This is a genomic window from Agrobacterium sp. LAD9 (assembly GCF_003031125.1).
Classification (GTDB): domain Bacteria; phylum Pseudomonadota; class Alphaproteobacteria; order Rhizobiales; family Rhizobiaceae; genus Agrobacterium; species Agrobacterium radiobacter.
This window is the reverse complement of the sequence record NZ_PHGS01000026.1, coordinates 1-115343: the sequence shown is the minus strand read 5'-3', so window position 1 is coordinate 115343 and position 115343 is coordinate 1. Positions and strand designations below refer to the sequence as shown.

Sequence of the window (115343 nt, the reverse complement as noted above, 5' to 3'; positions counted from 1 at the left end):
CGTCTGCTGACGGAACTTCTGGAAGCGGAACTGCCACATCACCCGATTGCGGTTCTGTCCGGTCCTGGCTTCGCGGCCGATATTGCCCGTGGCTTGCCGACGGCCATGGCGATTGCGGCGGAAGACGCTGCCATCGCCGAACAGCTGGCAACCACGATTTCCGGCAGGACCTTCAGGCTTTATGCCTCGACCGACCGCATCGGCGTGCAGCTTGGTGGCGCACTGAAGAATGTTCTCGCCATTGCCGCCGGCATCGTCGAAGGCGCGGGCCTTGGCGATTCCGCCCGGGCGGCGCTGATCTCGCGCGGGCTTGCCGAAATGTCGCGTCTCATCGTCGCCATGGGCGGCAAGGCGGATACGGTGCGCGGCCTCTCGGGCCTCGGCGATCTGGTGCTGACCGCCACAAGCCATCAGTCGCGAAACCTGCGGTTCGGCATCGCGCTCGGCCGCGGGGAGGGCAAGGACATGTCCGGCGGGCTGGTGGAGGGCGCTTTTGCGGCTGCCGTCGCCGCCCGACTCGGAGAAAGTCACGCTGTCGACATGCCGGTTACCGAAGCGGTGGCCGCCATCATCGATGGCAATCTGGATGTGGCGAGCGCCATGCAACAATTGATGACACGGCCGATCACCACCGAATGAGGGTGGGGCGGTCGAACAATATTTTACGCATGTCTTGGTCCCAAAACCGCTGACACTTTTTGGGAGACATGCTCCAGCGAGGAGACGAAAATGCTGTTTGCCTTTATCTGCAAGGACAAGCCCGGCCATCTGAACGTGCGCATGGAAACGCGCCCGGCGCATCTGGAACATCTGAACAGGCTGAATGCCGAGGGCACGCTGAAGATCGCCGGTCCGTTTCTCGATGCCGAAGGCAAGCCGAATGGCAGCCTCGTCATCGTGGAAGCTGCCGATATCGATGCGGCCAAGGCCCTTGCCGATGCCGATCCCTATGCAAAGGCCGGCCTGTTCGAAAGCGTCGATGTGAAGCCCTATAATTGGGTCTTCAACAATCCGGGAGCGTGACCGGACATGGCGAATTACTGGCTTTACAAGTCCGAGCCGTTCAAATGGTCCTGGGAAATGCAGAAGGCCAAGGGCGAGGCCGGCGAAGAATGGACCGGCGTGCGCAACTATCAGGCCCGCAACAACATGCGGGCCATGAAGATCGGCGACAAGGGTTTCTTCTACCACTCCAATGAAGGGCTGGACGTCGTCGGCATCGTCGAAGTCTGTGCGCTGTCGCATCCGGACTCGACCGCTGAAGGCGATCTGAAGTGGGATTGCGTCGATATCCGCGCCGTTTGCGATATGCCGCAGCCGGTTTCGCTGAAGGATGTGAAGGCCAATCCCAAGTTGGAAAAGATGTCTCTCGTCACCTCCATGCGGCTTTCCGTGCAGCCGGTGACGGAGGAGGAATATCTTGAGGTTTGCCGCATGGGCAACCTCGCCAATCCACCGAAATCACCGGACTGATGCTTCGGTGAGGACCGATCCCGAACGCTTCATTCTCGACAACACCGGCATCATGCGCCCGCCGCATGTGCCGGAATTGCGTCTTCATCTTGCCACGGAGGCTCATGAGCTGTGGCTGAAGACGGAGGAGGAGCTGGAAGCGATCGGCCTGCCGCCGCCCTTCTGGGCCTTCGCCTGGGCCGGCGGGCAGGGGCTTGCCCGCTATGTTCTCGATCATCCCGACAGCGTCTCCGGCAGGCGCGTGCTGGATTTCGCCAGCGGCTCCGGCCTGGTCGCCATTGCTGCGGCAAAGGCGGGCGCCAGCGCGGTTCTGGCGGCGGATATCGATCCCTGGACGGAGACCGCCATTCGGCTGAATGCGGCTCTCAATGAGGTGGATATTGCTTTCACCGGGCTTGATCTGGTTGGGAAGCCGGTCGAAGCGAATGTTCTGTTAGCGGGCGACGTGTTTTACGATCACGCCTTTGCCGATCTTCTCGTGCCGTGGTTTCGGGAACTGACGGAAAAGGGCGTGAGCGTGCTCGTCGGCGATCCGGGGCGGGCCTATTTGCCCAAAGAGCGGCTCCGAGCGGAGGCGACCTATCAGGTGCCGGTGACGCGGGCGCTGGAAGACAGCGAAGTGAAGAAGACCACCGTCTGGCGTTTTATCTGATCAGTGCATCGCACATTTGCAGTAAAACCGCGTCATGCTTTCGCCGGAAATACTTTAGGGCCGGATAATGCAGACGCCATGTTCATAGGCGCAGGCGTCGTCAGCGGTTTCGGCACGGACATTGATGATCTTCGCCTTTGGCGCAAGCGGCGAGCCTCTTGTGAGCGTTGCGCCTTTCCGCGAAAGCCCGCCGCCGATTGCGAAATAATTGCCATTGCCACGAACGCGCAGCGCCGATATCGCGCCCACATAAGTGCCGCCGGAGAGGGTGGATGGCAGCCCGTCCGTTGAGAAGCTCACCTGCGATTGACGATGTTGATAATGATGCTGATAATCACGGCGACCATAATAATCGTCTGCCGCCGCCGGAGGCATTACTGTGAAAATGACGCCTGCAACCATCATGGTTAAAGCAGCGATTCGGCGCTGTAACATGAGCCTCATTCTCCGGATTTTTCTCATTAACAAAAGGTAAATTACACGATTCCTGAATTACGTAAAGGTAAATATTTTGAGGGCGTAAATCTTGGAAACGCTCGATTTTTTATTTTGACGCAAAAAAATTCCAAAAAAAATTCGTGAACCAATCGATTAAATTGGAATCGGCCATGAAATGTGCTTGTGGTGATGCTCCCATGTGATTAAACGTCGCGGTTGGTGCAATGCACATTCTTTCGTCATGTGCTGTTGCTTGGGGGCGTCCTGTCTGATGGGCGCACGGGAAAACGCCGCGAGGTTCTGATGGCGAATGCGACTAATAACCGGCCTCTGTCGCCGCATCTTCAAATTTACAAGCCGATTCCGACGATGGTTGCTTCCATCGTGCACCGCATCACAGGCGGCGCGCTTTATTTCGGAACGCTTCTGGTTGCCTGGTGGCTGATCGCAATCGCCTCGGGTCCTGCCTATTACGACTGGGTCAACTGGGCGATGGGTACGATCATCGGCAGACTTATCCTGATCGGATATACCTGGGCTCTCGTGCACCACATGCTGGGCGGGCTTCGCCACTTCATGTGGGATCTGGGCTACGGCTTCGAAAAGCACTTTACCACCAAGCTGGCAAAGGCCTCGTGGGTGGTGTCGATCTGTCTGACCGCGCTGATCTGGGTCATCGCCCTGATCGTGCGCTGAGGAGATTTTTCATGGATATGCGTACACCTCTCGGAAAGGTTCGCGGTCTCGGCTCCGCCAAGGAAGGCACCGACCATTTCTTGCGCCAGCGCGTCACCGCGGTTGCCAACGTTCCGCTGCTGATCTTCTTCGTGATCTTCCTCATCAAATATGCCGGCGCGCCCTATCCGGAAGTCGTCGCCGCGCTGTCGAACCCGCTTGTTGCGGTCATCATGGCTCTGGTGCTGGTGTCCGGCCTCATTCACATGAAGCTCGGCATGCAGGTCATCATCGAAGATTACGTTCACGCCGAGGTTTCGAAGCTCGTTCTTCTGATGCTCAATACGTTTTTCGCGATTCTGATTGGCGGCCTTTCCATCTTCGCCATTCTGAAAATCGCATTCGCAGGATAAGTCCGCCATGGCATCGATCAGTTCACCTTCCCAGAATGGCAAGGCCTACACCTATGTCGATCACTCCTATGACGTGATCGTGGTGGGCGCCGGTGGCGCGGGTCTGCGCGCAACGCTCGGCATGGCGGAACAGGGTTTCCGCACGGCCTGCATCACCAAGGTTTTCCCGACGCGCTCCCACACGGTTGCGGCGCAGGGCGGCATTGCCGCCTCGCTCACCAACATGACGCCCGACTGTTGGCAGTGGCACCTTTACGACACCGTAAAGGGCTCCGACTGGCTGGGTGACGTTGATGCGATGCAATATCTCGCCATGGAAGCGCCGAAGGCGGTCTATGAGCTTGAGCATTACGGCGTGCCTTTCTCGCGTAACGAAGAAGGCAAGATCTACCAGCGCCCCTTCGGTGGCCATATGCAGAATTACGGTGAAGGCCCGCCGGTGCAGCGCACCTGCGCCGCTGCTGACCGTACCGGCCACGCCATCCTGCACACGCTTTATGGCCAGTCGCTGCGCAACAACGCGGAATTCTTTATCGAATATTTCGCGCTCGACCTCATCATGTCGGCAGACGGCCGTTGCACCGGCGTCGTGGCGTGGAACCTCGATGACGGCACGATCCATCGCTTCTCCGCCAAGATGGTGGTTCTCGCGACCGGCGGTTACGGCCGCGCCTATTTCTCGGCGACCTCTGCCCACACCTGCACCGGCGACGGCGGCGGCATGATTGCCCGTGCCGGCCTGCCGCTTCAGGACATGGAATTCGTGCAGTTCCACCCGACCGGCATTTATGGCGCAGGCTGCCTCATTACCGAAGGCGCGCGCGGCGAAGGCGGTTATCTCGTCAACTCCGAAGGCGAGCGCTTCATGGAGCGTTATGCGCCTTCGGCAAAAGACCTTGCCTCGCGTGATGTGGTGTCGCGCTGCATGACGATGGAAATCCGTGAAGGCCGCGGCGTCGGCAAGAACAAGGATCACATCTTCCTGCATCTCGACCACCTTGATCCGGCGATCCTGCATGAGCGTCTTCCAGGCATTTCCGAAAGCGCGAAGATTTTCGCCGGCGTCGACGTAACGCGCGAGCCGATCCCGGTCCTGCCGACGGTTCACTACAATATGGGCGGCATTCCGACCAACTATTGGGGTGAAGTGCTGAACGCCGATGCCAACAACCCGGAACGCATCGCGCCCGGCCTGATGGCTGTTGGCGAAGCCGGTTGCGCCTCGGTTCATGGTGCGAACCGCCTCGGTTCCAACTCGCTGATCGACCTCGTGGTCTTCGGCCGTGCCGCCGCAATCCGCGCTGCCCAGGTCATCGACCGCGATGCGCCGGTTCCGGCGCTCGACATTGCTGCCTGCGACAAGATCATGGAACGCTTCGACAGCCTGCGTTATGCCAACGGCTCCACGCCGACGGCGGTGCTGCGCGACAAGATGCAGCGCGCCATGCAGGACGATGCGGCGGTGTTCCGTACGCAGGAATCGCTCGAGAGCGGCTGCAAGCGTCTTTCCGCCATCTGGAAGGAACTGCCTGACGTCAAGGTCACCGATCGCTCGATGGTCTGGAACTCCGATCTGGTCGAGACGCTCGAGCTGCACAACCTGATGGCCAATGCGATCACCACGGTCTATGGCGCGGAAGCGCGCAAGGAAAGCCGCGGTTCGCACGCCCGTGAGGATTTCGTCGACGGTCCGTTCGCCGGTCGCGATGATGTGAACTGGCGCAAGCACACGCTTGCCTGGGTCAGCCCCGAAGGTGATGTCAAGCTCGACTACCGCCCTGTTCACACCGACCTGATCGCCGACGGCATCGATCCGAAAAAGATCGAGCCGAAGGCTCGCGTCTACTGATTTGAGGAACTGGATATGGTTGAACTAGCTCTCCCCAAGAATTCCCAGATCAGCGAAGGCAAAGTCTGGCCGAAGCCTGACGGTGCCAGGAACGTTCGCGAATACCGGATCTATCGCTGGAACCCGGATGATGGCCAGAACCCGCGCATCGATACCTATTATATCGATGTCGACGATTGTGGCCCGATGGTTCTCGATGCGCTTCTCTACATCAAGAACAATATCGACCCGACGCTGACTCTGCGCCGCTCCTGCCGTGAAGGCATCTGCGGTTCCTGCGCGATGAACATCGACGGCACCAATACGCTCGCCTGCACCAAGGGCATGGAAGAGATCAAGGGTACGGTGAAGGTCTATCCGCTGCCGCACATGCCTGTGGTGAAGGACCTCGTTCCCGATCTGTCGAACTTCTACGCCCAGCATCGCTCCATCGAACCCTGGTTGAAGACGGTTTCGCCGACGCCCGCCAAGGAATGGAAACAGAGCCACGAGGACCGCCTGAAGCTGGACGGTCTTTATGAGTGCATTCTGTGCGCCTGCTGCTCCACCTCCTGTCCCAGCTACTGGTGGAATGGCGACCGTTACCTTGGTCCCGCTGTTCTGCTGCAGGCCTATCGCTGGCTCATTGACAGCCGTGATGAGGCAACCGGCGAGCGTCTCGACAATCTCGAGGATCCGTTCCGCCTCTATCGCTGCCACACCATCATGAACTGCGCGCAGGCTTGCCCGAAGGGCTTGAACCCGGCCAAGGCGATCGCGGAAATCAAGAAGATGATGGTCGAGCGCCGCGTTTAAAGGCGATTCGCTGACAACGAAAAATCTATCGGGCCGCGGTCTCGACCGTGGCCCTTTTTACAACCCGGCGTGGGAAAATTCGGTAAAAATCGACCGAAATGGTAATTATCCCGGCCATCGCTTGCGCAAGATAAGGCTTTGGTAATAATTCAGCCTTCTTGTTTGATCATGATCTTTCCGGAAGCGAGAGAATCGGGAGCTTGATATGCAATTCAGATATGTGGTGACGGGCCTTGCGGTTGTGATGACTCTCGCCGGTTGCCAACGTACCTCCTACGATTACAACAACAACGCCAGCAACAATCCCGGTTATACGCCGCCTTTGCAGGCGCAGCCGGTGCCTTCCGTCCAGTCCGGCGCCCTGCCGCCGCCCGGTGGCGCCACCGGCAGCCAGTTCCCGTCGGCACCTGCCTCGGCGGCCCCTGGCGGAACCAATGTTGCTTCCGCCGCTCCGCCGGCAGCCGCACTTGACGTTACCAAGGAATCCATGGTCGGCAACTGGCGCGTTTCCAATGGCGGCGCCAATTGCGACATGTTCCTGACGCTCACCAATCTCGGCAGCGGCTCGCGTGGCGGCACGCGCGGTTGTGCGGGCGAGTTGACGGCGATGGGGTCCTGGGAAGTGTCCGGCAAGATGGTTCTCTTCAAGAACCGTTCGGGTGACACGATCGGCCGCGTCTACAAGAGCGCCGATGCGCGCTTTGACGGCACGACCAATAGCGGCCAGCCGCTCAGCCTCAGCCGATGAGTCTTTCCGGTGCAGCCGGAACGCTCTTTTCGCTCTAAGCCTGTTCATTCGTCGCGGGTGCCTTTGTGCGCCCGCGTCCGAGGCGTTTATCCATGAAGCCTTTGCCTGATTACAATCATAGTGTCGTTGAACAGCTCAACGCATTGACGGCAGCTGGCACCTTGCAGGCCGATGCCGCCCAGCTTGGCGTGGCGGCGCATCTTGACCGTATCCTTGCGGATCTGAAGGCGCGCAAGCCCGCCAAGAAGAAGAGCGCGCTCGGCTGGATGTTCGCGCGCAAGTCCGGGCCTGCCGCCCCCGTCAAGGGATTGTATGTCTATGGCAGCGTCGGCCGCGGCAAGACGATGCTGATGGACATGTTCTACGAGATGGCTCCCGTCTCTTCCAAACGGCGGTGCCATTTTCATGAATTCATGGCGGATGTGCATAATCGTGTGCATGCGCATCGGCAGAAGCTGAAGAATGGCGAAACCAAACAGGCCGATCCCATTCCCCCCGTCGCGGCGGAGCTTCTCGCGGAAGCGGAGCTTTTATGCTTCGACGAATTCACGGTCACGGATATTGCCGATGCGATGATCCTCGCCCGGCTGTTCAGCGAACTCTTCGCCAATGGGTGCACATTGGTGACGACCTCCAATGTCGTGCCCGACAATCTCTACAAGGATGGTCTCAATCGCGGCCTTTTCCTGCCCTTCGTCGATCTGCTGAAGAAATATGTTGACGTGGTGACGCTGGACAGCCCCACCGACTACCGGATGGAGAAGCTGGAAAGCCTTCCGGTCTACGTCACGCCGCTCGACGGTTCGGCGGATCAGGCGATGGACATGGCCTGGCGGCACATGACCGGCGGTCATCTCGTTGCCCCAACGGAAATACCCATGAAGGGCCGCTCCATTCTGGTGCCACGCGCCAGTGGCCGGGTGGCGCGCTTTTCGTTTTCAGATCTCTGCGAGAAGCCGCTCGGGGCTTCCGACTTCCTGGCCATCGCCAATCGTTTCGATACGGTCTTCATCGACCACATCCCGCTGCTCAACGCGGACAAGCGGAACGAGACCAAGCGTTTCATTATCCTCATTGACGCGCTTTACGACCATAGCGTCAGGCTTTTCGCATCAGCCGCAGCCATGCCGGAAGACCTGCTCGGCAAACGCAAGGGAACCGAAGGTTTCGAGTTCGATCGTACGGCCTCGCGCCTGTTCGAGATGCGCAGTGCAGATTACCTGGCGCTTCATCACGAAAAGCGGCAGAAAGTTTGACACTTTCGTGACGCATTTTCTTACGTTTACGTAAGAAAATAATGATCTAAACGATTGAAAATATTCACCACAAAAGAATCTGTTGCCTATTTTAGCCAATGGGGCTAATCGGAGTGCGACAATTTGGCTGCCGGTTTGGCGCGGTGAAATTGAATTGAAGCTCAAGAGGAAGCATTCGATGGCTCGCAAAAAGATTGCACTTATTGGTTCTGGCATGATCGGCGGCACGCTGGCGCATCTCGCCAGCCTGAAGGAACTGGGCGATATCGTCCTCTTCGATATTGCTGACGGCATCCCGCAGGGCAAGGGTCTGGATATTGCCCAGTCCGGCCCGGTCGAAGGCTTCAATGCAAAGCTCACCGGCGCTTCCGATTACGCAGCCATCGAAGGTGCTGACGTCTGCATCGTCACCGCTGGCGTTGCCCGCAAGCCAGGCATGAGCCGCGACGATCTTCTCGGCATCAACCTCAAGGTGATGGAACAGGTCGGCGCCGGCATCAAGAAATATGCCCCGAACGCTTTCGTCATCTGCATCACCAACCCGCTCGACGCCATGGTCTGGGCGCTGCAGAAGTTCTCCGGCCTGCCGAAGAACAAGGTCGTCGGCATGGCCGGCGTTCTCGACAGCGCCCGTTTCCGCCTGTTCCTCGCTGAAGAATTCAATGTTTCGGTCCAGGACGTCACCGCCTTCGTTCTCGGCGGTCATGGCGATACGATGGTGCCGCTCGCCCGTTATTCCACGGTTGGCGGCATTCCGCTGACGGATCTCGTCAAGATGGGTTGGCTGACCGCCGAGCGCCTTGAGCAGATCATCCAGCGCACCCGTGATGGTGGTGCTGAAATCGTCGGCCTACTCAAGACCGGTTCGGCCTATTACGCGCCGGCCGCTTCAGCAATCGAAATGGCTGAATCCTACCTCAAGGACAAGAAGCGCGTTCTGCCCGCCGCCGCCCACCTCTCGGGTCAGTATGGCGTTGATGATATGTATGTCGGCGTTCCCACCATCATCGGTGCCGGCGGTATCGAGCGCATCATCGAGATCGAACTCAACAAGGAAGAAGAAGCCGCCTTCCAGAAATCCGTCGGCGCCGTCGCTGGTCTTTGCGAAGCCTGCGTCAACATCGCTCCGTCGCTGAAGTAATAGCCTAGCGGCTCCAAACAGGGATTATTCCATGAATATTCACGAATATCAGGCCAAGGCTCTTCTGAAGGGCTACGGCGCGCCGGTTGCTGAAGGCGTCGCCATTCTCAAGGTCGAAGAAGCCGAAGCTGCCGCAAAGCAGCTTCCCGGCCCGCTCTACGTCGTCAAGAGCCAGATCCACGCTGGCGGCCGCGGCAAGGGCAAGTTCAAGGAACTCGGCCCCGACGCCAAGGGCGGCGTTCGTCTGGCAAAGTCGATCGACGAAGTCGTTTCCCACGCCAAGGACATGCTCGGCAACACGCTGGTAACGGCGCAGACGGGCGACGCCGGCAAGCAGGTCAACCGTCTCTACATCGAAGACGGCGCAGACATTGCCCGCGAACTCTACTGCTCGCTGCTGGTTGACCGTTCCGTCGGCCAGGTTGCTTTCGTGGTTTCCACCGAAGGCGGTATGGATATCGAAGCTGTCGCCCACGACACGCCCGAGAAAATCCACACCATCGCCATCAACCCGGAAAAGGGTGTCAGCGATGCCGACGTTGCCGCGATCTCCAAGGCTCTCGAGCTTGATGGTGTTGCTGCGGAAGACGCCAAGGCGCTGTTCCCGATCCTCTACAAGGCCTTCAATGAGAAGGACATGGCTCTCCTCGAGGTTAACCCGCTGATCGTCATGGAAAATGGCCATCTGCGCGTTCTCGACGCCAAGATGTCTTTCGATGGCAATGCGCTGTTCCGCCATGACGACGTCAAGGCGCTGCGCGACGAGACCGAAGAAGACGCCAAGGAAATCGAAGCCTCCAAGTGGGACCTCGCTTACGTGGCTCTCGACGGCAACATCGGCTGCATGGTCAACGGTGCCGGTCTCGCCATGGCGACGATGGACATCATCAAGCTTTACGGCAAAGAGCCGGCTAACTTCTGCGACGTCGGCGGCGGTGCCGGCAAGGAGAAGGTTGCTGCAGCCTTCAAGATCATCACGGCTGACCCGAAGGTCGAGGGCATCCTCGTCAACATCTTCGGCGGCATCATGAAGTGCGACGTCATCGCTGAAGGCGTGATCGCAGCCGTCAAGGAAGTCGGTCTCAAGGTTCCGCTCGTCGTGCGCCTCGAAGGCACGAATGTCGAGCTTGGCAAGAAGATCCTCAACGAGTCCGGCCTTGCGATCACCGCGGCTGACGATCTCGACGATGCGGCGAAGAAAATCGTCGCAGCGGTGAACGGCTAATTTGAAGGACCGGATATAATGTCGATTCTCGTCAATAAAGACACCAAGGTCCTCGTGCAGGGCCTGACCGGCAAGACCGGCACCTTCCACACCGAACAGGCGCTTGCCTATTACGGCACGCAGATGGTCGGCGGTATTCACCCGAAGAAGGGTGGCGAAACCTGGACCGGATCGAAGGGCGAAAGCCTGCCGATCTTCGCGACGGTTGCTGAAGCCAAGGAAAAGACCGGTGCAGACGCATCCGTGATCTACGTTCCGCCGGCAGGTGCTGCGGACGCCATCATCGAAGCGATCGAAGCTGAGATCCCCTTCATCACCTGCATCACCGAAGGTATCCCGGTCATGGACATGGTTCGCGTCAAGGCTCGCCTCGACCGCTCCAAGTCGCGCCTGCTCGGCCCGAACTGCCCGGGTATCCTGACGCCGGAAGAATGCAAGATCGGCATCATGCCGGGCTCCATCTTCCGCAAGGGTTCGGTTGGTATCGTTTCGCGCTCCGGCACGCTGACCTATGAAGCCGTGTTCCAGACCTCCAACGAAGGCCTCGGCCAGACCACGGCTGTCGGCATCGGCGGCGACCCGGTCAAGGGCACCGAGTTCATCGACGTGCTGGAAATGTTCCTCGCTGACGAAGCCACGCAGTCGATCATCATGATCGGCGAAATCGGCGGCTCGGCTGAAGAAGATGCAGCACAGTTCCTGATCGACGAAGCCAAGAAGGGCCGCAAGAAGCCGATGGCCGGCTTCATCGCAGGCCGTACGGCTCCGAAGGGTCGCACCATGGGCCACGCCGGCGCTGTCGTTTCCGGCGGCAAGGGTGACGCAGAATCCAAGATCGCAGCCATGGAAGCGGCTGGCATCAAGGTTTCGCCTTCCCCGGCGCGCCTCGGCAAGACGCTGGTTGAAGTCCTCAAGGGCTGAGACCACATGACATCGGTACGGGCGGCGCGGCTTTAATGCCTCGCTGCCCGATGCCGCAAGAAGACAGACAGACGGCATACCGCCCCGGCGGCAGATAGCAGTAATCAAAGCGGCAGGCCGGCGAACGGCCCTAACGGCATCGAGGAGGCGGACGGATAAGTCCGCAAGAACACAATGGCAAGGCAAGAAGCGAACGAGCAGTTTCAGATCACGTCGTTTCTGGACGGCGCGAATGCAGCCTATATCGAGCAGCTCTATGCCCGGTACGAAGAGGATCCCTCTTCCGTGTCGCCGGAGTGGCAGAGCTTCTTCAAGGCGTTGTCCGATAATCCGGAAGACGTGAAGAAGGCGGCCAAGGGCGCCTCCTGGAAGCGCGCCAACTGGCCGATCCCGGCCAATGGCGAACTGGTATCCGCACTGGACGGTAACTGGGCCACGGTCGAAAAGGCCATCGAGAAAAAGGTTCAGGCGAAGGCTGAAGCCAAGAGCGCAGACACCGGCAAGCCGGTCAGCGAAGCCGAAGTGCTGCAGGCGACCCGTGACAGCGTTCGCGCCATCATGATGATCCGCGCCTATCGCATGCGCGGCCACCTGCACGCCAAGCTCGATCCGCTCGGTATCGCCGTTGCGGTTGAAGATTACAACGAGCTGTCACCGAAGTCCTACGGCTTCGAGGAAAGCGACTACGACCGCAAGATTTTCATCGATAACGTTCTCGGCCTCGAATATGCGACTGTGCGCGAGATGATCGATATTCTGGAGCGCACTTACTGCTCCACCATCGGCGTCGAATTCATGCACATGTCCAGCCCGGAAGAAAAAGGCTGGATTCAGGAACGCATCGAAGGTCCGGACAAGGGCGTTGCCTTCACGGCCGAAGGCAAGAAGGCCATTCTGTCGAAGCTGGTTGAAGCCGAAGGTTACGAGCAGTTCCTCGACGTGCGCTTCAAGGGCACCAAGCGTTTCGGCCTCGATGGCGGCGAATCGCTGATCCCGGCGCTGGAGCAGATCATCAAGCGCGGTGGCCAGGACGGTCTGGAAGAAGTCGTGCTCGGCATGGCCCATCGTGGCCGTCTGAACGTTCTCACCAACGTCATGGGCAAGCCGCACCGCGCCGTGTTCCACGAGTTCAAGGGCGGTTCGTTTAAGCCTGACGATGTCGAAGGTTCCGGTGACGTGAAGTACCATCTCGGTGCCTCCTCCGACCGCGAATTCGACGGCAACAAGGTTCACCTGTCGCTGACGGCCAACCCGTCGCACCTTGAAATCGTCAACCCCGTTGTCATGGGCAAGGCCCGCGCGAAGCAGGACCAGCTGGCCAAGACATGGGACGGCGACATCATTCCGCTTTCCGAACGCGCCAAGGTGCTGCCGCTGCTGCTGCACGGCGATGCCGCCTTTGCGGGTCAGGGCGTGGTTGCCGAAATTCTCGGCCTTTCCGGTCTGCGCGGCCACCGCGTTGCCGGCACCATGCACTTCATCATCAACAACCAGATCGGCTTCACGACCAACCCGGCCTTCTCGCGTTCGTCGCCCTATCCGTCCGACGTCGCCAAGATGATCGAAGCGCCGATCTTCCACGTCAACGGTGATGATCCGGAAGCGGTTACCTATGCGGCCAAGGTCGCGACCGAATACCGCATGAAGTTCCACAAGCCTGTCGTCATCGACATGTTCTGCTACCGCCGCTTCGGCCATAACGAAGGCGATGAGCCGGCGTTCACGCAGCCGAAGATGTACAAGGTTATCCGTGGCCACAAGACAGTCGCGCGCATCTATGCCGACCGCCTGATCGCGGAAGGCCTGATGAACGAAGGCGAATTCGAGAAGATGAAGGCCGACTGGCGCGCTCATCTGGAACAGGAATTCGAGGCGGGCCAGTCCTACAAGCCCAACAAGGCCGACTGGCTGGATGGCCAGTGGTCTGGCCTGCGCGCCGCCGACAATGCCGATGAGCAGCGTCGCGGCAAGACCGGCGTGCCGATGAAGCAGCTGAAGGAAATCGGCAAGAAACTGTCGACCATTCCGGAAGGCTTCAGCGCCCACCGCACGATCCAGCGCTTCATGGAAAACCGCTCGCAGATGGTCGAGACGGGCGAAGGCATCGACTGGGCGATGGCGGAAGCGCTTGCTTTCGGTTCGCTCGTTGCCGATGGCCACAAGATTCGTCTTTCCGGTCAGGATTGTGAACGCGGCACCTTCTCGCAGCGTCACTCGGTTCTCTACGATCAGGAAACCGAAGAGCGTTATATTCCGCTCGCCAACCTTTCGCCGACGCAGGCCCGTTACGAAGTCATCAACTCGATGCTCTCGGAAGAAGCCGTCCTCGGTTTCGAATATGGCTATTCGCTTGCCCGCCCGAATGCGCTGACGCTCTGGGAAGCTCAGTTCGGCGACTTCGCCAACGGCGCGCAGGTGGTTTTCGACCAGTTCATCTCTTCGGGTGAACGCAAGTGGCTGCGCATGTCCGGTCTCGTCTGCCTTCTGCCGCATGGTTACGAAGGTCAGGGTCCGGAGCACTCTTCCGCCCGTCTGGAGCGCTGGCTGCAGATGTGCGCCGAAGATAACATGCAGGTTGCCAACTGCACGACGCCGGCCAACTACTTCCACATCCTGCGCCGTCAGGTGAAGCGCGACTTCCGCAAGCCGCTGATCCTGATGACGCCGAAGTCGCTGCTGCGTCACAAGCGCGCCACTTCTTCGCTGGCCGAGCTTGCAGGCGAGTCCTCCTTCCACCGTCTCCTGTGGGACGATGCTGAAGTCATCAAGGACGGCCCGATCAAGCTGCAGAAGGATTCGAAGATCCGCCGCGTCGTCATGTGCACGGGCAAGGTCTATTATGATCTGCTCGAGGAACGCGAAAAGCGTGGTATCGACGACATCTACCTGCTGCGTGTCGAACAACTCTATCCGTTCCCGGCGAAGGCGCTCATCAACGAGCTTTCCCGTTTCCGCAATGCGGAGATGGTCTGGTGCCAGGAAGAACCGAAGAACATGGGTGCGTGGTCGTTCATCGATCCTTACCTGGAATGGGTTCTGGCGCATATCGACGCCAAGTACCAGAAGGTCCGTTACACGGGCCGTCCGGCTGCCGCCTCTCCGGCGACTGGCCTGATGTCCAAGCACCTGGCGCAGCTTGCTGCGTTCCTGGAAGACGCGCTGGGAGAGTGAGAACTCTCCCGCATCGCCCCGCAAAAAAGACACCTGAATAACGGAACTAGATCATGGCCACTGAAATCCGCGTACCAACCCTCGGCGAATCCGTCAGCGAAGCGACCGTAGGCACCTGGTTCAAGAAGGTCGGCGATACCGTCAAGGCCGACGAACCTCTCGTTGAACTGGAAACCGACAAGGTTACCGTTGAAGTCCCGGCGCCTGCGTCCGGCGTTCTCACCGAAATCGTTGCGCAGAACGGCGAGACCGTCGGTCTCGACGCGCTTCTCGGCCAGATCGCCGAAGGTGCAGCCGGCGCTGCAACCGCTGCACCTGCCGCAAAGCCTGCTGCGGCTGCCACACCGGCACCTGCCGCCGTTGCCGCTCCGGCAACCGGCTCCATGCCGCCGGCACCTGCCGCCGGCAAGCTGCTTGCTGAAAACAACCTGTCTGCCGATCAGGTTGACGGTTCGGGCAAGCGTGGCCAGGTTCTGAAGGGCGACGTTCTCGCTGCCGTCGCCAAGGGTGTTTCTGCACCCGCCGCTGTTCCGGTTGCCGCTGCTGCCCCCCGCCCGGTTTCGGCCGAACAGGATCAGGTTCGCGAAGAGCGCGTGAAGATGACCCGCCTGCGCCAGACGATTGCCCGTCGCCTGAAGGACGCGCAGAACACGGCCGCCATGCTGACCACCTATAACGAGGTGGACATGAGCGCGGTCATGGACCTGCGTAACCGCTACAAGGACGTGTTCGAGAAGAAGCACGGCGTCAAGCTCGGCTTCATGGGCTTCTTCACCAAGGCCGTGACCCACGCGCTGAAGGAACTGCCGGCCGTCAACGCTGAAATCGACGGCACGGACATCATCTACAAGAACTATTGTCACGTCGGCATGGCTGTCGGCACCGACAAGGGCCTCGTCGTTCCGGTCATTCGCGATGCCGACCAGCTCTCCATCGCGGGCGTCGAAAAGGAACTCGGTCGTCTTGCCAAGGCAGCTCGCGACGGTTCGCTCGGCATGGCCGACATGCAGGGCGGCACCTTCACCATCACCAATGGCGGTGTTTACGGTTCGCTGATGTCCTCGCCGATCCTCAATGCACCGCAGTCGGGTATCCTCGGCATGCACAAGATCCAGGAGCGTCCGGTCGCCATCGGCGGTCAGGTCGTCATCCGTCCGATGATGTATCTTGCGCTCTCCTACGATCACCGTATCGTTGACGGCAAGGAAGCAGTGACCTTCCTCGTTCGCGTCAAGGAAAGCCTGGAAGATCCGGAACGTCTCGTTCTCGATCTCTAAGACCAGATAGGGGAGAAGAGGGATGGAAAACCTGGCCGGCGGGAATGGACCTTTTGTGTTCCTGCTGGCGCTCAGCGTTATTCTTCTTCTCCTGCATATCTGCCTTCAGGCCATGTCCGTTACGCGGGAAGTTGGTCTTGCCTGGAATGCGGGTGCGCGTGATGCGCGTCCGGACCTCAAAGGGGTCTTTGCGGGACGCGCGCAGCGCGCCTCGGATAATTTTCGCGAGACCTACCCGGCTTTCGTCGGTCTGGTTCTCGCTCTTGCGATCGTCGGCGACGCCTCCGGCTGGGGGCTGGCGGGCGGCTGGATATGGACCGTTGCGCGCGTCGTCTACATCCCGCTTTATCTTGCAGGCGTTCCCTATGTGCGGTCGATCGCGTGGGTCGTTTCCCTCGCAGGTCTGGTCCTCATGCTTGTCGCGCTGATCTGAGGTCGAGCCTATGCATCAATATCTCATCGAACTTGCATCCCTGATGGCGATCTTCTTTTTCGCGATCGTTTCCCCCGGTGCCGATCTGGCGATGGTCATGCGTCAGGCCATGGTGCACGGGCGCAAGCAGGCCATCATCACCAGTTTCGGTGTCGGAACGTCGCTGATGTTCCATGTCACCTATACGATCCTCGGACTTGGCCTCATCATTTCCCAGTCGATCTATCTCTTCAACATCGTCAAATGGCTCGGCGTCGCCTATCTGATCTATATCGGCATCAAGGCGCTGCGCGCTGGCAAGACCGAACTGCCGACGGCTGAAGGTGAGGTTCGGGCCAAAAGCGGCCAGACAGGGCTCAAGGCCTTCACGCTCGGCTTCGCCGCCAATGCGCTCAATCCCAAACCGGTGTTTTTCTTCCTGTCGATCTTTTCGACGGTGGTTCACGCGCATACGCCGGTCGCCATCAAATTCGGATACGGGCTCGTCATGGCGAGCTGCCTCATCCTGTGGTTCGTCGGCGTCAGCCTGTTCATGACGACGCCACGCATGCGCGCCGCTTTTCAGCGCGCCAGCCAATGGATCGACCGCACCAGTGGTGTGGTGTTCATCGCTCTCGGTATAAAACTCGCAACGGAAAAAGCGGCCTGAGTTTCAGGTCAAACGCAAGCAGGGCAATGATCCGCATCTTGCCCGACATCAATCAGGAAAACGAACATGGCATATGATGTAGTTGTAATTGGCACGGGCCCCGGCGGTTATGTTTGCGCGGTCAAGGCGGCACAGCTCGGTCTCAAGGTCGCCGTCATCGAAAAGCGCGCGACCTATGGCGGCACCTGCCTCAATGTCGGCTGCATCCCTTCCAAGGCGCTGCTGCACGCGTCCGAAACCTTTGCGCATGTTGCCCATGGCGTCGATACGCTCGGTATCGAAGTTGCTGCTCCGAAGCTGAACCTTGAAAAGATGATGGGCCACAAGGACGGCGTGGTGAAGGCCAATGTCGATGGCGTTTCCTTCCTGTTCAAGAAGAACAAGATCGATGCCTTCCAGGGCACCGGCAAGGTGGTTTCCGCCGGCAAGGTTTCCGTCACCAACGACAAGGGTGAGACACAGGAAATCGAAGCCAAGAACATCGTCATCGCCACGGGTTCTGATGTTGCCGGCATTCCGGGCGTTCAGGTCGATATCGATGAAAACGTCATCGTTTCCTCCACCGGCGCGATCGCCCTTTCCAAGGTTCCGGAAAAGCTGATCGTTGTCGGCGGCGGCGTGATCGGCCTCGAGCTCGGTTCGGTCTGGTCGCGCCTCGGCGCGAAGGTCACCGTTGTTGAATATCTCGACAATATTCTCGGTGGCATGGACGGCGAAGTCTCCAAGCAGGCGCAGCGTCTGCTCGCCAAGCAGGGTCTCGATTTCAAGCTCGGCGCCAAGGTGACGGCCGTTGAAAAGACGGGCACCGGTGCGAAGGTGGTGTTCGAGCCGGTCAAGGGCGGCGCTGCCGAAACGCTGGAAGCAAACGTCGTGCTGATCTCCACCGGCCGCAAGCCCTACACCGAAGGTCTCGGCCTTGCCGAAGCCGGTGTCGTGCTGGACAGCCGCGGTCGCGTTGAAATCGACGGCCACTACAAGACCAATGTCGACGGCATCTACGCGATCGGCGACGTGGTGAAGGGCCCGATGCTGGCGCACAAGGCGGAAGACGAGGGCGTTGCTCTCGCGGAAATCCTCGCCGGTCAGCGCGGCCACGTGAACTACGACGTCATTCCGGCCGTGGTCTATACGCAGCCTGAAATCGCTTCCGTCGGCAAGACAGAAGAAGAACTGAAGGCCGCCGGCATCGCTTACAAGGTCGGCAAGTTCCCCTTCACCGCCAATGGCCGCGCCCGCGCCATGCAGGTGACGGATGGTTTCGTGAAGATTCTTGCCGACAAGGAAACCGATCGGGTTCTCGGCGGTCATATCGTCGGCTTTGGCGCTGGCGAAATGATCCACGAAATCACCGTGCTGATGGAATTCGGTGGTTCTTCGGAAGATCTCGGCCGCACTTGCCATGCGCATCCGACCATGTCGGAAGCGGTGAAGGAAGCAGCGCTGGCGACCTTCTTCAAGCCGATCCACATGTGATCGGTTTTGGAGCCCGCTGCTCCAACATTAAATTTCAGTCATCTGCCAAACCCCGGCTTGCCATGCAGGCCGGGGTTTTCCATACTCGCGCCATAGCCTGTCTAACCTTTTGATAAAAGGCAATAAAATGGCGTTTCCAAGTCAAGTTTCCTTTTCGATTCCACAGCGCATCATTCACTGGGCGATGGCGCTTCTGATCTTCTTCAATCTGGTGTTTCCCGATGGTATGGAACATGCCTATCGGCTGATGCGGCGGGGCGAGACACTGACGCCGGAGCAGATTTCTTCAGCCAATATCCACGCCTATGTCGGTTTTGCCGTACTGATTCTTGCGGTTTTGCGCCTCTGTCTGCGCTTCTTCCAAGGGGTGCCGCCGCATCCCGCCGAAGAACCGCGACCGTTTCAGATCGCCGCGAAGGTGGCGCATTTCACCTTCTATGCCCTGTTTCTCGTTCTGCCCCTGTCAGGTATCGCCGCTTATTATTTCGGTGCTCAGTCGGCCGGGCAGTTGCATTCCGGTCCCTTCAAGGCGCTGATGTGGGTGTTGATCGCCGGTCACGTCGGCGCCGTTCTGGTTCATCAGTTCTACTGGCGCACCAATGTCCTGAAGCGCATGACGCACGGCTAAGCGGCGGTTTGTCGCGTTCCCGGTTCCTTGGAAAAAGAGGAAGGTGGCCCTTGTCGCATGGTGCGGCCGGGGTTCAGGAATGCAGGATATCGAAGACATATTGCCGGGCGCAGACTGGCGGGATCGCTATCAGGGAGAGATGGTGACGCCGGAGCCGTCATCACTTGATGTGAGCAGGCTCCTTCTCGATCATCCTCCGGCGTGGATCAGCAGCCTTATGGCGCTTCGAAACCGTGTCGTATCGCTTTTCGGTTTAAGAACGGTCGAACTGGCGGCTGGCACGTCGGCGGGCGGTTTTCCCGTTCTTTCTTCCACCCAGGAGCGGACAGTGCTTGGCTTCGACGACCGCCATCTCGATTTCCGGATCGTTGTCGATCTTGAAGAGAAGGGGAACGGCCAGATGGTTATTGTCACCACCATCGTCAGGCGCAAGAACCTGTTTGGGCGGCTCTATCTTCTTGTCGTCGGGCCGTTTCACCGCCGCATCGTACCAGCGACGATGCGGCCCTTCTGCTCCAATGTCCGGCCCGTCAGCATCGGGCGTGAGCGGGTCAGTCAACCCGCGTGAGGGTGAAACCCTGGGCGCGCAGAAGTTCGACGACGCCTTCCTCACCGGGCAGATGCAGCGCGCCGACGGCCATGAAGACATTGCCCTTCGCAAGCTCTGGGGCTGCCCGTTCCGCCATGATGTGGTTGCGGTCGGTAATGATGCGCTGTTCGAAGGCGGCATAACCCTGTTCGTTTTCAGTCGCGGCCTTCTTGGGATCGAGGCTTTTCAGCATGGGCATGGTCATGCCGATATCGCCGGCCACGTAAAGATCGGTCATGGTCGTCATCACGTCATCCATACGCTCACCGAGTTCCAGCGTCTCGATCAGCGCCTGAAGATGAAATTCCATCGGCAGTTCGGACATGGCCGTCAGCTGCTCGACCATGGTCTCCAGCCCGACAAGGCGTTTGCCGTCCGCAATCGCATCCTCGGCCAGCTTCTTGTCCAGAAAGGAAAGGCCGGTCGCCTTGCGGGCGAATTCGCAGGCGGGAAGGGCGACGAAGCTCGAAAGCATCCACGGCTTCATCCGCGAAACGGCATTCAGCGGGATGCCGCGTTCCTTGAGGCCTTTTTCGAGGCGGGCGACATTATCGGGCGACAGAATGTCGGTGATCGATTTGCCATCCAGAAACATGGTGAGCTCAGGCTTGCTCAGCAGCGAAGTCGCGACCTTCTTGTCGTCAACGATTTCGTCCGATTCCACGATGACAATCGCGGCTTTTTCAAAGGCGGGGCTGGCGGCGGCCGGCATTTCCAGAACACGCGGATCGGTGACATGCATGGTGCCGAGAAGATAGGACGGGGCCGTGCCTGCCTTTTCGATACGCCAGAAATTACCCTTGCCGTTCGGGATCGCGGCTGCTTCCTGTTCGATCTTTGCGAAGCCTTCAGGATCGGTCTTGCGCATTTCCACGAGAATGTCATTGCCCGTGCACGTGATCTGCTGCTCTGCTGCTTCCGCTTGCCCCAGCGAAAGCAGGGTCATGAGCAGGATTGCAACGGCGGTGACATGCAGGGCCGCCAGCAGCCAGAGCAGGGCATCGCCGGTCTTGCCCATCAGGGTGGCGGTGAGATTTTGTGGTCTTATCAGGCTGTGCATCGGTCCAATCCGGTTGTCCTTCGCTTATAGAACGGCGGCTTGGATGTCTGGTTAATGATTATGGTTAACCATTTCCTGCTTCATGCGCGTGGGTGGGCATTGTCGTAGATTTCCAGCAATCTTGCGGTATCGACACCGGTATAGACCTGTGTGGTGGAAAGGCTGGCGTGGCCGAGCAGTTCCTGAATGGTGCGCAAATCCCCACCGCCGGCCAGAAGATGGGTGGCGAAGGAATGGCGCAACGCATGTGGCGTGGCGTTTTCCGGCAGGCCGAAAGCGCCGCGCAGCTTCTGCATTTCCCGCTGGATGATGGCGGGCTGCAGCTTGCCGCCGCGTGCGCCGAGGAACATGGGCTCATCCGCTGACAGGGCATAGGGGCAGAGCTTCTTGTAGGCGTCGACCGCTTCCGTCACCACCGCCAGCAGGGGCACGATCCGCGTCTTGTTGCCCTTGCCGGTAATGCGCAGGCTGCGGGCACCGGGTGGGAAATCAGATGGCGTAAGACCCAGCGCCTCGGAAATGCGCAGGCCGCAGCCATAAAGCAGTGAGAGGACTGCCGCGTTGCGGGCGGCGATCCAGGGCTCTTCGTTCAATTGCGCCTCGGCAGTGGTGATTTTCAGCGCCTGCCGGTCGGTCAGCGGTTTCGGCAGGGATTTCGGCTGTTTTGGCGCGCGCATGGCAGTCGCGCCAGCCGCGTTGACGAGGCCCTTTTTCTGCAGGTGGTGCAGCAGGGAGCGCAAGCCGGCCAGATGCCGGCCGAGCGATCGCGCGCCCGCACCCTCCTTGCGCCTGTTGGCCAGAAAAGCGCGAAGGTCCACCGGACGCAGATCGGCTATGTCGCTTATAGCTGCGGGCTTGCCGATGTAACCGGTGAGGAAGGTCAGGAACTGGCGGGTGTCGCGCTCATAGGCTTCGACGGTATTGTCCGCAAGTCGGCGTTCGCCGGCAAGGGCGGTGAGCCAGGACTGGCGCTCGTTCAGGAGATCGGGTTCAGCAAATGTCAGGATTTCGGTCACACGGCGCTCCATTCCATGTCTCGAAACTATGCGCTTATGATCAGCATTTGGTTAAGAGGTGGACTTTGCAAGACGCGCCCACTACATCCGGGCGGTTTCCTTTTTCCTGTCGCCGGGGCATGGTCGCCACATCATGGCAAAAGATTCGTCCGATCTGTTTGGGGCTCTGTTCGACCCGCCGTCGCCCACGCGCACGGTGCCCGTTCTTGTGCCCATGCCGGCGCCCGGGCCCTACAGCTACGCCGTGCCTGAAGATATGGTGGTGGAAACCGGTTCCGTCGTTCAGGTGCCGCTTGGTCCCCGGCAAGTCTTCGGTGTGGTGTGGGACGATGCCGGCGAAAAGGGTGTCGATCCGAAGAAGCTGCGGCCCATCACCAAGAGTTTTGAATGCCCGCCGCTGAAGGCGGAGATGCGCCGCTTCATCGATTGGGTTGCCGCCTACACGCTTTCTCCGCCCGGTCTTGTGGCACGTATGGCGCTGCGTGCGCCTGCCGCCTTCGATCCCGAACCGATGATCGAGGGGCTGCGGCTGACCGAAGGCAGGCCGGAGCGCCTTACCCCCGCCCGCGAGCGGGTGATGGAGCTGGCAGCCGAAGGGCACGGATGGACGAAGAGCGGGCTTGCCCATGCCGCCGGCGTCTCGACCAGTGTCATCGATGGTCTTGTGAAACAGGGCGTGTTCGAGACGGTTTTTCTGCCGGCGCCGCCTGTCGTCGCCGAGCCCGACCCTGATTATGTGGAGCCGCGCCTGGAAGGCCCGCAGAAACAGGCCGCTTCGGAGATACTTGAAGATGTGCGCAAGGGTGGTTTTCACGTCTCGCTCATCGATGGCGTGACCGGTTCAGGCAAGACCGAGGTCTATTTCGAGGCGGTGGCCGAGACGCTGAAGCAAGGCAAGCAGGTTCTTATCCTGTTGCCGGAAATTGCTCTGACGGCAGCCTTTCTCGAGCGTTTTCAGGACCGCTTCGGCGCAAAACCGGCGGAATGGCATTCGGACCTGTCACCGCGCATGCGTGAAAAGGTCTGGCGGCAGGCCGTCACTGGTGAAGTGAAGGTGGTGGCCGGTGCGCGTTCGGCGCTTTTCCTGCCTTTCGACAATCTCGGTCTCATCATTGTCGATGAAGAGCACGACCCGGCCTACAAGCAGGAAGACCGCGTCTTTTATAATGCACGCGATATGGCCGTCGTCAGGGCGCGGATCGCCGAGTTCCCGGTCGTGCTGGTCTCGGCCACGCCTTCGGTGGAAAGTCAGGTCAACGGCAGTTCGGGACGTTATAACACCATTCACCTGCATACGCGTTTCGGCGATGCGGCGATGCCGGACCTGCATCTTGTCGATATGCGCCGCCATCCGCCGGAAAGGGGAGGGTTTCTCTCACCCGTCCTGCTGCGTGGTATCGGCAAGACGATCGAAAAGGGCGAGCAGGCGTTGCTGTTCCTCAATCGCCGTGGTTATGCGCCGCTGACGCTCTGCCGCGTCTGCGGCCACCGTTTCCAGTGCCCGCAATGCTCCAGCTGGCTGGTGGAGCACCGCTTCCGCAATCAATTGCAGTGCCACCAGTGCGGCCATAGCGAGCCGACGCCCGATCATTGCCCGGAATGCGGCACCTTCGATCATCTGGTGGCCTGCGGTCCCGGCGTGGAGCGCATTGCCGAGGAGGTGGAGAAACATTTCCCCGAGGCTCGCACAATCGTGCTCTCGTCCGATCTCATGGGCGTCAAGAGGTTGCGTCTGGAGCTGGAGGCCATCGTCAAGGGCGAGGCGGATATTGTCATCGGCACGCAGCTCGTTGCCAAGGGGCACAACTTTCCCCTTATGACGCTCGTCGGCATTGTCGACGCCGATCTTGGCCTTGCCAATGGCGATCCGCGTGCGGCGGAGCGAACCTTCCAGCTGCTTTCGCAGGTCACCGGCCGCGCCGGACGTACGGGTTTGAAAAGCCACGGCCTGTTGCAGACCTATCAGCCGCAGCATCCCGTCATGCAGGCCATCGTTTCTGGCGATGCCTCGGCCTTCTACGAACGGGAGATCGTGGAGCGGGAAAAGGCTGTTTTGCCGCCGTTCGGGCGCCTTGCCTCGATCATAGTTTCCGCCGATACGCGCGGGGAAGCGGAAACCCATGCACGTGGCTTGAGGGCCGCGGCCCCCCAGGTTACCGGCATCATGCTGCTCGGCCCGGCGGAAGCGCCGCTCGCGCTCATCCGCGGCCGCCACCGTTTCCGCCTCCTGGTGCACGGGCGGCGCAATTCCGACATGCAGTCTTTTCTTCGTACATTGCTGGCCAATGGTCCGAAGGAGCGGGGCAGCGTGCATGTGCAGCTCGATATCGATCCGCAAAGTTTCCTTTGAACTTCGCCGACGAGGCGTTTTCCCGCTGTCATGACCGTGTCATAACGCAGCAGGCAATCAAAATGATTTGGGGAACGAGATGGAGTTTTATTTTCCCGCCGAGTTCGGCGAGCAGCTGGCCTTTGGCGCGGCGGTGGTATCGGCCGTGATGGGCCTTTTTTTCATGTTTGCGCCGGGCATTACGCTGCGTGCCTTCGGTCTGCAGCCGGCCGGTGAGCGCAGGGACGGTTATGCGCTCGTGCGTTCGTCGCTTGCGGGGTTCTATCTCGGTTTGGGCGCCGCCGCCCTGCTTCTGGCGCAACCAATGGTCTATCTCGCCTTTGGTGCGGCATTCGGCCTTAGCGTGTTCGGCGGCATTCTCTCAATACTGTCAGATGGTGGCGCAACCATGCGGAATTTCTTACTTCTGGTTGTACACTTTCTGCTGTCCGCACTCGCGTTGAGCTACGTCTTCGGGCTGGTCTGAGGCGGGCTTTTTGGCTTTTGTGCCGCACCAGAGCCGCATCCTGAGCGAAATCGGAAAATTTAAACGCATTCCCCCTTGCCCAAACGGCGCTTTCCGCTATTACGCGTGTTGCGAGTCCCGGCGTCCTATGCTAGACGGACCGCGAAATTGGGAAAAGGCAGGGGGGAATTCCGGTCTTTTTCGGGGAAATTGAAACGATTTCAAGAATTTGATGCGGTGGAGCCCCATCGCTGATGGTCTTGGACGATTAGCAGGGAAAAAGTGCCCGTGGCAGAGACCTCCCAGGGAACATCCGGTGTAGCGGAAAGGTATGCGTCGTCGCTTTTCGAGCTTGCTTTGGAAGCGGGTGCGGTCGAAGCGGTTCAGGCCGAACTGGACAAGTTTGGCGCACTTCTCGACGAAAGCGACGATTTGAAGCGTCTGGTTGCGAGCCCGGTGTTTTCCGCCGAGGATCAGTTCAAGGCAATCGCCGCGATCTGCGAAAAGGCCGGTATCTCCGGTCTCGCTCTGAATTTCCTCAAGGTTGTTGCGAATAACCGCCGTCTCTTTGCCGTTCCCGGCATGATCCGCGCCTACCGCACCATCGCTGCCGCCCACCGCGGCGAAATCACCGCCGAGGTTACCTCGGCACATGCGCTCGACGAGGCGCAGGAAACTGAACTGAAAGCGGCGCTGAAGAGCGTTACCGGCAAGGATGTGACGATTTCCGTTACCGTCGACCCGTCGATCCTCGGCGGCCTGATCGTCAAGGTCGGCTCTCGCCAGATCGATACGTCTCTTCGCACCAAACTTTCCACCCTTAAGCTTGCACTGAAAGAGGTTGGCTGATGGATATCCGCGCCGCGGAAATTTCCGCAATTCTGAAAGATCAAATCAAAAATTTCGGCAACGAGGCGGAAGTCTCCGAAGTCGGTCAGGTGCTGTCCGTCGGTGACGGTATCGCCCGCGTCTATGGCCTCGACAATGTTCAGGCCGGCGAAATGGTCGAGTTTCCCGGCGGCATTCGCGGCATGGCGCTCAACCTCGAAGCCGACAATGTCGGTGTGGTTATCTTCGGTTCGGACCGTGACATCAAGGAAGGCGACACCGTAAAGCGGACTGGCGCTATCGTTGACGTTCCCGTCGGCCCGGAACTGCTCGGTCGCGTCGTTGACGCGCTCGGTAACCCGATCGACGGCAAGGGCCCGATCAATGCCGCCAAGCGTTCGCGCGTGGACGTCAAGGCTCCCGGCATCATTCCGCGCAAGTCGGTCCATGAGCCGATGTCGACCGGCCTCAAGGCTATCGACGCGCTCATCCCGGTTGGCCGCGGCCAGCGCGAGCTCGTCATCGGCGACCGCCAGACCGGCAAGACCGCGATCATTCTCGACACGATCCTGAACCAGAAGGCCATTCACGACAATGGTCCTGACGGCGACAAGCTTTATTGCGTCTACGTTGCTATCGGTCAGAAGCGTTCGACTGTTGCCCAGTTCGTGAAGGTTCTGGAAGAGCGCGGCGCACTGCAGTATTCGATCATCGTTGCTGCGACCGCTTCCGATCCGGCTCCGATGCAGTACCTTGCTCCGTTTGCCGGTTGCGCCATGGGCGAGTACTTCCGTGACAACGGCAAGCACGCTCTCATCGGTTACGACGACCTTTCCAAGCAGGCTGTTGCCTATCGTCAGATGTCGCTTCTGCTGCGTCGTCCTCCGGGCCGCGAAGCTTATCCGGGCGACGTTTTCTACCTTCACTCCCGTCTTCTCGAGCGCGCTGCAAAGCTCTCCGACGAAATGGGCGCAGGTTCGCTGACGGCTCTGCCTGTTATCGAAACCCAGGGTAACGACGTTTCGGCCTTCATTCCGACCAACGTGATCTCGATCACCGACGGCCAGATCTTCCTTGAAACCGACCTGTTCTATCAGGGCATTCGTCCGGCCGTTAACGTCGGTCTGTCGGTTTCGCGCGTTGGCTCCGCCGCCCAGATCAAGGCGATGAAGCAGGTTGCCGGCTCGATCAAGGGTGAACTTGCCCAGTATCGCGAAATGGCCGCCTTCGCCCAGTTCGGTTCGGACCTCGACGCTTCCACGCAGCGCCTGCTCAACCGCGGCGCCCGCCTGACCGAGCTTCTGAAGCAGCCGCAGTTCTCTCCGCTCAAGACGGAAGAACAGGTTGCGGTGATCTTCGCCGGCGTCAACGGTTACCTCGACAAGGTTCCGGTCGCGCAGGTCGGCAAGTTCGAGCAGGGTCTGCTCTCCTACCTCCGGTCGGAAGGCAAGGCGATCCTCGACACCATCCGCACGGAAAAGGCTATCAGCGACGATACCAAGGGCAAGCTTAAGGGCGCTCTTGATAGCTTCGCCAAGTCTTTCTCGTAATCAGGGCTCTTTTACTCGGACGGATAACGGATGCCTTCACTAAAGGATCTGAAAAACCGCATTGCCTCCGTAAAGGCGACGCAGAAGATTACCAAGGCGATGAAAATGGTCGCCGCGGCGAAGCTTCGGCGCGCCCAGGAAGCTGCGGAGGCCGCCCGGCCTTATTCTCAGCGCATGAGCGCCGTTCTTGCCAACATCGCCAAGGCGGTCGAGGCGGACGTTGCTCCGGCGCTGATGACCGGCACCGGCAAGGACGACGTGCACCTGCTCGTCGTCTGCACGGCTGAACGTGGTCTTTGCGGCGGTTTCAACTCGCAAATCGCCCGTTTTGCCCGCGATCACGCCCGCAAGCTGATTTCGGAAGGCAAGACGGTCAAGATCATCACGGTCGGCAAGAAGGGTTACGACAGCCTTCGCCGCGAATTTGCAGCCAACATCATCGAGCGCATCGAACTGCGCGAAGTGAAGAAGGTCGGTTTTGAAAACGCCGACCAGATCGCCAAGAAGGTGATCTCGCTCTTCAACGCGGCTGAGTTCGATGTCTGCACGCTGATCTATTCGGAATTCAAGTCCGTCATCAGCCAGATCCCGACCGGCCTGCAGCTTATTCCCGCCGCAACGCCTGTTGTGGAAGAGGATGCCGCGACGCAGAGCGCCGTCTACGAATATGAGCCGGATGCGGCTTCTATTCTGGAAGACCTTATTCCGCGCAACATTTCGGTTCAGGTTTTCCGGGCTCTGCTCGAAAACGTTGCCGGTGAAATGGGCGCCAAGATGAGCGCGATGGACAATGCAACGCGCAATGCCGGTGAGATGATCAACAAGCTGACGCTTTCCTACAACCGTCAGCGTCAGGCTCAGATCACCAAGGAACTCATTGAAATCATTTCGGGCGCGGAAGCGCTCTGAGGTAAGGAAAGAGGGTAAGGATAATGGCTAAGGCAGCTACCCCCAAGAAAACCGCAGCGGTGAACGGCGCGGGCAAGGTTACCCAGGTTATCGGCGCTGTTGTCGACGTGGCGTTCGAAGGCGAACTGCCTCCGATCCTGAACGCGCTCGAAACCGAGAACAACGGCAACCGCCTCGTTCTGGAAGTCGCGCAGCATCTCGGCGAAAACGTCGTCCGCACGATCGCCATGGACTCGACCGAAGGTCTCGTCCGCGGTCAGCCGGTCAGCAACACGGGCGCTCCGATCGAGGTTCCGGTCGGTCCGGAAACGCTCGGCCGCATCATGAACGTCATCGGCGAGCCGGTTGACGAAGCAGGCCCGATCGTTACGGCCAAAAAGCGCGCCATCCACCAGGATGCGCCGTCTTACGTCGAGCAGTCGACCGAAGCACAGATCCTCGTCACCGGCATCAAGGTCGTCGACCTTCTGGCTCCTTACGCCAAGGGCGGCAAGATCGGCCTGTTCGGCGGCGCCGGCGTTGGCAAGACGGTTCTCATCATGGAACTGATCAACAACGTCGCCAAGGCGCACGGCGGTTACTCGGTATTCGCCGGCGTGGGTGAGCGTACCCGCGAAGGTAACGACCTCTACCACGAAATGATCGAGTCCAACGTCAACAAGCTTGGCGGCGGTGAAGGTTCTAAGGCAGCTCTGGTTTACGGCCAGATGAACGAACCGCCGGGCGCCCGCGCCCGCGTCGCTCTGACCGGTCTGACGATCGCTGAAAACTTCCGTGATGAAGGCCAGGACGTTCTGTTCTTCGTGGACAACATCTTCCGCTTCACGCAGGCTGGTTCGGAAGTGTCGGCTCTGCTCGGCCGTATTCCGTCGGCCGTGGGCTACCAGCCGACGCTCGCCACGGACATGGGCCAGATGCAGGAACGCATCACCACCACGAACAAGGGTTCGATCACCTCGGTTCAGGCGATTTATGTTCCCGCCGACGACTTGACCGACCCGGCGCCGGCCACCTCGTTCGCGCACCTTGACGCAACGACGGTTCTGTCGCGTTCGATCGCTGAAAAGGGTATTTACCCGGCTGTTGACCCGCTCGACTCCACCTCGCGCATGCTCGACCCGATGATCGTCGGCGAAGAGCACTACGAGGTTGCCCGTAAGGTTCAGTCGACCCTGCAGCGCTACAAGTCTCTTCAGGATATCATCGCCATCCTCGGCATGGACGAACTGTCGGAAGAAGACAAGCTGACGGTTGCCCGCGCCCGCAAGATCGAGCGCTTCCTGTCGCAGCCGTTCTTCGTTGCTGAAGTCTTCACCGGCTCGCCGGGCAAGCTCGTCGCGCTCGAAGACACGATCAAGGGCTTCAAGGGCCTGGTCAACGGCGAATACGACAACCTGCCGGAAGCTGCTTTCTACATGGTCGGTTCGATGGAAGAAGCCATCGAAAAGGCGAAGAAGCTGGCTGCCGAGGCTGCCTGATCATGAATTGGCGGGCGCGTGGTTCTACCGCGCGCCTTGCCGACAATGGTGGCGAAAGCGGAACGGCTTTGCCTACGTTGGAAAAGACAAGTCCGTGACGCCCGCGTAATTGAAAAGAAGTGAATAGCCATGGCTGACAGTTTCAAATTCGATCTCGTTTCCCCGGAGCGTCTGCTCGTTTCCGAAACGGTTACGGAAGTCGTCATCCCGGCTACGCTGGGTGAAATGACCGTTCTGGCCAATCACGCGCCGACGATGACCACGATCAAGCCGGGTCTGGTAACGGTGAAGTTCGCTTCCGGTGAGACCCATAAATATGTGGTTTTCGGTGGTTTTGCCGATATTCTGCCGACCGGCTGCACGCTTCTCGCCGAATCCGCGGTTTCGGCCGATGACATGTCTCCCGACACGCTGCAGAAGCGTATCGATGCGGCCAAGGCCGAAATCGAAGAGGGCAATCATCACCACGAGCATCTGACCAAGCTTGAAAAGCACCTTTACGAACTGACGAACCTGCATGAGGTTCTCGTCGCTGCTTGAAAGCACCGGGCGGGTTCGAAAGAATGACTGCCCACAAAAAATTCAAAACAGAAAGCGGCCGTTTCGGTCGCTTTTTTGTTTTGGGCTAGTGTCTGCCACTTTATCCAAGCGAGAAATGCCCGTTTCCGCGCATGAGCCCGTCCGTCAGCTCGGCTCGGGCTTCGGAATGTTGCTAGCGAATTACGCCGGCGATTCACGGGCAGACAATGGGTAAAGCAGGGATAGTAAAGCGCCTTCAATAGATGCACTCGGAAACCGATTCCGATTTTCGTGGCTATAGGTTAAATGTGGTGGCCGGAAGAAGTGCTGCTTTGGGATCCTTAGCGAGACGAGGCAGATTTTCGTCATGGAGGAGTGATCAGCGTGTCGGCAGAGGCAAGTTACCGAAGGGTCGCAAGAACCGCTCTGCGGGAAGGGGCCATAGTCGAGGGCGAGCGGGCGGTGCCCGAGGAGGTGCCGGTTGCCTTTTCTTATGGCGGCAGCACCCATGCCGTGATGATGGCCAGCCCCGCCGATCTTGTCGATTTCGCAATCGGTTTCAGTCTCACGGAGGGCATCATATCCACCAGGGCGGAAATCCGTTCCATTGAAGTGATTGAGGCCGGGCAGGGTTTCGATGTTCAGGTGGATTTGCAGGATGCCAACGCCGATGCGCTGAGGGCAAGACGACGGCATATGGCGGGCCCGGTCGGATGCGGTCTTTGTGGCATCGAATCCATTGAACAGGCAGTCCGCGTGGTACCGGATCTGAGCGGCGCGGAAGTCTCCGTTGATGGCAATGACATCGTTGCGGCGGTGAAAGCGCTGAACGGGGCGCAAAGCCTCAACCGCGAAACGAGGGCAGTGCACGGCGCGGGTTTTTACAATCCTCAAGGAGGGCTGCTTGCCGCCCGAGAAGATGTCGGCCGCCATAATGCACTCGACAAGCTCGCAGGTGCGGTTATCAACGCGAACCTATCTCCCGATGCGGGCATTGTGGTGGTCACGAGCCGCCTGTCGGTGGAAATGGTCCAGAAGACGGCCATCCTTGGCTGCCCCATTCTGGCAGCGATCTCCGCGCCCACCGCGCTCGCCATTGAAACGGCTGAGAGCTCGGGTATCACGCTTGTGGCGCTGGTGCGGGGTGAGGATTTTGAAATCTTCACCCGGGCGGATCGTATCATTCTATAACGTTGAGGCCGCCGTTTCCCGGCGACCTTCCGGCTTCTGAACGGGCCTAGAATTCCGCCCATTCCGCTGCTGCGTTTCCGTGAGACCTTGGCGCGGCGGCATATCGAGGCTGCGGCGCGGGAAGTCTGGTGACGACGGCAGGCTTTTTGTCCGCCGGGCGGGCGGGTGATGCTGATGCTTCGTGTGATATTCTGAACTGCCGCAGCAACTCGTGCAGATTTTCCGCCTCGGTGGCGAGGCCGTGGCTGGCGGCAGTGGTTTCCTCCACCATGGCGGCGTTTTTCTGGGTGGCCTGATCCATGACGTTGACGGCCTGATTGATTTCCCGCAGACCATTCGCCTGTTCGCGCGAAGCTTCAACGATGGCCGAGACATTGGTGTCGATCTCGCTCATCTGTGACTGGATATCCCGCAGGGCGCCGCCGGTTCTGCCAACCAGATCCACGCCATTGGCGACCTGCTCGCGAGAGGTGTTGATGAGGGATTTGATTTCCTTGGCCGCAACGGCGGACCGTTGGGCGAGTTCCCGGACCTCCTGTGCCACAACGGCGAAACCCTTGCCCGCTTCCCCGGCCCGGGCAGCTTCGACACCCGCATTCAGGGCCAGAAGATTGGTCTGGAAAGCAATGTCGTCAATGACGCCGATGATGTTGGTGATTTCACCCGAGGACCGAGAAATCGCGTCCATGGCGGAAATTGCCTGCTGGACGATGTCGCCGGAATGTTCGGCATGTTCTCTCGTTCGCAGCACCAGTTTGCCGGCCTCGCCGGCGCGCTGGCTGGCATCGGACACGGTGGTGGTGATTTCCTCCAGTGCGGCTGCGGTTTCTTCCAGCGAGGCCGCCTGCTGTTCGGTGCGTTGCGAGAGTTGATCGGCGGCGATGCGGATTTCGCCTGAGCCGGAGGCGATTGTCGAGGCATTGTGGGCAATGGTCTGCATGGTGGTCTGCAGCTTGGCGACGACCTCGTTGAAGTCCGCACGCAGCTTTTCCATGCTGGGCACGAAGCTGTTGTCGAGGCGCTGCACAAGATCACCCTCGGCCAGTGCCCGCAGGGCATCGGCAAGCACGCTGATGGCGCTCATGCGCGGCGTGACGTCAGTGGCGAATTTCACCACTTTCACCACCTTGCCGGCTTCGTCCAGCACCGGATTATAGGCGGCCTGGATCCATATTTCCTTGCCGTTCTTTCCGTAGCGGACAAATTCATCCGAGATGAATTCCCCCGCCGCCAGTCGCGGCCAGAAATTGCCATAGGCAGGCGAGGCGGCATAGGCCGGATCGCAGAACATGCGGTGGTGCCTGCCCTCGATTTCCTTGACGTCGTAATTTACCGTGGCGCAGAAATTCGGATTGGCGGTGATGATGGTGCCATCGGGCAAAAACTCGATGGTCGCCTGGGAACGGGAGAGCGCCTCCAACTTGCCGGCATCGTCTACAGCCTTGATCTTCTTGGCGGTGATGTCGGTGGCGATCTTCACGACCTTATAGGGTTTGCCCGAACGGAAAACCGGGTTGTAAGAGGCCTCGATCCAGATAACGGAGCCGTCCTTGCGGATACGGCGATATTCCTTGGCCTGGAACTCGCCGCGGGCGAGAGAGGTCCAGAATTCCTGATAGGCGCGCGACGCGGCGAGCTCGCCGTCGCAGAAGATGCGATGATGCTTGCCGACGATCTCGGCGAGATCATAACCCAGCGCCGTGCAGAAATTCTTATTTGCAGTGAGAATGTTACCTTTGAGATCGAATTCTATGACCGCCTGTGATCTCGATATGGCATCGAGCATATTTTTATTATCTGCGCTTTTTCCTAACCCCAGCATTCCACGTCCCCCAAAATCAGCCCACGGCGCGGCTAGCCGCACAGGACATGCGGTCCACGTCGTATCATGTTGAATAACGAACAGGTTTTGCCGCCGAAGGCAGCAATGCAGGCACTTTTGTCTCTTCGCCTTGGTCAGGTATCGGCCCGCGTGATAGTCGTGCCGGCGCGATATTGATCTACGGCTTTTAATATTAGATATCCATAATATTAAAATGTTCTTATTTAATAAAGCAGCGTAAAGGAAAAACAAAACCGCCGGGCGGATGCTCCGGCGGTCTGGATTGATTGATAGTTTTCGTCTGGCAAGGCCAGCGGAAAAGGCCTGATTAGGCGGCGAGGTCTTCCGCTTCGGTTCCCTTGAACATTTTTGCGAGGTTCAGGAAGCAGATCATGCCGTGTTCGTTGGCAATGATGCCTTCCGAATACGACTTGTCGAAGGAGGCCGAGATCTCCGGAACCGGCTGAACCTGGTTTGCCGGGATCGTCAGAATGTCGGAAACGCGGTCGACCAGCATGCCGATGACCATGTTGTGCACTTCCGCCACCACGATGGCGCTTCTCTCATTGGCGACGGTGCTTTTCATGCCGAGCTTGTGGGCCAGATCGATGATCGGAATGACAGAGCCGCGCAGGTTCATGACGCCGATAACGTCTTTCGGCGCGTGGGGAATGGGCGTCGAAGGCGCCCAGCCGCGAATTTCGCGGATGGTCGTCGTCTTCACGCAGAATTCCTGATCATGCAGGCGGAACGCGATGATTTCGAGCGTCTCACCGCCAAAATTGGTAGAGTTAATCATTGCCATCAGAATTCTTCCCAATGCTCGCTGTGGAGGCCGGCGCAAGTGCACCGACACTTGCATATGCGGATTTGGCGTTCTGCCTGGTGCCTGAACAGCCGGAAACAATATTTCCGTCTTCAATGGAAGATTCGTAGCATGAGATGGTTTCGCAAACCTAAATGCGAAGCGGCCCTGGAGTGTTTTCGCTTTTCTTCGAATTGCGAAAATACTCTCTTTGATTTTACGCATTGTCCGGACGTAAAACCGCTACGCACTTTTACTGGAAATACTAATATTCCTTCTCGTAAAATATGCCGGCTGCGCCTTCGCCATCGCCGCCCGCTTCCCCGCGCAATTTCACGCCCCGCCCGACATCGAGGTTGATGATGGCTTTTGCGCCGGACTCGCCGCTTTGCTGCAGTTCGAGATAGGTTCTTTCGTTCAGATATTTACCGGCGGAAACGCGGGCCTGCCCCTCGGAGTCGGTCGAAATATCGAGATCGTCGACGCCGAGATTGCTTCTGAGCTTGTCGAACAGCGAGGTGGAGCGTCCGCCTGCCAGCTGGGCGGCGGCATCGGCGAGCCTCGCGATCTGCAGAGCCGAGAGTTTCGACATGGACTGGCCGAAGATCAACTGTGCCATCACCTCGTCCTGCGGCAGGGCGGGCGCCGAGGAGAAAGCAAAGGTCGGATCGTTGGCAGTGCCGGAAACGGACACGGTGATAGTCGTTGAGCCGACCGTCGAGTCCGCCTTCATATCGAGGACCGGAACGAGGCCGCCACCAAAACTGATATTGCCTGTCGTGAAATCGAGGCGGCGAGTGAGGATTTCGAGCCGGCCACGGCGCATTTCAAAGCCACCGGAAATGACGGGAACGGCTGCCGTGCCACGGATCGTCAGATTACCCGTGAGTTCCGCATCGATGCCGCGGCCGCGCACGAAGATACCGCTTGGTGCATTCACCTGCAGATCGAGATTGATGGTGGACGAGCTGCCGCTTCCGCCTTGGTCAGCCCCGAGCGCTTTGGCCTGCGCGCGCACCTTTGGTGGGGCGTTCTTGTGCTTGACATCGATCTCCGTCAGCGAGGCCGGAAGCTTTTCCGGAATGGTGATGGCGCTTCTGTCCAGCGTCAGATTGCCACCCAGCACGGGGGAATTCAGCAGCGGGCCTTTCAGCGTCAGCGTGCCGCTTACCACCGTCGTCACCAGCGTGCCGTCATTATAACCGGCGCGATTAAGCGTGATCGATATATCGGCGGGGAAACCCGAACCGCCTGATATGCCGACGCTGCCGGTTCCCGAGATCGTTCCACCGCCCGCCAGCTTGCCCGTCAATCGGGAAATGACGGCGCGGTCGCGGTCGAAGGTGATGGTGGCGCCCAGATCGTTGATGGTCAGGTTCCTGCGCACGTCGGTCAGGCGCGTACCATCGGTGGTGATGCTGCCGGTCACGACGGGCGCGGAAGCGCTGCCGGAAATCTTCACATCGATGGCGGCGGTGCCATCCACATCGAGGCCCTGCGCTGCGGTTTGTGCCGCGACGGCGGAGAAGGGCAGCCTGCCGGAAAATGCCATTGAAAGCGGACGATTGCCGGCGATGCCGAGCGAGCCGCCGCCGGAAAGTGACATGCCGCCCTGGCCGGATACATTGGTGTCGATCTGCAAGGTGCCGCCGGCGAAACGGCCATTCGCCTTGATGCCGAGCGCCGCGAGCCCCGCTGCGCGTGTCTGCGCGACCTCGGCATTGGTCCAGTTCAGATTGTAATCGACCGCCGGATTCGACGCCGCACCCTTGGCGCTCACCGTACCGGAGATACTGCCTGCCGCATCCAGCCCGGTGGCGAAGGCATTTGCGAGACTGGCGGGCAGCGAACGGATATCGGCATTGATGTCGAGCGTTGACCCGGCGGTGCCGTTGACCTCGACCCGTCCTTCACCCGTGATGATGGTCAGACCGGAGATGCGGGCCGTGCCGTTCTGGATGGCGATGGTGCTCGGTTTTTCAAGCCGTACTGCAATGCCCTTGGGCGCGGCGGAAAAGGCGTCAATCCGCACCGCCATCGGCGAACCACCGGTGTCAGCGCTGCCCTTTACCACCAGCGGCGCGTTGTCGTAACGGCCGTTGACGTCGAACTGTGTCGTCGTGCCGGAATGGCCGATGGTGGCATTCAGGCCTGATATCACGGCGGCGCCGGCATTGACGCTATCGGCGCTGACCTTGCCATTGATGGCGAGAGCCTGAAGGTCATCGATGGAAATATCGGCGGCGAGCTTGGAGATCGTTGTCGTGCCCTGGCGGATGCTGCCGCCATTGGCCTTTATCGTCGCGGCGATCCGGCCATTGGCGTTGCTCAGCGCGATTTCGCCGGCAATATCGCCATCCGCCTGCTGCGCGGCGAGTGCGGCGAGCAGCGCAAGATCGGGGAAATTGAAGGAAAGATTGCCCGATGGCAGGAACTGCTGCGAGAATTGCAGCTGCCCATTCAGGATATTCCGGCCCACCGCCACGTGCAGCTCGGGCATCGCCGTGCCGTTTTCGGTCTGCACTACATTGGCATTGGCGTCGATCTTCTGCCGGTCGAGACTGCCGCTGGCGGTGATTTTTGCCTGAGGCGCAGCCGGGTCGGCCTTGCCTGTTGCATTGACCTTCAGCGCTTCCAGCGTGCGTCCGGCAAGGATGGCGCTTTCGGAACTCAGGGTGACGTTGAAATCCGGTGCGGCAAGCGCACCGCTGGCCTCGATTGCAAAATCGGCGACGCCCTTTGCCTGCGGCGTCAGTTTCTCGAGCGCCGGAAATTTACCCGTCAAGCTGGCGCTTAATGCCTCGTTTTCGAGGCTGACATTGCCCGTGGCTTCGATCGTTCCCGATTTGACGACAAGGTTTTCAACGCTGGTGCGTCCACCGATCGTCAGGTCGATATCGCCCTGGAGGGCGATGGTCGTATCGAACTTTTCCGCGAGCGCCGGTGGAAGGGTAGCGGGCAGTGCGAAGAGCTGAATGCCGGAGGTGAGGCGATTGCCGGCGAGATCGAAACTGCCGTTCAGCGTGCCGCCGACACTGGCGCTTTCCAGCGTCGCGCCGTCGAAGCCGATGGCGGAAGAGGTGAGGCGGAGCGGGGCCTTGATGGTGAGTGGCGCACGCACCAGCCGGTCGATATCCGGGCTGACGAAGGACGATTGCGCCACGGACAGGACCGTCGCGATCGTGCCACTGCGGTTGGCGACGTTGAGATCGGCGCTTTCGGCCGTCAGCTTGACATCGTCAAGCCGGCCTTGCGGCAGGGAAAGGCTGCGCAGCGATACGGTCGTGTTGAGATGCGCGGCCTCCGCTCCACCCTTGAGGGAAAGATCGAGGCCGTTGATGAGAGCCTGAACCTCGCCATTCTCCAGCGGCCAGCGAAAATCCACGGGGCCGGCGGTGCCGATGAGATTGGCGGCAAGATCATTTTCACCGTTCGGATCGACGGAGCCTGATGCCGTCAGCAGCAACGTGCCGGTCTCCAGCGTGCTGCTACCGATTTCGATGCGGCCCTGCGGCGAAAGGGTTGCATTTGCATCGAGCTTCGTCTCGCCGGCAAAAAGCTGGCGGAAGGCCGGGGGCAGAATCAGGTCCGGCTGGCCACCGCCCGTAATTTCGATACGGCGTGTGCCATCATCACCAAGAAGGTGGCGGCCGGTCACATTGACGACGGGGTTACCGGCGACATTGCCGCGCAGGGTGCCCGTCCAGTCTGAAAGCGGGCCTTCACCGTTGAGGTCTATCGCCACCGCAGGTGTGCCGGGAAGCGAAAGCAGCGTGGCGAGAAGCCCGCCCTCGGGCTCCTTCATCTCCGCTTTCAGCTTCAGGACGTTCTCATTCGGAAGGAAAGCAACGTCGGCGTTAACCTCCGCATCCGGTGCATTCAGCCGGTGGGCCGTGAGCGACAGCCTGATGTCGTCCCGGGCGGCCTTGAGGCTGCCTTCAGCGGTCAGGTCGAAAGGGCGGCCGAGAAGTGATTGTCCAAGGCTGATATCGGGAAAGCTGAAATTGTCGACGGCGACTTCGATCGGCAGCGAGGAATTGCTGGAGCTCTTGGTCGGCGTCTGCTCTGACGCAAGCGGTTTACGCTCGACATCGATCGATCCGGCCGAGACGCGGTCGGCATGGAAGGTACCGGCAAGCAACGAAAGCGGCGACCAGTCGACGGCGATCTGGTTCACGCGGGCATAGGGGCCCTGCCGGTCTGAAAGGGTGACATTGTCGAGCCGAAGGCGACCGGTCAAAAGGCCGCTCGGGGGAGAAATCTCGATCACCTGATCGGGCGTGGAAACGAGTGATGAAATCTGCGTTGCGGCGATCCTTGCGCCCATCGGCGTAAGACCGACGAACAGAACCGCGAGCAGCACCAACACCACGCCGAACAAAGCAGCGTAGCCCAGCCATTTCAGCAATCGAATCAACATTTTCATAAAGGGTAATCTACACTCTGTTGCAAGGGTGTTCGACTGCGGCGTTTAAAAAGACTGGCCGATGCCAGCATAAATGCCGAAACTGTTGCCACCATCGTATTTTTCAAGCGGCATGGCGACATCGAGACGCAGAGGCCCGAAGGGTGTCGCGTAACGCAGGCCGATACCGGCGCCAGCCCGGATATCGGAAAAATCGGGTGTCACTTCATCCGAAACAACACCCGCATCGATGAAGGGCACGATGCCGATTGTATCGGTGACCTTGATGCGGGCTTCGATGGAGCCGACCACATAAGAACGGCCGCCCGTCGCGTCGCCAGCGGCATTATACGGCGATATTTCCTGATAGCTATAGCCACGCACCGATCCGCCGCCACCCGCATAAAAGCGCCTTGTGGTGGGAATGTCCTGCAGATCGCTGCCGCCGACGAGCACGCCGCCGGAAAGCTTTCCGGCCATGATCAGCCGGTCTTCGGCGCCAATCCCCTTGTAGCCGGAGATGGAGCCTTCAAAAGAGGAAAAGAAGGTGCCGTTCAGCGCTTCATAGCTAGGCTTGGCGGCCAGCGATGCGCGGAAGCCTTCGGTGGGGTTGAGCTTGTCGTCGCGTGTATCACGAACGAATTCCAGCGGTATGGAGGTGGTAAGGTATTCGTTCTTGCCGAATGCGTCTTCGGTATCGGCCCATTGCACCTCGAGACCGGCCGCCGCAGTGTCAGTGTCGTTCAGCTCGTAGGCGAAACCGGCTGTGCCCGTCACTGTCTTGGCGTCGTATGTATCGGGGTGTTCGGTCTTGGCAATCAGGCTGGTCTTGAAGGTGGTGCGCGGATTGAACATGCCGGGTTTGGTGAAAGTAATGCCCGCCGAATAATCCATGCCTTCGACGCTTGATGCTTCGGCGATGCGCGAGACAGAACCTTCGATACGCAGCGATTCTGCCTGTCCGAACAGGTTCCGGTGGCCCCAATAACCCTGAAGGCCAATGCCTTCCGTGGTGGAGTATTGTGCGCCGACGCCGAAATAGCGGTGTTTGCCTTCTGAAACCTCGATGGTGAGCGGAATGGTGCCGTCGCGCGCCAGCGTTCCCGCTTCCTTGATCGTCAGGCTGGAAAAGACGCCCAGCTGGCGCAGCCGGTCGGCGGCCTTGCGCAGTTTTTCCGGCGAATAGGGCTCGCCGCCATTGAGGCGCGAATAACGGCGGATGAAATCGCCATCGACGGTTTTTTCACCTGTTACCGTCACCGTGCCAAGGGGCGCCACGGGACCGCCTTCGGCCCCCATGGTGATATCGACCGTGTTCGTCGCGTGGTTGGCGACAGCCTCTCGTTTCGTCAGCTTCGCAAGCGGCCGGCCTTCGGCCTTCAGATCATCGATCAGCTTGTTGCTGGCGCGGATGATGGCCAGAGAACCGGCGTCGCCCCCGGTCGTCAGGCCATATTCCTCAAGGTTGCGGCCGGTCACATCGCCTTCAAGCCTGACATTGCCGAGTTTGAAGACCGGGCCGGGCGTTACCGTGATCACCACGGGCACCGGAGCGGAATGATCGAACACCGGATTTGGCGGCAGGCTATCCACATCCTTGCCGGCGACGGTGACCTTGACGATGCCGCCATAACGGGCGTTTTCATAAAGCGCCGCAATCAGCCTGTCCCTGTCGTCTCTTGCCTTTATCAGAAGGCCAAGATCGCCTGAGGCCGGCTTTTCCTTGTCCGCCAGGAGAAGCGAGCTGTTTTCCAGGCTGTCTTTCAGGGATTTGTCGGCGTCCTGGGCATCAAGCGTGACGGCGTATTTGACCGGATTGATAACCTCGACCTCCGGTTCTTCCGAACCCCAGAGGCGCATGCCGAACAGTTTGAAGGCGAAGGCGTCACGGGTAAACGCCGGATACAGGGCGAACGTCACAGCAACCGCGAGAGCGGTGCCGGCTTTCCGATACGCAATACCTGTCTTCGGGTTAGTTCGTGTTCTTCGCATAAGCTGCTTTATGGTTGAGCCTTTATTGTCGCCCTAACCCGTTTCCTGTCCGTTAACATTGCAATTTAATCATAAATAAACGGCTTTGAGGACCCTCCGCCCCGTCTTTTGCCCGCCATAACGCAAAAAGCCCCGGATGACCGGGGCTTCTGTGCAACGGTATTTCGCGAAGCGATTAGCGGCAACGTGCCGTGTAACGCTGACCGTACTGGTCGCGATAATAGCAATAGCCCGGCTCGGAAGCATTGCCGATCAAAGCACCGCCGACACCGCCGATCGCTGCGCCAACTGCCGCGCCGCGAACATTACCCGTGATGGCTCCACCAATAACAGCGCCGGAAACGGCACCGATCGAAGCGCCCTTTTCCGTCTGCGTGCAGCTTGCAAGCGACAGGCCGACGAGCGCAAATATGATTGCCTTTTTCATGAAACTCTCTCCAACGTTACAATGAGCTCTTCGGCTCGGTAGGCGTCCCATATTTATCTGCGGCGACTGCTACCTCCGACCGCCACAGATAACTAACAATTCGATGTCGTTTAGGGAAGCCTCATCTTCCAGGCATTCCTGCGAGCGTAAATCGATTGTGTGCCAGACAACGGCGCGGTGCGAAAAAGGTTCCAAATCTCGCGGTTTTTTGATGTGAATCAATTTTGTACTTTTCATCAGCGTCTATAAACGGTTTATTGGAATGGTTCAAAACAACGGCGAATTGACGCAGACGTGGTTAAAGCAGCTCGCAAGGGTTGACGGTCCCGGTGTCGAGGCAGAAAAACGATCTGGTCAATTCTGGAGCATGGCATGGACTTCGAGGCATTTTTCACAACGGAACTGCAAAGCCTGCATTCTGAGGGACGCTATCGCGTTTTTGCGGATATCGAACGCCAGCAGGGCAATTTTCCCCGCGCGACACGGTACAACGCCAATGGCGAACGCAAGGACGTAACCGTCTGGTGTTCCAACGACTATCTCGGCATGGGCCAGAACCCGAAAGTCATCGAAGCCATGAAAGCCGCTATCGATCACTGTGGCGCGGGTGCGGGAGGCACCCGGAATATTTCTGGTACCAACCATTATCACGTCCTGCTTGAACAGGAACTTGCCGACCTCCATGGCAAGGAATCGGCGCTGATCTTCACCTCGGGTTATGTGTCCAACTGGGCCACACTCGGCACGCTCGGCCAGAAAATTCCGGGCCTGATCATTTTCTCGGATGCGCTCAACCACGCATCGATGATCGAAGGCATCCGTTATGGCCGTTGCGAACGGGTGATCTGGAAACACAACGATCTCGAAGATCTCGAAGCCAAGCTCAAGGCTGCCGATCCGAACGCGCCGAAGCTGATCGCTTTCGAATCCGTTTATTCCATGGATGGCGATATCGCGCCGATCAAGGAAATCTGCGATCTGGCCGACCGTTATGGCGCCATGACCTATCTCGATGAAGTTCATGCCGTCGGCATGTATGGCCCGCGCGGCGGCGGCATTGCCGAGCGCGAAGGTCTCATGGATCGCCTGACGATCATCGAAGGAACGCTCGGCAAGGCCTTCGGCGTTATGGGCGGTTATATCACCGGGTCCACGGCGGTCTGCGACTTCATCCGCTCCTTCGCCTCCGGCTTCATCTTCACGACGGCCCTGCCGCCGTCGCTCGCCGCCGGCGCGATCGCCTCGATCCAGCATCTGAAGGCAAGCCCCTTCGAGCGCGCCCGCCATCAGGACCGGGTGCGCAAGCTGCGCGGTCTTCTCGATGCACGCGGCATTCCGCATATGGACAATCCCAGCCACATCGTGCCTGTCATGGTGGGTGATGCTGCCAAGTGCAAATGGATTTCGGATATCCTGCTCGACAGTCACGGCGTCTATGTGCAGCCGATCAACTATCCGACCGTGCCGCGCAAGACCGAGCGCCTGCGCATTACCCCGACGCCGCTGCATAGCGATGCCGACATCGAGCATCTCGTCGGCGCGCTGCACCAGCTCTGGTCACATTGTGCACTGGCGCGTGCGGTGGCGTGAGGCCGCAGTTAAGATAAAAGAAGACCGGGCCGCGTTTACGCGGCCTTTTCTTTTGTGGCGATCAATTCACGGGCGTGACGACGGGCTTCCTCATCCGCTGCGAAGACGTCTTCGATGGTGTCGGCAGATCGGCCGTCATGCATGCGGTCCATGACCGTTTCGACGATCTCGGCCATATCCAGAAAACCGATGCCGCCCGCGACGAAGGCGTGAAAGGCGGTCTCTTCGGCGGCATTTAGGGCTGCGCCCTGCAAGCCGCCGCGCTCCAGCGCCGTGCGGGCCACACGGATCGCCGGGAAACGGGCTTCATCCGGCGCTTCGAAATCGAGCCGCGCCAGTTTTGCGAAATCCAGCCGCTCGACATTCAGATTGCCGCGTTGCGGATAGGTGAGGGCATAAGAAATAGCGGTGCGCATGTCGGGAGAGCCGAGCTGGGCGATATACGAGCCGTCGGTGTAACCCACCATCGAATGGATGATCGACTGCGGGTGGACGATCACCTCCACCTGATCGGGCCTGAGATCGAAGAGATATTTCGCCTCGATCATTTCCAGCCCCTTGTTGAACATCGAGGCGCTGCCGATCGAAACCTTCAGCCCCATCGACCAGTTGGGATGGGCGCGGGCGATATCCGCCGTGACATTGGCCATCTCGTCGCGCGACCAGGTACGGAACGGCCCGCCGGAGGCCGTCAGCACGATGCGCTCCACGGCCTGCTTATGTTCGCCCGTCAGGCACTGGAAAATTGCGCTGTGCTCGCTGTCAACGGGGATCAGCCGGCCGCCGCCCTGCTTGACCGTACGCAGAAAAACATCGCCCGCCGAAACCAGGCATTCCTTGTTGGCGAGCGCTATATCTGCACCGCGCCGTGCGGCTGTCAGCGTCGGCGCGAGACCGGGGGTTCCGGCAATCGCCGCCATTACCCAGCCGGCATCCATCGATGCCGCTTCTTCGAGGCCGGATTTGCCCGCCGCAACCTCTATGCCGCTGCCGGCAAGGGCCGATTTCAGCGCTTCGTATTTGTCGTCTTCAGCCGTGACTGCCAGCCGCGCGCCGAATTCCCGCGCTTGTTCCGCAAGGAGAGCAATGTTGCCCGCGCCGGTCAACGCCGTGATCTCGAACGCGTCGCGGCCACCCAGCTGACGGACCACATCCAGCGTGCTGGTGCCGATCGAACCTGTCGAACCCAATATTGTCAGCTTGCGTGGCATTTCACTGGCATCCGTCATTTTCAGTCCGTCGGTCGTTTCCGGTTCGCACCTCTTGGTGCCTGTCATTCTCCCGAAATCGTTACGCACTTTCGGGCAACATGCATTAGCCTCTACTCGCGAAAACCAGCCATAACAAGGACAAAGCCCGGGCTATTGTTTTTGCGGAGGGCAAAGCCATATGCAAGAAAAACAATGAGAGGATATTGATGCGACGTTTCCTGGTTTCCAGCGGGTGGATTTTTGCGGCAAGCCTTGTGCTAGTCCTGGTCTTCATTCCTTTTGATCCGCGTCTTTCCGAAAGTGCGCAGGCCCTGCCGGGTGGGGTGGTTTCCTTTAACCGCGCGATTACCGATTTCGGAACCTTCAGCTGGATGCTCTATTCCACCGGCCTTCTGGCGATATTGGCCTATGTCGCCGCACGGGTTTTAAAGGCACAGACCTACAATGGACGCCTGAGGACGGCATGGCGGCTTCTGGCTTATTTCTTCCTGACGATCGGAACGGCGAGCATTCTCGTCCATACGCTGAAATTCCTGATCGGGCGGGCGCGGCCGGAGCTTTTTCTGGAAATGGGCGCCTACAGCCTCACTCCTTTCACTGGTGACAATCTCTATGAAAGTTTCCCCTCCGGCCATTCGACAGCCGCCGGGGCGTTTTTCGGCGTTTTCGCCATGTTGATGCCGCGCTTCCGCTGGGCGTTTCTTTTGCTTGCCCTTGTCATCGGTGTTTCGCGTGTCATTGTCGGCGCACATTATCCAAGCGATGTCGCCGCCGGGCTGTTGCTCGGCATGTGGACGGCCATGGCCTTCGCCTTTATCTTTGCCCGGTCCGAAATGCTGTTCCGGTTTGATGCGCAGGGCTGGCCGCAGCCCAAAAATGCAAACCTTCCGGCGGCGGATACACGATAGAGACTTTCAGCGGGACATAGGGGGAAGGTTGATGGAAGAGTCGACAAACGCTCCGGAAAATGACGGCAGGTCCGTTCAGCATATCCGCACGTCCGTCGCCGTGGCCGGCGGCGGGCCGGCGGGCATGATGCTTGGCCTGCTGCTCGCGCGCAGCGGTATCGATGTCGTCGTCGTCGAGAAACACGGGGATTTTCTCCGCGATTTTCGTGGTGACACCATCCATCCCTCGACACTTGAATTGATGGAGCAACTCGGTTTTGTCGATGAGTTCCTGAGCCTGCCGCATACGCGTGCGCCAAGGCTGAATGCGGTCATCGGCGGCGAGCGTGTCACGATAGCGGATTTTTCCCGCCTGCCGGTCCGTCACCGCTTCATCGCCTTTATGCCGCAATGGGATTTTCTCAATTTCATTGTCGGCAAGGCGGGGCAATACGAAAATTTCCGATTGCTGATGAATGCGCCGGTGACCGGCCTGATTGAGCGCGGCGGGCATGTTGGTGGTCTCACGGTCAGCACACCGGAAGGCATCATCGAGATCGAAGCCGATCTGGTGGTGGGAGCGGATGGCCGTAACTCCACCGTTCGCGAGGCGGCGGGGCTGGAGGTGCAGCGTTTCGGCATTCCGACCGAAGTACTGTGGTTGCGTCTTTCGAAACAGCCTGGTGATCCAACGGAAACCATGGGGCATGCCGGCTCGCGGCAGGGTTTCGTCATGATCAACCGGGGCGATTACTGGCAATGCGGTTACGTGGTGCGAAAGGGATTTTTCGCGGACATAAAGCTGCAGGGAATTGAAGCCTTCAGGGACAGGGTTGCGGAAATCTGCCCTTTCCCACGCGAAAGGCTGGATGAGCTCAAGAACTGGGATGATGTACATCTCCTGACCGTCCGTATCGACCGGCTGAAGCGCTGGTGGAGACCGGGCCTGATCTGCATTGGTGACGCGGCTCATGCCATGTCGCCTGTCGGTGGCGTTGGCATTAATCTGGCCATTCAGGATGCGGTTGCGGCGGCGAATATATTGGTGCCGGTGCTCGTATCCGGTCGCGCCGTTACCGACGACGATCTTGCCGCAATTGAAAAGCGGCGATCCTTCCCGACCAAGGCCACGCAATTTCTGCAGCGGATGATGCGTATCGGCGGCAAGAAGGGCCGGGCCGAGGCGGAAAAACCGAAAGGACCGCCAGCCTTTGTGCTGGCCATCATGCGGTTTCCGCTTCTTTCCCATCTCACCGGCCGGCTGGTGGGGCTGGGTTTCCGCCGGGAAAAGATCGAGACGGTGTGACGCCGCTCAGGCAGTGCCGGCGGCTTCTTTCTCATATTTCAGCCCGATAACGGCGGAACCGATCAGCCCCGGCTCAATGCGGCAGATGGCGGGCACGACCAGAGGGCGATCGAAGCGTCTGAGAATGCGGCTCCTGACCACCTCGTCCAGAGCCGCGAGAAGCGCCTTCGAATTGGAAAGTCCACCTCCGACCGGCACGATGGTTGCGCCGGTAACGTTGATCACCATCGCCAGAGGCGAGGCGAGAATATCGATGAGGACATCGATGGTTCTCGCGGCCTTCGCATCGCCCGCCTGCCAGGCCGCAATAATGTCCTCGCTGGTCATCTCCTGCCGGTGAAGATGCGAATGCAGTTTTTCCATGCCACGGGCGCTGCCGATTGCGTCGACGCAGCCGGAAAGGCCGCAACCGCATTCGAAACGCGGCAGTGAAACCGGCGGGTTTCCGGCCAATGTCGCGGCCACCGGCCCGTGTCCCCATTCGCCGGCGAAACCGCCGTCGCTGTTGATGAGCTTGCCGTCGATGACAAGGCCACCGCCGACACCCGTTCCGAGGATGACGCCGAAGACCACGCGATGGCCTCGCCCGGAACCGATTTCCGATTCGGCGATAACGAAACAATCCGCATCGTTCGACACGATGACGGGAAGGTGCAGCGCCTTTTCCAGCTCGTCCTTCAATACCCTGCCGTGGATGCTCTGAATATTGGCGACAGTGGCCTTGCCGGTGTCGGCGTCGATGACGCCGGCAATCGACAGCGACACGCAGGCGGGTGTGCCGCCGCTATTATCGATGATGGATTTCAGGCCGGCGGCGAAGTCTTCAAAACTGGTCTTGGGCGTCGGGATGCGCGGCACGGGGCGAATATCGTCGGGAGCGTAGGCAATCGCGCCCTTGATGGTCGTTCCGCCTATATCGAAACAAACGATCATGATTCAGGCTCCGGAACGTGCGGAATCGTGGATTTTTTCTCCTGATATCCATGTCGAATGCATCTGAAGGTCGGGTGTCAGCATGACGAAATCCGCATCGAAACCGGGCAGGAGTTTACCTTTGCGGGAAGCGCCCACCGCCTCGGCGGGATAGGCAGAAGCCATTCTCAAGGCCTCTTCCAGTGGTGTGTCCAGCTTTTCATGCATGAAGCGGACGCAGGAGAGCATATCGATATCCGCCCCCGCCAGCGTGCCGTCTTCAAGCGTCAGCCGGCCGCCGTTGCGATAAACGCGCCTGCCATTCAGTTCAAAACCGTCATCGTCCGTGCCGATGGTGGACATGGCGTCGGTAACGAGGAAAATGCGGCCAGGACTATTCTTGGCGCGAAGCGCTATGCCGATCGCGGCGGGATCGACATGGAAACCGTCGGCGATCAGCCCGCAATCCAGCTTCCCGTTAGAAAGTGCCGCTCCCACCAGCCCCGGCTCGCGGTGGCCGAGCGGGCTCATGGCGTTGAAGAGATGTGTCACCATGGATGCACCGGCCTCGGCATAGGCCGTCGCCACGCTGAGGCCCGCATCGGTATGGCCGAGACTGACGACGATGCCGGCCTTGCGCAGCGCCGTAACCTGCTCCTCGGTTACGTTTTCCGGGGCGATGGTTGTCAGCACGAATGGAAGCTTCGCCTTGCAGCCCGTCAGAATCGCAAGATCGGCCGTTTCCATCTTTCGGATCAGCGCCGGATCATGGGTGCCCTTGCGTGCGACGGAAAGATGCGGCCCTTCGAAATGCAGGCCGAGAAAGCCGGGCACCCCAGCCTTGTGGGCGACGATGCCGGCTTCGGCGGCTCTGGAGGTAATGTCCGGCCGGTCGGTGATGAGTGTGACCATCAGCGCCGTAGTGCCGAATTGTGCATGGGCCGAGCAGATGCGGGCAATGCCTTCCACATCCGGCTCATTGTTGAACATCACGCCGCCGCCGCCATTGACCTGGAGGTCGATGAAGCCCGGCGCAATGAGCAGTCCTTCCGCATCGATAATGTCGGCGTCTGGGGGTACGGACATGCGGTCGGCTATGTCGCCAACACGGCCGTCACCGGTCACCAGCACCTTGCCATCGTGCCACCCGGCGCCATCGAAAATGCGGGCGCCGACAAATGCCTTGCTGCTCATTGGGTTTCCGTCACCTTCTTCAACGCCACGGGCGCATCCGGATTGAAGCCGCGTGCGCGCGACAATTGCTCGATGAAGCCGTAAAACGGCGCGATCAGCAACAGGGCGTCGGTCAGCGGATGATTGGTTTCCACGAAGGGCAGGGGCTTGGCCGGGCTGCCCTTTGTGGAGGTGACGAAAACGCTTGCGCCCTTGCCGGCGAGACCGGCCGCTATATCCGTCACGGAGGTTTCCGCGCGGTCACGCGCGGCAAAGGCGATGATGGGAAATTTCGGCGCGACCAGCGAAACGGGGCCGTGCATGACTTCCGCCGAAGAATAGGCCTCCGCGTGGAGTTCGCAGGTTTCCTTGCATTTCAGGGCGGCTTCCGCGGCAATGGCGAGAGCCGGACCGCGGCCTAGCATATAAAGCGATTCCTCGCCCTTGACTGCTTCGCCGATCTGGCTCCAGTCGAGCGCGATGGCCTTGGCGAAATTCTGCGGCAGGGCGCTGACGGCCTTGGCAAGCAGGCTGTCTTCCGTCCATTCGGCAAGGATCGCGAGGCCGGCGACGATGGAGTTGACGAAAGATTTGGTTGCCGCCACCGCTTTTTCAGGGCCTGCCTGGATGTTGATGGCGTGATTTGCCGCTTCGCCGAGCGGGGAGGGCAGGGTGTTGACGAGCGAGAAGGTAAGCGCGCCACCCCTACGGGCGCTTTCCGCCAGAGCGACGATATCTGGGCTTTTACCGGATTGCGAGACGGCGAAGGCCGCCGCCCGGTCCAGCCGCAGTTTCGTCTGGTAGATCGAGGCGAGCGAGGGGCCGAGCGAAGCGACCGGCAGCCCGGTCTGCAATTCGATCGCATATTTCAGGAAATGCGCGGCGTGGTCGGAGGAACCGCGCGCAATGGTGACGATAACGGCCGGGTCACGGGCCCTCAGGTGAGCGCCGGCTTCCCGGAAGTCGGCATTGGCATTGTCCAGCAGGCGGGCGACTGCATCGGGAATCTCATCGATTTCCTGGCGCATCAGGGTTGTCATCGTTTCATGTCCTTGATCAAGGTTTGTCACTCGGGACCCATCGTCAGTTCGGCGACGAGGTCATAGGCGTCACTGCGGTACAGTGCGCGGGATATTTCCATGAGGCGTCCGCTTTCCAGATAGGCCATTCGCTGAACGGAAAGGGCTGCGGAGCCTGGCGGGACCCCAAGCAGCAATGTTTCCTCATCCGTGAGGTTGCGGGCGGAGATGCGCTGAATGGCGCGCACGGGGCGGATGCCGCTTTTCTCGAGCTCCAGATAAAGCGAGTTTTCAACCAGTTGCGGGTCGGGCAGAATATCGCCTGGCAGGCTCGTGACTTCGAGTGCGATCGGCTGGTCGTTGGCGAGACGCAGACGTGTGAGCCGCGCCACCATGGCGGATTGGGAAAGGCCGAGCGCCATCATCTCGTCGCCGGTCGGGTGGAACAGGCCTCTGTCCAGCCAGCGTGTGCTCGCTGTCATCCCGCGCCGGCGCATGTCCTCGGTAAACGAGGTGAGCTTGGTCAGGGGCTGCTGCATACGGGTGATGGGCTTGACGACAAAAGTGCCCGAGCCGTGCCGGCGGACCAGAAGACCATCGCGGACGAGATCATCCACCGCCTTGCGCACCGTGACGCGGCTGACGCAGGCGCTTTCGGCAATATCGCGCTCCGGCGGCAAGGCGTCGCCATGCTTCAGGCGGCCGCCATTGATGGCGTCTTCAATCGTCTGGCGCAGTTTCAGGTAAAGCGGGCCGCCGCCTGATTGCAGGTCATCCAGATTAAGCGCTGCCCCGTTCATCCATAACCTCTGTCACGATCCATGTGGTCGGCGATATGGCCGGCTCTGGCTATATCATATGCCGCGTAATCAGCAATACCAAAATAAAACCATTGTCGGATTTGTACGATTAATCGGTTATTTTTTCGATGTTTTGCCTGATAATAAGGCTATGTGCTTGATATTTTCGCATTAACCAAAAAAAATTTCCCGATAACGGAAATGCTCTGGACGATTGGCATTTTTTTGGTATTGTTTTGTGCGTTGGTGGCCGGCGGCGATCTGTTTCGCACCTGTCTCGACGAAAAAATCGGTTTCCAGCTGGCGGCAGCGTTAGTGAAATCGAATTTAACTTGACCGTCGTGAAAATTAATTTCATCGTTACGGAAAATTATCGCAGATAACTGGATGGCCAGCACAGAAATGGTCGCTTCTGCGAAAATGAATTACGAATGAACAGGGAACAAAGTTCATGAAGGTGGGAATTATCGGACTCGGATTCCGTCTCGGTTATCTGGGCTACGTTTTTCATGAGATCGACAAGGATTTCGAGATCGTCGGTTATGTCGATCCCGCGCCGGCAGGCCTGCCGGGTCTGCAGGAAAAGGGCATTTCGGCCGGCAAGGCTTACGATAGTCCCGAGGCGCTGATCGCAAACGAAAAATTCGATCTGCTAATGATCGGCTCGCCGAACCATATGCATCTTGAACATATCCGCATCGGGCTTGAGGCCGGCTGCACCATCTTCTCTGAAAAACCCATCGTCGTCAGCATCGAGGAAAGCCTCGAACTCGCCCGGTTGCTCAACAAGCACGGTCACGAGCGGCTGCTCGTTGGTCTGGTCCTGCGTTATTCCCCGCTCTACCGCGATCTGCGCGCCGCGCAGGCTGAAGGCAAGCTGGGTGATGTCGTTTCCATCGAGGCCTCGGAACATATTCCGCCCTATCACGGCGCATTCTTCATGCGCGACTGGCGGCGTTACGAGAATTATTCCGGCTCGTTCATGCTGGAAAAATGCTGCCACGACCTCGATCTCTATAATGGTGTGGTCGGTGCGCGGCCGCGTTTCGTATCGAGTTTCGGCGGGCGCAAGAGCTTCACGCCGGCGAACGCGCCGCAGAATGACGGTATCAACGACATGGAGGTCTACCATCGCAAGCCGAGCGGCTGGATGGGCTCCGAAAAGGTCTTTGACAGCGACGGCGACATCATCGATTACCAGACGGCGATCGTCGAATATGAGAACGGCGCATCGCTTGCCTTCCATACCAATCTCAACGTTCCCGACGATTTCCGCCGCTTCTGCGTGATCGGCGCCAAGGGCATGGCCGAGGGCGATTTTGTTCGCGGCTTCCTGAACGTGCACAATGCCCGGACCAATGAAAAGACCGTTGCCAAGACCTATTCGGCGGCGACCACGCTCTCGCAGCATTATGGTGCGGATGAGCAGATGGCGGAGGACGTCATCGCCCATATCGTCAAGGGTACGCCACTGCCGGTTTCCGCACTCGATGCGATCGAGGCCGGAATTCTGGCGCTTGCCATGGATGAAGCGCGCCATGGCCGTAAAGTGATCGATCTCAAGCCGGTGTGGGAGGAGTATGATCTGGCGCTGCACGGACAGCCGAAATCCCCCGCCGTGAAATCGGCTTGAGGGGCGCGGCGATGGATGCGAAACGCAGCGCGGTCGTCTTCGCCTGGCTTCTTCTTCTGCCGGCGCTTTTATACATCACGGTTATCGTTGCTTATCCGCTCGTCGATACCTTCATCCTGTCCTTCACCGATGCGTCGCTTAGAAAAACGACGAACTGGGTGGGATTCATCAACTACGAGAAGATTTTTAACGCGACCTTTGCCGAGGTCATCACGCGGACCTTTATCTGGACGTTCTTTTCCGTCTCGATAAAGATGATCATCGGCACATTTGGTGCAGTCCTTCTGAATTCGGCCGTTCCCGGCCGGGCGCTGTTTCGCCTTTTGACCATGCCGCCATGGATCGTGCCTATGGCTATCGGCATCTTCATGTGGGGCTGGATGTATAACGGCCAGTTCGGCATGATTTCTGGTGTGCTGCAAAATCTCGGGCTTGTGAATGGGCCTGTTGCTTTCCTTGCTTATGGCAACACCGCCTTCTGGGCGACGATCATCACCGACGTCTGGATCGGCGTGCCGATGGTGACGCTCTATCTGCTGGCGGCCATTCAGGCTATTCCGCAGGATCTCTACGAGGCGGCGTGGACGGACGGCGCCAGCCGCGCTTACCGCTTCCGCCGTATCACGCTGCCGCTGATGCTGCCGGCCATGATTACCATGTCGATGATCTCGTTGATTTCGACCTTCAATTCCTTCGATATCATCTGGATCCTGACGCAGGGCGGCCCGACCGGCCAGACGACCACCATGATCATCGACACCTATAAAACGGCGATTGGTTCCTACAAATACGGTGAGGGTGCGGCGCGCGCCGTGCTGATCTGCATCTTCCTGTCGATCTTCACCTATTTCTACTTCCGCATCACCAGCCGCATCTCGCAGGAGGCCAGCCGATGACCGACAAGAATGCGATGATCAACCGTTACAGGTGGTATGAAATCGTCGGGATCTATTGCGGTATCGCCGTGTTCCTGACCTTCGTGCTGGCGCCCTTCGTGGAAGGATTTCTGGTTTCGCTGAAACCGCTCAGCCTGCTTTTCTCCTCGCCCTACAAGTTCTGGCCGACAAATGGCTCCTTCGAGGCCTACCGCACCATGTGGGTCAGCGTTCCGGGCTTTGCCCGCTACGTCTTCAATTCCTTCTTCATCTCGACGATCTCGACCATTATCGTCCTGCTGCTGGTGGTGCCGGCGTCCTATGCCTTTGCCCGGTTCCAGTTTCGCGGGCGCGGACAATTGCTCGGGGCATTTCTGGCCATCAACATGTTTTCCGGCGCGGTGCTTCTGATCCCGCTTTACCGGCTGATGCGCAATATGGGGGTGCTGAATACCTATCTGGCGATGATCATTCCCGGCGCGGCCTTCCTGATCCCCACCGCCATCTGGCTGTTGCGCACCTATATGCTGCGTATTCCTCGGGAACTGGAAGAGGCGGCCTATGTGGATGGTGCGAGCTATTTCTACACCTTCCGCCGGGTGATCCTGCCGCTGGCGATGCCTGGTATCGCCGTCGTGTCCATCACCACCTTCATCGGCGCTTATGCCCAGCAGTTCATTTTCGCGCTCACCTTCAATTCCAAGACCGAATACATGCCGCTGCCCATCGGCCTGTTCGCCTATTTCGGTCGTCAGGAAGTCGTCTGGAATGAGTTGATGGCGGCCAGCTTCGTCGGCATTGCGCCGGCCATGGTCGTCATCTTCTTCATGCAACGCTATCTCGTCAGCGGGCTTACCGCCGGCGCGGTGAAATAATCAACAATAGGAACGACCACCAGAAAACGGGAGACTAATTATGGCACTGAAACATTACGGATTGGCGCTTTGCGCTTTCGCATTTGCCGGTTCCACTGCCCTTGGCACGGTGGCGGCACACGCCGCCGACAAGGAGATCAGCTGGATCTATTGCGGCGACAAGATGGACCCTATCCATGAAAAATACATCAAGGAATGGGAAGGCAAGAATGCCGGATACAAGGTCGTTCCGGAAGTCGTCGGCTGGGCTCAGTGCCAGGACAAGGCAACCACGCTCGCTGCCGCCGGTACCCCGGTCGCCATGGCCTATGTCGGTTCGCGCACGCTGAAGCAGTTCGCCCAGAACGACCTCATCGTTCCGGTGCCGATGACGGAAGATGAAAAGAAGACCTATTACCCTAATATCGTCGACACGGTCACCTTCGAGGACACACAGTGGGGCGTGCCGGTCGCCTTCTCGACCAAGGCGCTCTATTGGAACAAGGACCTCTTCAAGCAGGCCGGTCTCGATCCGGAAGTTCCGCCGAAGACCTGGGCTGAAGAGATCGCCTTTGCAAAGCAGATCAAGGAAAAGACCGGTGTTGCCGGTTACGGCCTGCCCGCCAAGACCTTCGACAATACCATGCACCAGTTCATGCACTGGGTTTACACCAACAACGGCAAGGTCATCGATGGTGACAAGATCACCGTCGACAGCCCGCAGGTTCTCGCAGCGCTTAAGGCCTACAAGGATATCACGCCCTATTCCGTCGAAGGTCCGACGGCCTATGAGCAGAACGAAATCCGCGCCATCTTCCTTGATGGCAAGGTCGGCATGATCCAGGCCGGATCGGGTGCTGCAACCCGCCTGCAGGAAACCAAGATCAACTGGGGTATCGCAACCCTGCCGCTCGGTCCTGAAGCCAAGGGCCCCGGCACGCTGCTCATCACCGACAGCCTCGCGATCTTCAAGGGAACCGGCGTGGAAGAAAAGGCGACCGAATTCGCCAAATTCATCACCTCGCCCGGCCCGCAGGGCGAATACGAACTGCAGGGCGGCGCTGGCCTCACCCCGCTTCGTCCGTCGCCCAAGGTTGATGAATTCATCGCCAAGGACCCCTTCTGGAAGCCGCTGATCGACGGTATCGCCTATGGCGGTCCCGAGCCGCTCTTCACCGACTACAAGGGCTTCCAGGACACGATGATCGAGATGGTGCAGTCTGTCGTTACCGGCAAGGCAACACCGGAAGATGCCGCAAAGAAGGCCTCTGCCGCTCTCGAGCAGTACAAATAATCCACATTGATACGGTTGCGGGCGCAGGTCGCCCGCAACCTCATAATCCGCCGCGAGAATGCCTGCCGTTATGACGGAAGGGGCGTCTTGTGTTTTTCAACGGTTCCGGTTCGACGCGATTTTTCCGTGTTGCGGAACGTCTCTGAACGCAGCCTGATGTCGGCTGGTGACGGGAGAGGCAAGTTTTGGGTCAGCTTTATCTCAACAACGTCCGCAAGAACTATGGACATTTCGAAGTCATCAAGGGCGTTCAGCTCGACATCAGGGATGGCGAGTTCGTCGTTTTTGTCGGCCCCTCGGGATGTGGCAAATCCACATTGCTGCGCATGATCGCCGGCCTTGAGGATATTTCTGCCGGCGATATCGTCATCAACGGTGTGAAGGTCAATGACTTGCCGCCGGTGAAACGCGGCATCGCCATGGTCTTCCAGTCCTATGCGCTCTATCCGCATATGACTGTTTTCGAAAACATCGCCTTTCCCCTCCGCGTCGAAAAGATGGAAGAGGCCAAGATCAAGGAAAAGGTAGAGGGCGTCGCCAAGATCCTGCAACTCGACCAGCGTCTGCAGCAGCGTCCCGGCATGTTGTCCGGCGGCCAGCGCCAGCGCGTGGCGATCGGCCGCGCCATCGTTCGGGAGCCTAAGATATTCCTGTTCGACGAGCCGCTTTCCAACCTTGATGCGGCACTTCGCGCCGACATGCGTATCGAACTCACCAATCTTCACCGGACGCTGAAGGCGACGATGATCTATGTGACACACGACCAGGTGGAAGCCATGACCATGGCTGACCGCATCGTGGTGCTGAATGGTGGTGAAATCGCCCAGGTTGGCGCGCCGCTCGAGCTTTACCACAAGCCGGCGAACGTGTTTGTCGCCGGTTTCATCGGCAATCCGAAAATGAATTTCCTCAAGGTCACCTGCAAATCCGTCAGCGCCGACGGCGTGACGGTGGAGTATGAGGGCCAGACGATCACCGTGCCGGTGGAGCCGCGCGCCGGTCTTGAAGGCACGCAGCTGACGCTCGGCATTCGCCCGGAACATACCGGTCTCGAAACGGCCGACCTGAATATCAAGGTCGCGCCCAGCGTTATCGAGCGGCTGGGTGTAAATACGATCGCTTATGGCGTCGCGCCCACGGGTGAAAATTATTGCGCGCTTCTTTCCGGTTCCGCGCCGGTTGTTGTCGACGAACTCATCGTCACCGGCATTAAGGCGTCGGACTGCCATCTGTTCGATGAAAGCGGCACAGCGCTGGAACGGCGCGTCGATCTCTCCGTCCTCAAGCTGATACAATAAAGGGCAGGAACCGGGCCATGAAATCTGTCTCCCCATGCCCGGTTTTCTCTGACGAGATCCATTTTCGTCGGTTTTCTTCTTCGTCTTCCAGACGAAAAAATAACGCCGGGCTTTCGGCCCGGCGTTCGAAACTGTCTGCCAAGTCCGTTGGATCAGGGCATAGGATTGGGCATGTAGCCGGTGAAACCGCTGATCTTCCAGCGGCCCTGATGCAGCCGGCAATAATAGAGCGTCTGCCATTTCATGACGTCGAAGCTGCCATCGGCCCTGCGAAGCCCGCCGTCGAACTTCTTGCGGACCAGCGCGGTCTCGCCTTCCACTTCGATTTCTTCCAGCGTGGTGGTCGTGAAGATCGCATCGCGCGGATTCTCTGCGAATTGCTGGGTTTGAAAATCCTGCGCCTGCCGCAGCCATTCGTCGCGATAGGCGGTAAGCGAGGGGAAGGACAGGCGCCAGTTGTCCGGGTTCGCATCGCGGTTGGCGTTGATGCCGAGAAAGCCGTCCTCAACGAAATCATCCGCGACCTTCGACCAGTCGGCAGCGAGGAATGCGTCGATGTCCCGCGTCACCAGCATCTCCCAGATAGAATGGCGGGCGACGTCCGTTGCGGGAAAGGGGTTTTTGAAGGGGTCACGCATGGTTTGGGTCCGTTTTTGAAATTATTTTCAAGATTTGGAGTTTTCTCTGGTGAAGATTGTTGGCATATGCTCATCTATCAATCAACAGAGAAAATAATTTTCAAATCAGAGGTGTCCGTCGTGTCGTCAATGGGACGAAACAGGATCGATTCAGGGGGCTATGCGGTTGACGGGCGCGCTTTATTAGGGTGCATCGGTAACGGAGCCAAGGCTTAAGTTTTGGCGGTACGGAGACCGGTGAACATGGATATTTTCGCAAGGATACAGGAAGACAGGGGGCAGTTCTCGCAATCGGAACGGCGGATCGCCGATATTCTGGTTTCGGACTTCGAATTCGCCGTCAATGCCTCGATCATCGAGCTTGCGGCCCGCGCCGAAGTATCTCCGCCGACGGTGACGCGGTTCTGCCGGCGTCTCGGCTGCCAGAGCTTTTCGGATTTCAAGGTCAGCCTCGCCAAGACGGCCTATGTGGGTATCCGATATCTTACCTCCGAGCCCTCCAGCACCGGCCCTTCCGATGTCGCGGAGGAGGTGCTTGCCAAGGCGCAGGAAGCGCTTTTCCTGCTGCACAGGACGCTCGATCCCGCTCTGGCCGATGAGGCCGCGATCAGGATCGCCAATAGCGGCATGATCTACGCCTTCGGCGCGGGCGGCAATTCCTCGATGATAGCTTCGGAAATCCAGAACCGGCTGTTCCGCCTGGGTCTGCGCGTTTCGACCAGCGCCGATCACAGCATGCAGCTGATGATGACCGCCGCTGCGCGCAAGGAAGACGTCATCATCGGTTCGTCCTTTTCCGGCCGAAACATGGAACTGGTGAAATGTTTCAGGCTGGCGCGGGAAATGGGGGTCACCACCATTGCGCTCACCCAGAGCGACACGCCTGTTGCCGCGGCTGCGGATATGGTGGTGGCCGTGAATGTACCCGAGGGAAACAATATCTTCCGCCCCACCTCATCGCGCTACGCTTATCTAGCCGCCGTCGATGTTCTGGCGACGCTTGCTGCCTATCACCAACGGCAACGGTCGATGGTGACGTTGCGTCATATCAAGCAGCAGCTCGTGGAACATCGTGACCCGGATGACAAGCAATTGCTCGGTGATTGAGGGCGGTATGCCGAAAAACACAGGCTGCTTTGCCTGAGACCTCGCTTTGTGGCGGGTCGTAAAGCTTCAAGGGAGTTGTAGGAGATGAAGGACAGGAAAGACCAGCTCGCCGTCGTTACCGGCGCGGCAGGTGATATTGGTCGGGCAATTGCTGCGGCGCTCGCTGAAAGCCATGCAAAGGTAGTGTTGGTCGATATCGATCCCGACGCTCTTTCGGGCGCGCTATCCCTGCTTTCCGGTCCCCGCTTCGTTGCGAAAACCTGCGATGTCACCGATCCGCAGGACCTTGAGAGGCTGGCCAACGAGGTTGCGGAACTGGGTGATGTCGCGACCCTCGTCAACAATGCGGGTGCCGCAAGGGCGGTCAGCCTGCATGACACGACCGCCGACATATGGCGCAAGGACAATATCCTCAATCTGGAAGCCCCGTTTCTCTGCTTCAGGGCTTTCGAGGAGGCGTTGAAGCGTACCCAGGGGTCGGTGGTCAACATCACCTCCGTCAACGGCATGGCGGTATTCGGCCACCCTGCCTATAGCGCGGCAAAGGCCGGGCTGATCCATCTGACCAAGCTGATCGCCGTCGAATACGGAAAATTCGGCATCCGCTCCAACGCCGTTGCGCCGGGCACCGTGCGCACGCAGGCATGGGAGGCGCGGGCCGCCGTCAATCCTCAGGTCTTCGAGGAGGCGAAGCACTGGTATCCGCTGCAGCGGATCGTGCGACCTGAAGATGTGGCCAATGCGGTTGCTTTCTTGGCCGGCCCGCAGGCCGCCGCCATCAGCGGCGTGTGCTTGCCGGTTGATTGTGGTCTCACGGCGGGGCAGGCGCCGCTTGCCCGGACTTTCTCGCAATCCGAACACTACTGATTAAAACCGTCTCACCGGTTCCAATGCGCAATAAAGGGGAGCATCATGGCGCTCGCACAATATCGTCTTGAAAATTCTTGGCATCCGCTCGCAGAGTCCGCATCCGGCGGCTTTACCTTCACTCTCGTCAATCTTTCCGGCGCACCGCTGAAGGATTTCCGTATCGTTTACACGTCGCTGACGCGGACGGTGGACAAGCCGGTGTGCGGCAATGCCGTTTACCTGCGCCGCAACGCCAATTTCCATGAATTTGCACCGCCGGCGGGCTTCGTGCTGGAGCCCGGCAAATCCTGGCGCTTCACCGTCGATGGCCTGCTGCGGCCCGCAAGGCATCGCACGGATGGCGCGAAATCCGCCTATATCAGCCTTGCCGACGGCACGCATCGCGCTGTCGATGTCGGTGACCTGATGCTGGATGGGCGTCACAGCGAGCCGGCACCGGTGCTGCTTCCTGAAGGCAAGCTCGATCTGCCCTTTTCCATCCAGCCCTGGCCTGCCGAAATCGATGCGGAACCGGGCGAAGGCTTCCCCGTCGCGCTCTTCCCCACGGAAGATGCAGGCGCGGAAGAGGTGCTTGCGGTGGAAATCGTGCTTTCGTTGTTCCGCAGGCTTTTTGCCGTCGGGCACGTGCCCTTCAGCCTCGCGCCGGTTCATGAGGGAAAACCGCTTCGTTTCAAGCAGCATAGCGGTCTGGAAGCCGAAGGCTATCGCATCACCTTTTCGAAAGACGCGGTCGTTGTGGAATATTCGGCCGCTGCCGGTCTGCAATATGGCTTGACGGTTCTGGCGCAGCTGCTGCATGGCGCGCGCATCGATCCCAAGTTCCGTTTCCCTGTTGCCGGCACCATCAGCGATGCGCCGCGTTATAGCTGGCGCGGCTGCCATCTGGATGTCTCGCGGCAATTCTATCCGACTGATGATGTCGTGCGGCTGATCGATATTCTCGCATGGCTGCGCATGAACCGGTTCCACTGGCACCTGACGGATGATGAGGCGTGGCGTCTTGAAATCAAGGCCTATCCGCTGCTGACCACAGTCGGCGCGACACGCGGTCCGGATGCGCCACTTCTGCCGCAGCTCGGTAACGGGGCCGAACCGGTGTCCGGCTATTACACGCAGGATGAGGTGCGCATGGTCGTTGCGCATGCGGCCGCGTTGAATGTCGAAATCGTGCCGGAAGTCGATATTCCAGGCCACAGCACGGCGGCTCTTGTTGCCTATCCGGAACTGACGGATGGGCAGGAGGCACCGGACAGCTATCGCTCTGTGCAGGGATATCCCAACAACGCGCTGAACCCGGCCATTGAGCCGACCTATGAATTCCTCGGCAAGATATTCGACGAGATGGTTGAGCTCTTCCCGTCGCGGCTGATCCATATTGGCGGCGACGAGGTTGCGGATGGGTCCTGGCTCGCCTCGCCTCTTGCCAAGGCGCTGATGGAAAAGGAGGGGCTGGATGGCACCTTCGGCATCCAGTCCTATTTCATGAAACGTATTCAGGGGATGTTGCACGAGCGCGGCCGCCAGCTTGCCGGCTGGGATGAGGTTTCCCATGGCGGCGGCGTCGATCCGGCCGGAACGTTGCTGATGGCATGGCAGAAGCCGGAAGTCGGACTTGAGCTTGCGCGCCAGGGCTACGACGTGGTGATGACGCCGGGTCAGGCCTATTATCTGGACATGGTGCAGGATGAAGCCTGGCAGGAGCCGGGCGCAAGCTGGGCCGGCACCGTTCCGCCTTCGCATACCTATGCCTATGAAGCCGTCGGCGAATTTCCCGAGGAGTTGAAGGAGCGGATGAAGGGCGTTCAGGCCTGCATCTGGTCAGAACACTTCCTCAACCGTGCCTATTTCAACCATCTGGTTTTCCCGAGGCTGCCGGCCATTGCCGAGGCGGCGTGGACACCAAAAGCGCAGAAGGACTGGTTGCGTTTTTCCGCCATCGTCCCCTTGAGCCCGGTTTATTGAGGGGAAACAGACATGCGTATTGCCGTTGGTGGAATTCATACCGAATGCAGCACCTATTCGCCGGTGCTGATGGGGCAGGAAGATTTTCGGGTCTTTCGCGGCGTCGAACTGCTGGAGGCCGAGTATTTCAATTTCCTCGGTGAGGGCAGGGTGGACGTACTGCCGCTTCTGCATGCGCGGGCGGTGCCGGGCGGCCCTGTGTCGCGCGCGACCTATGACGCGTTCAAGCGGGAATTCCTCGAGCGCCTGAAGGCCGCGCTGCCGCTCGACGGGCTTTATCTCGCCATGCATGGAGCGATGAATGTCGAGGGTATGGATGATGCGGAAGGTGACTGGATTTCCAGCGCCCGCGCCGTGGTGGGACCGGATGTGATCGTTTCCGCGAGCTATGATCTGCATGGCAATGTCAGCCAGACGATCATCGATCAGCTCGACATATTTGCCGGCTACCGAACGGCGCCGCATATCGATGTGCGCGAGACGATGGTACGGGCTTGGGCGATGCTGCTGAAGGCGCTGAAGACGGGAGAAAGACCCGGCGTGGCATGGGCAAAAATCCCCGTTCTGCTGCCGGGTGAAAAGACCTCGACGGAGGATGAGCCTGCCAAAAGCCTTTATGCGGTTCTGCCGGATCATGATGTGCGGCCCGGCATTTGGGATGCGAATTTCATGATCGGCTACGTCTGGGCGGACGAACCCCGTGCAACGGCCTGCGCCGTGGTGACGGGAACGGACAAAGCGGCTGCACAGGCGGTCGCGAGCGAGATCGCGCAATCCTACTGGAATGCCCGGCAGGACTTTCGTTTCGGCCCCGTGACCGAGCCGCTTGAGGCCATTGTGGATATTGCCGAGAACACCGCAACGCGACCGATCATCCTGGCCGACTCGGGAGACAATCCGACCGGTGGTGGGGTTGGCGATCGCGCCGATGTTCTGGCCGCACTGATTGCGCGCAACTGGCAGGGTGCGCTGCTGGGCGGCATCACCGACAGGCCGGCGGTCGAAGCCTGTTTTGCGGCCGGCGAAGGTGCAACACTTTCCCTGAAGATTGGCGGCAGTCTCGATCCGCAAAGCCCATCGGTCACTGTCGAAGCCGAGGTCCTGAAATTGGACGATTCTGGTGCTGCGGACCAGCGGCAGGCGGTGGTCGCCATCGGTGGCGTCACGGTCATCCTGGCGGCACGGCGCAGGCCTTATCACATGATTTCCGATTTCACCCGTCTCGGCTTCGATCCAAAGGGCGTGCGGCTGCTGGTCGTCAAGTCAGGTTATCTTTCACCGGAACTTGCACCGATCGCCAATCCCAACCTCATGGCGCTGACGGAAGGGGTTATCAATCAGGATATCGAAAATCTTCCCAATCGCCGCCGGGATGGCGATTTCTACCCATGGAAGCCGCATTTCGACTATACCCCCAAACCCATCCTTTCGGCCCGCTGGCGATGACAGCGGTCCGGTAGCTTTTACCCAGCGATCCGGCGGTGCCGGATCATCTCAGGCGAATCTCCATGCCGTCGGCTCTTTCCATCGTCATCAACAATCCGTCGATCCGCATCGGGGCGCTCGCCATCCTGTTTTTCGGGTTTTCGAATGCGGCGACCGCCCCCTATCAGGCGGTCATCGGCATTCGCGAAATCGGGCTGAGCAACAGCGTCTATTCGCTGTTGATGCTGTTTGCCGCCGTCATCAATGTCAGCGCCAGCGTGTTGATGGGCATCGTCGCCGACAGGCTGGGCGAATATCGCAAGCCAATGCTCTATATCGCGCTCTTTGGCGTCAGCGGTTATCTGCTGGTTTATCTGGCCGGTAACGCCACGGCATTTGTCGCCGCGAAGCTGGTGCTTCTGCCGATTTTCGGAGCGATGAATTCGTTGATCTTCGCGCATGTGCGCGCCGACGCGCGCAACCTTTCGACAGGTGAGATGATCGCGGTGAATTCGATCATGCGGGCAACCATCTCTCTCTCCTGGGTGCTGGTGCCTGGTATTGTCGGTGTTTTTCTGGTGAATTCCGGCAATATGCTGATGGCTTTCCTGTTTTCGGGCATCTGCGCGCTTGTCTGTTTTCTGCTCGTCGCCTTCTGCCTGCCGCGAGCCGCCACACCGGCATCGGCAAATACCGAAGCGCGGTTCGGCCTGCGCGCCTCGCTTGCGGAAATCGGGTCACGGCGGGTGCTGCTCCGGATCATCGCCATCGCGCTCATCTGCTCGATGCTGCATCTCAACGATTCCGTGCGCTCGCTCATCATAACCGGACAGGCCAAGGGCACGGTGGCGGATATCGGTATTGTTGCGGGTATCGTCGCTGCGCTGGAAATCGTCTTCATTCTCCTCTGGGGCTGGATCGAGAAGAAGGTTCCGCAAACACTGACACTTGCGGCGGGAGCGGGGCTTTATGCCATCTATCTCATCCTGCAGGGGCTTGCTTCCGCGCCGTGGCATATCTACGCGCAGACCGTTATCAGTGCGCTGGGTGCCGCCGCGATCATCAGCATTCCCATTACCTACCTGCAGGAACTGATCGCTGATCGGCCGGGGCTCGGAAGCTCGCTGATTGCCGTCAATATCTTTCTCGGTGCTGGTCTGGGTGCGCTGATTTTTGCCGTTGGAACCCTGGTCTCCAGCTATTCGGGAACTTCCATATTGGGAGCAATCGTGGGGCTCGGCGGCGTTTATATGCTTTACGCGCTTGATGGAAAGGGCCGCCGCAGGTAACGGCCACCCAAATGAAAGAGGTTACGATGATTCTCGAGATTTGTGTGGACGATGTCGCCGGTCTGGAAGCGGCGGTCAGCGGTGGGGCCGATCGCATTGAGCTCTGTGCGGCGCTGTCGGGCGGCGGTGTGACGCCATCGGCGGGTTTCATGCAACGCGCGGCGTCCTGTGGGCTGCCGGTGAGCGTCATGATCAGGCCGCGCGCCGGTGATTTCGTGTTCACACGCGATGAAGCGGATGTCATGAAACGCGACATCGATGCGGCGCGTGCTGCAGGCCTTTCCGGCGTGGTGCTCGGCGCCTCGCGTGACGATGGTTCGCTCGATATCGTTCTGCTCGAGGAATTGCGCCGTCACGCGGACGGGCTGGATGTGACGCTGCACCGGGCCTTTGATGTCGTGCCTGATATGGAAGAGGCCCTGGAAGCTGCCATCACGTTGGGGTTTCCAAGAATTCTCACTTCCGGCGGCGCGCGTTCGGCGCTTGAGGGGATGGAGGCTCTGGCGCACCTATCCGAGATGGCCGCAGGCCGGATCGTCATCATGCCCGGTGCCGGCGTGCGTCCGCAGAGCGTTCAGACATTGCTGGATCGCTTTCCGATCACGGAAATCCACGCATCCTGTTCCGCCGTTCCATCCTTTGATCCGGAAAGCAGGGTGGCGAAGCTCGGTTTCACCGGCGCAGGGCGCAAGGTTACAGATGAGGCGGCGGTTCGCGAGTTGAAGACGATCCTCACCGCTCATCACAAAGGCGGCGCAGCGCTCTAGCCGTTCCGGCCGCGCCATCGAGGTCGAGCGTGATCGTGCCGGGTGCTGGCAAGGCCAGTGCTGCCTTGATGGCATCGGCCATCGGTTGCGCCGAAATATCCTTCTCCTCCAGCACATGCGCCAGCCCCAGCCGCGCCAACCGTTCGGCACGGGCGCTCTGTTCGGTTTCGCCCCCGGCTGCGAACGGGATGAGAAGCGAGCGGCATCTGGCCTGAAGAATATCGCAGACGGTATTATAACCGGCCTGTGAAACCGAAAGCCGTGCCCCGGCGAGCAAACTTGCGAAATCCTTACGGAAACGGAAGACGGACACATTCTCGGCCGCCTGCGCCGAGATCGCATCGAAATCCGCTTGCGGCATGTTTGGACCGGTTACGAGGCACCAGTTCTTGATGCCACCAAGCAGAGGGGCGGCCTCGATAGCAGCCCGTATGAGTGTTGCCCCTACGGCGCCACCGCCTGCGGAAACCACGATGTCGAATTTCTCCACCGGTTCTGGCGGCGGAAGGGGGGCGACGAGCCCGGTATAGACGATGCGCTGGCTGATTTCGCCGGCGAGGGGAAAGGTGTCTTCCAGCCGGGCGAAATCCGGATCGCCATGGACGAGTACCGCATCGAAATGTTTCTTCACCAGTGACACGGTCTCTTCGTCCCGTCCCGGTTTGGTTTTTTCCTGAAGAATATCGCGCAGCGACGCCACGACGAGGGGGCGCGGTTCGCTGTCCTCAATCTCGTCCAGCAGCGGCAGCAATTCAAAACGCACCTGCCTGCGACCGAAAGGGAAAGCCTCGATGATAACGATATCGGGTTTGGCGCCGTGATAGGCCCCGATCAGCATATCGGTTCTAAGCCTCTTGAAGTCGTCATCCACCGGTTTGCCGGAACTGTCGACCAGGCCGGCAAAGTTGCCGTCGCTAACGGCGATGGGCGGCAATTCGACATGGCGGATGCCCTCGCCCGGAAAGCCCGGGACCGGAGTGCCGCCCGTCACCAGAACCACATCAAAACCGTCCGCCTGAAGGGCTTTGGCAATGCGGCTGGCGCGGGCGATATGGCCGATGCCGAGAAGGTGCTGGACGTAAAAGAAGACGCAGGGGCGTTTTTCCGTATCGGTCATGGCGTTTTTTCCCACTCGGTCTCGAACAGGGCCTTCAGTTCGGCAATGCTGGTGCGATGGTCGAAGGCGGTGCGCACACGGTTTTCGGCTGCACTGCCAAGACGCTGGCGCAATTGCGGATCGGTGATGGCCATGCGTAGCGCCTCTGCGAAGGCGGCCGGATTTTCCGGTTCCGTCAATAGGCCGTTTTCACCACTGACGAAGAACTCCGGAATGCCTGATATGTTGGTGGAGATGCAGGTCAAAGCCTGACTCGCAGCCTCGACCAGCACATTGGGAAGGCCGTCGCGGTCGCCATCGCTGGTGATGCGGCAGGCAAGGGCGAAGAGGTCCGCTTCCCGGTAATTCTCCAGCACCTGTTTCTGGTCCATCGCCCCGGTCCAGACGATCCTGTCGGCAATGCCGAGTTCGTCGGCAAGTTTCTTCAGTGCGGCCAGTTCATCGCCGCCGCCGATATGGGTGAAACGCCAATGGATATTCTGGGGAAGTGAGGCGAGCGCGCGCAGCAGAATATCGATGCCCTTTTTCTTGACGGCTCGGCCGACGCTTAAAATCCTGACAGGATCATCGGCGTCCGATCCGTCCCTTACCGGGCGCGGTGTCTCGAAATGCGGGAAGCGGGTGAGATCGAGGCCATGATAGCTCAGATGCACATTCTTCCTGGCTCCGGAAAGTGTCTGCAGATGCTGAAAGCCTCCGGCGGTGCAGGTCACGGCCCAGCGGGCGCTTTGCAGCTTGGCGGCGAGGTCGCGGTCGTTCGAGGTCCAGATGTCCTTCGCGTGCGCCGAGATCGTCCAGGGCGTGCCTGTCATGAGATGGGTATAGGCGGCGACCGAGGCGGGCGTGTGGATGAAGTGGACATGTAGCCATTCCGCATCCGCAGGCCATTCATGTGAGAGCACGGCAGCCTGTCCAAAACGGCGGAAGCGGTTGCGGCTGAGATCATGCGGCAGGTCGCTGAAAAACTGGCGAAGCGCTTTGGTGAAGCCCGGCTTTTTGCGGCAGGCCCATAGCGCCTTCAGAACGCGCAGCGGCTCCTCGTGCAGATACTCCGGCAAATAGGTAACGGGCGCGCAGATTTCATCGTGAACGGGATGGCGCTTCTTGTCCGTGGGCCGGCGCATCGACATGAGTTCGAGCTTCAGGCCGGCCTTTTCCAGCCCGAGAAGCTCCTGAGCGATGAATGTCTCGGACAGGCGCGGATAGCCCTTGAGGAGCACCACGATTTTTTTTGTATCGGTCACGTTGCGCGTGTCTCTTTTGAAGTGATGTTTGTTGGGGAACCGGTCACGCGGTCAGCGTGATCGGCGCCTTGTCGCCCTCGGGCGGCAGCCATTCAGCGATCCGGCGCGAAATGTTTTCCAGACCATCCAGCTTCAGCCCGCGCGCATTGACGGAAGGGGGCGCGCGGTTTGGCAGGGCTTTTAGAGCCGCGGCCATTTTTGCGGGGTTCTCCGCATCCTCCGGCAGAAGCATGTCGAAAAGGCCAAGTTCCGAGGCGCGGCTGGCGCGGATAAGCTGCTCTTCGCGCGGCACGGTGCGCGGCACGACGAGGGCGGGTTTGTCGAAGGACAATATCTCGCAGACGGTGTTGTAACCGCCCATGGAGACGACGGCCTGCGCGCCGGCGACGAGATCTTCCATGCGATTGTCAAACTCGATGATCTCGATATGCGGAATATCGGCGACGCTGTTCATGAAGCGCTGACGCTGATCCGCCGGCATATAGGGGCCGAGCACCACCAGCGCCTTATGCGTCAGTTCGCTGTCATGGCGATAGGCGTTGATGACGTCATCGATCAATTCGCTGCCATCGCCGCCGCCGCCGGTAGTGACGAGAAGATAGTCGCCTTCCGGCCGGTGCGATACGGTTTCTGCCTGCGTCTTGGACCTTTGCAGGAAACCGACGAAATCCATCTTATCGCGAACGGTGTGCGGAACATCGAGCCCCGTCAGCGGATCATGGAAATCTGGCGGGCCATAGATCCAGACATGGTCATAGAATTGGCCGATCTTGGTCATGACATTGTTGCGCTTCCACTCGGCTTCGAGCAGCTGCGGAGCATCCATGACATCGCGCAGGCCGATGACGAGCTTGGTGCCCTGTCCCTTGAGATAAGCGAGCGTTTCCTCCACCTCGCCGCGCAGGCCCATGGGTTCCTTGTCGACGATGAAGATATCCGGCTGGAAGCTTTCTGCGGTGTGATAGATGATGGAGCGGCGCATCTTCAGCGTTTCCTGAAGATCGATATGCCTGTCCATCGAGGTATATTCGCCGTTGCGCAGCTTGATGACGCTCGGGATTTTCACGAAATCGACACGGGCGCGATAATCGAAGGCGCCGGCAATCGTCGCACCTGAAATGATGAGGACGTTGAGGCCGCGATAATCCTCCACCAGAGCATGCGCAATCGTGCGACACCGCCGCAGATGGCCGAGGCCGAAGGAATCATGGCTGTACATGAGAATGCGCGCGTCGTTCAAACGGGAGCTCATGGGCCAGACCTCTTTTTGCCTTTCACGATGAAGGCGGCGTCGGAAGGGCAGTGTATCAAGACGTATTCCATTTTATTTGAAGGGGTCCGCAGCATCACGTAGTCCGTCACCGAAGAAATTAAAGGCCAGAATGACGAGAACGACCGGGATCGTCGGTATGAGAAGCCACGGATATAGCGCAATGACGCTGACGCTGCGCGCCTCCGTGAGCAGAATTCCCCAACTTGTGATCGGTGGTCTGAGACCAAGCCCGAGAAAGCTCAGTGCGGTCTCGCCCAGGATCATGCCTGGAATCGTCAATGTGGCAGAGGCGATCAGGTGTGACATGAAGCCGGGAATAAGGTGTCTGCCGATGATGCGCGGCGTGCCCGCGCCCATCAATTGTGCAGACAAAACATAGTCTTCTTCGCGAAGCGCCAGCAGTTTTGAGCGCACGGCGCGCGCCAGCCCCGTCCAGTCCAGCATGCCGAGAATGATGGTGATGCCGAGATAGACGAGGATAGGGCTCCAGGTCACCGGCATGATGGCTGCAAGCGCCAGCCACAGCGGAATGCTGGGGATGGATTGCAGCACCTCGATGATGCGCTGGACGATCAGGTCGAAGGTGCCGCCGCGATAACCCGCCAGACCACCGATCACAATGCCGAGAACGAAGCTCATGGCGACGCCGAGAAGGCCGATGGTCAGCGAAATACGGGCGCCGTAGATGATACGGGAGAGTACGTCACGGCCGAGACGATCCGTGCCGAGCAGGAACATTTCACCGCCTTCGGCCGGGCAAACGAGATGGGTTCTGCCCTCGAACAGGCCCCAGAAGTGATAGGTATCGCCCTTGCAGAAGAAACGCAGCGGCTGGATATCCGTCGGCACGTCCCGATAGACCCGTCTCAGATTGTCCATGTCGAGCGTCATTTCCCGGCCGTAAACGAAGGGGCCGACAAATTTTCCGTCATTGAACAGGTGAATGGCCTGCGGTGGCGCGTAGATGTGCTCGATATTGCGGGTATGGAGGTTATAGGGCGCGAGGAATTCGCTGATCAGGATCGAAAGGTAAAGCACCACCAGAAAAGCGCCGGACCAGACCGCGATCTTGTGCTGACGGAACTGCCACCACATGAGACGCAGCTGCGAGGCCTTGCTGAAGGCCGCCATTCCTGATGTGTTGGGTTCGATCAGCGACGGGTCGAAGGGCGCGGTCGAGACATAGTGGGGCAGCGCTTCGCCGGGGTTCGGAATGGATGAAGTCATTTGACGTTACCACCTCCGAAGCGGATTCGCGGGTCGAGTATGGCAAGGGCGATATCCGACACCAGAACGCCGATCACCGTCAGGAAAGCAAGGAACATCAGGAACGAACCGGCCAGATACATGTCCTGGCTCTGCAGCGCTCTGATGAGCATGGGGCCGGTGGTTTCGAGCGACAGGACGACTGCGGTGATTTCCGCGCCTGATATGATCGCAGGCAGGATCGAGCCGATATCCGAGATGAAGAAATTCAGCGCCATGCGCAGCGGATATTTGGTCAGCACCTTGAAGGGATGAAGCCCCTTGGCCCGGGCCGTCACCACATACTGCTTCTGCAATTCGTCGAGCAGATTGGCGCGCAGGCGGCGTATCATGCCGGCCGTACCCGCTGTTCCGATGATGAGGACGGGAATCCAGATATGTTCGAGGATCGATTTGAGCTTCGCCCAGCTCATCGCTTGGCTCAGATATTCCCGGTCCATCAGGTGGCCGATGGAGATGCCGAACCAGATATTGGCGAAATACATCAGGATCAACGCCAGCATGAAATTGGGAATGGCGATGCCGAGCAGGCCAAGGAAGGTGAGCCCGTAGTCACCCCAGCTGTATTTGTGCGTGGCGGAATAGATGCCGATTGGAAAGGCGAGGATCCAGGTGACGATGATGGTGACGAAGGACACCAGAACCGTCAGCCACAGGCGGTCTCCAACCACATCGCTGACCGGCAGCTGATATTCGAAGGAATAACCGAAATCACCGACGAGCATGCCGGTCGCCCAGCGGAAATAGCGGATCGGTGCCGGTTGATCGAAGCCATAGCGGACGCGCAACTCCTCGATTTCGGCAAGGTTCGCCGTTTCGCCCATGGCACGCAGCTCTGCGACGTAGCTTTCGAAATAATCGCCCGGCGGTAGTTCGATGATGGTGAAGACCAGCATCGAGATCAGGATCAGCGTGGGGATCATGACGAGGATGCGCTTTAAAATATACCGCAGCATATCAGGCGTCTCCGTCATACCAGAAGGCATCCGGCATGTAGACGCCGAGATAAGATGTGGGTTCGTAACCGAAGAGCGCTTTGTCCGGCACGTTTCGCATGCGTTTGACATGGACGACAGGTTGCAGCGCGCCGTTGACGATACCGATGGAAAACACCTGCTGCGTATAAATCCCGAGCATCTCCAGCCAGATGGCCTGACGTTCTTCCTCGGTGACGCTTCTGCGCCATTTTTTCAGGAGATCGAGCAGGTGCGCCGCTTCCGGCAGGTCAGGTTCCTTGCCCTCGCGGCCGCCGGAAAGATAATGGATGCCCCAGACTGGCCATTGCAGCTGGTCGTCACCGGTGGGCGCAAGGCCGGATGGCAGCATGTCCGGCGTCGGCACACCATTGTCCATGCCCATCCATACCGACATCAGCACCTCGCCGCCCATGGCGCGTTTGCGGAAGACATCGCGCTGGGTGGGGCGCACGGAAACAGCAATGCCGATATGCCGCCAGTGATCCGTCACCAGCTCCATCACGTCGGTTTCGAGCGTGCTTTCGCCTGTCGTCTCGACGATGATATAGGCCGGGCGCCCATCCGGCAGGAGCCGGAGGCCGGCGCTGTCGCGCTTGTCGAGACCGGCTTCATCGAGCAGCCTGTTGGCAGTTGCTCGGTCGAAGGCGCTCCAGGCATCCGCAAATTCCTGCCGGTAAAGCGGGCTTTCCGGCAGAACGGTATCGGCGCTCTCCTTCGCCAGCCCGTAAAAACAGACCATGTTGATTTCGTGCCGGTTGATCGCAAGGGACAAAGCACGGCGCACGCGTACGTCCTGAAAAGCGCTGCGCCAGACCGGATCGGCGCAATTCAGATTGGGCAGAAGCGCGATGCGTGAACCCTGAGAGCGCTTGTAGAGGTTCACCTTCAGAGGAAAACGCTTTTCCGCATCCTTCAAAAAGGTGTAGTCGGCGAAATCGAGGCCAAAATATTGCAGATCGCTGTCGCCGGAGGCCGTCTTGGCCGAGATGATATCGGACGAGGTGACGTTCAGCAGGAACCGGTCGAGATAGGGCAGTTGCAGGCCGTTTTCATCGACGCGATGATAATAGGGGTTGCGTTCGAACACGAACTGTTCGGCTGGCGGCGCGGTTGTGTTGCGCCAGGCATCCAGTGTCGGCAGAGCTGGGTTTTCCGGGCGCACCTGCCGCGACATCTTGATATGCAGCCCGCTCCAGTCATCCGCCTTGTTTTTCTTGATGAGTTTGGCGAGATTTTCCGCGGTCTGATATTTGACGTGGAACTGCTTCATGTAGGCGGCGGGAAGGAACAGCCGCGCCGGCGAGGCGGCTGCGAGCTTGGCCAGAAAATCCGGGTTGGGGCCGTCCCAGCTGTAACGTACCGTCAGCAGGTCAATGACCTCGATCAGGGGTGGTTTGTTGTTGACCAGAAGTTCGATCGGAGGACCGCCCTTGTGGATTTCCTTGTTGAGGGCGACATCCTCCCAGAAATAGCGGAAATCCTCAGAGGTGAAGTCGCTGCCATCGGACCATTTATGGCCCTCGCGCAGCTTGAAGGTGAAGATGCGTTCGTCCTGAACGTCGTAGCTTTCTAGAATATCCGGATGAAGCTCGAATTTTTCGTCATAACCGACGAGGCGGGCATAGCTGCTGATCGGCATCAGCCTGATATCACGCTGGCCGCCAATGAGCATGCGCACCGAGCCGCCATGTTTTCCTGGCTCACGGCCAAGCGCTTTCATGTCGATGACACGCGGGTTTTTCGGCAGCCGTTCGGCTACGTCGGGCAATTCGCCCTTTTCCCGTTTTTCCTTGAAATAGGCGGGGTCGGTATAGGCGGCTCGCGCATAGGCCGGCAGGAAAACGGAGGCCAACAGGGCAAGGGTGGTGCGGCGCGTGATCAAGGACGAAGCTCCCGGATATCGGCATTGCCGTTTGCGAGAACGAAATGGCCGTCGCCCAGATCGGCGGAGATCATGTCGCCATCACCCTCGTCGCGGAACTGTTTGCCCCAGTCGAATTTGCCCGTCGCGCTGATCTTGCCGATGGTGCGGAAATCGAGCGGCCGGTCGAGATCGGGGAAAGGTACAGCCGCCAGCAGCGATTTGGTATAGGGATGCACGGGAGCGCGCATCATGATTTCCCGCGGCGCCAGCTCGACGATGCGGCCTTCGCACATCACGGCCACGCGGTCGGCCATGTAATCCACCACGGCCAGATTGTGCGAGATGAAGAGATAGGTAAGCCCGAGGTCTTTTTGCAAATCCTTGAGCAGATTGAGGATTTGCGCCTGCACGGAGACATCGAGGGCGGAAACGGGTTCATCGCAGATCAGCAGTTCGGGTCCGAGCGCCAGGGCTCTGGCGATACCGATACGCTGCCTTTGGCCGCCCGAAAAACTGTGCGGATAACGATTAAGCGCGCTTTCTCCAAGCCCGATAGCCCTGACGAGATTGCGGACTTTCTCCGCGCGGTATTTCGCATCGCCCCGTCCGTGGATTTCGAGCGGCTCGCTCAGAATATTGCCCACCGTCATACGTGGAGACAGCGACGATATCGGGTCCTGGAAGACCATCTGTATCTTCGACCGCAGCTCCTTGAGGTCGCCGTCCTTCGCATTGAGGACATCGATATCGCCCTGCGGGCGATGAAAGGTCACCGAGCCTTCATCCGGGCGCACGGCGCGCATGAGGATTTTGCTGACGGTGGTTTTGCCGCTGCCGCTTTCGCCGACCAGGCCGAGGCATTCTCCGCGGCGGATTTCAAAACTGACGCTGTTGACCGCTTTTGTGGCGTTGGCGTCACCCTTGCGGAACCAGCTGGATTTGCGGGTTGTGAAGGTCTTGCTGATATTGTCCACGGTCAGAAGCGGGCCGGGAGTTTTATTGACCGCGGCGGTCTTTTTGCCGACAAGGCTTTCGTGGTCAATGTTGATTTCACGCAGCGCCTTCAGCCTTTCGCCGGGCTTCATGTCGAAATGCGGCACGGCGGCCATCAAGCCTTTGAGATAGGGATGGCTTGGCGACTTGAAAATGTCATCGACCGTGCCCGCCTCCATGATCTCGCCCTGATAGATCACGGCGACCTCGTCGGCGATATTGGCCACTACGCCGAGATCGTGGGTGATGAGCAGCATGCTCATGTTCAGCCGGCTCTGGAGATCGCGCAGGAGCTTCAGGATCTGCGCCTGTATCGTCACATCAAGCGCCGTCGTCGGCTCGTCGGCGATCAGGAGCGCGGGGCGACAGATCAGCGCCATGGCGATCATGGCACGCTGGCGCATGCCGCCCGACAATTCGAAGGGATACATGTTCACGACCTTCTTGGGTTTGGAAAACCCAACGAGATCGAGCGTTTCATACATTTTTTCCGCACGTTCGGCCGGCGACAGGATGCTGTGGATTCTGAGCGCCTCATCGATCTGGTTGCCGATCGTATGCAGCGGCGAGAAGGACGTCATAGGCTCCTGAAAAATCAGGCCGATGCGGTTTCCGCGTATTGAACGGATTTCCCGCCCGTCTTTCGGCAATTGCAGCAGATCGATAGGGCCGGCTGCGGCGTTTTCCGGATCGGTGAACAGCACCCGGCCGTTCACGCGCGCCGTCTTGGGATGAATGCCCATGATGGTCTGTCCGATGACGGACTTTCCCGAGCCGGACTCGCCAACGAGAGCAGTGACTTTTCCCGGAAGAATGCGAAGGCTGGTACCCCTGACGGCATCGATGGTGCCGCCCATCAGAGAAAACGAAACCCGCAGATTTTCAATACGGAGCAAATCTGCGCCTGCGCTCATGCCAAAGGGTTCCTTGCCGTCTCTTTATTGTTACGTTGTGACAATTGCTCAGGAGGGCTTAAATCCACGTTATCGCAGGGTTTGTTGTCTGTCTATGCCTCTGAAACATCGAATTGTTTAGCAAATTCAAAGCCGGCTTCCGAAATAGGGCGGCTTGCCTGACAGCTCCTGTTTTGTGATATGTTAACGGGTGCTTTTGAATGAGGATCCATGTCCGACAAGAAATATTATGACGCTGAGCTCGATAAAGCCCGGCAGTTGCAAAATGACGGCCGATATGTGGAAGCCGACGCGCTTCTCTTATCGCTGGTTGCAGCAAAAGACGGACATCTGATGGGCGAACGGACGGTGCTCGGTCTGCCGCGCAGGCTGCATGCCGCGCGGCTGCGTCTCGCCAAGGCCGAGGGCGATATGGTCGCCAGGATCGGCTATCAATATACGCTGGTTCCGCCGCCACAGGTGCTGCAGAAATATGCGCGGTTTTCCACGGAAGAACGTCGCATCATCAGTCTCAAAAGCCGTGAAGACGTGCCAAGGCTTATCCACCAGATATGGATCGGGGAAAAAGCCCCGCCGGTATCGGTTGAGGCATGGGCCGCCCACGCTTCGAACCATGGTTACGACTATCGCCTCTGGCGGGAGGCCGATCTAGAGCGGGAAGGCGTGTTTTCGAACGGCATCTTCAAAACCATGCTGGACAAAGGCGATTATCCGGGTGCGGTGGATGTGGCCCGTTATATCCTGCTGGAGCGATTTGGCGGCATCTATCTTGATTGTGACTGGTATCCGGCGCGGGATGATGTGAGCTTCGATACATTCCTGCCCCTGGCGGGGCTGACGGTATTTGACGAAAAAACGCCGCGTGACACGGGGCAGGGCAGCATGCTGCTTGCCAATTCCTTCATCGCTGCGCCTACCGGACATCCGGTTTTTGGCAAAATGCTGGAGGCCTTTCCCGGGATCATCGAAGACATGCCGCGCGCGCCTGCCTGGTGGTCGACCGGTCCTTTGATATTCACCGTTATCGCCCGGGCCGGAAGCATCAGCCTCGCGCCGGCGTCGTTCGTCGCCGCGTCTCTTCCCGACCGCGTAACTTTCGATGAGGTGGAAGCGGTCAGGCGGAAACTTTCCACTGAGGCGGGCGGGTTGCTGATCGCCTGGAAATCATGGTGAGATTTCGTCGACAAGGTCCTTGGAAGAACGCCAGCGGGCGGCGGGATGTTCGGCGGTCACTTCGAAAAGCCGTCTTAGGAAGTGCCAGACATTGTCGTCATGCACGAGATGATGGGTAAGGACGCCTGTGACGCCGCCATTTTCGGCGGCCCTCAGGATGCGGGCGGCGGTCTCGGAAAACAGGATGCCGTCGTCACGGCCACCGCGGCTGCCGTGCCAGTCGATCACGTCGACATGGGTGTTCAGGCAGGGCGGCAGGGTGCTTTTCTCCGGGCCGAAAACGGACAAGGCGCGATATCCGAGGCCGGCCAACTCCTTCACGATACCGGCATCTATGCGGTTCCATGGCGGCACGAGCATAGGTACCAAACGCCCACCATGCAGGTCGTGGAGTTTATCCAGCCCGGATTGCAACTCATCGAGAACGATGGCCGGATCGCGATGTGATCCGAGCTCCTGCTTCTTTTCTTTCTCCCCGGCATAATTCGCATGGGACCAGCCATGGACGGCGACCTGGGCGATATCAGACGTATCCAGATGCTGTGCGAGCCTGTCTGTCGTCATCTCGGGAATGACCGCGAGTGTGACCGGAGCGGAAAAGCCAGCGCAAAGATCGAGCAGCGTGTCGAGGGCTAGTGTCGGCTCCACCGCATCGTCGTCCCTGAGCCAGAGATCGGCCTTTATGCCGCGCCGCTCACATTCGTCCAGTGCCGCAACGAGTGTTTCCAGACTCATGATCTTCGCGCCTTTGCTTGCAGCAGGATATGGTTCAGCTCTTTTGCGGCGTTTTCCAAAGACCGTTCGTTCCTGACGAATTGCCGGGCCGCCCTTGCCAGTTCTTCACGCCTGTTGTCATCACCGATCAGGGTTTTAATCGCGTCGGCATAGGCGGCTGTATCATTCTCCGGTGTCAGTAATCCTGTGGTGCCGGATTTTACCACTTCGGGAACGCCCGCCACCTTTTCGGCCACGACGGGTAGGCCGGCGGCCTGCGCTTCGAGATAGGCAAGCCCATAGGCCTCGCCATGGCCCGGCCAGACATAGAGCGACGCTTTCGAAAGAAGCATGGCGATCTCGGACGCGGTTTTTTCCCCGTGCCAGGCAAGGCGCTGATCCGGAAAAGCGCTGAACATGGCTTGTACGGCCGCGCGTTCCGGCCCATCGCCGACGATATCCAGCGTCCAGTTGATATCCTGCGGCAAAAGGGCGAGCGCTTCGGCAAGGGCGCGATAGCTGTCAAGCTTGTCACCCGCCCGCATCATGGCGACGGCAATCAGCTTTGCCGGGGTCGGATTGGGAGTGTTTTTGAGAAAGGCCTCGGCATCGATAAAGGGCGGTAACATGGCCCATCGAAGGGCGGGCGAGGCCCGCACAAGCCCCTCGCGATCCCGCGCAGTGAGGCAGATATTGATCGATGCGACATTCAATGCGGCCAGCAACCGGTCTTGAACCACCTGCCAGCCCATCCCGTTGCGCTTGGGCGAATAGGATGCCTCGGCGGTGACGTAGGGAATATCGAAACGTCTGGCCAGTTCCGGCCCAAGCAAATCGAGGGCCTTGTAATAGGGGTGATAACAAAACCAGAGGTCCGGTGCGCCCTCCAGCTGCCAGCGCTGCGTGATGGTCTCGATTTCGCGCTCAGCCGTTTCGGCAAGCGAAGTCCGCGCGGGTTCATCCGGCTGTTTCAGGAAGCTGCGTAGTTCTGAAGCGACTGAAACCTCGTGGCCGCCCATCGTCATCGCCTGCATCAGCAGGCGGGCCATCAGCCGGTCGCCGGAGGGAACGGGATGGTTGGGTGATTTGAGCGGCGCATAAAAGGCGATCTTCATGGCGATGGTTGTGCGTTGCCGGTGGCTTGGGCGTCAACCGGAATTTGAAAGGCCCGAGCCTTGACAGGTCAGTCATTCTTGCCCAACTGAAAGGCATCTTTTGCACATGCGCGGAGCGTGACACGCTTTGACTTCCCCAGACATTTCCCAGAACCTGCTTTCCAGCATTGAAAACAGAAGCGCCAAAGCGGGGGTGATCGGCCTCGGCTATGTCGGTCTGCCGCTTGCCATGACGATCGCCAAGGGCGGTTTCGAGGTTGTCGGTTTCGATATCGATCCCGGTAAAATTACCGCGATCGAGGCCGGACGCAGCTATATCGAGGCCGTTTCGGACGAGGTGCTGGCAAGTGTGAGGCAGGATGACGGCTTTGTCGCCACCTCGGATTTCTCCAGGCTGGCCGAATGCAATGTCATCGCCATCTGCGTGCCCACGCCCCTGACCAAATATCGCGAGCCGGATCTCTCCTATGTCGAAAAGACCTGCCGGGATATTGCCGCGCATCTGCGCAAGGGGCAGCTCGTGGTTCTGGAATCGACCACCTATCCCGGCACCACCGACGGGGTGGTGAAGACCATTCTGGAAAGCACCGGGCTTGTCTCCGGCGTCGATTTTTTCCTTGGCTTTTCGCCCGAGCGGGAAGATCCCGGCAACCGCGATTTCGAGACCTCAACCATTCCGAAGGTTGTCGCTGGCGATGGTGAGGCCGCTGGAAAGCTGATGGAGGCTTTTTACGGTTCGGTGGTCAAAAAAATCGTTCCGGTTTCGACCAATGCCACGGCGGAAGCGGTGAAAATCACCGAAAACGTCTTCCGTGCCGTCAATATCGCCCTCGTCAATGAACTCAAGGTCGTCTACGAGGCGATGGGTATCGACATATGGGAAGTGATCGATGCGGCGAAAACCAAGCCGTTTGGTTTCATGCCCTTTTATCCCGGTCCGGGTCTTGGCGGCCACTGCATACCGATCGACCCGTTCTATCTCACCTGGAAATCGCGGGAATATGAATTGCCAACGCGGTTCATCGAACTTGCCGGGGAGATCAATACCGGTATGCCGCGTCACGTCATCGGACGGGTTGCGGAGGCGCTCGATATTCATTCCGGCAAGGCGCTCAGCCGCTCAAAGGTGCTGGTTGTCGGTCTCGCCTACAAAAAGAACGTGCCTGACATTCGCGAAAGCCCCTCACTGAAGCTCATCGAGCTTATTCAGGAGCGCGGCGGCGAAGCGGCCTATTTCGATCCCTACGTGGCTGAAATCCCGAAAACACGGGAATATAGCCACCTCATGGGCATGAAATCCGTGCCGTGGGACAGGCAGGCGATAGGCGCCTTCGACGCCGTTCTCGTTGCGACTGACCATGACAATGTGGATTATGCCGCTCTAAGCGAATGGGCGCCGCTTATCATCGACACACGCAATGTTTTCGCGCGTCGGGATATAGCCGCAAAACACATCATCAAGGCCTGATAAAATGAGCAGACTCGATAGTTTCATTCGCCGGTTGACCGCGCAGCGGGATATCCTCAACCATGTCGCGGCCAATCTCGATCTGCCGGGTGAAGGGGCGCTTATGGAAATCGGCCTTGGAAACGGGCGCACCTTCAATCACCTGCGAGAGCTGTTCCCCAACCGCCGCATCATCGCTTTCGACAGGGCCATGGGTGCACATGCCTCCTCGGTTCCGGCGCAGGAGGATCTGGTGATCGGCGAAATATCGCAAACCGCTCCGGCTTTCATCGGCACGGAAGCGGCTTTCGTGCATGCCGATATCGGCACGGGCTATCCGGAAAAGGACGCGGTTACCCTTACATGGTTGCCCGATCTTGCTGCGGGCATGCTGGCAAAAGGCGGCCTCGCGGTCAGCGGGCTGCCTCTGGATCATCCCATGCTGAAGCCGCTGCCGGTGCCGGCAAGTGTGCCGACGGACCGTTATTTTCTCTATCGCAAGATTTGAGATCGGACGCCCCGACAGGTTTGTCGGGGCTACTTCATAAATAGCGCTCGCTCTCTTCCTTTGATAGCAGGAAGACCTTCATTTGCGAGTTGCGGCCGCGAATGGCGATTTCTTCGCTTCTGAGGTCGGCAATCTCCTGTCCCGCCTGAATGATGGCTGGTTCGGAAACGACGATGGCGGCGCCGAACTCCTTGGCCTTGGATTCGAGCCTGCTTGCCACGTTGACGGTATCGCCTATGGCCGTCAGGGTTTTTGCCGCGCCATATCCCATCACGCCGACGATGCTCGGGCCGGAGTGAATGCCGACCACCACTTCCAGGCGGACGGCGAATTGTTTCTCCAACCCCTCGTTCAGGATGGCGATATCCCGCAATATGGTTGCGGCTGCCTTCATGGCGTTGCGACAGGCACGGTCCGCATCCTCGCCAAGTCCAAAAAGGGCCATGGCGCCATCGCCAATGAATTTGTCGAGATGACCTCCGGCGTGTTCGACGGCTTGGCCGACGATGGTGAAATAGCGGTTGAGAAGGAAGACGACATCATAGGGCAGCTTCGCTTCGGACAGCGTGGTGAAGTTACGCAGATCGCAGAAGAGGATGGCGATTTCTTCTTCACGGCCGGGTCGGGCCGGCTGTGCATCCGCGGGCAGATCGCTCTGCTGGGGCGGTGAAACGAGAAGCGCGATGTTGAGATCGCTCGTAGGGCGCAGCTGACAACCGAGCCGCACATCCGAATCGGCATGGATGCGCCTCAAGGTGGTCTGCTCTATCTCCCCGGGTGGCGGAAGCGGGCCCTTGCTGTTCAGAACCTTGACGCGACAGGTTGAGCAGCGTCCCTTGCCGCCACAGACGGAGTAGTGCGGGATGCCCGCGAGCCTGCTGGCTTCGAGAATGCTGAAGCCGGCCGGGATGCGTGCTTGTGCGCCCTGTTCATAGTGGATTTCGATGGCGGTCAACCGTTGCCGGAAGCTGCGCACGCCGCGCAATACGAAGACCAGCATGACCGCGCCGGCAAAAAGCGCTTCGGTCGTGCTGGTAATGAACCGGATTCGCGTTTCCATCTCCCTTTGCAGCGGGAGCTCGTCTCTCTGGATGGCGTAATCCGAGAGCCCGGGAGGAAGCGCGTATTTCCGATCGACTTCCTCCAGCCAGCGGCCCGCATCGCTGAAACCCAGCAAGGCCAGAAGCGGCAGCATCACTGCCACCGTCATGAAGAGCCCGGCGATTTTCGGATACCAGTCGCGATAACGCAGCCAGAAATAAAGGCCGATGCATCCGTGGATCCAGATCACGATCAATGCAAGGCTCTGCCATGCGCCGCTGACAGGATTATTGATCCACAGGCGGCGGATAACCGAATAATAACCGACGTCGATGCCATAGAGCATGTGCGATACGCGGATATTCACGGCATGGCCGATGATCAGAAACGGGATCGACAGGCCGAAAATGACCTGAAGCGCTTCGCGAAGCGGCATGCGCAGCGTTCTGCGCTGATAAAGCGAGCGCAGAACAAGGCAGACATGCACGACAACCGACCCATAAAAAAGCAGGCTGCTGACGGGATTGAGCCAGATCAGGCTGAACCATTTTCGCGCCCGTTCGGCGGTATCGATGGAGATGAGCGCGAGGGAGTGATTGAAAAGATGGGAAAATACGAAAGCAAATATGATGAGACCGGATAAAATCCGGGCGCGTCTCAAATTGGTCTCCGAAAAGAAACGGATCATGCAAATCCCATCATGTGGTCATCGACGCAGAATCATCATGTAGTATGTGGTGGCACTCTTAGTGCAGGGTGTCTCGTGGCAATATCGTGGAGCAATTGATCGCAAACAGTCAATTGTGCGTGTTCGAATGCCCGCGCGCAAAAGATGTTGAATCAGGACTTCGAAAAAACGGTCGGCAAGATCAAATCTTCGCCGGAGCCAAGTAGCGATCAGAGTTCGATGATCTGGCCGTCCATGGCCGCGAACGCGCCGCTGAACAGAGATTTTGCCTGTTTTTCGATGCTGTCCAGTTCCTCGTCGCTGCGGCTGGGGGCGTGGTGGATGAAACCGACATTTTTTGCGCCAGCGAGTTTGGCGAGGCGGATCGCCTGTTGCCAGGACGAATGGCCATAACCGCGATAAAGGCCCATTTCCTCATCGGTGAACATGGCGTCATAGAGGAAAAGATCGACATCCCTGATCAGGTCGAGCACGGTTTCGTCGATGCTGCCCGGCTCATGTTCGGTGTCGGTGATGATGGCAAGGGATTTTCCTTCCCAGTCCAGCCGGTATCCGATGGCGTTGCCGGGATGGTTGAGCATTCCGGTTCTGATCGAAAGGCCGGGATGCACGTCAAGCGCATCGCCGGGCAGGAAGTCCCGTGTTGCGATCTTGGCACAACAGATCTCCAGCGGCACGGGGAACCAGGGCGGGCTCATGAAATCCTTGAGCATTTCCCGGGTCGTCATGGTGCCGGCAAGGTGGCCGGACCAGATGGCGACATCATTGGAGCTGTTATAAAAGGGCTTGAAATAGGGGAAGCCGACAATGTGGTCGTAATGGCAATGCGAGAAGAACAGGTTGACGTCGGTAATGCCTTCCGCCCGCAAGGCAAGGCCAGCGGGATGCAAGCCCGAACCCGCATCGAACAAAAGAACGTGATCGCCGCATCTTACCTCGATGCAGATGGTATTCCCACCGTATTTTCGGAAGTTTTCACCTGAAACAGGAAGCGTTCCCCGCGCACCCCAGATCTTTACCCGAAAATTTCTATTACTTTCCCGACTTGCTGTGTCGGAATCGAACGCCATGACACACCCCAATAACAACGGAATCTTGCACGCTTTCCTCCCATGAAGCCCGTTGTCTCTATAGATTCTTATATCCGCTCGTTTCTGGCGGAAGCCTTTACCCCTTATTCAGTCAGCATTTCATTTATATTGCAATAGTACGACATTTATTTTTCCAATATCGCCATTCACGGTAGCAAGGAATTGCCGTTTATGTCCTGACGCTCGTTCGCGCTTTGCTCAGTTCCGCCGTCGTCTGGGTAAGGCGTTCGGCGAGAACACGCATGACCTTGATGGTGATGTCAGGGAAATCGGACATGAGCTTGAAGAACTGTTCCTTGCCGATGCGCAGGGCTTCCACATTGGTGGAGGCGCGAACGGTCGCTGTTCTGACGCTATCGCAAAGGATTGCGATTTCGCCGACAATGGCATTACCGGTCATTTCGGCCACTTTCAGCGTGCCCGAAGGGGAATCGACGAGAACATCGACTTTTCCGGTCAAGAGAACATAGGCCGCATCGCCGACGTCTCCCTGATGAAACAGTACGTCGCCAGCATGATAGGATACTCGGTCGGACGCGAATGCGAGTAGTTTGAGCTTTGACGGTTCCATTTCAGAAAAAAACGGGACCCTTTTCAGCATTTGAATTTCGTCTTTAAACAGCATTGACTTACCCTGTTCTTGTTCCACCTCGGTCACCTTCTTGGACTTATGTTGCGACCATGTCCTTGAATGTACCGTTTTCCTCGGCGAGAGTCTCGTAACTTCCGTCGGCGGTGATCAGGCCCTGATGAACAACGATCACTCGCTTGAACATGCGAGAGAGCGTCGCATTCGACAGAACCCATATGATCGACGGGTTATTGTTGTTCTGTTTCAGGAGTGTGATGACCCGTTCAACAATTTCCTCCTGCTGTCGGGGATCGAGGCCGGGAAGAGGGCGGTTAAAGACGTAATAATCGGATTTGCGGATCAGCGCCCGCGCGAGATTGAGCTTCTGGCGCTGGAGCGGGCCAAGCCGTTTGCCGCCGGCGCCGAGGTTGAAGTCCAGGCCCACCGCCAGCACGCGCTCATAGACACCCTGCTTGCGCATGACATCGGCCACGATGCGGGTGATGCGCCGCGAGGCGTCGGTGTAACGATGGCCGACCTTGCCGAAGAGGATGTTGTCCAGAAGGCTGGTGGCGCTCATGTATTTGGTCGGATCGTAGATTTCGATCACGTTTTTCAGGCTGTCGGGCAGGTTCTCATGGAACATGTGCCGGACTTCGACGATCCGGTTCATGATCTCCGGCGACAGCAGGCCGAAACGCTGGCGAGGCTCGATGTAGAAGAAGCTGAGCCGCAGCATTGCACGCTTTTCGTTTTCATTGGCCTCGTCGAAACTCTTTCCCTGAAGCCGCTGCAGCATCTGCTGATAGACTGGAATGTCATCGGGGGTCATGAAGGTAAGCTGCTGGAAGAAGGGGTGATCTCCCGGCAGGTCGGCGAAGATTTCCACGATGTTTTCGGCAATCGTGTAACCCATTTCGAACAGGGTTTTGACGAGACCGGTTTCGCGCATCAGGGAGCGGAAATAGTCGCTTTCGATGACGATTCTGATTGTCTGGGACGAATCCCGCATGGTGCCGAACAGCAGGTTTTCACCGACCGTCGCCTCGCTGTTGTAGCTCTCCAGTTCAAAGGGCGCGATGAGGCCGCTCAGATTTTCCTTTTCCAGTTCGGCCCGCAGGACATGCCGCAACTCCACGATGCGGGCGGCAAGATGCAGGTCGGTCAAGGGATCGATCGACGAACGCAGCGCAAATTCTAGAATATCCTGTGAGAGTTCCACGCTGTCGAGGACGGCCAGAATGGCCTGGATGAGATTTTCCGGCCTGCCGTCGCCGGCCGGGCTCGAAGCGTAATCGATCCATTCGCTGTTGATATCGATCAGCGGATTTCCCGCCATCTTGGCTTCGCGGATTTCCCACTTGCGGTGTTCCAGCGCCGCGCCCTCATAGTCCCTGTCCGCAAGGGGGGCGTGTTTGAGGCCGTAAAGCAGATTGTCCTTCAGGCTGGCGTGGAAGAAGTAGCTGTCCGAGGAGACATAGGAAATGCGCCGCCCGGTGAGCGATTCCGGCAGTTCCAATATGTCGACGTCGTTGATGCTGATCTTGCCCGAGGTTGGCCAGAGCGTGCGGCCGATCGCATCCGCCAGCGCCTCGGCGCCCGAGCCGCCGACGATGGCGATCACCTCACCCGGCTCGACCTTCAGCGATGCCTGCTCCAGAAGCCGGCTGCCGCTATCATCCTCGAGCGTCAGATTGGCGACGACGATCGGGGCGCTGATTGCCGCGACGGTGCCGGGAGACAGCTTCTGCACCTTCTCTTCGATCATGTTTGGTGCATCGAACTGCTCGAAGACCTGCTCGTATTTCACCTGCACGTCCTGGCGTGCCTGATCCCAGTCGATCAGTTCTTTCAGCGGTCCCGGCAGTTCCTTATAGGCATTGATGACGGCGACCAGCTGCCCGACATCGAGACTGCCCTTCAGTGTGAGATAACCGCCGAGCGCATAAAAGAAGAAGGGTGTCAGCTGCGCGAGGAAGTTATTGATGAATTTGACCAGAAACTTCCACTGGTAGAGATCGTAGCGGATCTTGAAGATGTCGCCGAGGCGATGCGAGGCATCCGCGCGCTCGTAGTTGGAGGTGTCATAGGCGTGGATGGTGCCGATACCGTCGACCATTTCGCCGATGCGTCCGGCAAGCTGGCGGGCGCTCAGCTGCCGCTGGCGGCCGAGCTCGATGAGGCGGCGGCGCATTTTAGGAATGATGCCCACCTGGATTGCCGCCATGAAAGCTGCGATCAGGCCCAGCCAGAAATTCTGCACGAGAATGAAGAAGAGCGCGGAGAGCGCCTGGCCGCCGAGAAGGGCCGGCTGCACGAAGGCGTCGCCGGTAAAGCCGCCGAGCGGCTCAACCTCGTCCTTCACCATGCTGGAGATTTCAGCGCCCTTGACCCGTTTGAAATGGGAGGGTGGGAACCGCAGAATCTTGTCTATGAGCTCGAAGCGGATACGCCGCAGAAGTCGTTCGCCGAGGCGACCCTTGAAGGTATTGATATAATATTTGAAAAGACCGTTGATGACGACAAGCGCAAGGAACGTCAGGCTGAGCGCCATCAGCATCGACATGCGGTTGAGCTCAAGCCCGGGGAATAATGTCACGGTGCCCCAATAGGGAATATCGACCGTGAGATGCATGAAAAGCTGCGTCGCATTCGCCCCTTCGAAACCATCCCCCTGAATTGGGCCGTTGACGATCTGCTTGGGCAGATCGAAGGCGAGGAAATAGGGGATCATCGAGAGGGCCACGATCAGCAGAATGAAAAGCTGCTGCCGCCTCGTGTGCGACCAGATATAACGCGTAAGGCTTTGTTCCATATAAAACTTCTATGACCTGGCGGGCGAGGCCCGGCGTGTTGGTTTGCGCGGTGTCTAGACGATCCGGTGGCCGGGTGGCGCAACCTCCTCCTGCAAATAGGTGTGGGACTCGCTATTTATCAGTATATTCAAGCGGTTTCGAGCAAAATAGCGGTCCTGCCGAGACTTCTCCGTCACCCCCGCGTTTGTTTTTGCAACGTGTGGGCGACAAGGGATATAAATGCGACTATATTTTTAGACTTCTCTAATATTGTTGTTTTTATTGTAGATCAGGCGTTAAGACGCTTGGATACAATGATCCCGCAAGGGTTGAGCCAGACACTGGCGCAATGATGGCAAGGTCGATGGCGATAGATATTTCAGAGCGTACAGGCAGCGATCCATCCCTTGATGCATTGTCGCTTTCCGGCATTGCCTCGAATGGGGCTGTTGCGCATCCGGTCTCTTTTGACGGGCTCACCGGGATTTTCCATCCGGCGCACAAGCAAGTCAGACAAGGCCATGCCGTTCTTTTTGTCAGCCCATGGGGCATGGAGGAGCTCTGCAGCCGCAAGTTTCAACGGGTACTGGCCGAGCGGCTGGCCGCCTGCGGTGTCGCTAGCCTTCGATTTGACTATCTTGGCGCGGGTGACGCCTTCGATCCTGATGATGCGGGCCGCTCGGCGGACTGGATTTTTGACGCGCGCGTAGCGCTCAACTGTCTGAAGCGTCTTTCCGGCTGCACTGAGGTGGTTGTCGTCGCTCAGGGCCTCGGTTGTCTGATAGCGGCACAGGCGGTTGCCGATGTGGCCGAAGCGGGTTCCATGGCGTTTCTGGCGCCTGTCGTTTCCGGCCGCGCCTATCTGCGTGAGCTGGCGATGTGGTCGTCGATGATCGACGATGGTTTAGGCCTTCGGCCCGCGCAACGCATGACGGAAGCGGGATCGATTGCCGGCATGGCCATGCCTGCGGGGGTTGCGGATGCGATCAGGAAGACCAATCTTTCCAATCTCGCGGCTGCTCCGGCGCGCACCATTCTGGCTCTTTCCCGACCGGGCCGCGTGACCGATGCCGATTTCGCCAAACATCTAGCCACGATCGGCGCTAAGGTGGAGGAGGCGGAGTTTTCAGGTTACGACGATCTCGTCTCCAGCCCGACGCTCTCGAAAATATCCGACGATGTGGTCAATCGGCTGGTCGACTGGGTTCTCTCTCAGACCCACGCCGAGAGTGCGGCGATGCCTCTGGAGGATTTCACCCTCAATGCTCCGCAGCGCGGTCGCGGTTTTGTCGAGCAGCCGGTGCAGTTTGGAGATGGCGGACGGCTTTTCGGCGTTTTTTGCAGGCCAGATGATGGGGATGTGGTTTCTTCGGTTCTTCTGCTTGGCGCTGCCTATGACCGGCATGCGGGCTGGGGCAGGCTTTCCGTTCAGATGGCCCGAGCATTGGCGCGTGAGGGTGTGGCATCGCTTCGCTTCGACGCGGCCAATATTGCCGACAGCCCTCCGGTCAAGAATGTGCCTGAGCAGGTTCTCTACGATGTCGCGCAGAATGACGACGTGGCTGCCGCACTCGATTTTCTCGGCAAGCGCGGCAAGGGGCCTTTCATTGCGGCGGGCCGGTGCAGCGGCGCTTATCTCGCCTTCAACGGCGCAATCGCCGATGAGCGGATCGGTGCGGTTGTCGCGGTCAATCCGGTGGTCTTCCATTGGCGCAAAGGCCGCTCGGTGGATGAGGCCTTGCATAAACGGCCGCGTTCCTTCGGGGAATACAGCCAGCGCTTTCGCCAGGGCGCGACATTCAAGCGTCTCATCAGCGGCGATGTCGATGTGGCAAGTGCCGGACTGAATATCGTCAAGGCGACGATCAAGAGGCTTTCGACAAAAACGGCGAGGCTGTTCCGCAGGGGGAGCGAGGAAGGGCGTGCCGTTTATGGCGCGTTCGACAAATTGAAGGCGAATGATACCGCCGTCCATCTGCTCTACAGCGACAACGATGATGGTCTGGAGCACTTCCAATATTATTTTGATGCCAATGGCGAAGGGCTATCAGCCTATCAGAACGTGTCGCTGACCATCATTCCTGATGCCGATCACAATCTTTCAACGCCTGAAGCCAGGAAGATGTACATTCATGCGGTGAAGCGGCTTGCCCTAGAAGGAAAATCGCCGGCTGGAACCCAGTGACAGGACCTCTCCGGAAGGCGGGGTTTCGGTCATCGCAGTCTCCGGCATAAGGCCGATTTTTCTGGTCTCGCCAGGGCCGAGATGGAACCAGTTTTCTGCCGGGTGGTAACCCTGCACCTCGACATGGACAGACTGCGCCAGCCGGTCCGCGCCGATTTCAAGAGACCAGTTGCCGCTCGTTTCGCTGAGCGCCACCTGAAGGTTCGCGGCATGCAGCGCCTTTTTACGGCCGAGAGGGAAATGGAACGCGTCGGCGATGACATGTCCTGTCGCAACGTCGCGAAGCCTGGCGACCGTTACATCATGGGACGGGGGGCCGAAACGATAGGCATAGGTCGTATCGAAAAAAGCGCCGAACAAATCTGTTGCGGCAATCGTCTGGCCCTGCCGCGGCAAAAGCGTGAGTGGTCGTTTGGCGTGCACGACAGGTTGCACACCTTCGCGCAGGCAGGTCAGTTCCAGCATGGCTTCAAAGCCGCCGCCGGTCTCGTTGATGAGATGGATATCCAGCCCGTTCGTGCCCTCATCTGAAAGGCCGACCTGAATGGGACGGAACGCCCTTTTCAGTGCATGCCAAACGGATTTCGGCCTGCCGGTCGCATCGATAATGCCCCAGCCTGCGCCGGGAACGAGATCCTGCAGGGTCCAGACCATAGCGCCCTGACAGGAGGAACCGCTGCGCCGCCATTCGGCGAAAGTCGCTTCCATGACCTCGGCCGTCGCGGCCCGGGACATGTCGAGATAAAGGCCGCCATCTTCGCGACGCAGAACATCCGGTTCGACCTCATAAAGCAGCTTCAGATAATGATCGCGAACATCCTCGAAATCCCAGGAGGCGCCACGATCGCGCGGTGCGCGGGCTTTCCATCGTGGATCGTGCACGGCGACGCCGGGAAGATATCTGTCCAGCGTTTCCTGTTCGGGAATATTGGCGAAGGCGAGGCACTCGGCGGCAAAGCGCAGATTGGCGCGGCGCGCATCTTCCAGCGGGCGGCAATAGGCGCCCACGCCGTAATAATGGCCGACCCCGGCGTTGGGAATGAAGGGCAATGCACCGCCGGAAGGGGAATTGGCGACATAGGCTGCATCTGGTCGCTTCTCGGCGACGAGTTCCGGCAGGACTTCCTCGGTAAGCGTTCCCTTCCATATCTGCTCTGGCAGGCCGAGCATCGCGCCCTGCTGGTACATTTCACTGCCGCCGCAGAAAACGGCAAGCGATGGAGAAAGCGCGATCGCTTCCAGGAACTGCGAGATTTCCGTGACGATATGCTGGCGCAGGCTCTCGTCCTTTGCCGGGTAATCGAAATTGGCGAGCATGGCATCCTGCCAGACCATGATGCCAAGCTCGTCGCAAAGCGCGAAGAATTCCGGCGTCTCATAGGCCATGGTGCCGCCGATGCGGATCATGTTCATGCCCGCTTCCGCGGCTTTTCTAAGCCATGGCTCATAGTCCGGCCCCGTTCCCGGCAGGCGCACAATATCGGCCGTCGTCCACACCGCGCCGCGGCAAAATACCTGCTGACCGTTCACCTTGAGGCCGAAACCGTTGCCGTCTTCGCCGTGATCGATCTCGACTTGCCGGAAGCCCGTGCGCCCAAGGTGATGTTGCGTGCCGTCGAGCTCAAGAACGACGTCATGCAGAGCCGGCCTGCCATGGGTATGCGGCCACCATTGTTCGACATCGGATATGCGCAATTCGCCGGAAAGCTTGCCGCCCTCGTCCGGAGAAAGATCGGCGCTGTAACCGGCACAGCCAAGCCTTGCCGATTTTATCGGGCGGTTGCTTTGCAGCACGATGCTGACCGTTCCCGTTCCGTCTCCGTCCAGCGAAGACCGGAGCGTGCAGAGCACTCCGTCCTGCCTTATCAGGCTGATGGGTCGCCAGGGGCCGGCGGCGTGGATTTCCGGGCACCATCCGGGCATGTAACCCAGTGCAGTGGTGCGGATCAGCCGCAAGCCCTGCGTATTCATCATCTGGGGCCGCCAGCGGGCGCGGGGCCCGGTTTTTTCAAGTCTCGGCGCAAGCGCCCGGAAGCAGATCGAAAGTTCGTCTGCGCCCGTTAGTTCGACAGGCACTTCCAGCCTTTCGAACATGCTTTGGCTTGCGGCGATCAGCTCGCCATTGAAGAAGATTTCGGCAATGGTGGAGAGACCATCGAAGCGCAGTGTGGCGCGTTCGCGCGTATCGGAAATCATCGTCAGCCGATACCAGGCATCCCTGTCATTGAGGGGCGCTGGAGCAAGGCGGTCGAACTTTTCGGTCGATTCCAGAGCCTGCGCCACGGTTCCGGGCACGGAGACGTGAAGGCTTTCGAGCGATGCGGGAATATCGGAGGGTGTTTCGCAGGCATCGGCGGGCGTCAGCGTCAGCGTCCAGCCTTCGCTCAGCAATTCCTCGCTTTCGCCCGGAAGATAGGTCCTCACGCTGCCTCGCTGGCATCAGACAGTTTGGCCGCAAGCGCTTCCATCACGTCATCCCATGCATCCGCCGCCGGATCGAGTACTGACGCGAGCGCATCGAACTTGCGCCGGGTGACGGCGCGGGCAAGCTGGAACTGTACCGTCTTGGCGACTTCGGATATGCGCAGCGCGTGATCCCTCGCTTCAGCGAATTCATTCCTGTCCAGCCACTCGAGATGGCTTGCCAAAAGCTCGAAATTGGCGCCGAGCTGACGCAGCGTGTTGAAGGCATATTTGTGGAAAAAGCCGAATGGCCTGTCGGCAACCTTTTCCACCTGTGCCGGAAAGACGCTTGCGAAAGCCTTGACCGGGTTGGCGGAGGGTCGGCGTGAAAAATGAAACTTCAAGAGCCGTTCGGCGGTCTTGCGAATATGCGTCGGCGAAGGATTGCCGTCTGCGAATTTCGCAAACTCCGTATAGGGCAGGAAGGGCGGATCGGTTTCCGCCAGATGATGCTGGAACAGGCCGTCAAAATCTTCGCCTGCAAGATGGAAGAAGCCGGCATTGTGGAAATAGTCGAGTTCACGTTTCGCGAGGTCGAGCCGGTTGATGGCGATGGTGGTCTTGCCGTGTTCTTTCTGGTAGCCCACCCCATGGGTATCGGGCATATAGAAGCTGTCCATCTCGATCAGGCAGATGCGGCCGCGTTCCAGCTGCGCCTCGATATGGTTTTCCACCCTGTCGAAGATCGCAAGTTCGGTGGCGCGAACGCCATAAAGTGCTTCGAGATCTTCCAGCGGCACCTTGAAGAAGGTGAACTGGTCGCCTTCGAAATCCTGTGTCAGGGTGAAGCCGAACATGGCTTCCGGCGGCAGGCCTTTCGACGCCAGCACCTCGATCCACAAATCGATGTAGCAATTGGTCTCCGGCCAAATTCTCTCGGAGGAATGGAGCGGATGCTGCACATAATTTTGGGGATCGAGACCGGGAAAAATCTGCCGCATGAATGATCAGCCCCAGAGCGTTTCCACGACCTTCGCAGGCCATTTCTTTACGTCGAGACCATGATGCGCAAACAGCGCCAGCGCAATGCGCTCAAGGCCGAAACCAACGCAGGCGGTATGGGCGACATCGCCATTGTCGAGGTTAAGACCCCATTTCTGGCCGAAGGCATCCTGGTGATAGTTGAAGCTCATGCAGGCCGTCGGGCTGGTCGTCGATGTGACCGGGATCAGCAGTTCGAATTTCAGGTTCTGGTCGCGCTGGTTGTTGGCCAGCATCTTGCCGGCGCGGCCGAAGAACGGATCGTTTGCCACATCGATGGTGACGTCGAGCCCGACCGCCTTCATCATCTCGACGCCGCGATCCATCCAGGTCTGGCGGAATTCGGTGACATCGGACTCGGTACCCATGCAAACATATTCGCGCATGCGGAAAAGCTGCTGGCGGGCCGGATCCTTGGAGGGTTCATGGCGGAAGCAATAGGACTGGATGTCATAGAGACCGCCGCCGGCAGGTAGCGCGCCGCGCTTGGCAATCGTCGGATAAAGCGGGTAGCAGGCCGCCGGCGTCAGCACGATGTCTGTCGCTTTCTGGTCCTTGGTCCAGTCACCGCCCTCATCCATGGTTTTCAGCAGGCTGACATGGTCGAGTTCGCAGCCGCAGAAGGAATGGACGGTGCCGGCGAGCTGCGGGAAGCTCTTCATGTAACCGCTCTTTTCGAAGTAGGCGCGGTTGATGCCGGGCGGAAAACGGATCGCTTCGGCGCCATCAGCGCCGCCCGTGCGGTCGATCAGCCGCTCGAATGCGGCAATGACGTCCTCGAACTGGCCGCTGCGTCCATAAAGACCGTCCACACCCGTTTCAATCAGCAGGCCTTCTTCGAACAGTCGATCGAGAAACGATGTTTGCATGTCCATGGTCTTATCCCAAGAGGCTGGTGTCCTGCTTGTGAACCAGCAGGAGATTGGCGGAATTGCCGAGAATGCGGTCGTTGGAAATCATCAGACGGGCGGAATGCGCGTCGCGAAGGTGCCGGCCGAGGCTGTAGGGCGTGCCGTTCTTGTAGCCCATGATGCCGCAGACCAGCATGGCGTGGTCAATGATTTCAAGAATGGTTTCCGAAGAGCAGATCTTCACATTGTTCATGGCGACGGCAAAGGCCATCGACATCAGTTTTTCCGGGTCGCTCTTGGTATCCTCGTAAGCCTTGATGCCGGCGATGATGTTGGATTTCACCACCTGCAGCTTGGTGGAAACCTCCGCAAGGCGGATCGCGCCGGGAGGAGCCGTGCCGGGCGACTTGCGCGCTGCGGCTCTGACGAAAGACTGCGCGCGCAGCACGGCATCCGACGCGATGCCATACCAGACGGCGCTCCAGAGAAGATGCGAGCTTGCAAGCATGGATTGCGCTGCGATTTCCGCGAAAGGCTTCGGGAAGATCTGTGCCGCCGGCGCTTCGCCGCGAAACAGGAAACCATCCGAACAGGTACCGCGCATGCCGAGCGTATCCCAGACATGGGTTTTTTCGAGCGTGTACTGGTTTTTCAGGAATACGGTCATCACCTGATCGGCGGGCGCGGCATCCTTATGGGTGCGCGAGGTGATGAGGATCGCATCGGCATTGCTGCCATAGGAAATGACGGTGGCGTCCTTTTCCAGCCGGCAGAAATCGCCTTCGACCTCGATTGCGCAGATGGAGTTGCGCAGATTGCCGCCGATGCCGCCTTCGGTGGTGGCCGAGCCGAGCAGCAGCTGTTCCGCCGCGACGCGGCTCATGAAGCCCGCATGCCATGCGCTCGCCTCGCCATGTTCCACAAGGCTGGACAGCTTGATGTGGTGCATGGCGAAAATCATCGCGGTTGCGGAACAGGCCTGGCCGAGCCGGGCGCAGATATCGGCGATTTCCTGCAGGGAAGTACCTTCGCCACCGAGCGAAGCGGGGACCTGAATGCCGAGCAGGCGTTCCTGCCTGAGTGTATCAACGGCTTCCTGCGGAAAGCGGCCGGTAACATCAACCTCATCTGCGTGTTTGGCGGCAATTGCTGCGACACGGCCCGCGCGCGCGGACAGCGTTTCATCCTGCGGCGCTACGGTGACGTTCATCAGGCTGCCTCTTTACCATCCAGAATGAGCTTAACGGTGTCTTCAATGGCCTTGATGCTGGCAAAGGACTTGCGGTTCAGCAGATTGTCCGGGAATTCGATATCGAATGCTTCTTCTATGCCGAGCATCAATTGCACCGATGCGAAGGAAGAAAGCCCCGCCGCGTAAAGATCGGCTTCATCTGCAATCGTATCGACGGGGGTTGGAAGCTGGCCGAATTTGGCCAGTATTTCACGTATAGTCGCATTCATTCCGACGTATCTCCCATGAATTTCACATCAGGATGGTTTGTGCTTATCGTTACGTTGCAAACGATAATATTCGCCTAAACCGTTAGGTTAATTACAACTAACGGCAGCATGCGCCATTCCCGCACCTTTGCCAAGCATGGATCATCGGCCTTGACAAATGCCTGATGGTGTTTTTTGCTAGGGTTATTCACCAGGGGTGTCCCGTCAAGGGGCTGAGATTCTGCTTTCATGCGCAGTGACCCGTTGAACCTGATCCAGTTCATACTGGCGTAGGGACGGTGCAAAGACCTGATGTCGGACGGGCGCATGACGCCGTGTTTCGGCACTTCGGTATTTTCCATCATTCCGGCTCGAACTGGGTCTCCACTGTTAAACTTTGGAGCCTCAAGATGAATATCGCTGCCAAGAATATCCCGCTTTCCGTCACCACCGGGCCGCATGCCGCCTCCACGAAAATCCACAAATCAGGCATTTTACATCCGCATATCCGCGTACCGATGCGCGAGATCGCCGTCCATCCGACGGCGGGCGAACCGCCGGTGACGGTCTATGATTCCTCCGGTCCCTATACCGACCCTACCTATCCCGTTCTGATTGAAAAGGGTCTGCCGCGTCTGCGTCACGAGTGGGTCGTAGCGCGGGGCGATGTCGAGGCTTATGATGGCCGGCACGTCAAGCCGGAGGATAACGGCTTTGCCACCGGCGAACGGCTGACGCCCGAATTTTCCGTGCGCCACCAGCCGCTAAGAGCCACGGCAGGTAAAGCCGTGACCCAGCTTGCCTATGCGCGGGCAGGTATCATCACGCCGGAAATGGAATTCATCGCCATTCGCGAAAATCTCGGGCGCGAGGCAGCGAAGGAGAAGCTCGCGCGCGACGGCGAGAGTTTCGGCGCGCATATCCCTGATTACGTCACGGCGGAATTCGTCCGTCAGGAAGTGGCGTCGGGCCGCGCCATCATTCCCGCCAACATCAACCATCCGGAACTTGAACCGATGATCATCGGCCGCAATTTTCTGGTGAAGATCAACGCCAATATCGGCAATTCCGCCGTCACCTCCTCCATGGCGGAAGAGGTGGAGAAGATGGTCTGGGCGATCCGCTGGGGCGCCGATACCGTCATGGACCTTTCGACAGGGCGCAACATCCACAATATCCGCGAATGGATCATCCGCAATTCGCCGGTACCGATCGGCACGGTGCCGCTTTATCAGGCGCTGGAGAAGGTCAACGGCATTGCCGAGGATCTCAACTGGGAGGTGTTTCGCGATACGCTGATCGAACAGGCGGAACAGGGCGTGGATTACTTCACCATCCATGCCGGCGTCCGGCTGCACTACATCCCGCTCACCGTCAATCGCGTCACCGGCATCGTCTCGCGCGGCGGATCGATCATGGCGAAGTGGTGTCTGCATCACCACAAGGAAAGTTTCCTCTACGAGCATTTCGACGAGATTTGCGACATCTGCCGCGCTTACGACGTTTCCTTCTCGCTGGGCGATGGTCTTAGACCCGGCTCGATTGCCGACGCCAATGACGCGGCGCAGTTCGCGGAACTGGAAACGCTTGGCGAGTTGACGCAGATCGCCTGGGCTAAGGATTGCCAGGTGATGATCGAAGGCCCCGGCCATGTGCCGATGCACAAGATCAAGGAGAACATGGACAAGCAGTTGAAGACCTGCGGCGAAGCGCCCTTCTATACGCTCGGGCCGCTCACCACGGATATCGCACCCGGTTACGACCACATCACGTCGGGCATTGGTGCTGCGATGATCGGCTGGTTCGGCACGGCGATGCTTTGCTACGTCACGCCCAAGGAACATCTCGGACTGCCTGACCGTAACGACGTGAAGGTGGGCGTCATCACCTATAAGATCGCGGCGCACGCCGCCGATCTCGCCAAGGGCCATCCGGCAGCACAGGTGCGGGACGATGCGCTGTCGCGCGCAAGGTTCGAGTTCCGCTGGGAAGACCAGTTCAACCTGTCGCTCGATCCGGATACGGCGCGGTCCTTCCATGACGAGACGCTGCCGAAGGAGGCGCACAAGGTCGCGCATTTCTGCTCCATGTGCGGGCCGAAATTCTGCTCGATGCGGATTTCCCACGATATCCGCGCCGAGGCGCAGAAGGAGGGGCTGGAGGCCATGGCCGCGCGCTTCAAGGAAGGCGGGGAGCTTTATATGCCGCTCGCGACGCCTGCGGATGCCGAATAGCATGCGCGTTCTGGTCAAGGGAACGGGGGTCGCCGGTTTGACGGCGGCCTTCGAACTGGCGCGGAACGGCGTTACCGTCGAGGTTTGCGAGCGCCATGCCGAACCCTTTCGCGGCGCATCCTGGTATGCGGGCGGCATGCTGGCGCCCTGGTGTGAGCGTGAAAATGCGGAAGAGCCGGTTCTGACGCTCGGCCAGGCGGCGCTCGACTGGTGGGATGAGGCAACCCCCGGCCTTGTGGCCCGACATGGCACGCTGGTTGTCGCGCCCGCCCGCGACAAAGCGGAGCTTTCGCGTTTCGCATCGCGGACCGGCGGCTATCGCTGGGTGGACGAGGGAGAGATCGCCGCTCTGGAGCCTGATCTTGCCAGGCGGTTTCGCTCCGGGCTTTATTTTCCGGGCGAGGGGCATCTCGATCCGCGCCTTGCACTGAAATCGCTGCATGAGCGGCTTTGCACCATGGGTGTGCGGTTCCACATGGGCATCCCGGTGGATGACCGACCGTTCGACCGGGTGGTGGATTGCACCGGCGCCGCTGCGGTGGGAGAGATTTCCGACCTTCGCGGCGTGCGGGGAGAGATGCTCTATCTCTCCACGTCGGAAGTCTCTTTGTCCCGTCCCGTCCGGCTGCTGCATCCGCGTATTCCGCTTTACATCGTGCCGCGCGAGCCCGGCCGTTTCATGGTGGGCGCGACGATGATCGAAACCGAGGATGCCGGCGACATTTCTGTCCGTTCGATGATGGAATTCCTGAATGCTGCCTATGCGGTGCATCCGGCTTTCGCGGAAGCGGAAATCATCGAGACCGGCACGGGCGTGCGCCCCGCCTATCCCGACAATCTGCCGAAAGTCACGCAAGACGGCCGGCTCATTTTCATCAACGGCGCACACCGGCATGGCTTTCTGCTCTCGCCGGCTATCGCGCGGCAGGCGGTTGAAATCGTCTGCCAAACTCTTTCTCAAAGGGAACAGGATCATGAAACTTCTGGTAAATGGCGACGAGCTTGATCTCGCCGCCGAGACGCTGGCCGGTCTGCTCGCCAGCCTCGAATATGAAGGTGAATGGCTGGCAACGGCGGTCAATGGCGATCTGGTGCATTCGGAAGAGCGCGCCGACTATCAACTGAAGGCTTTTGACCGTGTCGAAATTCTCTCGCCGATGCAGGGAGGCTGAGACATGCTGACGCTTTATGGCCGTGAAGTCTCGTCCCGTCTTCTCCTCGGCACGGCGCGGTATCCGTCCCCCGCCGTGCTTGCCGATGCCGTGCGGGCGAGCAACACGGATATTCTGACGATTTCGTTGCGCCGGGAAACGGCCGGCAATAAGAAGGGCGGTCAGTTTTTCGAGCTTATCCGCGAGCTCGATCGCTACATCCTGCCGAATACGGCCGGGTGCCATACGGTCAAGGAAGCGGTGCTGACGGCAAAGATGGCCCGCGAGGTGTTCCGCACCAACTGGATCAAGCTGGAGGTCATCGGTCATCACGATACGTTGCAGCCCGACGTCTTTGCGCTTGTCGAAGCGGCAAAAATTCTCTGTGACGATGGTTTCGAGGTCTTTCCTTATACGACCGACGATCTGGTCGTCGCCGAAAAGCTGCTGGAGGCAGGCTGCAGGGTACTGATGCCCTGGTGCGCGCCAATCGGCAGCGCCATGGGGCCGCTCAATCTGACGGCGCTGAAATCCATGCGGGCGCGTTTTCCGGATGTGCCGATGATTGTTGACGCCGGTATCGGCCGCCCGTCCCATGCGGTCACGGTGATGGAGCTTGGTTACGATGCTGTTCTGCTCAACACGGCGGTTGCGGGCGCGGGTGATCCGGTCGGCATGGCGGAGGCTTTCGCCCACGCCATAGAGGCCGGCCATCAGGCATATCTCTCCGGGCCGCTGGAGCCGAGGGACATGGCCGTTCCCTCGACGCCGGTGATCGGCACGGCTGTTTTTTCCTGATCGCGGCTTGTCGTAGACATCAGGCACGTCACGTTTTGCGTTGACAGTGCCTGATGGTGGCGGGATACCGGGAAAAAAGGGAAACGGCATGGCGGCACTCACCAATCTTCTGACTGACATAGGCGGCGTTTCGGTCGGCAATGTCACCGATCTTTCCCTCGGCTCCGGTGTTACGGCGATTGTTTTCGAAAAGCCCGCCATTGCTTCCGGCTCTGTTTTGGGCGGTGCGCCGGGCGGGCGCGATACCGGCCTGCTCGACCCGGTGATGACGGTGGAAACGGTGGATGCCTTCGTGCTGTCAGGTGGTTCCGCCTTCGGGCTGGATGCGGCGGGCGGCGTTCAGGCCGGGTTGCGCGAGATCGGGCGCGGCCTGCAGGTGGGGTCCACCCGCGTTCCAATCGTGCCGCAGGCGATCCTGATGGATCTGCTGAATGGCGGCGACAAGGATTGGGGTCTGCATTCGCCGTACCGCGAGATGGGATATGCAGCCTTCGAGGCGGCGCGTGCGATGCCCTTCGAGCTTGGAACAGCCGGGGCTGGAACGGGTGCGACGACCGCCACCTTCAAGGGCGGGCTCGGCTCCGCAAGCGCCGTCAGTTCCGGCGGTTACAAGGTGGCGGCCATCGTTGCCGTCAATGCGCTCGGCTCCGCAACGGTTGGAACGAGCCGCCATTTCTGGTCCGCGCCTTTTGAAGTGCAGGGTGAATACGGCGATCGCGGTTTTCCTGCTCATTTCGAGCCGGATCACACCGCGCTGCGGCTCAAGGGGGTCAATCTCACGGCAACGACCATCGGTGCGGTGGTGACGGATGCCGCGCTCACCAAGGCGCAGGCGCATCGCCTTTCCATCATGGCGCATGACGGGCTGGCGCGCGCCGTTCTGCCCGCCCATCTGCCGAGTGACGGCGACACCATGTTTGCGGCCTCAACCGGTGAAAAGCCGCTTGAGGGCGGCGTTCATTTCGCCGAACTTTGCCATCTTGCCACCATCGTGATGGCGCGCGCGGTGGCGCGTGGCGTCTATGAGGCCACGGCCTTGCCGGTGGATGGAGCGCAAAAGGCCTATCGCGATCTTCATGGACGGAGCCTTTGAACGATGAGTAAGGCCCTCCCTCCACTGAAACCTGTTCTTCGTATCGATTTTCCGCCCGGAGAGCGTCTCGGGCACGGCAAGATCGAATTGATGGAGCTGATTGCCGAAACGGGTTCCATCTCCGCCGCGGGGCGGGCGATGGACATGTCCTATCGTCGCGCATGGCTGCTGGTGGATGCGCTGAACCATATGTTCCGGCAGCCGGTTATTGAATCGCAGCGCGGCGGCAAACAGGGCGGCGGTGCGGCGCTGACCGCTTTCGGCGCCGAATTGCTGGAACGCTATCGCGGCATGCAAAAGCGGATGAACGAGGCTTTGCGCGCGGATATCGACTGGCTGGAGGCCAGCCGCAATCCCGATGCGGCCCTCAATAGGGATCAAGAGCCGCCGACTTTATGATCGCATGCACCGGTCTTCCGGGTTCCAGCTGCAGCCTTTCGCGGGAGAGGTCGGTGATGCGCGACTGGATGATGTCACCGCCACAATCCACCTGAACCGTGACCATGCCGTCTTCACTGGCCGAAACAGTCGCAACACGGCCCTCGAGAATGTTGAGGGCGCTCAAGCCTTCGGGCTTTACGGTTGCCAGCATCACATCGCGCGCCGGTATAAGCACGCGTGCCGGGCTGTCGGATGTTCCCCTTTTTGCCGGCACATGGAGCAGCATGGTCTTTAGCCTCACGGCGGCAAGTCCGTGCCGCTCATCAAAGCTTTCAATGTGCCCGGAAAGAATGCTGCCTGCCTTGCGCCGTTCGAGATGCATGCTGAAATCCGGTCTCGCCAGCACTTCGGCTGCTTTTCCCTGCGCTTCCACCTTGCCGTCTTTCATCACCACGATGCGGTCTGCGAGGCGGGCGACTTCCTGAATGGAGTGGCTGACATAGACAACAGGGATTTTCGTCTCGTCGCGCAGCCGTTCGAGATAGGGAATGATCTCGGCCTTCCGCTGCTCGTCCAGCGAGGCGAGCGGTTCGTCCATCAGCAGCAGCCTGGGGGAAGAAAGCAGGGCGCGGCCGATGGCGACGCGCTGTTTTTCGCCGCCCGAGAGTTTGTTCGGACGTCGCTGCAAGAGATGGCCGATACCGAGCATGTCGATGATATGGTCTTCCTGCGCGACCTTCGTTTTGTCTGCGGTGAACCAGCTGCCGTAGTGCAGGTTTTGCGCCACGCTGAGATGTGGGAAAAGCCGCGCTTCCTGAAAGACATAACCGAAACGGCGTTTATGGGCCGGCACGAACAGTCGCTTTTCGCTATCGGCCAGCACCTCCCCATCCAGCAAAACCTGTCCCTCATCCTGCCGCAGCAGGCCTGCTATGATACGGATCATCGAGGTCTTGCCGGAACCGGAGCGCCCGAACAGCGCGGTGACGCCGCCTTCGGAGATGAATGACGCATCGAGTTCGAAGGAGCCGAGGCGATGACGGGTGGTGACTGAAAGCGTCATTCCATGCTCACCCGTTTGCCGATGATGCGGGCCAGAAACTCCGAGACAAGCAAGGCGAGCATGGAAATCACGACCGAAACGATGGTCAGCCGCAATGCGCCGGCATCCCCGCCCGGAACCTGGGTGAAGGTATAGATGGCGGCGGAGAGTGTCTGGGTTTCACCGGGAATATTGGAAACGAAGGTGATGGTCGCGCCGAATTCACCCATGGCCTTGGCGAAAGCCAGGATCATGCCGGCGATGATGCCGGGCAATGTCAGGGGAAGCGTGACGGTGAGGAACACCCAGAACGGACTTGCCCCCAATGTGCCCGCCGCCTCTTCCAGTTTGCGGTCCACCGCTTCGATGGAGAGGCGGATGGAACGCACCATCAGCGGGAAGGCCATGACGGCGCAGGCGAGCGCCGCTCCGGTCCAACGGAAAGAAAAGACGATGCCGAACCAGCTATCGAGAAAGTGCCCGATTGGCCCTCTGCGACCGAACAGGACGAGCAGCAGAAAGCCGGTGACGACGGGCGGCAGGATGAGCGGCAGGTGGATGATGCCGTTGAGCAACGACTTGCCCCAGAAGCGGCCGCGCGCCAGCGCCACGGCAATCGCAATGCCGAAAGGCAGGCTGGCAAGCATGGCGATGGAGGACACCCACAGGCTGAGCCTGATTGCCGTCCATTCTTCAGGGCTGAGTGTCAACCAATGCAATGCCATATCCTGCAATCGTCATCTCTCGCGGCCAATATGCTGGGCTCCCGAAAGGCAGTTTATTTCAAAACGGTAAAGCCTTGCTTTTCGAAGAAAGGCGTCGCCTTTTCGGATTTAAGGAAATCCAGATAGGCCTTTGCTGCCGGCGATTTTGCCTCCGAGAGAATGGCGACGGGATAGATGATCGGCGGATGGCTGTCTTCCGGGAAGGTGCCGATGATCTTCACACCGGGATCGGCGGCGGCGTCGGTCTGGTAGACGATGCCATAGGGGGCTTCGCCGCGCGAGACGAGCAGCAGGGCGGCACGGACGCTTTCCGCGCCGGCGACCTTCTGTTCGACAGACGACCAGACGCCGAGTTTTTCCAGAGCGGCCTTGCCGTATTTGCCCGCTGGTACGGAATCAACCGCGCCCATCGCCAGACGGCCGTCGCCCACCAGAGCCGCAAGATCGAAGCCCTGCTTGATTTCGACCGGCTTTGCCTTGTCTGCGGGAGCGACGAGAACGATGCGGTTGCCGAGAAGATTGGAGCGGCTGTCAGCGTTGATCAGCTTCTTGTCGGCAACATAGTCCATCCATGCAAGGTCGGCGGAAATGAAGATATCCGCCGGTGCGCCCTGCTCGATCTGCTTTGCCAGCGCAGAGCTTGCGGCATAAGAAACGGTTGCCTCGTTACCGCTGTCCTTCGCCCATTCGGCGTTGATGGCGTCGAGGGCGTTTTTCATGCTCGCGGCGGCAAACACCGTGACTTTTTCGGTGGCATGGGCCGGAACGGCCACAAGGGAGGCCGCCATCCAGAAGGATGTGGCTGCGGCAATGGTTTTGAAAAAGCTGCGGCGTAAAAGTCTCATGGTTGTTACCCCCCGGGTTCGAGATATCCTGATGAATATATCGATAGGCCTATAGGGCAATCATTATATTTTCAAGGATATATCGATATGGTGGGAAAAAGCCCGTGGTGGGCGCGGGCTTCCCCTACCTCATTCCTGTGACAAGCACAGGGACGAGGGACGGTGAGCACACCCGAAAACGGCAAACGTCGTAATGAGGCATCGGCCCCGAACGTTTGTGTCGTGCACTGTAAGTTCGATCAAAAACGCTCGCCGGCGAAATGGGCGATCTGTGCGCCTGCCTCGTAATAGGCTTCCTTCACCACCCGGAAAGCCTGCGCTTTCGGCTCCGTCACAGGCAGGGGCAATTCGGCTTCAGCAATCTCACCGAGAATATGCTGCGCAATCACCTTGCCGAAGGCCGTGCCCGGCGCGATGCCGCGGCCGTTATAACCTGAAAAGCCGACGACGTTCTCCGCGAATTTGTGAAAGCGGGGCACGGCATTGTCGGTCATGCCGATCTGGCCGTACCATTCACATTCGAACTCCGTATCGCCGAGCTGCGGGAAAAGCCGCTTCAGCGAGCGTTTCGCCCAGGCGCGATGAATGGCGGTCCCGGTGCCGCGCAGGGCGCCGACGCTGCCGAAGACCAGCCGGCCCGCTTTGTCCATGCGGAAGGAGGAGAGAATTTCCTTCGTATCCCAGCAGCCCTCACGGCCGGGCAGGATGCTTTTTTGCAGGTTGTCGCCCAGCGGTCTGGTCGCGAAGTTGAAATAGGGCAGGTAGATCTGCTCATCGCGAACTATCTGCCACGGTCCGGTGCTGTAGGCTTCTGTGGCCACAACGATCCAGCTGGCGGTTACAGACCCCTGCGGCGTCTTCACCACCCATTTTCCGTTGCTGCGTTCGGTCGCTACCACGGGGCTTTCGGTGTGCAGACCTGCACCCGCTTTCCGGGCGGCGGCGGCAAGGCCTCGAACATAAGCGAGCGGCTGGATCGTGCCGGCGCGTGTATCCAGAAGCGCACCGGAATAGGCCGTGCTGCCGGTGCGTCTCGCTGTCTCCTCGGCATCGAGAATGCGGACGGGCGCGCCTCTTGCAGCCCATTGTTCGCAGCGCTCGCGGATTTCGACGAGCCCCTTTTCGCCGACGGCGCAATGGAGCGTGCCGTTTTTTTCGATCTCGCAGGGAATTGCGTGTTTCTCCACCAGCTCACGAACGAGGAGGGGCGCATTGCCCAGAAGATCGAGAAGCCGTTCGCCGTAAGTTGTACCCAGCACGCCGGGCAGTTCTTTCGGCATGACCCACATGCCGCCATTGATGAGGCCGACATTGCGGCCGGCGCCGCCGAAGCCGATTTCCTTTGCTTCGAGAAGAACGACATCCACACCGCATTCGGCAAGATGAAGGGCGGCGGATTGTCCAGTGAAACCACCTCCGACGACGACGACATCGGCAACTGCTGCGCCCTGCAGGGCAGGCGTTACGGGCGGTTGCGGCGCGGTCTTTTCCCAGAGGCCGTGCGAGCGGGGGTCGTTATACATCGTTCCACCATATTCCGGGCCAGTTCATTTGTTTTTCGTATGAGTGACAAGCCCTTGTTTATGAGACTTTACAAGCGGTCGCGCCTGTTGAATATCGACATATCGTCAAGAGTTCATTCCGTGAGGGAATATGGTTCTGCCGCCCCGCCGTTTTCTGCCGTCGCTCTCGCTGCTGGCGGCTTTCGAAGCCGCTTCGCGCACGGGCAGCGTCACCGCCGCGGCGCGGGAGCTGGGGCTGACGCAGGGTGCGGTCAGCCGCCAAATTCTGGCGCTTGAAGAGCAGCTTGGCATGGCGCTATTCCTGCGCGAGCGGCAGACGATACGGCTGACAAGGGCTGGAGAAGGTTATGCGCGGGAAATCCGCGAGGCCTTGCGGCGTATATCGACGGCCTCGCTCAACCTGCGCGCCAATCCCGATGGCGGCACGCTCAATCTCGGGATTCTGCCGAGTTTCGGCACGCGCTGGCTGGTGCCTCGTCTTCCCGATTTCATTGCCAGACACCCGGGCGTTTCGGTCAATCTTCTGACGCGATCATCGCTGTTCGATTTCCGTACTGACACTGTTGATGCGGCCATCCATTTCGGATTGCCGCATTGGCCGGGAACCGAGCTGGTTTTCCTGATGCATGAAAAGGTCATTCCGGTATGCAGCCCGGCCTTCAAGGAGCGACACGGACTTTCAAGGCCTGATGATCTGCTGCAGGTGCCGTTGCTGCACATGACGACCCGGCCGGATGCCTGGGAACAATGGTTTCGCGGCCACGAGGTTCGTTTCGACAATGTGCATGGCATGCTTTTTGATCAGTTCACGACGATTGCCGAGGCGGCGAGCGCCGGCGTCGGGGCGTCGCTCATTCCTTCTTTCATGATCGAGGAGGAGCTGCGAAGCGGTCGCCTGGTCGCGGCTGTTGCGGGCGAAGTGGAGAGCGAGGAAGCCTATTATCTCGCCTGCATGCCGGATCGCGCCGGTTATGCACCGCTCGAGAGTTTTCGGCGGTGGATCGTTTCCGAGGCCGCAATTGGGACGAACGGCAGGACGGGTGAGTTTTCGGCGTAATCCGGTGACCGGTCTTGCAAGACGGACGCAGCTCAGCCAATAGTGCGCCATGACGCGTGGCACGAGCAGCCATGCACCGAAAGTTCAAATACGGGAGATGTCCGTGAAGCCCATTTTTGTTCAGCTTCAATGTGAGCCCGGCAAGACCTATGATGTCGCCGATGCCATCTATAAAACGGAACTGGTTTCCGAGCTTTATTCCACCAGCGGTGAATATGATCTGCTGCTGAAAGTCTACCTGCCGCAGGAAGAAGATATCGGCAAGTTCATCAACCAGAACATTGTCAATATTCCAGGAATCGTGCGCTCGCTGACGACGCTGACTTTTACCGCATTCTGAAGACTTTTGAAGATTGTCGTCCATCCGGCCTCAAACGCCTGCTGCCCGCAATAGGGTAGAGATGCGTGCGCACGGCAGGAAGAGCTTTTTCGGTCCAAAGACTTGGCCCGGCTGGGTTCTTGTGACGAGCGCAAGGATGAGGTGACGTAGCGGCTTGAGGAAGCATTGCGCTTAGCGTCCAGTATTCCGTTCGGATCCGGAGCTTTTTTGAGTTCAGCTCCGCGTAGAGCGCTCTGATACGCAATGCATGGCCAGCGCGACTGCAGGCTGGCGGACTGTCAGGCAAAGGAAAAGCGCGCCATAGGCCCGCGTTTTGAGGGTCCGATATTTGGCGCGCTCTGGTTTTGACGGTTGTGTGAGCGGGCGAAAGTTTTCCCGCATCAGGCGACCGCGGCCAGATTCCGGTTGCGCACGAGATCGCGGATCGCAATCCGCACGTCGTCGGCGCTGTCGAACTTCTGTTCGTCCAGGTCGTGAACGTGGAACTTCACCGCGATGAACTTCAACCGGTCGTTATCCGGGATGACGATGCCGACGGGTTCGCCAGCGAATTCAATAACTTGCTTCTGCATAGATATACTCCCGCTGTGGCTAATTAACACAGCATGTTGTCGAACTGATTTTCAGGAAATTGAGACCGTCAGGTCACATTCGACAGCAGCGGGAACACGTGGATTTAAATCCAGCATTCCAGGACTCAAGACCAAGGATTGCGTTGATGCTGATATGTTTTGACATGACACACTCCCTGTATTGGTGTTGGTCCGGAATCAGGAGACTCGTTCTCCAGTTCCACACTGATAATCCAGACCAGCACTAAAATCAATGCTGATTGTTATAGGTAGAATATTTTTCTTTATGATGACAGGAGAGGGGCGGAAATGTGAAATTTTTGTTTTCGTCCGAGGCCGCCGCGAAAAGCCCGGTGTAGCAGGCTTTTTATGTATTTTTTAATCGTCGCCGGTGGCTGGCGGTGGGTAAATATGATCGTTTCCGTTGAAATCGGAAACGGAATAACAGCCATCGCGGGTCTTTTCGGCCGCATTTCGGCCGATAGCAGCCTTGCCGTGACCGCCGGGAATGTCGAGAACATAGGTCGGCTGGCAAAGACCGGAGACATTTCCGCGTAACGCCGAAACGATTCGCTGGCCCTCTTCGATCGTTAGCCGGAAATGGCTGGTGCCGGGCGCAAGATCGGGATGATGCAGGTAATAGGGCTTGATACGGGTCTCGACAAAGGCGCGCATCAACTCGGCAAGAACTGCCGGGTCGTCATTGATGCCTTTCAAAAGCACGGTCTGGCTGACCATGGCGATGCCGGCATCAATCAGGCGTGCCGAAGCGTGCCTTGCGGCTTCGCTGAGTTCTCGGGAATGATTGGCGTGCAGGGCCACATAGGTGGTTTTGCCGCTGACCTTCAGCGCATCGATCAATGATGCGTCGATACGGTCGGGATCGACCACCGGCACGCGGGTATGGAACCGGACGATCTTCACATGCGGTATGTCTTTCAGGCGCGTCATCAGGTCAGACAGGCGCCGCGGGGAAAGCACCAGCGGATCGCCACCGGTCAGGATGACCTCCCAGATGGCGGGGTTCGCTTTTATATAGTCGAATGCGGCGTCAAGTTCCGCCGGGCTCATCATGCCATTGCCCTGCGGTCCGACCATTTCCCGGCGGAAACAGAAGCGGCAATAGACGGGGCAGACATGTACTGCCTTTAAAAGAACCCGGTCGGGATAACGGTGAACGATGCCGTGGACGGGGCTGTGCGCGTCGTCGCCAATCGGGTCGTCCCGTTCTTCGGGAAGGTGAACGAGTTCGGCCGCATCCGGCACGAATTGCCGGGCAATGGGATCCTGCGGGTCGCGGCTATCGATCAGCCCGGCAATCGACGGCGTGATGGCGAGCGCGTAACGCTGCGTCACCGCGCGCAGGTTCTCCAGCGCTTCGGCTTCAATCAGCCCCGCTTCGAGAAGCGCTTCGGGTGTCTTGATGGTCTCGAGCCCTGTCATCGTCCATATTCCGCGACTGGAGCCCACATGACGAGATCGATACGCGGTGCGCCGGTTGCCAGCATCACCAACCGGTCGAAACCGAGTGCTATGCCGCTTGCCGGCGGCATGATTGCCAGTGCGGCCAGAAAATCCTCGTCCAGCGGATAGGTCTCGCCGTAAATGCGCTGCTTCTCGGCCATTTCCATTTCGAAACGCCGTCTCTGCTCGGCGGCGTCGGTCAATTCGCCGAAGGCATTGGCGAGTTCAACGCCGCAGGCATAAAGCTCGAAACGCTCCGCAACCCGCGCATCCCCGGGGGACTTGCGGGCAAGGGCTGCTTCGCAGGTGGGATATTCGTCGAGAATGGTTGCCCTGCCGAAACCCAGCTCCGGTTCCACCCGCTCCACGATGACGCGGCTGAACATATCCGCCCAGCTATCGTCAGCGGCCACGCGAATGCCGGCATTGGTGAGGCTCGCGGCAAGATGGCGGCTGTCGGTTTCGCCGTTTCGGCTGATAGTGGCCAAGAGGTCGACATTAGCATATCGCTCGAAGGCTTCGGCGACGCTCACTCGTTCCGGCTCCAGGAATGGATCGACGCTGCGGCCGCGATAGGTGAAATTCTTCGTCTTTGCGGTTTCAGCTGCCAGCGCCAGAAGATTGGCGCTATCCTTCATCAGGCTCTCATAGGTTTCGCCGACCCGGTACCATTCCAGCATGGTGAATTCCGGGTGGTGCAGGGGGCCTCTCTCCCGGTTTCTGTAAACATGCGCAAAACAGGTGATGCGTTTTTCACCGGCGGCGAGCAGCTTCTTGCAGGCAAATTCCGGCGAGGTGTGCAGATAAAGCGGCGCGGCGTCGCCGGCCGGCGTCAGGCCTTGCGTGGCGAAAGCATGCAGATGCGCCTCATTGCCGGGGGAGATCTGCAATGTCGCGGTATCGACCTCAAGAAAATCGGCGCTGGCGAAATAGCTGCGAAAAGCCGACTGGATCGCATTGCGCCCGATGAGAAACGCGCGGCGGTCCGCGTGGACGTCAGGCGTCCACCATGGCGACATTGTCTCGTTGCTTGCACGCATTCTCAGTTCTTTTCCGTCTTCTCTGCGGCGCTCAATTGCGGAGAAATGGTCCGCAAAACGCCTGATCGCGTCATTTAAAGCAATTCCGGGCGGAAAACCGCTAGGCACTCTTCCGGGAATTGCTGTAGAAGGCTGGCAATTCGTGCGGATTTAAGGTAGTTGCGCCCCAGAAAAAAGACAAAACGTCTGCCGGGGCCGGTGCTGCCGCGCAGTCCTTTACGACGCATTTCATCGAGTTACAAGGAAGTCATATGGTCAAGGTTATCGCCTCATCCGTCCGCAAGGGCAATGTTCTCGACGTGGACGGCAAGCTTTACGTCGTTCTCACCGCGCAGAACTTTCACCCCGGCAAGGGCACGCCGGTCACGCAGGTGGACATGCGCCGCATCGTTGACGGCGTGAAGGTCTCCGAGCGCTGGCGCACCACCGAGCAGGTCGAGCGCGCTTTCGTTGAAGACCTGAACTTCCAGTTCCTTTATGAAGATGGCGAAGGCTTCCACTTCATGAACCCTGAGAACTACGACCAGGTCGTGGTCGATACTGAGACGATGGGCGATCAGAAAGCCTATCTGCAGGAAGGCATGACCTGCGTTCTTTCCATCCACGAAGGCAATCCACTGGCTGTGGAACTGCCGCGTCACGTCACGCTTGAGATCACGGAAACGGAACCGGTCGTCAAGGGCCAGACGGCTTCTTCTTCCTACAAGCCGGCAATCCTCTCCAACGGTATTCGCACCATGGTGCCGCCGCATATCGATGCCGGCATTCGCGTGGTCATCGCGACGGAAGACAATTCCTACGTCGAGCGCGCCAAGAACTGAGCCTGACGGTCGGTTAGACAAAAGCACCGGGTGACCGGTGCTTTTTTATGCCATGAACAACAAAAAGCCCGCGTCGAGACGCGGGCTTTTTGTTTGTCTTTTGGGGGCGGTTGTTACATGCCCTTGGCGGCTGCTGCTGCGGCGATGGTCGGGCCACCCTTCTTCGGTGCGGCCGTCTGGCCCACGGCATAACCGCCGCCGAGGGCTACGTTCAGCGATACATAATCCTGAGCCGTCTGCTGGATCGCAGTCGCAAGGTTTGCCTGCGCATCAGAGACGGAGCGCTGCGCATCGAGAACGTCGAGCAGAGAAGAGGCGCCATCACGGTAGCTGGCGGTCGAGAGCTGCAGGGCTTCCTGATAGGAAGCGACAGTCTTTCTCAGGGCAGCAACCGTGCGCTGGTCACGATTGACCGCGGCCAGAGCGTTTTCGACTTCTTCAACGGCATTGAGAACAGTCGATTTCCACACCAGGTACTGCTCGCGTGCCTGCGAGTTGGCCAGATCGATATTGGCGCGGATCGAGCCGCCATCCAGGATCGGCAGGACGATACTCGGGCCGAAGGACCAGCCGTTTGCCGAACCTCTGCCGCCACCGCTGACAAAATTGTAGCTCGGGGTAATCGCGCCGCCGAGTTCGATGCTCGGATAAAGCTGGGCTTCAGCAACGCCGATCTTGGCGACCGCAGCAGCCAGATTACGTTCGGCAACGCGAATATCCGGACGGTTGCGGATCAGGTCCGCCGGAATGCCGGAGGGTGGGATGGCGCGGGCAACAGGCTGGCGTGCGCCCTTCTGCAATTCCGTGATGAGTGAGGAAGCTGGCATGCCAAGCAATGTCGCGATGCGATGTGCTGCTTTGCGGAAGCTCGTTTCCAGGCCCGGAATCTGCGATAGCGTGGAGTTGACCAGACCCTCGGACTGGACAACGTCAAGCCGCGAGGCTGCACCGGCCTCAAGCTGCAGCTTGGTCAGATCCAGCGTTTCGCGGCGGGAAGAAAGGTTCTGGCGAGCGATCGCCAGACGCTCCTGATAATAACGCACGTCGATATAAGCTGCGGTGACTGCGGAGATCAGCGTCAGACGCTGAACATCGACCGTAGAGTAAGCCGCATCGAGAGACGCGTTGGCGCTTTCCTTGGACCGCTGGTAACGACCGAAAAGATCGAGAAGCCAGGAGACGCTCAGGCTACCGGAGGATGCGTTCGTGACCGGCACGTCACGGTAGCTTCCCTTTGTCTGGCTTGTGGTGTGTTGTCCCTGCGCTGTCAGGCTCGGCAGCGAGCCCGCGCCGGCCGAGATCACCTGGGCTTCCGCCTGGTTGATGCGTTCGATCGCCTGCATCACGGTGAGGTTCTGCGCGAGGCCCGTGGAAACGTAACCATTGAGGCGGCTGTCGTTGAATGCATTCCACCACGCGACGGTGCTGATGTCGCCGTTACTGGTTTTTCCGGCTTCCGCAAACTTGCCCGGCAATTGAATTTCCGGGGTTTTGTGGTCGGGCCCGACAACACAGCCTGAAAGCAGCAGCATTGTCAGGGGAATAGTAGCGCGAATAGACAGCATGTAATTTTCCCAATTCTCTGGTTGGCTTACCGAGCGCGGCTTGCTGACAAATGGGCTGCGCGGTCGATATGCCGTAGAAACGTGCATTTGCCAAATCGGCAATATTTCTAGCAGCGTATTAACGGTTGGCACAGCCCATTTTTGTTTTGTTAACGCCTTGAAAGGCGACGAATGATGACGAAAAAGGACGGAACGAAGAAAATTCCGAGCAGTGTTGCAGAAAGCATACCACCCAGGACCCCGATACCGATTGCATTTTGCGCGGCTGAACCCGCTCCAGTTGCGATTGCGAGAGGCACAACACCGAGGATGAAGGCCAGCGACGTCATGATGATCGGACGCAGGCGCAGCTTCGCCGCCTCCAGTGTCGCTTCCATCAGGCTCAGTCCGTGCTCCTGTCTCTCCTTGGCGAACTCAACGATCAGGATCGCGTTTTTCGCCGCAAGGCCGATGGTCGTCAGAAGGCCCACCTTGAAGTAGACGTCGTTCGACTGGCCGAAGAAATGCGCCGCGGTCAATGCGCCGAGAACGCCCACTGGCACGGCCATGATGACCGAGAAGGGGATGGACCAGCTTTCATAAAGGGCGGCAAGGCAAAGGAAGACGATCAGTACCGACAGTGCATAGAGCATCGGCGCCTGCGAGCCGGAGAGGCGCTCCTGATAGGAAATGCCCTGCCACGCGACGGTGTAACCGCCCGGCAGGCTTGCCGTCAGGCGTTCCATCTCGTCCATCGCGTCACCCGATGCTACGCCTGCGCCGGCGGTGCCTTCGAGCGAGATCGCGCCTGTACCGTTGAAGCGGGCGAGAGACGGCGGCGCATTGATCCATTTCACTTCGCTGAAGGAAGAGAAAGGCACCATCTCGCCGCTGGTATTGCGGGCGTACCAGAATTTCAGGTCGTCCGGCTGCATGCGGTAGGGTGCGTCACCCTGGACATAAACGGGCTTCAACTCGCCGTTCAGAGTGAAGTCATTGACATCCCGGCCGGCAAAGATCGTCGACAGCATGAGGTTCACGGAGGAGAGATCGACCCCCATGGCTCCCATCTTTTCCTGATCGAGAACGATCTTCATCTGCGTTTCATTGTCCTGGCTGTCGCTTCGAAGCGAGCTGATCTTCGGATTGCTGGTCGCGAGCGCGATCAGCTCCTTGGACGTGGCGGTCAATGCCTCGGTGCCGTTGCGGCCGCTATCCACGAGATACATCGAGAAACCGCTCGATGTGCCCATGCCCTGAATTGCCGGCGGCAGAAGCGGGAAAACCTGAGCATCGCGGAAACCGAAGAAGGTGCCCATCGCACGCTGCACGATGGCGCCGGCATGCTGATCGGGCGCGGTTCTCTCGGCGAAATCCTTGAGCCTGGTGAAGACGATAGCGTTGTTCTGGCCCGAACCGCTGAAACTGAAGCCGAGCACGCCGAAAACAGATTCGACATTGTTGGCTTCCTTTTCGCGGAAGTAGTTTTCGACCTGCTTCACCACCTCGTTGGTTCGCTCGATATTCGAACCGGTTGGCGTCTGGATGATCGTCAGCAGCACGCCCTGGTCTTCCTGCGGCAGGAACGAGCTTGGCAGCTTTGAAAAGAACCAGGCGCAGCCGCCGATCACGATCGCGAAGAGAATCATCACGCGCAGGGGCCGTTTCAGCAGATAACCGATGGAGGAGACGTAGCCATCCGTCGTCTTGCCGAAGCCGCGGTTGAACCACGCGCCCGGTCCGCGCTGCTTCTTGTGATGGTCGATCGGCTTCAGCATGGTGGCGCAAAGCGCCGGCGTCAGCACGATGGCGACAACGGCCGAAAGCAGCATGGCCGAAACGATGGTGATCGAGAACTGGCGGTAGATGATGCCCGTCGATCCGCCGAAGAAGGCCATCGGAATGAACACGGCTGTGAGCACGAGCGCGATGCCGATGATCGCACCGGTGATCTCGCCCATCGACTTTTCGGTCGCCTCGACCGGCGAAAGGCCCTCTTCCGACATGATGCGCTCGACGTTTTCGACAACGACGATAGCGTCATCGACGAGAAGGCCGATCGCCAGAACCATGGCGAACATGGTGAGCGTATTGATGGAATACCCGGTGAGCGCGAGAACGCCGAAGGTGCCGAGAAGCACGACCGGAACGGCGATCATCGGAATGAAGGTGGCTCTCAGATTCTGCAGGAACACCAGAAGCACGACGAAGACGAGGATGATCGCCTCGATCAGCGTATGCACCACTTTCTCGATCGACAGCTTCACGAAAGGCGTCGTGTCATAGGGATATTCGATCGAAACCCCCTCGGGCAGCGAACCCTCGACATTTGTCAGAGCCGCTTTCACGCGTGCCGCCGTGTCGAGCGCGTTGGCGCCCGTGGCAAGGTTGACTGCGAAACCGGCGGACGGACGGCCGTTGGATCGGGAATCGCCGCCATAGGTTTCCTGGCCGATTTCGATGCGCGCCACGTCGCTGAGGCGAACCGTCGCGCCATCCTTTTCGACTTTCAGGATGACCGATTCGAAATCGGCAACGGTGGTGAGCTGGCTCTGCGCCGTCACCGTCACATTGAGTTGCTGGCCCTTGACCGCGGGCACGGCGCCGAGCGAGCCGACCGAAACCTGGGTATTCTGGCTTTCGATGGCGCTGGTGACGTCGGCGGTGGTCAGCTGGTATTTGTTGAGCTTGAACGGATCCAGCCAGATACGCATCGCATATTCGGAGCCGAACACGTTGATGCTGCCCACGCCTTCGAGGCGCTTGATCTGGTCTTCGACACGCGAGGAGAATACGTCGCCGAGATCGGCCGAATTGCGCTTGCCGTCGGTCGAGATCAGCGCGCCAACCATCAGGATACTCGATGTCGAGCGGCTGACCTGGATACCCCGCTGCTGCACGGTATCGGGCAATTGCGACTGGACAAGCTGCAGCTTGTTCTGCACCTGAACCTGCGCAATGTCTGGCAGGATGCTGTTGCCGAAGGTCAGCGTCACTTCGGCGCTGCCAGTCGAGGACGACGAGGTCATATAGGTGAGGTCGTCGAGGCCGGTCATGCCGTCCTCGATGATGGTCGTCACCGATTTCTCGACGGTTTCGGCGCTGGCACCGTTATAGGTCGCACTGACACGCACCGTTGTCGGCGCAATATCGGGATATTGCGAAATGGAAAGCGTCCAGATCGCAAGGGCGCCGCCCAGCATGATGACGATGGCGATAACCCATGCAAACACGGGGCGCCTGATAAAGAAATGGGCCATGGCAGTCCTGCCTTACCTTTTACGAGCTTCGACCAAGGGGTTTCGTGCTCATGCTTATTTCGAGGGGGCGGCGGCAGGCGGAGCTTGCTGCGGCAGAACGACGATACCGCGATCGTCAATGGTCACTTCAACTGGCGCAACCGTTGCACCGTCGGCAATCCACTGGAAGCCGTCGACGATGAGCTTGTCGCCATCCTTGACATTTTCCGCCACTAGCCAGGCGTTGCCCGACTGCTGGCTGGACGGGAAGGTGCGGGTTTCCACCTTGTTTTCCGCGGTCACGAATTTTGCGGTCAGTTCGCCATTGGCGTTCCGGCTCGCTGCGCGCTGCGGAATGCGGAAACCTTTTTCCTTGCCGATCGTCAGCGTGGCGCGAACATAGGTGCCGGGAAGCAGAAGATCATCAGGGTTGTCGAAGAGGGCGCGGATGGAGAAGGTACCCGTCGTTTCGCTCACCGCCATGTCCGACATATCAATCTTGCCGTCATGCTTGTATTCGGTGCCATCTTCCAGCGTCAGGTGAATGCCGGTCTCCTTCGTGTCGCCGCCAAGCTGACCCGATGAGATCGCCTTTTTCAGACGCAGGAGATTGATGCTGGATTCCATCAAGTCGATATAGATCGGATCGATGCGGCGCAGCGTTGTCAACGCCGTCGTCTGGTTCGCCGTCACCACGTTGCCGATGCTGAAGGCGGTCGCGCTGGTAATGCCGTCGAAGGGGGCGCGGACCTTGGTGAGATCGAGATTGATCTCGGCCGTTTCCAGCGCTGCCTTGGTCTGTGCCACGTCGGCTTGCGCCTGCAGCAGCGTCACCTTGGCATTTTCATATTCGATCTGCGTTGCACCGCTGTTGACCAGGCGTTCGTAACGGGCAAGGTTCGCCTGGGCGCTCGGAATGCTTGCTTCCGCCTTCGCCACGTTAGCCTTGGCCTGCGCCACTTCCGCCAGATAGGTATTGTCCTCGATCTGGTAGAGAACGTCGCCCTGCTTGACCTCGCTGCCTTCCTTGAAAGGAATTTCGCGGATGATGCCGGTGACGCGCGGCCGGATTTCGGCTGTCTGGAACGCGCTGGCGCGGCCGGGCAGAACGGTGGTCAGGGGATATTCGCTGGTCTTCATCAGGATGATGCTGGCCGGAGACGGCGGACGCTCTGCAGTCTGGCCGGCGGTCTGGCCGCTCTCGCCGCCATCGCTGCAGCCCGCCAGAAGCGCGGTTACACACAGAGAAGCAAATAGGGGTAAAATACGTCGGCTCATTGTTCTTCCCTGCGTATCGCTCGCATTTAACTATAAGCGCAATGTCGCTCGGCGGATGCGCGTCCGGAAACAGACACGACAGGCGAAGGCCTTGGAAGGGACCCGATTCGCTCATTTTGTCCGGACCGCCACGCGCATAGAAGCGCAGGCTTTTGCGCTTCGCAAGCAATTGCGAGAAGGTGACGTAAATTGGGAATCGTCACTTAGCAAGCGGATTGCGCAATCCCGCGTCGATTAAATCGACGAGTTGATCGCAACGTGTTGCCAAATTGCCGATATCTTCCCGCGCAATGAGGACGGGGTGGATGACGCTGGTCAGCGCGTGGAGCACGGTCTCCGCCAGAGGAGGGATATCGGTGGCGGTGTAGATTCCCGCCTCGACGCCGTCCTGAATGATTTCGGCCAGCAATTTAACGATGACGGATTTATAATAATCTCCGCACTTCATGTCCTGCTTGGCGGTCATCAGGATCATTTCGAAGACGTAGGGATTCTTATTGAGATCCTGGTGGTGCTGCTCCATCAGGTTGCGCGCGAGATGGCGCAATCTGGAAAGCGGTGCATGGCTTTTGTCGAGTGGACAAATCTGCCGTTCGAAAGCGCCGATCTGTTCGAAGCCAAGGGCGTCAACGAGCGCGTTCTTCGAGCTGAAATTCTTGAAGACATTGGCGGGAGACATGCCCAGCGCTGAGGCGATATCGGCAATCGCCACCGCATTGAAACCACGCTCCCGGAAAAGCTCTTCCGCTTTGGCGAGAATGTCCCGCCGGGTTTCCTCGGCGGAACGGCGAGGCCGGCGCCTGACAGGACGGTCACTCTTCCTGTCGCCCTTTCTCGCCTGTTCGATCATTTTGCTCACGGTCAGACTCCGGGGAAGAACGGCTCCAGATTCCGGCGTACTCTTGCAAGCGGCGTCTCGCCGCTATCGTCGGGAACGAAGCTCTGTCCGGTGATGCGTTCGTAAGCATCAATATAAACCTTCGAGGTCTGCAAGACGAGATCCTGCGGAATTTCGGGAACGTCATCCTTATAAGGGTCGCAGCGTTCGGCAACCCAGGCTCTCACGAAATCCTTGTCGAAGCTCGCCGGCCGGGTGCCGTTGCGAAAGCTTTCCTCATAGCTGCCAGCCATCCAGTAGCGGCTGCTATCAGGTGTGTGGATCTCGTCGGCCAGGATGATGGTGCCGTTTTCATCCGTTCCGAATTCATATTTCGTGTCGACGAGAATGAGGCCCTGCTTTGCGGCAATTTCCTGCCCGCGCTTGAACAGCGCCAGCGCGTAACGGGAAAGCGTGTCCCATTGCTCTTGTGTCAGGAGTTTCTTCTCCACAATCTCGGTCGGTGTCAGCGGCTCGTCGTGGCCGCCATCGAAGGCCTTGCTTGTGGGCGTAATCACCGGTTCGGGCAGAATCTGGTTGTCCTGCATCCCGTCAGGAAGGCTCATGCCGTACATCTGCCGCTCGCCCTTCTTATAAAGGGTCAGGATCGACGTGCCTGTCGTGCCGGCCAGATAACCGCGAACCACCACCTCGACCGGCAATATCTCAAGTCTTTTGCCGATGACGACATTTGGGTCAGGATAGCTGACCACATGATTGGGGCAGATGTCCTTTGTCTTTTCGAACCAGTAGCGGGCCGTCTGGGTCAGGACCTGTCCCTTATAGGGTATGCAGGTGAGAATACGGTCGAAGGCGCTGAGGCGGTCGGTGGATATGATGATACGGTTGCCGTCCGGCAGATCGTAGTTTTCCCGCACCTTGCCACGGTAGTAATTCGGCAGCTCGGGAATGACGGCTTCATCGAGAATGCGCACGGGCTCTCCAATTCTTGGCTTTAAAAGGGGACGTGAGACGCCCCAAGTCTTCTGAAACTCTCGTCCGTTCCTATTGCATGTTTCCTGGAACAGGGCCAGTCGCGACATAAAGACTGTCCTTTCCCCCATTTCCGTTGCGCACCACGAAACTATGTAGTGA

At 59.1% G+C, this 115343-nt stretch carries 100 protein-coding genes and 1 riboswitch (1 of these 101 running past the window's edge); of the genes, 56 read left to right on the top strand and 44 right to left on the bottom strand.

The window, feature by feature from the left end:
- The 4 genes from DA915_RS24590 to DA915_RS24575 all read left to right on the top strand — a co-directional run.
- Positions 1–639: the 3' portion of an NAD(P)H-dependent glycerol-3-phosphate dehydrogenase gene (locus DA915_RS24590; RefSeq protein ID WP_107677587.1), read on the top strand. It extends 345 nt beyond the left edge of the window; the window shows 639 of its 984 coding nt (coding positions 346–984); the start codon falls outside the window, past its left edge; its stop codon occupies positions 637–639.
- Positions 640–729: 90 nt separating this feature from the next.
- Positions 730–1023, top strand: coding sequence for a YciI-like protein (locus DA915_RS24585; protein WP_003504994.1), 294 nt, complete (start codon positions 730–732; stop codon positions 1021–1023).
- 6 nt (positions 1024–1029) lie between these two features.
- Positions 1030–1473, top strand: coding sequence for an EVE domain-containing protein (locus tag DA915_RS24580; protein WP_003504993.1), 444 nt, complete (start codon positions 1030–1032; stop codon positions 1471–1473).
- Positions 1474–1480: 7 nt separating this feature from the next.
- Complete coding sequence (locus DA915_RS24575) at positions 1481–2125, top strand: methyltransferase (RefSeq protein WP_107677586.1); 645 nt, start codon at positions 1481–1483, stop codon at positions 2123–2125.
- Between the two features lie 54 nt (positions 2126–2179).
- Here DA915_RS24575 and DA915_RS24570 read toward each other — a convergent pair whose 3' ends face one another.
- The gene (locus tag DA915_RS24570; protein ID WP_192886655.1) at positions 2180–2560 is read right to left on the bottom strand and encodes a hypothetical protein; all 381 of its coding nucleotides are present in this window, start codon (positions 2558–2560) and stop codon (positions 2180–2182) included.
- 306 nt (positions 2561–2866) lie between these two features.
- Here DA915_RS24570 and sdhC point away from each other — a divergent pair, with 306 nt between their 5' ends.
- From sdhC to DA915_RS24490, 16 genes are all read left to right on the top strand, one after another.
- A complete protein-coding gene (gene sdhC / locus DA915_RS24565; RefSeq protein WP_003504990.1) occupies positions 2867–3259 on the top strand; it encodes a succinate dehydrogenase, cytochrome b556 subunit in 393 nt (130 codons plus the stop codon).
- Between the two features lie 11 nt (positions 3260–3270).
- Positions 3271–3651 carry a succinate dehydrogenase, hydrophobic membrane anchor protein gene (gene sdhD, locus DA915_RS24560; protein WP_003504989.1) on the top strand — a complete coding sequence of 127 codons (381 nt, stop codon included), beginning with the start codon at positions 3271–3273 and terminating at the stop codon, positions 3649–3651.
- Between the two features lie 7 nt (positions 3652–3658).
- Complete coding sequence (gene sdhA / locus DA915_RS24555; protein WP_003504988.1) at positions 3659–5500, top strand: succinate dehydrogenase flavoprotein subunit; 1842 nt, start codon at positions 3659–3661, stop codon at positions 5498–5500.
- Positions 5501–5515: 15 nt separating this feature from the next.
- Positions 5516–6295, top strand: coding sequence for a succinate dehydrogenase iron-sulfur subunit (locus DA915_RS24550; protein ID WP_003504987.1), 780 nt, complete (start codon positions 5516–5518; stop codon positions 6293–6295).
- A gap of 205 nt (positions 6296–6500) precedes the next feature.
- Positions 6501–7043: a protease inhibitor Inh/omp19 family protein gene (locus tag DA915_RS24545; RefSeq protein ID WP_003523510.1), complete on the top strand. Its 543-nt coding sequence runs from the start codon at positions 6501–6503 to the stop codon at positions 7041–7043.
- A gap of 92 nt (positions 7044–7135) precedes the next feature.
- Positions 7136–8299, top strand: coding sequence for a cell division protein ZapE (gene zapE, locus DA915_RS24540; RefSeq protein ID WP_107677584.1), 1164 nt, complete (start codon positions 7136–7138; stop codon positions 8297–8299).
- Between the two features lie 178 nt (positions 8300–8477).
- Positions 8478–9440, top strand: a complete 963-nt coding sequence (mdh, locus tag DA915_RS24535; protein WP_003504984.1) for a malate dehydrogenase — start codon at positions 8478–8480, stop codon at positions 9438–9440.
- A gap of 31 nt (positions 9441–9471) precedes the next feature.
- A complete protein-coding gene (gene sucC, locus DA915_RS24530; protein ID WP_003504983.1) occupies positions 9472–10665 on the top strand; it encodes an ADP-forming succinate--CoA ligase subunit beta in 1194 nt (397 codons plus the stop codon).
- Between the two features lie 18 nt (positions 10666–10683).
- Positions 10684–11586 (top strand): succinate--CoA ligase subunit alpha, encoded by a 903-nt coding sequence (gene sucD, locus DA915_RS24525; RefSeq protein WP_003504982.1) that lies wholly within the window; start codon positions 10684–10686, stop codon positions 11584–11586.
- Between the two features lie 174 nt (positions 11587–11760).
- Complete coding sequence (locus tag DA915_RS24520; protein ID WP_003504981.1) at positions 11761–14757, top strand: 2-oxoglutarate dehydrogenase E1 component; 2997 nt, start codon at positions 11761–11763, stop codon at positions 14755–14757.
- Between the two features lie 53 nt (positions 14758–14810).
- Entirely contained in the window at positions 14811–16034 is a 1224-nt protein-coding gene (odhB, locus tag DA915_RS24515; RefSeq protein ID WP_107677583.1) for a 2-oxoglutarate dehydrogenase complex dihydrolipoyllysine-residue succinyltransferase, read from the top strand.
- A gap of 22 nt (positions 16035–16056) precedes the next feature.
- Positions 16057–16467 (top strand): MAPEG family protein, encoded by a 411-nt coding sequence (locus DA915_RS24510; protein WP_107677582.1) that lies wholly within the window; start codon positions 16057–16059, stop codon positions 16465–16467.
- 10 nt (positions 16468–16477) lie between these two features.
- Positions 16478–17116 (top strand): LysE family translocator, encoded by a 639-nt coding sequence (locus tag DA915_RS24505; RefSeq protein WP_107677581.1) that lies wholly within the window; start codon positions 16478–16480, stop codon positions 17114–17116.
- A 66-nt stretch (positions 17117–17182) separates the two neighbouring features.
- On the top strand, positions 17183–18589 hold the full coding sequence (gene lpdA, locus DA915_RS24500) for a dihydrolipoyl dehydrogenase (RefSeq protein ID WP_107677580.1): 1407 nt from the start codon (positions 17183–17185) through the stop codon (positions 18587–18589).
- Positions 18590–18716: 127 nt separating this feature from the next.
- The gene (locus DA915_RS24495; RefSeq protein WP_107677579.1) at positions 18717–19217 is read left to right on the top strand and encodes a cytochrome b; all 501 of its coding nucleotides are present in this window, start codon (positions 18717–18719) and stop codon (positions 19215–19217) included.
- A 79-nt stretch (positions 19218–19296) separates the two neighbouring features.
- Positions 19297–19785, top strand: coding sequence for a DUF2867 domain-containing protein (locus tag DA915_RS24490; protein ID WP_107677604.1), 489 nt, complete (start codon positions 19297–19299; stop codon positions 19783–19785).
- On the opposite strand, the gene DA915_RS24485 is transcribed toward DA915_RS24490, so the two are convergent.
- Both DA915_RS24485 and DA915_RS24480 read right to left on the bottom strand, forming a co-directional pair.
- On the bottom strand, positions 19769–20866 hold the full coding sequence (locus tag DA915_RS24485) for a TraB/GumN family protein (RefSeq protein ID WP_107677578.1): 1098 nt from the start codon (positions 20864–20866) through the stop codon (positions 19769–19771). The genes DA915_RS24490 and DA915_RS24485 overlap by 17 nt on opposite strands.
- A gap of 80 nt (positions 20867–20946) precedes the next feature.
- Entirely contained in the window at positions 20947–21894 is a 948-nt protein-coding gene (locus DA915_RS24480; protein ID WP_077998708.1) for a tyrosine recombinase XerC, read from the bottom strand.
- Between the two features lie 121 nt (positions 21895–22015).
- Between DA915_RS24480 and DA915_RS24475 the strand changes: the two genes are divergently transcribed.
- From DA915_RS24475 to fdhD, 8 genes are all read left to right on the top strand, one after another.
- Positions 22016–24232 carry a primosomal protein N' gene (locus DA915_RS24475; RefSeq protein WP_060725472.1) on the top strand — a complete coding sequence of 739 codons (2217 nt, stop codon included), beginning with the start codon at positions 22016–22018 and terminating at the stop codon, positions 24230–24232.
- Between the two features lie 79 nt (positions 24233–24311).
- Positions 24312–24698, top strand: a complete 387-nt coding sequence (locus tag DA915_RS24470; RefSeq protein WP_003504963.1) for a phage infection protein — start codon at positions 24312–24314, stop codon at positions 24696–24698.
- A gap of 261 nt (positions 24699–24959) precedes the next feature.
- Positions 24960–25526 (top strand): F0F1 ATP synthase subunit delta, encoded by a 567-nt coding sequence (locus tag DA915_RS24465; RefSeq protein ID WP_192886654.1) that lies wholly within the window; start codon positions 24960–24962, stop codon positions 25524–25526.
- Positions 25526–27055, top strand: a complete 1530-nt coding sequence (gene atpA / locus DA915_RS24460) for a F0F1 ATP synthase subunit alpha (RefSeq protein WP_004443771.1) — start codon at positions 25526–25528, stop codon at positions 27053–27055. Before DA915_RS24465 ends, atpA begins: the two co-directional genes overlap by 1 nt.
- Before the next feature lie 30 nt (positions 27056–27085).
- A complete protein-coding gene (locus tag DA915_RS24455; protein ID WP_107677576.1) occupies positions 27086–27964 on the top strand; it encodes a F0F1 ATP synthase subunit gamma in 879 nt (292 codons plus the stop codon).
- Between the two features lie 23 nt (positions 27965–27987).
- Positions 27988–29442 carry a F0F1 ATP synthase subunit beta gene (gene atpD, locus DA915_RS24450; RefSeq protein WP_003504956.1) on the top strand — a complete coding sequence of 485 codons (1455 nt, stop codon included), beginning with the start codon at positions 27988–27990 and terminating at the stop codon, positions 29440–29442.
- 129 nt (positions 29443–29571) lie between these two features.
- Entirely contained in the window at positions 29572–29982 is a 411-nt protein-coding gene (locus DA915_RS24445; RefSeq protein WP_003492358.1) for a F0F1 ATP synthase subunit epsilon, read from the top strand.
- A 354-nt stretch (positions 29983–30336) separates the two neighbouring features.
- Positions 30337–31152, top strand: a complete 816-nt coding sequence (gene fdhD, locus DA915_RS24440) for a formate dehydrogenase accessory sulfurtransferase FdhD (RefSeq protein ID WP_080868362.1) — start codon at positions 30337–30339, stop codon at positions 31150–31152.
- 46 nt (positions 31153–31198) lie between these two features.
- On the opposite strand, the gene DA915_RS24435 is transcribed toward fdhD, so the two are convergent.
- The 5 genes from DA915_RS24435 to DA915_RS24415 all read right to left on the bottom strand — a co-directional run bounded on the left by DA915_RS24435 (position 31199) and on the right by DA915_RS24415 (position 40603).
- Positions 31199–32974, bottom strand: a complete 1776-nt coding sequence (locus tag DA915_RS24435; RefSeq protein WP_107677575.1) for a methyl-accepting chemotaxis protein — start codon at positions 32972–32974, stop codon at positions 31199–31201.
- 328 nt (positions 32975–33302) lie between these two features.
- A complete protein-coding gene (locus DA915_RS24430) occupies positions 33303–33779 on the bottom strand; it encodes a chemotaxis protein CheW (RefSeq protein ID WP_003504949.1) in 477 nt (158 codons plus the stop codon).
- A gap of 265 nt (positions 33780–34044) precedes the next feature.
- Positions 34045–38205: a translocation/assembly module TamB domain-containing protein gene (locus tag DA915_RS24425; RefSeq protein WP_107677574.1), complete on the bottom strand. Its 4161-nt coding sequence runs from the start codon at positions 38203–38205 to the stop codon at positions 34045–34047.
- A gap of 45 nt (positions 38206–38250) precedes the next feature.
- Complete coding sequence (locus DA915_RS24420; protein ID WP_107677573.1) at positions 38251–40176, bottom strand: autotransporter assembly complex family protein; 1926 nt, start codon at positions 40174–40176, stop codon at positions 38251–38253.
- Between the two features lie 175 nt (positions 40177–40351).
- Positions 40352–40603 (bottom strand): YMGG-like glycine zipper-containing protein, encoded by a 252-nt coding sequence (locus DA915_RS24415; protein WP_003504940.1) that lies wholly within the window; start codon positions 40601–40603, stop codon positions 40352–40354.
- A gap of 372 nt (positions 40604–40975) precedes the next feature.
- On the opposite strand from DA915_RS24415, the gene hemA reads away from it, so the two are divergent.
- The gene (gene hemA, locus DA915_RS24410) at positions 40976–42193 is read left to right on the top strand and encodes a 5-aminolevulinate synthase (RefSeq protein WP_003504938.1); all 1218 of its coding nucleotides are present in this window, start codon (positions 40976–40978) and stop codon (positions 42191–42193) included.
- 35 nt (positions 42194–42228) lie between these two features.
- On the opposite strand, the gene dxr is transcribed toward hemA, so the two are convergent.
- The gene (dxr, locus tag DA915_RS24405; protein WP_107677603.1) at positions 42229–43422 is read right to left on the bottom strand and encodes a 1-deoxy-D-xylulose-5-phosphate reductoisomerase; all 1194 of its coding nucleotides are present in this window, start codon (positions 43420–43422) and stop codon (positions 42229–42231) included.
- A 188-nt stretch (positions 43423–43610) separates the two neighbouring features.
- Between dxr and DA915_RS24400 the strand changes: the two genes are divergently transcribed.
- Together DA915_RS24400 and DA915_RS24395 are read left to right on the top strand one after the other, a co-directional pair.
- On the top strand, positions 43611–44312 hold the full coding sequence (locus DA915_RS24400) for a phosphatase PAP2 family protein (RefSeq protein WP_060725416.1): 702 nt from the start codon (positions 43611–43613) through the stop codon (positions 44310–44312).
- Between the two features lie 31 nt (positions 44313–44343).
- Positions 44344–45597, top strand: coding sequence for an FAD-dependent oxidoreductase (locus DA915_RS24395; protein WP_192886653.1), 1254 nt, complete (start codon positions 44344–44346; stop codon positions 45595–45597).
- A 6-nt stretch (positions 45598–45603) separates the two neighbouring features.
- On the opposite strand, the gene DA915_RS24390 is transcribed toward DA915_RS24395, so the two are convergent.
- Genes DA915_RS24390 through DA915_RS24375 form a run of 4 tightly spaced genes read right to left on the bottom strand, consistent with a single transcriptional unit; the run spans position 45604 to position 49501 of the window.
- The gene (locus tag DA915_RS24390) at positions 45604–46530 is read right to left on the bottom strand and encodes an ROK family protein (RefSeq protein WP_003504929.1); all 927 of its coding nucleotides are present in this window, start codon (positions 46528–46530) and stop codon (positions 45604–45606) included.
- A gap of 3 nt (positions 46531–46533) precedes the next feature.
- On the bottom strand, positions 46534–47703 hold the full coding sequence (nagA, locus tag DA915_RS24385) for an N-acetylglucosamine-6-phosphate deacetylase (RefSeq protein ID WP_107677572.1): 1170 nt from the start codon (positions 47701–47703) through the stop codon (positions 46534–46536).
- The gene (locus tag DA915_RS24380; protein WP_087745082.1) at positions 47700–48722 is read right to left on the bottom strand and encodes an SIS domain-containing protein; all 1023 of its coding nucleotides are present in this window, start codon (positions 48720–48722) and stop codon (positions 47700–47702) included. The genes nagA and DA915_RS24380 overlap by 4 nt, the downstream gene beginning before the upstream one ends.
- Positions 48723–48748: 26 nt before the next feature.
- Entirely contained in the window at positions 48749–49501 is a 753-nt protein-coding gene (locus DA915_RS24375; protein WP_003504923.1) for a GntR family transcriptional regulator, read from the bottom strand.
- Positions 49502–49654: 153 nt separating this feature from the next.
- On the opposite strand from DA915_RS24375, the gene DA915_RS24370 reads away from it, so the two are divergent.
- The 6 genes from DA915_RS24370 to DA915_RS24345 all read left to right on the top strand — a co-directional run bounded on the left by DA915_RS24370 (position 49655) and on the right by DA915_RS24345 (position 55455).
- Positions 49655–49837 (top strand): hypothetical protein, encoded by a 183-nt coding sequence (locus DA915_RS24370; RefSeq protein WP_035212808.1) that lies wholly within the window; start codon positions 49655–49657, stop codon positions 49835–49837.
- 115 nt (positions 49838–49952) lie between these two features.
- Positions 49953–51134 (top strand): Gfo/Idh/MocA family protein, encoded by a 1182-nt coding sequence (locus DA915_RS24365; RefSeq protein WP_020812889.1) that lies wholly within the window; start codon positions 49953–49955, stop codon positions 51132–51134.
- Between the two features lie 11 nt (positions 51135–51145).
- Positions 51146–52030: a carbohydrate ABC transporter permease gene (locus DA915_RS24360; RefSeq protein ID WP_020010903.1), complete on the top strand. Its 885-nt coding sequence runs from the start codon at positions 51146–51148 to the stop codon at positions 52028–52030.
- Complete coding sequence (locus DA915_RS24355; protein ID WP_107677571.1) at positions 52027–52884, top strand: carbohydrate ABC transporter permease; 858 nt, start codon at positions 52027–52029, stop codon at positions 52882–52884. Before DA915_RS24360 ends, DA915_RS24355 begins: the two co-directional genes overlap by 4 nt.
- Positions 52885–52924: 40 nt before the next feature.
- The gene (locus tag DA915_RS24350) at positions 52925–54157 is read left to right on the top strand and encodes an ABC transporter substrate-binding protein (protein ID WP_003504912.1); all 1233 of its coding nucleotides are present in this window, start codon (positions 52925–52927) and stop codon (positions 54155–54157) included.
- Between the two features lie 185 nt (positions 54158–54342).
- On the top strand, positions 54343–55455 hold the full coding sequence (locus tag DA915_RS24345; protein ID WP_107677570.1) for an ABC transporter ATP-binding protein: 1113 nt from the start codon (positions 54343–54345) through the stop codon (positions 55453–55455).
- Positions 55456–55607: 152 nt separating this feature from the next.
- Here DA915_RS24345 and DA915_RS24340 read toward each other — a convergent pair whose 3' ends face one another.
- Complete coding sequence (locus tag DA915_RS24340; protein WP_107677569.1) at positions 55608–56093, bottom strand: hypothetical protein; 486 nt, start codon at positions 56091–56093, stop codon at positions 55608–55610.
- A gap of 243 nt (positions 56094–56336) precedes the next feature.
- Between DA915_RS24340 and DA915_RS24335 the strand changes: the two genes are divergently transcribed.
- The 6 genes from DA915_RS24335 (at position 56337) to DA915_RS24310 (ending at position 63513) form a co-directional block, all read left to right on the top strand.
- A complete protein-coding gene (locus tag DA915_RS24335) occupies positions 56337–57200 on the top strand; it encodes a MurR/RpiR family transcriptional regulator (RefSeq protein WP_003504906.1) in 864 nt (287 codons plus the stop codon).
- 84 nt (positions 57201–57284) lie between these two features.
- Complete coding sequence (locus tag DA915_RS24330) at positions 57285–58067, top strand: SDR family oxidoreductase (protein WP_107677568.1); 783 nt, start codon at positions 57285–57287, stop codon at positions 58065–58067.
- Positions 58068–58112: 45 nt separating this feature from the next.
- On the top strand, positions 58113–60032 hold the full coding sequence (locus tag DA915_RS24325; RefSeq protein WP_107677567.1) for a beta-N-acetylhexosaminidase: 1920 nt from the start codon (positions 58113–58115) through the stop codon (positions 60030–60032).
- Positions 60033–60044: 12 nt separating this feature from the next.
- Positions 60045–61478: a M81 family metallopeptidase gene (locus tag DA915_RS24320; protein WP_107677566.1), complete on the top strand. Its 1434-nt coding sequence runs from the start codon at positions 60045–60047 to the stop codon at positions 61476–61478.
- A 62-nt stretch (positions 61479–61540) separates the two neighbouring features.
- Positions 61541–62746, top strand: a complete 1206-nt coding sequence (locus tag DA915_RS24315) for an MFS transporter (RefSeq protein ID WP_020808536.1) — start codon at positions 61541–61543, stop codon at positions 62744–62746.
- A 26-nt stretch (positions 62747–62772) separates the two neighbouring features.
- Positions 62773–63513, top strand: coding sequence for a copper homeostasis protein CutC (locus DA915_RS24310; protein ID WP_107677601.1), 741 nt, complete (start codon positions 62773–62775; stop codon positions 63511–63513).
- On the opposite strand, the gene DA915_RS24305 is transcribed toward DA915_RS24310, so the two are convergent.
- The 7 genes from DA915_RS24305 to DA915_RS24275 form a co-directional block, all read right to left on the bottom strand.
- Positions 63479–64630, bottom strand: a complete 1152-nt coding sequence (locus tag DA915_RS24305) for a glycosyltransferase family protein (protein ID WP_107677565.1) — start codon at positions 64628–64630, stop codon at positions 63479–63481. The two genes, DA915_RS24310 and DA915_RS24305, sit on opposite strands and share 35 nt — an antisense overlap.
- Positions 64627–65874: a glycosyltransferase family 4 protein gene (locus DA915_RS24300; protein ID WP_162708995.1), complete on the bottom strand. Its 1248-nt coding sequence runs from the start codon at positions 65872–65874 to the stop codon at positions 64627–64629. The genes DA915_RS24305 and DA915_RS24300 overlap by 4 nt, the downstream gene beginning before the upstream one ends.
- Positions 65875–65917: 43 nt before the next feature.
- Positions 65918–67126: a glycosyltransferase family protein gene (locus tag DA915_RS24295; protein ID WP_003504889.1), complete on the bottom strand. Its 1209-nt coding sequence runs from the start codon at positions 67124–67126 to the stop codon at positions 65918–65920.
- Positions 67127–67198: 72 nt separating this feature from the next.
- The gene (locus DA915_RS24290; RefSeq protein ID WP_003504888.1) at positions 67199–68374 is read right to left on the bottom strand and encodes an ABC transporter permease; all 1176 of its coding nucleotides are present in this window, start codon (positions 68372–68374) and stop codon (positions 67199–67201) included.
- A complete protein-coding gene (locus DA915_RS24285) occupies positions 68371–69369 on the bottom strand; it encodes an ABC transporter permease (protein ID WP_003504887.1) in 999 nt (332 codons plus the stop codon). The genes DA915_RS24290 and DA915_RS24285 overlap by 4 nt, the downstream gene beginning before the upstream one ends.
- Position 69370: 1 nt before the next feature.
- A complete protein-coding gene (locus DA915_RS24280) occupies positions 69371–71272 on the bottom strand; it encodes an ABC transporter substrate-binding protein (protein WP_107677564.1) in 1902 nt (633 codons plus the stop codon).
- Positions 71269–73161 (bottom strand): ABC transporter ATP-binding protein, encoded by a 1893-nt coding sequence (locus tag DA915_RS24275; protein WP_003504884.1) that lies wholly within the window; start codon positions 73159–73161, stop codon positions 71269–71271. Before DA915_RS24275 ends, DA915_RS24280 begins: the two co-directional genes overlap by 4 nt.
- A 210-nt stretch (positions 73162–73371) precedes the next feature.
- On the opposite strand from DA915_RS24275, the gene DA915_RS24270 reads away from it, so the two are divergent.
- Positions 73372–74334 (top strand): glycosyltransferase family 32 protein, encoded by a 963-nt coding sequence (locus DA915_RS24270; protein ID WP_192886652.1) that lies wholly within the window; start codon positions 73372–73374, stop codon positions 74332–74334.
- On the opposite strand, the gene DA915_RS24265 is transcribed toward DA915_RS24270, so the two are convergent.
- Positions 74326–75069 carry a polysaccharide deacetylase family protein gene (locus DA915_RS24265; RefSeq protein ID WP_107677563.1) on the bottom strand — a complete coding sequence of 248 codons (744 nt, stop codon included), beginning with the start codon at positions 75067–75069 and terminating at the stop codon, positions 74326–74328. The genes DA915_RS24270 and DA915_RS24265 overlap by 9 nt on opposite strands.
- The gene (locus DA915_RS24260; RefSeq protein ID WP_107677562.1) at positions 75066–76163 is read right to left on the bottom strand and encodes a glycosyltransferase family 4 protein; all 1098 of its coding nucleotides are present in this window, start codon (positions 76161–76163) and stop codon (positions 75066–75068) included. Before DA915_RS24260 ends, DA915_RS24265 begins: the two co-directional genes overlap by 4 nt.
- A gap of 127 nt (positions 76164–76290) precedes the next feature.
- Here DA915_RS24260 and DA915_RS24255 point away from each other — a divergent pair, with 127 nt between their 5' ends.
- Positions 76291–77631: a nucleotide sugar dehydrogenase gene (locus DA915_RS24255; protein ID WP_192886651.1), complete on the top strand. Its 1341-nt coding sequence runs from the start codon at positions 76291–76293 to the stop codon at positions 77629–77631.
- 4 nt (positions 77632–77635) lie between these two features.
- Complete coding sequence (locus DA915_RS24250) at positions 77636–78118, top strand: class I SAM-dependent methyltransferase (protein ID WP_003504873.1); 483 nt, start codon at positions 77636–77638, stop codon at positions 78116–78118.
- Positions 78119–78152: 34 nt separating this feature from the next.
- Here the strand turns inward: DA915_RS24250 and DA915_RS24245 are convergent, their stop codons facing one another.
- The 4 genes from DA915_RS24245 to DA915_RS24230 all read right to left on the bottom strand — a co-directional run bounded on the left by DA915_RS24245 (position 78153) and on the right by DA915_RS24230 (position 84324).
- Positions 78153–79847 carry an adenylate/guanylate cyclase domain-containing protein gene (locus DA915_RS24245; protein WP_087745058.1) on the bottom strand — a complete coding sequence of 565 codons (1695 nt, stop codon included), beginning with the start codon at positions 79845–79847 and terminating at the stop codon, positions 78153–78155.
- 209 nt (positions 79848–80056) lie between these two features.
- Entirely contained in the window at positions 80057–80917 is an 861-nt protein-coding gene (locus tag DA915_RS24240; RefSeq protein WP_107677561.1) for an MBL fold metallo-hydrolase, read from the bottom strand.
- 190 nt (positions 80918–81107) lie between these two features.
- Positions 81108–81563, bottom strand: coding sequence for a cyclic nucleotide-binding domain-containing protein (locus DA915_RS24235; protein WP_060725438.1), 456 nt, complete (start codon positions 81561–81563; stop codon positions 81108–81110).
- A 43-nt stretch (positions 81564–81606) separates the two neighbouring features.
- The gene (locus DA915_RS24230; protein ID WP_060727382.1) at positions 81607–84324 is read right to left on the bottom strand and encodes an ABC transporter ATP-binding protein; all 2718 of its coding nucleotides are present in this window, start codon (positions 84322–84324) and stop codon (positions 81607–81609) included.
- A gap of 344 nt (positions 84325–84668) precedes the next feature.
- On the opposite strand from DA915_RS24230, the gene DA915_RS24225 reads away from it, so the two are divergent.
- Complete coding sequence (locus DA915_RS24225; protein ID WP_192886650.1) at positions 84669–86489, top strand: alpha/beta fold hydrolase; 1821 nt, start codon at positions 84669–84671, stop codon at positions 86487–86489.
- Here DA915_RS24225 and DA915_RS24220 read toward each other — a convergent pair.
- The 5 genes from DA915_RS24220 to DA915_RS24200 are packed head-to-tail and all read right to left on the bottom strand — an operon-like array spanning position 86457 to position 92245.
- The gene (locus tag DA915_RS24220) at positions 86457–88913 is read right to left on the bottom strand and encodes a glycoside hydrolase family 2 protein (RefSeq protein ID WP_107677559.1); all 2457 of its coding nucleotides are present in this window, start codon (positions 88911–88913) and stop codon (positions 86457–86459) included. The genes DA915_RS24225 and DA915_RS24220 overlap by 33 nt on opposite strands.
- Entirely contained in the window at positions 88910–89893 is a 984-nt protein-coding gene (locus tag DA915_RS24215; protein ID WP_107677558.1) for a DUF1839 family protein, read from the bottom strand. The genes DA915_RS24220 and DA915_RS24215 overlap by 4 nt, the downstream gene beginning before the upstream one ends.
- Positions 89894–89899: 6 nt before the next feature.
- A complete protein-coding gene (locus tag DA915_RS24210) occupies positions 89900–90808 on the bottom strand; it encodes an amino acid--[acyl-carrier-protein] ligase (RefSeq protein ID WP_003504856.1) in 909 nt (302 codons plus the stop codon).
- A gap of 4 nt (positions 90809–90812) precedes the next feature.
- Positions 90813–91994, bottom strand: a complete 1182-nt coding sequence (locus DA915_RS24205; RefSeq protein WP_020813437.1) for an acyl-CoA dehydrogenase family protein — start codon at positions 91992–91994, stop codon at positions 90813–90815.
- Positions 91994–92245: an acyl carrier protein gene (locus tag DA915_RS24200; protein WP_003504852.1), complete on the bottom strand. Its 252-nt coding sequence runs from the start codon at positions 92243–92245 to the stop codon at positions 91994–91996. The genes DA915_RS24205 and DA915_RS24200 overlap by 1 nt, the downstream gene beginning before the upstream one ends.
- Positions 92246–92427: 182 nt before the next feature.
- Positions 92428–92539: riboswitch (TPP riboswitch) on the top strand.
- A 95-nt stretch (positions 92540–92634) separates the two neighbouring features.
- Here DA915_RS24200 and thiC point away from each other — a divergent pair.
- The 6 genes from thiC (at position 92635) to DA915_RS24170 (ending at position 97899) form a co-directional block, all read left to right on the top strand.
- Entirely contained in the window at positions 92635–94458 is a 1824-nt protein-coding gene (thiC, locus tag DA915_RS24195) for a phosphomethylpyrimidine synthase ThiC (RefSeq protein ID WP_107677557.1), read from the top strand.
- Between the two features lies 1 nt (position 94459).
- Positions 94460–95464: a glycine oxidase ThiO gene (gene thiO, locus DA915_RS24190; protein ID WP_107677556.1), complete on the top strand. Its 1005-nt coding sequence runs from the start codon at positions 94460–94462 to the stop codon at positions 95462–95464.
- Positions 95433–95630, top strand: a complete 198-nt coding sequence (gene thiS, locus DA915_RS24185; protein ID WP_003504833.1) for a sulfur carrier protein ThiS — start codon at positions 95433–95435, stop codon at positions 95628–95630. The genes thiO and thiS overlap by 32 nt, the downstream gene beginning before the upstream one ends.
- 3 nt (positions 95631–95633) lie before the next feature.
- Entirely contained in the window at positions 95634–96407 is a 774-nt protein-coding gene (locus tag DA915_RS24180) for a thiazole synthase (RefSeq protein WP_003504832.1), read from the top strand.
- A gap of 88 nt (positions 96408–96495) precedes the next feature.
- Positions 96496–97500, top strand: a complete 1005-nt coding sequence (locus DA915_RS24175) for a P1 family peptidase (protein WP_107677555.1) — start codon at positions 96496–96498, stop codon at positions 97498–97500.
- A 3-nt stretch (positions 97501–97503) separates the two neighbouring features.
- On the top strand, positions 97504–97899 hold the full coding sequence (locus DA915_RS24170) for a winged helix-turn-helix domain-containing protein (RefSeq protein ID WP_087745042.1): 396 nt from the start codon (positions 97504–97506) through the stop codon (positions 97897–97899).
- Here the strand turns inward: DA915_RS24170 and modC are convergent.
- From modC to DA915_RS24150, 4 genes are all read right to left on the bottom strand, one after another.
- Entirely contained in the window at positions 97868–98944 is a 1077-nt protein-coding gene (gene modC, locus DA915_RS24165; RefSeq protein ID WP_107677554.1) for a molybdenum ABC transporter ATP-binding protein, read from the bottom strand. The genes DA915_RS24170 and modC overlap by 32 nt on opposite strands.
- On the bottom strand, positions 98941–99648 hold the full coding sequence (gene modB, locus DA915_RS24160) for a molybdate ABC transporter permease subunit (protein WP_107677553.1): 708 nt from the start codon (positions 99646–99648) through the stop codon (positions 98941–98943). Before modB ends, modC begins: the two co-directional genes overlap by 4 nt.
- 53 nt (positions 99649–99701) lie before the next feature.
- Entirely contained in the window at positions 99702–100493 is a 792-nt protein-coding gene (gene modA, locus DA915_RS24155; protein ID WP_020813445.1) for a molybdate ABC transporter substrate-binding protein, read from the bottom strand.
- A gap of 239 nt (positions 100494–100732) precedes the next feature.
- Positions 100733–102016 carry an FAD-binding oxidoreductase gene (locus DA915_RS24150; RefSeq protein ID WP_107677552.1) on the bottom strand — a complete coding sequence of 428 codons (1284 nt, stop codon included), beginning with the start codon at positions 102014–102016 and terminating at the stop codon, positions 100733–100735.
- A gap of 130 nt (positions 102017–102146) precedes the next feature.
- On the opposite strand from DA915_RS24150, the gene DA915_RS24145 reads away from it, so the two are divergent.
- The gene (locus DA915_RS24145; RefSeq protein ID WP_080866448.1) at positions 102147–103073 is read left to right on the top strand and encodes a LysR family transcriptional regulator; all 927 of its coding nucleotides are present in this window, start codon (positions 102147–102149) and stop codon (positions 103071–103073) included.
- A 103-nt stretch (positions 103074–103176) separates the two neighbouring features.
- On the top strand, positions 103177–103413 hold the full coding sequence (locus tag DA915_RS24140) for an Lrp/AsnC ligand binding domain-containing protein (RefSeq protein ID WP_003504815.1): 237 nt from the start codon (positions 103177–103179) through the stop codon (positions 103411–103413).
- Positions 103414–103793: 380 nt separating this feature from the next.
- On the opposite strand, the gene DA915_RS24135 is transcribed toward DA915_RS24140, so the two are convergent.
- The 3 genes from DA915_RS24135 to epmA form a co-directional block, all read right to left on the bottom strand.
- Positions 103794–103985: a hypothetical protein gene (locus tag DA915_RS24135; protein WP_003492264.1), complete on the bottom strand. Its 192-nt coding sequence runs from the start codon at positions 103983–103985 to the stop codon at positions 103794–103796.
- 378 nt (positions 103986–104363) lie between these two features.
- Complete coding sequence (locus tag DA915_RS24130) at positions 104364–105428, bottom strand: lysine-2,3-aminomutase-like protein (protein ID WP_107677551.1); 1065 nt, start codon at positions 105426–105428, stop codon at positions 104364–104366.
- Positions 105425–106489 (bottom strand): EF-P lysine aminoacylase EpmA, encoded by a 1065-nt coding sequence (epmA, locus tag DA915_RS24125; RefSeq protein ID WP_107677550.1) that lies wholly within the window; start codon positions 106487–106489, stop codon positions 105425–105427. Before epmA ends, DA915_RS24130 begins: the two co-directional genes overlap by 4 nt.
- 251 nt (positions 106490–106740) lie before the next feature.
- On the opposite strand from epmA, the gene efp reads away from it, so the two are divergent.
- The gene (efp, locus tag DA915_RS24120) at positions 106741–107310 is read left to right on the top strand and encodes an elongation factor P (RefSeq protein ID WP_060725453.1); all 570 of its coding nucleotides are present in this window, start codon (positions 106741–106743) and stop codon (positions 107308–107310) included.
- 113 nt (positions 107311–107423) lie between these two features.
- Here efp and DA915_RS24115 read toward each other — a convergent pair whose 3' ends face one another.
- The 5 genes from DA915_RS24115 to DA915_RS24095 all read right to left on the bottom strand — a co-directional run bounded on the left by DA915_RS24115 (position 107424) and on the right by DA915_RS24095 (position 115183).
- Positions 107424–108875, bottom strand: coding sequence for an efflux transporter outer membrane subunit (locus tag DA915_RS24115; protein WP_060727383.1), 1452 nt, complete (start codon positions 108873–108875; stop codon positions 107424–107426).
- 149 nt (positions 108876–109024) lie between these two features.
- On the bottom strand, positions 109025–112114 hold the full coding sequence (locus DA915_RS24110) for an efflux RND transporter permease subunit (protein WP_107677549.1): 3090 nt from the start codon (positions 112112–112114) through the stop codon (positions 109025–109027).
- Positions 112115–112168: 54 nt separating this feature from the next.
- Positions 112169–113371: an efflux RND transporter periplasmic adaptor subunit gene (locus DA915_RS24105; RefSeq protein ID WP_107677548.1), complete on the bottom strand. Its 1203-nt coding sequence runs from the start codon at positions 113369–113371 to the stop codon at positions 112169–112171.
- Positions 113372–113570: 199 nt separating this feature from the next.
- The gene (locus DA915_RS24100; protein WP_035213668.1) at positions 113571–114230 is read right to left on the bottom strand and encodes a TetR/AcrR family transcriptional regulator; all 660 of its coding nucleotides are present in this window, start codon (positions 114228–114230) and stop codon (positions 113571–113573) included.
- 2 nt (positions 114231–114232) lie between these two features.
- Entirely contained in the window at positions 114233–115183 is a 951-nt protein-coding gene (locus DA915_RS24095; RefSeq protein ID WP_060727386.1) for a phosphoribosylaminoimidazolesuccinocarboxamide synthase, read from the bottom strand.
- Between the last annotated feature and the right edge of the window lie 160 nt (positions 115184–115343).

What these genes read in the sequence shown, in the direction of transcription:
- DA915_RS24375 (WP_003504923.1), bottom strand. Translation starts at nt 49,501, where the DNA reads ATGAACGGGGCAGCGCTTAATCTGGATGACCTGCAATCAGGCGGCGGC.
- DA915_RS24480 (WP_077998708.1), bottom strand. Translation starts at nt 21,894, where the DNA reads ATGGAGCGCCGTGTGACCGAAATCCTGACATTTGCTGAACCCGATCTC.
- DA915_RS24115 (WP_060727383.1), bottom strand. Translation starts at nt 108,875, where the DNA reads ATGCTGTCTATTCGCGCTACTATTCCCCTGACAATGCTGCTGCTTTCA.
- DA915_RS24490 (WP_107677604.1), top strand. Translation starts at nt 19,297, where the DNA reads ATGCAGGATATCGAAGACATATTGCCGGGCGCAGACTGGCGGGATCGC.
- DA915_RS24390 (WP_003504929.1), bottom strand. Translation starts at nt 46,530, where the DNA reads ATGATCGTTTGTTTCGATATAGGCGGAACGACCATCAAGGGCGCGATT.
- DA915_RS24580 (WP_003504993.1), top strand. Translation starts at nt 1,030, where the DNA reads ATGGCGAATTACTGGCTTTACAAGTCCGAGCCGTTCAAATGGTCCTGG.
- DA915_RS24545 (WP_003523510.1), top strand. Translation starts at nt 6,501, where the DNA reads ATGCAATTCAGATATGTGGTGACGGGCCTTGCGGTTGTGATGACTCTC.
- sucC (WP_003504983.1), top strand. Translation starts at nt 9,472, where the DNA reads ATGAATATTCACGAATATCAGGCCAAGGCTCTTCTGAAGGGCTACGGC.
- DA915_RS24110 (WP_107677549.1), bottom strand. Translation starts at nt 112,114, where the DNA reads ATGGCCCATTTCTTTATCAGGCGCCCCGTGTTTGCATGGGTTATCGCC.
- sdhA (WP_003504988.1), top strand. Translation starts at nt 3,659, where the DNA reads ATGGCATCGATCAGTTCACCTTCCCAGAATGGCAAGGCCTACACCTAT.
- DA915_RS24205 (WP_020813437.1), bottom strand. Translation starts at nt 91,994, where the DNA reads ATGAACGTCACCGTAGCGCCGCAGGATGAAACGCTGTCCGCGCGCGCG.
- DA915_RS24430 (WP_003504949.1), bottom strand. Translation starts at nt 33,779, where the DNA reads ATGGCAATGATTAACTCTACCAATTTTGGCGGTGAGACGCTCGAAATC.
- DA915_RS24365 (WP_020812889.1), top strand. Translation starts at nt 49,953, where the DNA reads ATGAAGGTGGGAATTATCGGACTCGGATTCCGTCTCGGTTATCTGGGC.
- DA915_RS24265 (WP_107677563.1), bottom strand. Translation starts at nt 75,069, where the DNA reads ATGAGTCTGGAAACACTCGTTGCGGCACTGGACGAATGTGAGCGGCGC.
- DA915_RS24225 (WP_192886650.1), top strand. Translation starts at nt 84,669, where the DNA reads ATGGCGATAGATATTTCAGAGCGTACAGGCAGCGATCCATCCCTTGAT.
- DA915_RS24170 (WP_087745042.1), top strand. Translation starts at nt 97,504, where the DNA reads ATGAGTAAGGCCCTCCCTCCACTGAAACCTGTTCTTCGTATCGATTTT.
- DA915_RS24380 (WP_087745082.1), bottom strand. Translation starts at nt 48,722, where the DNA reads ATGACAACCCTGATGCGCCAGGAAATCGATGAGATTCCCGATGCAGTC.
- DA915_RS24520 (WP_003504981.1), top strand. Translation starts at nt 11,761, where the DNA reads ATGGCAAGGCAAGAAGCGAACGAGCAGTTTCAGATCACGTCGTTTCTG.
- DA915_RS24350 (WP_003504912.1), top strand. Translation starts at nt 52,925, where the DNA reads ATGGCACTGAAACATTACGGATTGGCGCTTTGCGCTTTCGCATTTGCC.
- thiO (WP_107677556.1), top strand. Translation starts at nt 94,460, where the DNA reads ATGCGCGTTCTGGTCAAGGGAACGGGGGTCGCCGGTTTGACGGCGGCC.
- DA915_RS24235 (WP_060725438.1), bottom strand. Translation starts at nt 81,563, where the DNA reads ATGCTGTTTAAAGACGAAATTCAAATGCTGAAAAGGGTCCCGTTTTTT.
- efp (WP_060725453.1), top strand. Translation starts at nt 106,741, where the DNA reads ATGGTCAAGGTTATCGCCTCATCCGTCCGCAAGGGCAATGTTCTCGAC.
- DA915_RS24240 (WP_107677561.1), bottom strand. Translation starts at nt 80,917, where the DNA reads ATGGCGTTCGATTCCGACACAGCAAGTCGGGAAAGTAATAGAAATTTT.
- DA915_RS24250 (WP_003504873.1), top strand. Translation starts at nt 77,636, where the DNA reads ATGAGCAGACTCGATAGTTTCATTCGCCGGTTGACCGCGCAGCGGGAT.
- DA915_RS24310 (WP_107677601.1), top strand. Translation starts at nt 62,773, where the DNA reads ATGATTCTCGAGATTTGTGTGGACGATGTCGCCGGTCTGGAAGCGGCG.
- DA915_RS24425 (WP_107677574.1), bottom strand. Translation starts at nt 38,205, where the DNA reads ATGAAAATGTTGATTCGATTGCTGAAATGGCTGGGCTACGCTGCTTTG.
- DA915_RS24340 (WP_107677569.1), bottom strand. Translation starts at nt 56,093, where the DNA reads ATGCGTGACCCCTTCAAAAACCCCTTTCCCGCAACGGACGTCGCCCGC.
- lpdA (WP_107677580.1), top strand. Translation starts at nt 17,183, where the DNA reads ATGGCATATGATGTAGTTGTAATTGGCACGGGCCCCGGCGGTTATGTT.
- mdh (WP_003504984.1), top strand. Translation starts at nt 8,478, where the DNA reads ATGGCTCGCAAAAAGATTGCACTTATTGGTTCTGGCATGATCGGCGGC.
- sdhD (WP_003504989.1), top strand. Translation starts at nt 3,271, where the DNA reads ATGGATATGCGTACACCTCTCGGAAAGGTTCGCGGTCTCGGCTCCGCC.
- DA915_RS24455 (WP_107677576.1), top strand. Translation starts at nt 27,086, where the DNA reads ATGCCTTCACTAAAGGATCTGAAAAACCGCATTGCCTCCGTAAAGGCG.
- DA915_RS24145 (WP_080866448.1), top strand. Translation starts at nt 102,147, where the DNA reads ATGGTTCTGCCGCCCCGCCGTTTTCTGCCGTCGCTCTCGCTGCTGGCG.
- DA915_RS24210 (WP_003504856.1), bottom strand. Translation starts at nt 90,808, where the DNA reads ATGGACATGCAAACATCGTTTCTCGATCGACTGTTCGAAGAAGGCCTG.
- DA915_RS24180 (WP_003504832.1), top strand. Translation starts at nt 95,634, where the DNA reads ATGCTGACGCTTTATGGCCGTGAAGTCTCGTCCCGTCTTCTCCTCGGC.
- DA915_RS24550 (WP_003504987.1), top strand. Translation starts at nt 5,516, where the DNA reads ATGGTTGAACTAGCTCTCCCCAAGAATTCCCAGATCAGCGAAGGCAAA.
- DA915_RS24505 (WP_107677581.1), top strand. Translation starts at nt 16,478, where the DNA reads ATGCATCAATATCTCATCGAACTTGCATCCCTGATGGCGATCTTCTTT.
- DA915_RS24445 (WP_003492358.1), top strand. Translation starts at nt 29,572, where the DNA reads ATGGCTGACAGTTTCAAATTCGATCTCGTTTCCCCGGAGCGTCTGCTC.
- DA915_RS24305 (WP_107677565.1), bottom strand. Translation starts at nt 64,630, where the DNA reads ATGACCGATACGGAAAAACGCCCCTGCGTCTTCTTTTACGTCCAGCAC.
- nagA (WP_107677572.1), bottom strand. Translation starts at nt 47,703, where the DNA reads ATGAGCAGCAAGGCATTTGTCGGCGCCCGCATTTTCGATGGCGCCGGG.
- DA915_RS24395 (WP_192886653.1), top strand. Translation starts at nt 44,344, where the DNA reads ATGGAAGAGTCGACAAACGCTCCGGAAAATGACGGCAGGTCCGTTCAG.
- atpD (WP_003504956.1), top strand. Translation starts at nt 27,988, where the DNA reads ATGGCTAAGGCAGCTACCCCCAAGAAAACCGCAGCGGTGAACGGCGCG.
- dxr (WP_107677603.1), bottom strand. Translation starts at nt 43,422, where the DNA reads ATGACGGATGCCAGTGAAATGCCACGCAAGCTGACAATATTGGGTTCG.
- atpA (WP_004443771.1), top strand. Translation starts at nt 25,526, where the DNA reads ATGGATATCCGCGCCGCGGAAATTTCCGCAATTCTGAAAGATCAAATC.
- DA915_RS24290 (WP_003504888.1), bottom strand. Translation starts at nt 68,374, where the DNA reads ATGACTTCATCCATTCCGAACCCCGGCGAAGCGCTGCCCCACTATGTC.
- DA915_RS24285 (WP_003504887.1), bottom strand. Translation starts at nt 69,369, where the DNA reads ATGCTGCGGTATATTTTAAAGCGCATCCTCGTCATGATCCCCACGCTG.
- DA915_RS24485 (WP_107677578.1), bottom strand. Translation starts at nt 20,866, where the DNA reads ATGCACAGCCTGATAAGACCACAAAATCTCACCGCCACCCTGATGGGC.
- DA915_RS24315 (WP_020808536.1), top strand. Translation starts at nt 61,541, where the DNA reads ATGCCGTCGGCTCTTTCCATCGTCATCAACAATCCGTCGATCCGCATC.
- DA915_RS24295 (WP_003504889.1), bottom strand. Translation starts at nt 67,126, where the DNA reads ATGAGCTCCCGTTTGAACGACGCGCGCATTCTCATGTACAGCCATGAT.
- DA915_RS24200 (WP_003504852.1), bottom strand. Translation starts at nt 92,245, where the DNA reads ATGAATGCGACTATACGTGAAATACTGGCCAAATTCGGCCAGCTTCCA.
- DA915_RS24470 (WP_003504963.1), top strand. Translation starts at nt 24,312, where the DNA reads ATGGAGTTTTATTTTCCCGCCGAGTTCGGCGAGCAGCTGGCCTTTGGC.
- DA915_RS24320 (WP_107677566.1), top strand. Translation starts at nt 60,045, where the DNA reads ATGCGTATTGCCGTTGGTGGAATTCATACCGAATGCAGCACCTATTCG.
- DA915_RS24215 (WP_107677558.1), bottom strand. Translation starts at nt 89,893, where the DNA reads ATGCGGCAGATTTTTCCCGGTCTCGATCCCCAAAATTATGTGCAGCAT.
- DA915_RS24420 (WP_107677573.1), bottom strand. Translation starts at nt 40,176, where the DNA reads ATGCGAAGAACACGAACTAACCCGAAGACAGGTATTGCGTATCGGAAA.
- DA915_RS24510 (WP_107677582.1), top strand. Translation starts at nt 16,057, where the DNA reads ATGGAAAACCTGGCCGGCGGGAATGGACCTTTTGTGTTCCTGCTGGCG.
- modC (WP_107677554.1), bottom strand. Translation starts at nt 98,944, where the DNA reads ATGACGCTTTCAGTCACCACCCGTCATCGCCTCGGCTCCTTCGAACTC.
- hemA (WP_003504938.1), top strand. Translation starts at nt 40,976, where the DNA reads ATGGACTTCGAGGCATTTTTCACAACGGAACTGCAAAGCCTGCATTCT.
- DA915_RS24150 (WP_107677552.1), bottom strand. Translation starts at nt 102,016, where the DNA reads ATGTATAACGACCCCCGCTCGCACGGCCTCTGGGAAAAGACCGCGCCG.
- odhB (WP_107677583.1), top strand. Translation starts at nt 14,811, where the DNA reads ATGGCCACTGAAATCCGCGTACCAACCCTCGGCGAATCCGTCAGCGAA.
- DA915_RS24105 (WP_107677548.1), bottom strand. Translation starts at nt 113,371, where the DNA reads ATGAGCCGACGTATTTTACCCCTATTTGCTTCTCTGTGTGTAACCGCG.
- DA915_RS24275 (WP_003504884.1), bottom strand. Translation starts at nt 73,161, where the DNA reads ATGAGCGCAGGCGCAGATTTGCTCCGTATTGAAAATCTGCGGGTTTCG.
- epmA (WP_107677550.1), bottom strand. Translation starts at nt 106,489, where the DNA reads ATGCGTGCAAGCAACGAGACAATGTCGCCATGGTGGACGCCTGACGTC.
- DA915_RS24230 (WP_060727382.1), bottom strand. Translation starts at nt 84,324, where the DNA reads ATGGAACAAAGCCTTACGCGTTATATCTGGTCGCACACGAGGCGGCAG.
- DA915_RS24330 (WP_107677568.1), top strand. Translation starts at nt 57,285, where the DNA reads ATGAAGGACAGGAAAGACCAGCTCGCCGTCGTTACCGGCGCGGCAGGT.
- DA915_RS24360 (WP_020010903.1), top strand. Translation starts at nt 51,146, where the DNA reads ATGGATGCGAAACGCAGCGCGGTCGTCTTCGCCTGGCTTCTTCTTCTG.
- thiS (WP_003504833.1), top strand. Translation starts at nt 95,433, where the DNA reads ATGAAACTTCTGGTAAATGGCGACGAGCTTGATCTCGCCGCCGAGACG.
- DA915_RS24495 (WP_107677579.1), top strand. Translation starts at nt 18,717, where the DNA reads ATGGCGTTTCCAAGTCAAGTTTCCTTTTCGATTCCACAGCGCATCATT.
- modB (WP_107677553.1), bottom strand. Translation starts at nt 99,648, where the DNA reads ATGGCATTGCATTGGTTGACACTCAGCCCTGAAGAATGGACGGCAATC.
- DA915_RS24130 (WP_107677551.1), bottom strand. Translation starts at nt 105,428, where the DNA reads ATGACAGGGCTCGAGACCATCAAGACACCCGAAGCGCTTCTCGAAGCG.
- DA915_RS24135 (WP_003492264.1), bottom strand. Translation starts at nt 103,985, where the DNA reads ATGCAGAAGCAAGTTATTGAATTCGCTGGCGAACCCGTCGGCATCGTC.
- sdhC (WP_003504990.1), top strand. Translation starts at nt 2,867, where the DNA reads ATGGCGAATGCGACTAATAACCGGCCTCTGTCGCCGCATCTTCAAATT.
- DA915_RS24475 (WP_060725472.1), top strand. Translation starts at nt 22,016, where the DNA reads ATGGCAAAAGATTCGTCCGATCTGTTTGGGGCTCTGTTCGACCCGCCG.
- DA915_RS24260 (WP_107677562.1), bottom strand. Translation starts at nt 76,163, where the DNA reads ATGAAGATCGCCTTTTATGCGCCGCTCAAATCACCCAACCATCCCGTT.
- DA915_RS24355 (WP_107677571.1), top strand. Translation starts at nt 52,027, where the DNA reads ATGACCGACAAGAATGCGATGATCAACCGTTACAGGTGGTATGAAATC.
- sucD (WP_003504982.1), top strand. Translation starts at nt 10,684, where the DNA reads ATGTCGATTCTCGTCAATAAAGACACCAAGGTCCTCGTGCAGGGCCTG.
- DA915_RS24270 (WP_192886652.1), top strand. Translation starts at nt 73,372, where the DNA reads ATGTCCGACAAGAAATATTATGACGCTGAGCTCGATAAAGCCCGGCAG.
- DA915_RS24325 (WP_107677567.1), top strand. Translation starts at nt 58,113, where the DNA reads ATGGCGCTCGCACAATATCGTCTTGAAAATTCTTGGCATCCGCTCGCA.
- DA915_RS24335 (WP_003504906.1), top strand. Translation starts at nt 56,337, where the DNA reads ATGGATATTTTCGCAAGGATACAGGAAGACAGGGGGCAGTTCTCGCAA.
- thiC (WP_107677557.1), top strand. Translation starts at nt 92,635, where the DNA reads ATGAATATCGCTGCCAAGAATATCCCGCTTTCCGTCACCACCGGGCCG.
- DA915_RS24175 (WP_107677555.1), top strand. Translation starts at nt 96,496, where the DNA reads ATGGCGGCACTCACCAATCTTCTGACTGACATAGGCGGCGTTTCGGTC.
- zapE (WP_107677584.1), top strand. Translation starts at nt 7,136, where the DNA reads ATGAAGCCTTTGCCTGATTACAATCATAGTGTCGTTGAACAGCTCAAC.
- DA915_RS24435 (WP_107677575.1), bottom strand. Translation starts at nt 32,974, where the DNA reads ATGCTGGGGTTAGGAAAAAGCGCAGATAATAAAAATATGCTCGATGCC.
- DA915_RS24585 (WP_003504994.1), top strand. Translation starts at nt 730, where the DNA reads ATGCTGTTTGCCTTTATCTGCAAGGACAAGCCCGGCCATCTGAACGTG.
- DA915_RS24245 (WP_087745058.1), bottom strand. Translation starts at nt 79,847, where the DNA reads ATGATCCGTTTCTTTTCGGAGACCAATTTGAGACGCGCCCGGATTTTA.
- modA (WP_020813445.1), bottom strand. Translation starts at nt 100,493, where the DNA reads ATGAGACTTTTACGCCGCAGCTTTTTCAAAACCATTGCCGCAGCCACA.
- DA915_RS24400 (WP_060725416.1), top strand. Translation starts at nt 43,611, where the DNA reads ATGCGACGTTTCCTGGTTTCCAGCGGGTGGATTTTTGCGGCAAGCCTT.
- DA915_RS24415 (WP_003504940.1), bottom strand. Translation starts at nt 40,603, where the DNA reads ATGAAAAAGGCAATCATATTTGCGCTCGTCGGCCTGTCGCTTGCAAGC.
- DA915_RS24570 (WP_192886655.1), bottom strand. Translation starts at nt 2,560, where the DNA reads ATGTTACAGCGCCGAATCGCTGCTTTAACCATGATGGTTGCAGGCGTC.